The following is a 115,343-nucleotide window of genomic DNA, read 5'->3' on the forward strand; positions in this document are numbered from 1 at the left end:
TGCGGCAATGACCATTCGCTCGTTGCAGGCCCCGGCGCAAACCCACATTGCGGCAGACGTCTCCTCTGCCCAACCATAGCTACGGTAAAGCCACGCGCGGTGGTTCCAGTACTGGGCTTCGGCAAGCCAGGCGTGAGTCGAGCGCGGGCGGGCGTGCTGCCAGGCTTTGATGAGAGCTAATCCTTGCGGACCTGCATCGACGAGAGCATCCATATCATAAAAACGGTTGCACATTTGGGTCCAGGCGAGGAAGTAGCGCTTTTCAGCTTCACGGCTGGTGAAGCTGTCCGTCAGCGCCTGGTTGAAGCGGGCGTCGAGCTCATCGTAGCGCGCTTCGCGCAGCAGTGCGGGAATATTGGCGATATGCCAGATGCGTTGCTCGTCAGTATGCGGCAGTTTGCTATTGCACATCTCACGCATTGCGTTGAGTATGCGTTCATCCTGAACCATGGACAGTCCTTTTGGCTACGATGTAGGTGTAAATTCCCTACACTGTAGCCTATAACTGCGAAGCGTGAGATTTTTTTAATTACGCTATCCGACAGGCATCCGCTTCCCAACGATACCCGACGCCGTACACTGCGCGGATAAACGACTGTTCGGCGTCCAGCGACTCCAGCTTGCGCCGCAGGTTCTTGATATGGCTGTCGATGGTGCGATCGGTCACGACCCGGTAGTCATCATAGAGATGGTTAAGCAACTGCTCGCGGGAGAAGACTTTTCCCGGCTCATGCGACAACGTTTTCAGTAGGCGGAACTCCGCCGGGGTTAAGTCGAGCATCTTCCCGCGCCATGACGCCTGAAAACGGCTTTCATCAACGATCAGCGGGCTGGCAGCATCCAGTTGTTGCAACTCGCGCTGGGGTTTACAGCGGCGCAGTATTGTCTTCACGCGGGCGACAACTTCGCGCGGGCTGTAGGGCTTACAGATGTAGTCATCGGCACCGATCTCCAGTCCCAACAGACGGTCAATTTCTTCGATTTTGGCGGTGACCATCATGATCGGCACTTCAGAGAAACGTCGAATTTCCCGGCATAGAGTCAAGCCGTCAGTGCCTGGCAGCATCAGATCCAGCAAAATCAGATCGGGTGGCGTCTGGCGCACGTACGGTAAAACCTGGTCACCGTGGTTGATGAGCGTCGGGGCATAGCTCGCGGCACGCAGGTAGTCGATAAGCAATTGTCCCAGCTTGGGTTCATCTTCCACGATCAGAATACGCGGCGTGTTTTCATCAATGGGTAACTCTGTCATACATCTCTCTGTAAATCGCGTTCCAGCGGTAACTCTACTGTAATGCTTACCCCGCCAAAAGGCGAATGGGCGGCGCGGATATGCCCATTGTGCGCCTCAACAATATTGACGCAAATCGCCAGACCCAGACCGGAGCCTCCGCTGGCGCGGTTACGCGAACCTTCGGTGCGATAAAATCGCTCAAACAGTTTTTGCAGCTGTGCATCGTTTACGCCCGGGGCTGAATCGGCGAAGGTCAGTAAGACCTGGCGCTCGCGCTGTTCGGCGGAAATACGCAGCCCGCCGCCGCTGTCGGTATAACGTAGGCTGTTTTCCAGCAGGTTATTGAACAGTTGCATCAGACGATCCCGGTCGCCAAACACCGTCATGCTGTCCGGCAGCGAGAGTTGTATTGTCAGTCCGCGGCTGGCAAAACGCTCGCGAAACGCGCCGCTTGCGACTTCCAGTAACGGGATCAGATCCAGGGAGGTTTTTTGATAGGCCAGGGCGCCTTCATCTGACATTGAGAGCTGATGGAGATCGTCCACCAGTTTGGTCAGCGTGCCCACTTCGGCCTGTAAAGAGGCCACCGAATCTGGAGTGAACTGGCGAACGCCATCCTGAATCGCTTCCAGCTCGCCGCGCAACACCGCCAGCGGCGTGCGCAGTTCGTGAGAAATATCGGCCATAAAATCACGGCGCATCTGCTGGTTCTTTTCCAGCGTACTGGCCAACTGGTTGAAATCCTGCGCCAGTTTGCCCAGTTCATCGGTACTGGTGGGGGCAACGCGGGTGGTGAAATCCCCCGCGGCCAGCTTGTGCGTGCCGTCCACCAGACGCTTGACGGGGGCCAGCAGACTACGCGCCAGTGTAAACGTAGCCAGCGCCGCCAGAATAGTGGAGAGCGCGACGATCAGCCAACTGGTACGGCGCTGCTGTTTATCGAAATTAATATCTGTATTACGCGTTAAGCGTTCTACGGGCGACGCGATGACGGCACCTACTTCGATCCCGTTAACCATGATTGGGCGGCGCGTGCCGTCGCCGGGAACCGGACCACGTGGGCCGACCAGCACGCGGGCGTTTTGGTCGATGACCCAAAACTGGGTACGCCAGCCGTGCGGCGGCATACCGGGGCCTGGCTTGTCATCGTTGTTGTCGTGTTCAAAAGAACGCAGGATCTGAAAAATAAAACGATCGTTATTGCGCAGAAACCGCCAGTTGCCATGTTGCTGATATTGTTCGCCCAGCGCGTCGCTCAGCATTTGTAGCCGCTGTTCATTGCCGTGTTTGATGTAGTCAATAAATCCGCGTTCGAAGCTTACCCGTACGGCCCAGTGCATGCTAATGAGTAGCACAATGCAGGTGGCAAAAATCGCCAGAAACAGTTTGCCGGTTATTCCGGGTCGCCATAACTTCATCAGTTGCTCCTTTTACGCCGTGAAATCACCGCGTTGGTTTGCGTATCGTTTGGCACGCGGGCAAAAATCATCGCTGGCAGCGCGATAATCAGGGCAATGCACAGCCAGGTATACATAAAGACGGTATGGGTGCTGCCGCTGTCGAGAGCGATATGCTGTTGACCAAACATGCCCAACAGCAGGCCAGCGATGGTTACCCCGATGCTCATCGACAGCTGCATGATCATCGACAGCAGGCTGTTGCCGCTGCTGGCGAGATCGTCAGGTAAGTCTTTTAAGGTCAGGGTGTTCATCGATGAAAAACGGGTGGAGTTGACCATGCCTTGTAAAAACAGCACGAAGGGCAGCACGTAATACCAGCCGAGCAGGGCGGTGGTCATCAGCAACAGGCAGACCAGCGACAGGCCCAGCGTGGTGGCAACCAGCACCCGACGATAACCAAACCGGTTGACGACCTGAACCACAATACGCTTCATGCCCATGCTGCCCAGTACCATCGGGATCATCATCAGCCCGGCATGAAACGGCGAAAAGCCCAGCCCAATCTGCAAAAACACCGGCGTCATAAACGGTAACATTCCGCTACCAATGCGCCCGACAAAACTGCCAAGCAGGCCTAATGAGAAAGTGGGGGTGCGAAACAGATGCAGACTGAACAGTGCGCGCGAGTTGTTGCTGGCGTGTCTGATATACAGAAGGATTGCCAGCACGCCGCAGATAACCAGCGCCGCCAGCGTAATGTCCGAGATCCCGCTGCCTTTGCTGCCATCCAGCGCCAGCGTCAGTGCCGCCATACCAACGGCCAGCAGCATAAATCCCGAAAGATCGAAGCGCCGGGTTTGCAACGTGTAGTTAGGCATCAGCATTAAGGTGGCTATTGCCCCAATAATGCCGACGGGAATGTTAATCAGGAAAATCCAGTGCCAGGACGCATACTCCACCAGAATGCCGCCTAATGCCGGGCCGAGCAACGGGCCAATTTGCCCCGGTAAGGTGACGAAGGTCATTGCCGCCATATACTGTGTGCGCGGGACAATCTTCATCACCGTCAGCCTGCCGACCGGCACCATCATCGCACCGCCGACGCCTTGTAACACGCGGGCCATTACCAGCTCATTGAGCGTGCTGGACCCGGCGCAAAACAGCGATCCCAGCGTGAACAGGATGATGGCGGTGAAGAAAATATTACGTACGCCGATCTTGTCTGCCAGCCAGCCGCTGGCGGGCAGCATCACCGCCACAGTTAAGACATACGACACAATGACCATATGCATATGCAACGGGCTTTCGCCGAGGCTTTTGGCCATTGCAGGCAGCGCGGTATTGACGATGGTGGTATCCAGCGATTGCATAAAAAAGCCGAACGCCACAATCCAAAGCTGCCAGCGGGTGCTGTCGGGAAGTTCTGTCATAAGTCTGCTACCGGGTTGCTGTTTTTACGCGAAAAACGCATCCGCAGACGGTCGAAAAAGAGATACACCACCGGGGTGGTGTACAGCGTCAGCAGTTGGCTCACTACCAGCCCGCCGACGATAGTTATCCCCAACGGCTGGCGCAGTTCCGAACCGTCGCCAGCCGATAGCACCAGCGGCAGCGCGCCAAAGAGTGCTGCCAGCGTGGTCATCATGATGGGACGAAAACGCAGCAGGCAGGCCTGGAAAATGGCTTCTTCCGGCGTCAGCTTGCCATTTCTCTGCGCCTCAAGCGCAAAGTCGACCATCATGATGGCGTTTTTCTTCACAATGCCAATTAATAGCATGATCCCTATCAGGGCGATTAGGCTGAACGGGGCATTGAACAATTCCAGTGCCAGTAGCGCACCCACCCCGGCAGAAGGCAGCGTTGAGAGGATAGTAAGCGGGTGAACGTAGCTTTCATACAGCATACCCAGCACGATGTAGACCGTGGCGATGGCGGCGATAATCAGGATCACCTGTGAGTTCATCGTATCCTGAAAAACCTGCGCCGTACCGGCAAAACTGCCGCGCACCGTTGACGGGACGCCAAGCTGGGTCATGGTCCGGTTAATGGCTTCTGTGGCCTCAGAAAGTGATGCGCCGGTCGGCAGGTTAAACGACACGGTTGAGGCGGCAGACAGCCCCTGATGGTTCACCGACAGCGGGGCGTTCGCCGGTTGCCATTTAGCAAAGTACGACAACGGGATGGCTTTGCCATCGCTATTAATGACAAACATTTTATCCAGCGCGCTGATGTCCTGGGTGTAGCGCGGGTCGACTTCCATCACCACTTTGTACTGGTTCATCGGCTGGTAGATGGTCGATATTTGCCGCTGACCAAAGGCGTTATTCAGCAGGCTGTTGGCGGCTTCGACGTCGATCCCCAGACGTGACATGGTGTCACGATCGTAGGTCAGACTCATCTCTGCACCGTTGTCCTGCTGATCGGAGTTGACGTCAGCCAGTTGGGGCAGGGTGGCTAGCGCTTTACGGATTTTCGGTTCCCATTCCCGTAATGCGGCAAGATCGTCCGACAGCAGCGTGTACTGGTAGCTGGCGTTGGCTTGCCGTCCCCCGACGCGAATATCCTGTACCGCCATCAGAAACAGGTTCGCCCCCGGCTCTTTGGCCAACTTCACGCGCAGCCTGTCAATCACCTGCTGAGCGGTTTGCTGGCGCTCTGCGCGCGGCTTCAGGGTAATAAACATCATGCCGCTGTTAACACGGGAGCCGCCGGTAAAACCGGTGACGTTGTCTACCGCCGGATCGTCACGGATGATCTTCATAAAATCCTGCAACTTTCCGCGCATGGCCTGAAAAGAAATGCTTTGGTCGGCCTGGATCCCCCCCATCAGTACGCCGGTGTCCTGCTCCGGGAAAAAGGTTTTGGGGATGGAAATATACAGCCAGACGTTGAGCGCAATGGTTGCCAGTAATACCACGCCCACCATTCGGGTATGGCGTAACACCCACTGCAGCGAGGTGGCGTAACTTTGTTGCAAGGCAACCAGTACCCGGCCAAATCCTCGCTTACGAGACTGTTCTCGTGGGGCGCTGGATTTGAGCATCCATCCGCACATCATTGGCGTAAGCGTCAGCGAGACCAGCAGTGAAATCCCGATGGCAACCGACAGGGTCACGGCAAATTCCCGCAGTAATCGTCCCGGCAGACCGCCCATTAACAGCAGCGGCAGGAACACCGCCACCAGCGACAGGCTCATGGAAAGTACCGTAAATCCGACTTCGCGCGTGCCTTGTAATGCTGCCTGGAGCGGCTTCATTCCCGCTTCCAGGTGCCGGGATATATTTTCCAGCACCACGATGGCGTCATCGACCACAAACCCGGTGGCAATGGTCAGCGCCATTAGCGACAGGTTGTTCAGACTGAATCCACACAGATACATGGCGGCAAACGTGCCAATCAGCGAGACGGGCACTGCTACGGCGGGGATCAGCGTCGCGCGCCCGGAGCGCAGGAAAACAAACACCACCAGGATAACCAGCGCCACGGAGATAATCAGCGTCTGTTCCACTTCTTCCAGCGATGCACGAATGGTCGGCGAACGATCCTGGGCAATTTGCAAATCAATGGCGGCCGGGATCAGCGTTTGTAACTCTGGCAATTTGGCCCGGATGCTGTCCACCGTCTGGATGATGTTGGCTTCCGGGAGTTTGCGGATCATCAACAGAATGGCCGGTTTGGCATTGGTCATCCCGGCGTTACGCACATCCTGCACAGAGTCAGTGATAGAGGCGACGTCACCCAGACGTACGGCCGCACCGTTGTTATAGTGAATAATCAACGGTTGATATTCTGCCGCAGTTTTGAGCTCATCGTTGGTTTGCACCTGCCAGCGGCGGGTTTCATCTTCCAGCGCGCCCTGTGGTTGACGCACGTTGGCGCTATTGATCGCGCTACGCACGTCATCCAGTGAGACGCCCTGGTTAAACAGCGCCTGTGGGTTCAGGCCAACGCGCACGGCGGGCAGGGAGCTGCCGCCGACGTCGACGTCGCCAACGCCGTCAATTTGCGCGATGGTTTGCGCCAGCTGTGTCGAGGCGAAATCATACAATTCACCCTGAGAATAAGTATCCGAGGTTAGCGTCAGGATCATGACAGGCGCATCGGATGGATTGGCCTTTCGGTACGTTGGCCGACTGGGCATTCCGCTGGGCAGCAGGCTTTGGGCGGCGTTAATGGCCGCCTGAACGTCCCGCGCCGCGCCGTTGATGTCGCGATCAAACGTAAACTCAAGAATAATGCGCGTGCTGCCAAGCGAACTGCTTGACGTCATTTCATTCACGCCCGCGATACGCCCAAGCGAGCGTTCCAGCGGCGTTGCGACGGACGACGCCATGGTTTCAGGTGATGCTCCCGGCAGCGAGGCGCTGACCATGATCACCGGGAAATCTACCTGCGGCAGCGGCGCGACCGGTAACAGGCGAAAGCCCAGAATGCCGCACAGGGTAATGGCGACGGAAAGGAGAATGGTCGCTACCGGACGATGGATGAAGAGAGCAAAAAATTTCATTTACGCGTCCTCTTCCTGACGCGGGAAGCGGTTTTTCACGTACAGCGACAGTCGGTCAAACAGCAGGTAAATCACCGGGGTGGTAAACAGGGTTAATACCTGACTGACCAGCAGTCCACCGACCATACCAATACCTAATGGGCGGCGTAACTCAGCGCCCACGCCGGTACTTAACATCAGCGGCAATGCTCCCAGCAGAGCCGCCAGCGTGGTCATCAGGATCGGGCGAAAACGCAGCAGGCACGCCTGGAATATGGCGTCGCGCGGTGCCATCCCCTGTTCGCGTTCAGCGGCAAGGGCAAAGTCAATCATCATGATGGCGTTTTTCTTGACGATACCGATCAGCAAAATAATACCGATGATCGCAATAACGTCCAGTTCACTACCGGCAATCATCAATGCCAGCAGTGCCCCGACGCCCGCCGTCGGCAGCGTGGAGAGAATGGTGATTGGGTGAATAAAGCTCTCATACAGCACGCCGAGCACGATATACATTGCGACGACCGCCGCCACAATCAGCCAGATTGTGTTGCCGAGCGCGGCCTGGAAGGCCAGCGTACTGCCCTGGAACTGGGTGGTAATACTTGACGGCAGGTCCAGCGTTTTTTCCGCCTGCAGTATTGCCTCTACCGCATCGCCCAGCGAGTGGTCATCTGGCACGTTGAACGAGATGGTGGTGACCGGGAACTGATCGAGATGGTTTATCGACAGCGGGGCAAAACGCTGCTCAATGCTGGCGATGGTGCTAAGCGGGACGATCCCACCGTCGCTGCTGGTCAGGCGAAGGGAGTCCAACGCGGAAAGCCCCGGCGTACTGGCGGTATCATGTTCCAACACCACCCGATATTGGTTTGCCTGGGTGTAGATGGTTGAAATCAGCCGCTGTCCGAAAGCGTTATACAGCGCGTTATCGACATCTGCCATGCTGATGCCTAAACGGCTGGCGCTGTCGCGATTAACATTTACATACGCCACCAGTCCCTGGTCCTGCCAGTCACTGCTGACGTCAGACAACTGCGGCAACTGCTGCAGTTTTTCCAGTAGCTGCGGCACCCAGGTGCTGAGAGCGTCCAGCGAGGTGGCCTGCAGCGTAAACTGATACTGGGTGCGGCTCACCTGCGTATCAATGGTCAGATCCTGGGTAGGCTGAAGATAGAGATCGACGCCGGGCACGTTATCCACTGCATCCTGCAGGCGAGCGATGACCTTTTGCACGCGGTCATCGCGTTCATTCAGCGGCTTAAGGTTAATTTGCAGGCGCGCGCTGTTCAGCGCCGGGTTGGTGCCATCAACGCCGACAAACGCGGTCAGGCTTTCTACTGCCGGGTCTTTAAGGATCACATCAGAGACCTGACGCTGGCGTTGAGCCATGCTGGCAAATGAGCTGGACTGCGGTGCCTGCAACGTGCCCTGAATAATGCCGTTATCCTGGATCGGGAAGAAGCCCTTCGGGATAAAGATCCACAGCATCACGCTTAATGCCAGCGTGCCGAGCGCGACGCCAAGCGTCAGCCATGGGTGGTTAAGCACTTTTGCCAGCCAGTGACCGTACCCGGCAATGACGCGCTCGAACATTCTTTCCGAGGCACGGGAGAATCGGTTTTGCTTGCGCAATGACGCCTGGCTGAGCATGCGGGCGCACATCATTGGCGTGAGCGTCAGTGATACGACGGCGGAAATCAAAATCGCCACCGCCAGCGTGACGGCGAACTCGCGGAATAATCGCCCGACGATATCGCCCATAAACAGCAGTGGGATCAGCACTGCGATCAGGGAAAACGTCAATGAGATGATAGTAAAACCAATCTCGCCTGCGCCTTTAAGGGCGGCGGTCAGCGGTTTTTCCCCTTTTTCGATATAGCGCGAAATATTCTCGATAACCACAATCGCGTCATCGACCACAAACCCCGTGGCGATGGTCAGCGCCATCAGCGTCAGGTTATTAATCGAGAAATCGAGGAATACCATTACCGCAAAGGTACCTATCAGCGATAGCGGTACGGCGACCGCGGGAATAATCGTGGCCGGTATATTGCGCAGGAACAGGTAAATGATCATCACCACCAGCGCAATCGCCAGCATCAGTTCAAACTGGGTGTCGGAAACGGAAGCACGAATGTTGGTTGTACGATCCGAAAGCACCGTGACATTGACCGATTTTGGCAGGCTTTCTGTTAGCGCAGGCAGCATCTGGCGAATGCTGTCCGCGGTGGAGATAATGTTCGCACCAGGCTGGCGCTGAACGTTCATCACGATAGCTTGTTGCTTATTGGCCCACGCGCCCAGCCAGCTGTTTTCCGCACCTTGCTCGACGGTTGCGACATCCCCGAGGCGCACTGGCGCACCGTTTTTATAGGCAATGATTAACTGACGATACTCATCGGCAGACTGCATCTGGTCGTTGGCTGACAGGGTGACGGCGCGCGTCGGGCCATCCAGGCTACCTTTGGCTGAATTGACGTTGGCGCCGGTGATGGCGGTGCGGACGGTTTCGCTGGTCAGCCCTAACGCGGCAATGGCCTGTGCGTTAAGTTTTACGCGCACGGCGGGACGTTGTCCGCCAGACAGTGTAACCAGGCCCACGCCGGAGACTTGAGAGATTTTCTGCGCCACGCGGGTTTCGACCATATCTTCCACCTGCGTCATGGGCATGGCGGTAGAGGTCACCGCCAGCGTCATGATCGGCGGATCCGCCGGGTTCACTTTGCTGTACACCGGTGGGTTGGGCAGATCGCTCGGTAATAAATTGGTGGCGGCATTAATCGCGGCCTGGACTTCCTGTTCGGCGACGTCCAGCGGTAACGTGAGCTGAAACTGCAATGTCACCACGGATGCACCACCGGAGCTTTGTGAGGACATCTGTTTTAGACCCGACATCTGCCCAAACTGGCGCTCAAGCGGAGCCGTCACGGCGGAGGTCATCACATCCGGGCTGGCACCAGGGTAGAGTGTCACTACCTGAATGGTCGGGTAATCCACTTCCGGCAACGCCGCGATGGGCAGGAAGCGATAGCCTATAATCCCGGCGAGTAAAATCGCCACCATCAGCAGCGTGGTGGCAACAGGGCGCAGAATAAACAGGCGGGATGGGCCGCCAATGTTGTCCGGAGGTAACGCCTGCATCAGGAGCGTGCTCCTTTTTTGCCGTACTCGCGTGCGGTGGCTTTATCGTTTGTGGCCGTGGCGCTATGCGCCTCCACAACGTCAACTTTCGCCCCTTCCGTCAGGCGGTCAATACCGTCGGTGACGACGCGATCGCCTGCCGACAGCCCGGCGGTAATCACCACTTTTTGACTGTCCTGAATGCCCGGTTTGACCAGATGTTTACTGACTTTATTCTCTGTATTCAGCACCCAGACAAAGTGACCTTCATTGCCCATTTGTAAGGCGGCAGTGGGGATTACGATGGCGTTTTGCTCGGTGGCGACCAGCATGCGGGCGTTAACGAACTGGTTCGGAAACAGCGTGTCATCCTGATTGTTGAAGCGAGCCTTCGCTTTGATGGTGCCGGTGGTGGCATCAATCTGGTTGTCGAGGCTCAGCAGTACGCCTTCACTGAGTTTCTGCGAATTGGTGCGATCCCAGGCTTCGACCTTCAGCGGGTTGCCCGTTTTTTGCGCCCGTAGCACGGTCGCAATATCGTTTTCTGGCAAGGTGAAGATCAGGTCGATGGGATGGGTTTGCGTAATGACGACAATCCCGGTGGTATCACCGCTGGAGATTTGGTTACCTACGTCGACCAGTTTCAGGCCGACACGGCCATCGACAGGGGCGGTGATGCGACTCCAGTCGAGCTGCAACTGGGCGCTGGCGACGCTGGCTTCATCGGCTTTGATCGTCCCTTGCGTTTCGTTCACCAATGCCTGTTGAGCATCCAGTTCCTGACGGGAGACCAGATTGGTTTTCACCAGTTGCTGATAGCGGGCCAGGTCGCGACGGGCATTTGCCAGCGTAGCGGTATCTTTGGCTAACTGTCCCTGCGCCTGGGCAAGGGCGACTTTGAACTGGCTGGGGTCTATTTCAGCCAGCAGGTCGCCGGCTTTGACCTGCTGTCCTTCCTGAAAGTGTAACGCGATGAGCTGACCGTCTACCCGACTGCGAACCGTTGCGGTATTCGCGGCCGTCACGGTGCCCAGTCCCGTCAGGTAACGTGGAACGGCTTGTTCATTGGCGGTGGCAACCTGCACGGGGGCTAGCGGACCAGAACGCATTCCGCGACGCCCTGAGGCTGCGGCGTGCTGTGCTTGCCCGGTTGCACCGGGGGCGTTCCCCTGAGATTCACTGCGACTGTGCCAGAACCAAAATGCGGCGATGGCCGCCACGACGGTCACGATTGCTATCACCCAGCGGGATTTGTTACTGCCTTTCATTGTTATAAGTTTCTCATCCTGAAACGTTTCGCGTAATGATACTAGTTTAGCCAGCGATCAAGGGCGAAAGATGGAGGAATTATGAAACACTGTCGGGATTCGTCTGAATGGCGGCGCGGCTTTGCGAGGCGTTACGCAACAATGGGCGGTGAAAATCGCCAACGCGAAAGAGTGCGCTAGAGTGCGGACAAGGCAAAAGGAGGTCAGCCAGAGATTTCAGCCGGACGCTGAAACGGGAAAGCCCCTCCCGAGGAAGGGGCCAAAATAAGGAAAGGGTTATGATGAAGTACGTCATCATACTGGTGATACTCTTAGTGATTAGCTTCGCGGCTTACTAAGACACCAGGGGAGGGGAAACCCTCCCTAACCCTCACTCCTGACCATAAGCCACAGTCACGATGATGTCAATACGCACACTTTTCAGCCTGCGAGCCGCTTAGCGGAAAACCACTTCTGCCCAGCGTGCCAGACCGGCAGTCACCGAGCCGAAATCATCGCCACCGGCGATAGGGATCCCCGGCAGCTGTTCGGAGAGGGCTTTTTTGATAAGCGGTGAGCGTGCACTGCCACCGGTCAAATAAATAACATCCGGTTTTTCCTGGGCATTATCCAGCGCCAGCTGCACCTGCTCCAGAATGCGCGCCAGTGGCTGATTGAGCGCCGTCTCCAGCCCCTGTTGGCTGATTGCCGTTGCCAGTTCATCACTGATAAATGGCAGCGCCGCCGTGACGTTTGCCTGTGTGGAAAGCGTAATTTTGCTTTCTTCAGCGCTGCGTACCAGCCGGTAGCTCAGACGCTCGCGCCAGACTTTGAGCAGCAGAGCGACTTTATCGGCTTCTTTCGCGTCGCGGATCAGATCGTTTAACAAGCGTCCGTTGGCGGTACTGTAAAAATCACTTTGGGCAGGAACGTCGTTAATGGCGATGGCGTTCCACCACGGCAGAATAGGTAAGGCGATGCCTTTTTCGGTTTCGCCTCCCATGCCGAGCAATGGCATCAGGTGTTTAAAGGCCAGCGCGATGTCCAGATCGTTACCGCCTACGCGACAGCCACTGTGACCTAACAGGCTGGTCTCGCGATCGGCGCGCTGATGCCACTGCGGGCCCATTAGCAGCAACGAGCAGTCGGTGGTACCACCGCCGATGTCCACCACCAGTACGCGTTTCTCGTCTTGCAGCGTGGCTTCATAATCCAGTCCCGCCGCGACCGGCTCGTACTGAAACACCACATCCTGGAAACCGGCGCGTTTGGCCGCACGCTCAAGAATACCTTGTGCCTGGGCGTTGGCGTCGTCGCCGCCTAACCCCTGGAAGTTGATCGGACGACCGATAACGGCCTGGGTGATCGCTTCGGGTAGCTGGTTTTGTGCCTGGTTGCGGATGTGCAGCATCATCGCGCAGACTAAGTCTTCAAATAGCGCAACCTGCTGCGGTTTCAGGCCGCTGGCACCTAAAAACGATTTTGGTGATTTAACGAAGTAGACTTCTTCCGGGTCATCAATATATTGGCCCAGTGATGCCAGACCAAACTGCACGCTATTGGCGTTCACATCGATGTCTTCTTCGCGATTAAAGCGCACCGCACGACGCAGTAATGCCTGCGTTTCGTCATCCGTTGCCGGGACATCATGATGGCGATACAGCCACTCGCTGACCGCTTCACGCGTCGGGGCGCACAGCATGGAGGGCAGTAGCGTGCTGTCATTTTCCATTTTGAGCAATTGCGGCTGCCCGTCACGCATGACGGCCACTGAACAGTTCGCCGTACCATAGTCAAAACCAATAAACACCGTAAAGCTCCCCAGGGCAGTCAAGAAGGGGCGAGACTTTAGCGAAATGTTGTCGTCCCGACAACTGGAATATGAAAGCAAGGCGCATCGGCGGAATAGCATTTATGCTGTAGGCTGGTAAAAAAAAGGACGCGGACATGTATACACTGAACTGGCAATCGCCCTATGACTGGCCCTGGATGCTGGGGTTTCTCGCTGACCGTGCCGTGGATGGCGTAGAAACTGTAGGCACATTGACGTATGCAAGAAGCCTGGCGATTGGCCAGCATCGTGGGGTGGTGAGTGTTGCCCCGGATCTGGAGGCCAACGTGCTGCAGGTAACGTTAAGCCCGGGACTTCAGCCCGTTGCCCGCGAGTGTCTGGCCAAAATGGCGCAGTTGTTCGATCTGAACTGCTGTCCGCAGCACATTGTCAGCGCGTTGGGGCGTCTGGGAGCCGCACGCCCTGGATTGCGTCTACCGGGATCGGTTGATGCGTTCGAACAGGGCGTTCGCGCGATTTTAGGTCAGTTGGTCAGCGTGGCGATGGCGGCAAAACTGACGGCGAAGGTGGTGCATCTGTATGGCGATAGGCTTGCAGACGCACCAGAGTACGTGTGCTTTCCTACCCCTGAGGCGCTGGCCGCCGCACAACCGCTGGAGCTGAAAGCGCTGGGCATGCCGCTTAAACGTGCGGAAGCGCTGATTCACCTTGCCCGGGCGGCGCTGGATGGCACGCTTAAGCCTGTTGCCCCGCCTGATATCGAGCAGGGGGTGAAGCAGTTACAAACGTTTCCAGGCATTGGGCGCTGGACGGCCAATTACTTCGCGCTGCGCGGGTGGCAGGCGAAGGACATTTTTCTTCCCGATGATTACTTGATTAAACAGCGTTTTCCAGGCATGACGCCGGCGCAAATCCGGCGCTACGCAGAGCGCTGGAAGCCCTGGCGTTCCTACGCGCTACTGCATATCTGGTATACGGAAGGCTGGCAACCATCAGTTGATGGCGAAATTGCTGGTGTTGAGTAGCAACTCCAGCGGTTGGGCGTCGGCAATAATATCGCCAAAAATCATATCAATACCGATGCCTGACAGGGCATCCATAATCAGCGGCATGTTTACCGGTCCAGCGATAGTTTTGATATCCAGACGTTGTGCGTGGCTCTGAATAATGGAAACCCACATTTCGTCCGTCAGATTGCCGTGCGCGCTGGCGCTCAGTTCGCTGTCAAGTAACAGGTAATCAGCGACGTGATACTTGAGATTGTCAAAGACCTCTAAATCGCGACCGACCTGGCTTAAAATAATGCGACAACCCGCCTGGCGTAATCGTTGCATGGCGGGCATGGCCTGCGCTGGATGCGTTTTCATCACGTCTACCGGTATGCTCAGATGCAATAAACGAGGCGGAAGCGGACTGTTTTCCATCAATGCCAGCAGTTCATCAACCAGCACGGGATTGAGCAACCCGGCGGCGGAAAGGGGCAGGGCAACGCTAAGCCCTTTACCGGCAACAGCGGAGGCAGAATGCTGGAAAAATTCAGTAAAGACCCGACGGTCGAGAGCATGATTGAGTGCAGGATCGACCAGACCGGCGCGGAAAGCCTGCTCCTCAATGACGTCGCCTTCGCTGTTCCATAAGCGCAGCGACAACAGCCAGAAGCTAAAGGTCTCAGGAACCCGTGGAGACGCGACGCCGTGGGCGATCATCAATATTGGGTTATGGGTAATGATGTTGCGTTGTTCATCGGGTGATAGTATCCCTCGCGTCGCATGCATCTGGCTCTGCTGGGGTTCATAGACGCATACCCGCCCACGTCCGCTATTTTTGGCCGCGTAGCAGGCAATATCTGCCTGCGACATTACCTCGGTGGCGATACGATTTTTGTCATCAATTAGCGTGATCCCGGCACTGGCGCCAATACGGTGTAAACGGCCTTCCCATGTAAAGTGGTAATCATTGATGGCGCTAATGACGCGACCCGCGATAAACCGGGCACTTTCGATATTACAATCTGGCAGCAGCAAGCCGAACTCATCGCCGCCAAGACGCGCCAGCACATCGCTGGTGCGCAGCATGCTCAGCATCAGAGAAGACAGCTCGCGCAGCAAGGCATCTCCCGCCGTATGACCGGCGCTATCGTTGACGGCTTTAAAACGATCCAGATCGATGAAGACCAGCGCGTGACGCTGATGGGAGTTGTGTACCGTATGCAGCAATTGTTTCAGATGGTTTTCGAAGCTGACCCGGTTGGCCAGATGCGTGAGGTCATCATGCGATGCGCTGTAACTGAGTTGACGCAACATCTTGCGTGATTCGGTGACATCCTGAATCACCAACACGGAGCCAATGCTACCGCCGTCGAGGGTGCTGAGCGGCGTGATACTGTACTGAATATCGTAGCTGGTGCCGTTACGACAATGCAGGACCACTTCTTGCTCAATAGCCGTGCGCGACATGTCGGCGCTGTAGATATTTTCCATTAGCGGGCCGTTATCACCGAAAGTAATACGCAGCACCGTGAGCAACGGGATCCCTAATGCGCTCTCTTGCGACCAGCCGCTCATTTTCTCGGCCACCGGATTCATAAAGGTGATTTTCAGGTCGACGTCGATACAAATCACCGCTTCACCGATGGAATCCAGCGTAATATGCAAACGCTCTTTTTCCTGATACAGCGCCTCGTGGAGTTGCTTCACTTCGGTCATGTCGAGATTGATACCGAGCAAACGTTCCACTTCGCCGTCTTTATTCAGCACCCGGTTAGCCAACGAGCGGATATGCCGAATGCCGTCTTTGACCGCAATGCGGAATTCAAGTTTGAAAGGAACACGTGCCGCCAGCGAATCGCGAATCACGCTTTCGGCATGTTCGCGATCTTCAGGGACCACGCAGTCATACCAGACTTGCCAACTGGGTTTGATGTGCGCAGGGACCTCATAAAGATCGAACATGCGCTTATCCCAGCTGATTACGTCAGGCTGCAATTCCCATTCCCAGATGCCAATGCCGCCTGCTTCATTCGCCAGCGTAATACGTTCCATTAACCGCTTATTGATCCACTCCGTGTGTTTCAGGTCGTTAATGTCCTCAACCTGGGCAATAAAGTAGAGCGGAGTGTTATCGCTATGACGTACCAGTGAAACGGCCAGCAGTGCCCAGACCACCTCGCCTGCGCGGGTGTAATAGCGTTTTTCCATTGAATAACTATTGATTTCACCGCGCGACAGCATTTGCAACTGCTCAAGGTCGTTATTCAGATCTTCCGGCCAGGTTAACTGCTGGAAGGTCAGCGAGCGCAGCTCTTCCTGGCTGTAACCCAGAAAATGACACAAGGCTTTATTGGCCTGTAGCCATTGCCCCTCGGTGCCCACCAGCGCCATGCCGATAGCGGAGTATTCCATGGCGTTGCGAAAACGCGTTTCGCTCTCTGAAATGTGTTTACGTTCGGCACGAAACGCGTACATGACCATGGTCATCATGTTTGCCGGTAACAGAATCATCAAAAACGGCAGCCACGGCATGCTGGACATGACAAACGTTTTCGAGGTGGAGAGCAGTGAAGGGTCGGCGGCCAGCATTAGCGAGACCATCATTACGGTGCTGAGGAAAATCAGAAACGCTTCCATGCGCGGCAGACGCACGGCACTCCACATCAGCAAAACGATCACGCAGGTAAACGGCCATGGAAGATACATCATCGACAGCCAGCTGAACGCTAAAGTTACCAGTAGGGTGATGAGCGTTTCCAGCAATAAACGGGGATCGCGGTGACGCAGCAGATAGTGCGGCTTAAACAGCAAACCTAACGGTACCAGCGCGAGCGCGCCGATGGATTCTGAAAGCACCCAAATTAGAAACGTATTTAACGACGTTTCACCTGGAAGCAGCAGCCACATCAAAAAACCGCCCAGCAGCGGTGGGACCACGGCACTACCGAATGCCAGACGCGCCCAGTCGTTAAGATTTTGTAAGGGATTGTACCAGGGCAACAGCCTGCGCAATAACATGGCGCCCGCAACGGCCTCAATAATATTGATGGCAGTGTAGGTGAAATTCAGCGTGTCGGTCGGGAAGAACAACAAAGAGGCACCGATGCTGCCCAAGGAGCATGCCAGCGCGATCCCCGGCCACATCTTTCCTGCATGACGGTAAAAAGCCACCATCATAATTGAGGTCGGGAACCACAGCGGCGCCAGCTGCGTACCGTAACGGGACAGCTCCAGCGAGAACAACGTAAAGATGAACGCCACCAGACCTAAACTGGCCAGGCGCAGTAGAGGATGCGGTAAGGTAACTAAAACATGTTGGGATGGTTTACTCATTACCGCTTTACCCGAATAGCCGATGTCGCCGTGGCGAAGATGCCGGAAGCATCATGTTTAATCTGTGATTATGCTAGTACAAACATTTTACAATTAATACGCCAGCTGCTCATAAAATAACACTCTCAAGCTATTAATTCCTAAGGTGGGTGAATAAATTTTGTGCCTGCTTTAAAACTGACCATTTTAATTTGCGACAGGGACTGCATTGGTGCAGCCTGGGCTGGCGTCGCGCCGCTGAAATCCCTATAATTGCCGCGTTTGGCGTTTCGACGCCCCCTTCCTAACATCCAGGTTAATCAGGTCGCTAAATTTATGACTGATCAGTCTCATCAGTGCGTCATTATCGGCATTGCCGGCGCATCGGCTTCCGGCAAGAGTCTTATTGCCAGTACTCTCTATCGCGAATTGCGTGAACAAGTGGGTGACGAACATATTGGCGTTATTCCCGAAGACAGTTATTACAAAGATCAAAGCCATCTGTCGATGGAAGAACGTGTAAAAACCAACTACGACCATCCGAACGCGATGGATCACAGCCTGCTGTTCCAGCATCTGCAAACGCTGAAACGCGGCTCGGCGATTGAATTACCCGTCTACAGCTATGTTGAACACACGCGTACGCAAGAGACTATTCATATTGAACCCAAAAAAGTGATTATCCTCGAAGGCATTTTGCTGCTGACGGATGCACGTTTGCGTGACGAGATGAATTTTTCTATTTTTGTAGATACCCCGCTCGACATTTGTCTGATGCGCCGTATCAAGCGGGACGTCAACGAGCGCGGCCGCTCGATGGATTCGGTGATGGCGCAATACCAGAAAACTGTGCGTCCAATGTTCCTGCAATTTATTGAACCCTCAAAACAATACGCCGATATCATCGTGCCGCGCGGGGGTAAAAACCGCATTGCCATCGATATTCTGAAGGCGAAAATCAGTCAGTTCTTTGAATAAGTTCAGCGAATTGTGTACCGTTCAGTAATAACCTGGTTCACCCTTAACGCACCTGGCGTTAAGGGGTTGAAGCACGAAAGGAGAAAGTGCCATGCGTTTATGTGACCGAGATATTGAAGCCTGGTTGGATGCAGGTCGTCTGTCGATCAATCCACGTCCTCCTGTCGAGCGTATTAATGGCGCAACAGTAGATGTGCGTCTTGGCAATAAATTTCGTACGTTCCGCGGTCATACGGCAGCGTATATCGATTTGAGCGGGCCGAAGGATGAAGTTAGCGCCGCGCTGGATCGCGTGATGAGTGATGAAATTGTCCTTGCCGAAGGCGAAGCATTTTTCCTGCATCCCGGCGAGTTAGCGTTGGCCGTAACCTTTGAATCCGTCACGCTTCCGGCAGATTTGGTTGGCTGGTTAGACGGCCGTTCGTCGCTGGCGCGTCTGGGCCTGATGGTTCACGTGACCGCGCACCGTATCGATCCGGGCTGGTCAGGGTGCATTGTGCTGGAATTTTATAACTCCGGGAAATTACCGCTGGCCTTGCGTCCGGGCATGCCGATTGGTGCGCTGAGTTTTGAACCGCTCTCCGGTCCGGCTGCGCGTCCCTACAATCGCCGCCAGGATGCGAAGTATCGCGACCAGCAGGGTGCAGTAGCCAGCCGGATTGATAAAGACTGATTTATTTTCAGTCCTTTGGGGATAGCATGAGACGATTTCTGACGACGCTGATGATTCTCCTGGTCGTGCTGGTGGCCGGTTTTTCTGCGTTAGTAATGTTGGTGAATCCCAATGATTTTCGCGCGTATATGGTGAAGCAGGTTGCTGCACGTAGCGGATATCAATTGCAACTGGACGGCCCACTGCGTTGGCACGTTTGGCCCCAGCTTAGCATCCTCTCTGGACGCATGGTGTTAACGGCTGAAGGGGCCAGCGAACCGCTGGTTCGTGCCGACAATATGCGTCTGGACGTCGCGTTATGGCCGCTGTTGAGCCACCAGCTCAGTGTGAAGCAGGTGATGCTCAAAGGTGCTGTTATTCAGCTGACGCCGCAGACCGAAGCGGTGCGTGGCGAAGATGCGCCCATTGCCCCGAAAGACAATACGTTGCCCGATGTCGCCGAAGACCGTGGATGGTCGTTTGACATCGCGCGTCTGCGCGTTGCCGACAGCGTGCTGGTATTCCAGCATGAAGACGATGAACAGATTACGGTTCGCGACATTCACCTGGAAATGGAACAGGACACCCAGCATCGCGGTACCTTTGACTTCTCTGGTCGCGTAAACCGCGATCAGCGCGATCTGGCCTTAGCCTTTAACGGTAGCGTTGATGCGTCTGACTACCCGCATAACCTGGCGGCCAATATCGAGAAGCTCAGTTGGCAGTTACAGGGCGCCGATTTGCCACAGCAGGGGATTCAGGGGCAGGGTAAGCTGCAGGTTCAGTGGCAGGAAGAGAATAAACAGCTCGCGTTTAACCAGATTGCGTTGACGGCCAACGACAGCACACTGTCCGGGCAAGCCCGTGTGTCGCTATCTGATAAACCGGACTGGAGCGTCGATCTGCGCTTTGGTCTGCTCAATCTGGATAACTTGCTGGTGCAACGCGACGCCGCGGCGGCAACGAGCGGCGAGGTGCAACAGGGGCAAAGCCAGTCAACGCTCGCTCGACCGGTGATTGCGTCCCAGGTCGATGCCGTGTCGTATCAGGGGCTCAGGGGTTTTTCCGCAGATATTGCGCTACAGGCAGACAAAGTTCTGTGGCGTAAAATGGCCTTTGATAACGTTTCAGCCAAAATGGCGAATCAGTCAGGCTTGCTGAGTATCACTGAATTGCAGGGGACGAGTGAGGGTGGGCTGATTTCGCTTCCCGGCAAGTTGGATGCCAGAAAGGCGCAGCCGCACGCAGTCTTTCATCCGCGTCTGGAAAACGTCGAAATCGGTACCATCCTGAAAGCCTTTAACTATCCGATTGCGCTTACCGGCAAGCTGTCGCTGGCGGGCGATTTTTCCGGTTCTGATATTGACGCGCAGGCGTTCCGTCACAGCTGGCAAGGGCAGGCCCATGTTGATATGAGCGACACACGCATGGAAGGGATGAACTTCCAGCAGCTGGTACAGCAGGCCGTTGAGCGCAGCGGCGGCGACGTGAAGTCTCAGCAGAGTCTGGACAACGTGACCCGACTGGATCGTTTTGTCACCGAGCTGTCGCTGGATAACGGCAAGGTGTCGTTGGATGAGATGGAAGGGCTGTCTTCCATGTTAGCGCTTTCCGGTAAAGGGACGCTGGATCTGGTTGAGCAGACGTGTGACACGCAGTTTAACGTGCGTGTGTTGGGCGGCTGGGATGGGGAAAGCAAACTGATTGACTTCCTGAAAGCCACGCCGGTTCCGCTGCGTATTTATGGGCCATGGCAGGCGTTGAACTATAACCTGCAGGTGGACCAGCTGCTGCGTAAGCATGTACAGGATGAAGCGAAACGTCGGCTGAACGACTGGGCCGATCGCAACAAAGAGTCCCGTAGCGGCAAAGATGTGAAAAAACTGCTGGATAAACTCTGACGGATAATGCCGGATGACGGCGCGAGAGCGTCTCATCCGGCACGTCACCTACACTTCGTAATCCATCTCTTCGTCATTAGTGTGCAGCGGTATTAACTGGACCTTTTGCACCCGGTGGTTTTCCACCTGCAACGTTTTCAGTCGATAGTCGCCCACCTGCACTTCTTCCCCGGTTTTCGGTATACGCTGCAAATATTCCATCAACAGCCCGGCAATGGTGTGATATTCCCGTTTCTCATCAAGGGGAATCGGGACGTATTGCACCAGATCTTCCAGCGGCATATGCCCGTTAGCCGTCCATGAACCGTCAGCATTTTTCTGAATGTCGTGGCGGGCGTCGATCTCTTCCACTTCATTCGGCAGGTTTCCGGCGATGGTTTCCATCACGTCGCTCAGCGTCACAAGTCCCTCTACGGAACCAAACTCATCCGCCACAAACGCAAAGTGGGTGCGGGCATTACGGAACTGCTCCAGCGCCGGCAGTAGCGGCAGGGTCTCCGGGAATACCAGCGGCTGGCGGATCAAGGCGCGTAGATCGAGCGGTTCGCCGCGCAGCGACTGTTGCAGCAGGTCGATGACGTGTACCACTCCGAGCAGTTCTTCCTGCTCATCTTCTCCGGTGACCACCAGACGCGTGTGCTGGTTTTTCTCCAGCAGGGCGCGGATCTCCGCTTCGGGTGCGTTAAGGTCGATATGCTCAATATCATGGCGCGAGGTCATAATGCTGCTGACGGTGCGCTGATTCAGATTCAGCACACGTTCAATCATCCGGCGCTCCTGCGGGGCAAAAATCTGACCTTCATGATGATCGGCCAGCATGGCTGCTGTTTCAGCATCCAGTTCGGCATCTTCTTTTTGTCCACTCAGCAGACGCATCACCGCCTCAGCGGTACGCTGGCGCAGGGTATGATTGGCTGACAGAAAACGGCGGCGGTTGAAGATGGCCAGCTGATTTAATGCCTCAATCATGACCGAGAAGCCGATAGCCGCGTACAGGTAGCCTTTTGGAATGCGGAAACCAAACCCTTCGGCGACCAGGCTGAAGCCGATCATCAGCAGGAAGCTAAGACACAGAATAACGATGGTAGGGTGGCTGTTGACAAAGCGGGTCAACGACTTGCTGGCCAGCACCATCAGGCTAATGGCAATAATGACGGCGGCCATCATCACGGCCAGATGATCGACCATCCCGACGGCGGTGATCACCGAGTCGAGCGAGAAGATGGCATCCAGCACCACGATTTGTGCGACCACGCCCCAAAACTTCGCGCCTTTACGCTGGGTGGGGTTATCGCTGTCTTTCCCCTCCAGCCGCTCATTGAGCTCCATCGTGGCTTTGAACAGCAGGAAGAAGCCCCCGAAGAGCATGATCAGGTCCCGTGCGCTAAAGCTCAGATCCCGAATGCTAAACAGCGGGGTGGTCAGCGTGACCAGCCAGGAGATTGAGGCCAGCAGCAGCAGACGCATCACCATCGCCAGCAGGAGCCCGGTAATACGCGCCTTGTCCCGCTGGGCTGGAGGTAATTTCTCCGCGAGGATGGCAATAAAAACAAGATTATCAATGCCAAGAACAAGTTCGATCACGATTAGCGTGACGAGTCCGGCCCAGATTGACGGATCGGCAATCCATTCCATAGTAAAAATGATACCCATAGTTGTATGACAATTGTCACAATTCGATCATGGATAAAGCCAGCGAAAAATGCAATGCCGGGAACGGATTTCTCTGTTATTGATATCCGGCAGTCAGTCGAGAAATAGCCTTAATGTTGCTGCAGGAAATAATTTTTTAACGCGGCATATATTTAGGAAATATCGCAGGTGGTCTGTTTTTTATATTAACGCTGTCAATATCAATAAAATCCTAAAAATATTCAAATTTCATTCTTAATATTAATCTTAAAAGCAAGAGGTAGCGGTGTTGTTATCTTGCCTGCTATTCCTTTAGCTGCAACAATTCTTTCCGTATATAACAAGAAGCCTATTTCTTCCTTGCTCCGTGCTGCATTTTCTGATGTGACGCGGAGAAGGGTATGGCGAAAATAAAGGGGAAGGTAAAAATTTAAATTAATCAGTGCATTGGTAGCTAACAAAGCCAGGGGCGGTAGCGTGCCTGGCCGCCTGATGAACAGCCTGATTTATTCAGTCAACAGACCGAAGATGAATTCAATATTTTTAGGATTGATGCCAGTTAAATTTCTTTTCAATTAACGGCAAGGTAAATGTGAACAGGTGAAACTGCCATTTAGAAAGCACGTGATAATGACTCTGCCAAAGTGATAAATAATCAATGATGAAATCCAAAATTAAATTGATACCCGTCCTGGTGTCGGTGATCTTGATAAACGGTTGTACCGTACTACCGGGCAGCAATATGTCGACGATGGGTAAAGACGTGATTAAGCAGCAGGACGCTGATTTCGATCTCGACCGTATGGTGAATGTTTATCCACTGACGCCCCGACTGGTAGAACAATTACGCCCACGTCCAAACGTCGCCCAACCCAATACTTCGCTGGACCAGGAGATTTCCGGCTACCAGTATCGCGTTGGCCCGGGCGACGTCCTGAATGTGACCGTCTGGGACCATCCGGAACTGACCACGCCAGCGGGGCAATACCGCAGCTCCAGTGATGCCGGCAACTGGGTTCAGCCCGATGGCACCATGTTTTATCCCTACATTGGCAAAGTCAACGTGTCCGGGAAAACGTTGGCAGAAATCCGCAGTGATATTACCGGGCGCTTAGCGAAGTACATTGCTGACCCGCAGGTGGACGTTAATATCGCCGCTTTCCGCTCGCAGAAGGCTTATGTCTCCGGGCAGGTGAACAAATCCGGCCAGCAGGCCATTACCAACGTACCGTTAACCATTCTCGACGCCATTAATGCCGCTGGCGGCCTGACTGAGGCGGCGGACTGGCGTAACGTCGTGCTGACCCATAACGGTCAGGAGCAGCGAATTTCCCTGCAGGCACTGATGCAAAATGGCGATCTCAGCCAGAACCGACTGCTTTACCCAGGCGACATCCTGTTTGTTCCACGCAACGACGATCTGAAAGTCTTCGTAATGGGGGAAGTGAAGAAACAGAGCACCCTCAAAATGGACTTCAGCGGTATGACGCTAACCGAAGCGTTGGGCAATGCGGAAGGGATCGACCTGACCACCTCCAATGCTAGCGGCATCTTCGTCATTCGACCATTGAAAGGCGAGGGCGCACGCAACGGCAAGATTGCCAATATTTATCAGCTCGATATGTCCGATGCCACCTCTCTGGTGATGGCGACGGAATTCCGCCTTCAGCCTTACGACGTGGTGTATGTCACTACCGCACCGGTCGCCCGCTGGAACCGTTTGATCAATCAGTTGCTGCCGACCATTAGCGGTGTTCGTTATATGACGGATACGGCCAGCGACCTTCACAACTGGTAATCGACATGTTTAACAAAATCTTAGTTGTCTGCGTGGGGAACATTTGCCGTTCCCCAACGGCAGAGCGCCTGTTAAGGCAGTTTCATCCGGCGTTGACGGTCGCCTCTGCAGGTCTCGGGGCGCTGGTGGGCAAGGGAGCCGACCCGTGTGCGGTGAGCGTGGCGCAGGCACATAACCTGTCGCTGGAGAATCATTGTGCGCGGCAAATCTCAGGAAAAATGTGCCGGGATTACGACCTGATCCTCACCATGGAGAAGCGTCACATTACCGCGCTGTGTGATATGGCACCGGAGATGCGCGGCAAGGTGATGCTATTTGGTCACTGGGACAGTGAGCGCGAAATACCTGACCCTTACCGTAAAAGCCAGGATGCGTTTGACGCGGTGTACGCCTTACTTGAACAGTCTGCCCGCCAATGGGCTCAGGCACTGAACGCGGAGCAGGGAAAACAATGACAGAGAACGTAAAACAGTCTGCTGCGTCAGCAACCGGCAATGATGAAATTGATATCGGTCGCCTGGTCGGGACGGTGCTGGAAGCGCGCTGGTGGGTGCTGGGTATTACCGCGGCCTTTACGCTGTGCGCGGCCATTTACACGCTGTTTGCCACGCCTATCTACAGTGCCGATGCGCTGGTGCAGATTGAGCAAAACACCGGCAATTCACTGGTGCAGGATATCGGCTCGGCGTTATCGAATAAACCACCCGCCTCGGAAGCCGAAATTCAGCTGATTAAGTCGCGGCTGGTATTGGGGAAAACGGTGGACGATCTGGATCTGGATATCGCCGTCACCAAGGAGACGTTCCCGCTGTTTGGGGCGGGTTGGGACCGGCTGATGGGCCGCCAGAACGAAACGGTTAACGTGACGACGTTCACCTTACCAAAGGCAATGAATGAGCAAGCGTTCACCATTAAGGTGCTGAATAATAAAAGTTATCAGCTGATCAGTGACGGCGGTTTTAGCGCCCAGGGTCAGGTTGGACAGCCGTTAAACCACGGCGGCGTCACGATGCAGGTTAACGCTATTCATGCTGCAGCTGGCAGCGCCTTTACTGTCAGCAAATATTCCACGCTGGGCATGATAAACGCCCTGCAAAATAACCTCAGCGTGACGGAAACCGGCAAAGACACCGGCGTTTTGAGCCTGACATTCACCGGCGAGGACCGCGAGCAGATCCGCCAAATTCTCGACAGCATCACCCGTAACTACCTTGAACAAAACATCGTACGCAAATCCGAAGAGGCCGCCAAAAGCCTGGCATTTTTGGCCAGGCAGTTGCCGGAGGTGCGTAACCGTCTGGACGTTGCCGAAAACAAACTGAACGCCTTTCGTCAGGATAAAGATTCAGTCGATTTACCGCTGGAAGCCAAAGCGGTGCTGGATTCGATGGTTAACATTGACGCCCAGTTGAATGAACTGACGTTCAAGGAGGCGGAAATCTCCAAGCTGTTCACCAAAGCGCATCCGGCTTACCGCACGCTGCTGGAAAAACGTCAGGCGCTGGAAGATGAGAAAGGCAAACTGAACGGCCGGGTGACGGCGATGCCAAAAACGCAGCAGGAAATTGTCCGTTTGACCCGCGATGTGGAGTCCGGTCAGCAGGTCTATATGCAGTTGCTGAACAAGCAGCAGGAGCTGAAGATAACCGAAGCCAGCACGGTAGGGGATGTGCGTATTGTCGACCCGGCCATTGCTCAGCCCGGCGTGCTGAAGCCGAAAACTGCGCTGATTATTCTCGGCAGTATTCTGCTAGGCCTGATGCTATCAGTGGTCGGCGTGCTGCTGCGTTCGCTGTTCAACCGCGGTATCGAAAGTCCGCAGGCGCTGGAAGAACAGGGAATCAACGTGTATGCCAGTATTCCGCTGTCGGAATGGCAAAAAGCGCGTGATAACGTGCAGACCATTAAAGGCATCAAACGTTACAAGCAAAGCCAACTGCTCGCGGTGGGGAACCCAACGGATCTGGCGATAGAAGCGGTGCGCAGCCTGCGCACCAGCCTGCACTTCGCCATGATGCAGGCGCGTAATAATGTGCTGATGCTCACTGGCGTCAGCCCATCAATTGGCAAAACCTTTGTCTGTGCCAACCTGGCGGCGGTGATCAGCCAGACCAATAAACGCGTGCTGCTGATCGACTGCGATATGCGCAAAGGGTACACGCATGAGTTGCTGGGCACCAATAACGTCAACGGTCTGTCCGACATCCTTGTGGGTAAGGGCGATATGGCCACTTGCGCCAAACCGACGTCTATTCCTCATTTCGATCTGGTCCCGCGCGGTCAGGTGCCACCCAACCCTTCTGAACTGCTGATGAGCGAGCGTTTTGGCGAGCTGATTTCCTGGGCCAGTGCGCGCTATGACCTGGTATTGATTGATACCCCGCCCATTCTGGCGGTGACCGACGCGGCCATTGTTGGCCGTCATGTTGGCACCACGCTGATGGTCGCTCGTTATGCCGTCAACACCCTGAAAGAGGTGGAAACCAGCCTGAGCCGCTTTGAGCAAAACGGGATTCAGGTTAAGGGCGTGATCCTCAACTCCATCTTCCGACGCGCAAGCGGGTATCAGGATTACGGCTACTACGAATATGCATACACGTCGGATTCGAAATAAATAACCAACCCTGCCGGATGCGGCGTAAACGCCTTATCCGGCCTACAGAAACATATTTATACCCTGGGAATGAAAATGACCACAGACAACCCGCTCATTTCAATTTATATGCCGACCTGGAATCGTCAGCAACTGGCGATCCGGGCGATTAAATCGGTCCTGCGTCAGGATTATCCGCACTGGGAGATGATCATCGTGGATGACTGCTCCTCTGCGTATGAACAATTAAAGCAGTATGTAGAAGAGCTGAACGATCCGCGCGTCACCTATACCCATAATTCCTTTAATTCCGGGGCGTGTGCGGTGCGCAATCAGGCCATTATGCAGGCCAGCGGGCAATATATTACCGGTATTGATGACGACGATGAGTGGACGCCGAATCGCCTGAGCGTGTTTCTAAAAGATCGCCATCAGCTGGTCACTCGGGCGTTTCTGTATGCCAATGATTATATCTGCGAAGGCGAAGTCTATTCCCAGCCCGCCAGCCTGCCGCTGTATCCCAAGTCGGTGTACTCACGGCGAAGGTTCTATAAACGCAATATTATTGGCAATCAGGTCTTTACCTGGGCGTGGCGGTTCAAAGCCTGCCTGTTTGATACCTCGCTGAAAGCGGCACAGGATTACGACATTTTTCTGCGCATGGTGGTGGCCTATGGCGAGCCATGGAAGGTCAATGAAGCCACGCAGATCCTACATGTGAATCACGGCGAGATGCGCATTACCTCATCGCCGAAAAAATTCTCCGGTTACTTCCAGTTTTACCGTAAGCACAAAGGCAAATTTGACCGCGCCAGCAAAAAATATCAGCTGTTTACGCTGTATCAGATCCGCAACAAACGCATGAACTGGCGCACGTTACTGACCCTGTTGTCGCTGCGTAATGGTAAACGCCTGGCCGACGGTCTACGGGGGCGCTAAGTATGCTGGAAGATATCCGCGCCAATAGCTGGAGTCTGCGGCCGTGCTGCATGGTGATGGCCTATCGGGCCGCCCATTTTTGCTCTGTCTGGCGCAAAAAAAACGTGCTGAATAACCTGTGGGCCGCACCGGTGCTGGTGATGTATCGCCTGATTACCGAATGTATTTTCGGCTATGAAATCCAGGCGGCTGCGACTATCGGCCGTCGTTTTACTATTCATCATGGCTATGGCGTAGTCATCAACAAACGCGTGGTGGCCGGGGACGATTTTACCCTGCGTCATGGCGTGACCATCGGCAACCTCGGCGCAAACGATCTGGCCTGTCCGACGATCGGCAACGGCGTTGAGTTGGGGGCCAATGTCACCTTGCTGGGCGATGTCGTCATTGGTCATAACGTGACGATTGGTGCTGGCAGCGTCGTTGTGGACAGCGTGCCGGACAATACGCTGGTGGTGGGTGAGAAAGCGCGAGTAAAGGACGTAAAATGAATATCCTGCAATTTAATGTCCGACTGGCAGAAGGCGGCGCGGCAGGGGTGGCGATGGATTTACACCTGCGGGCGCTGGAGCATGGGCTGTCGTCGCGCTTCATTTATGGCTACGGCAAAAGCGGTAAGAAAAGCCTCAGCCACCATCACTATCCGCAGGTGTTCAAGCATACGCCGCGCCTGACGTCGGCGCTGAATATTGCGCTGTTTCGCTTCGCTAACCGCGACCTGTTTGGCAATCTCGACAATCTGTATCGTACAGTCACCCGTACCGCAGGCCCGCTGGTGCTGCATTTTCACGTGCTGCACAGCTACTGGCTGAATCTGGAAGAGGTGGTGACGTTTTGTCAAAAGGTGCAGGCGCATAAACCGGATATCACCTTTGTCTGGACGCTGCACGATCACTGGAGCGTGACCGGGCGCTGCGCGTTTACTGACGGCTGCGAAGGCTGGAAAACCGGCTGCCGGAAATGCCCGACGCTGAGTAATTATCCGCCGGTTAAGGTTGATAAAGCGCATCAACAACTGCCCGGCAAACGCCAGATGTTTCGCGCCATGCTGGCGCTGGGTTGTCAGTTTATCTCCCCCAGTCAGCATGTGGCTGACGCGTTTAACAGCCTGTACGGTGCGGGGCGCTGCGCCATTATCAACAACGGGATCGATGTCGCGACCGAAGCCATTCTCAGTGATTTGCCGCTAAACGATGAGCCTCGCAGCCGGCCGAAAATCGCCATCGTGGCTCACGACCTGCGCTATGACGGCAAAACCAACCAACAGTTGGTGCGACAGATGATAGCGCTGGGCGACAAAATAGAGCTGCATACCTTCGGCAAATTCTCGCCGTTTAGCGGCGCGAACGTGGTCAATCATGGATTTGAAACCGACAAGCGCATACTGATGAGTGCGCTTAACCTGATGGATGGACTGGTGTTCAGCTCGCGAGTGGATAACTACCCGCTGATTTTATGCGAAGCGCTTTCTATCGGCGTACCGGTGATTGCCACGCACAGTGAGGCTGCGCAGGAAGTACTGGCAAAATCGGGGGGCAAAACCTTCAGTGAAGAGGATGTCCTGCAGCTGGTGCAGTGCAATAAAACGGCGATCGCGCAGGCGGTATTCGGTACGTCGCTGGCGGCCTTTCGCCAGCGCAGCCGCAGCGCCTACAGCGGCCAACAGATGCTGGAGGACTATGTCTCGTTCTATCAGAATCTGTAGCTATTTGATGCTGCCGCTGCTGTACCTGCTGGTCAACGTTAAGCTTGTGCAGTTGGGGGAAAGTTTTCCGGTCACCGTGGTCACGTTTTTGCCGCTGCTGTTGTTGCTGTTTGTTGAGCGTATCAATATCAAAAAACTGCTGATTGCGCTGGGGATTGGCGGTGGGCTGACGGCCTTTAATTACCTGTTTGGTCAGTCGCTGGATGCCAGCAAATATGTGACCTCCACCATGCTGTTTGTCTATACGGTGATCATTATTGGCATGGTCTGGAGCATTCGCTTTAAAACCGTCTCCCCGCATAACCACCGTAAGATTTTACGTTTTTTCTGGCTGGTGGTGGGGCTGGTGGTGGCGCTGGCTGCGGTTGAGATGGCGCAGATTATTCTCACCGGTGGCAGCAGTTTAATGGAAGCAATTTCGAAATATCTTATTTACAGCAACAGTTATGTTCTGAACTTTATTAAATTTGGTGGTAAACGAACTACCGCGCTTTATTTCGAACCGGCATTCTTTGCTCTGGCATTAATCTCAATTTGGCTCAGCATCAAACAGTTTGGTATCAAAACGCCTAAGACCGATGCTATGATTCTGGCAGGGGTGATATTATCAGGATCGTTTTCAGGGGTAATGACTTTTATTTTATTTTACCTGCTGGAGTGGGCGTTTCAGTATCTGAACAAAGAAGCGATAAAAAAGAAGTTACCGCTGGCGATAATCTCACTTAGCGTGTTTATGGTTGGCGTAATATTTGCTTTCCCCTACATTGCCGCACGACTTGGTGATTTAGGCACGGAAGGGTCGTCATCGTATTACCGTATTGTGGGGCCGCTGGTGATGGTCGGTTATTCATTACTCAATATCGATGGCGTAGTCAGATTTGGCTCACTTTATGAATATGTAGCGTCATTCGGAATCTTTAACGGTGCAGATGTCGGGAAAACAATAGACAATGGTTTGTATCTGCTGATTATTTATTTCTCATGGTTCGCTGTGATATTGGCGGTGTGGTACATGGGAAAGGTTCTGAAAATGATGTTAAATGCGTTTGGCGATAATCCGAATTATCAGGTGCAGCTTTATCTTTTTACGCCGCTGTCGCTGTTTTTTACCGGTTCAGTATTTAGCCCGGAATATGCGTTTTTAATTGTTTGTCCGTTTATTTTGCGCAAGGCGCTAAATATCGCGAGGTAATTCCTATGCTGCTCACTATTATCACCGTTGCCTTTCGTAATCTGCAGGGGATCGTCAAAACCCACGCATCGCTAGCCCATCTGGCGCAGGCGGGCGACATCAGCTTTGAATGGATTGTGATCGATGGCGGTTCTGCGGACGGTACGCAGGCATTTCTGGAAAATCTCAACGGTGAGCACCGGTTACGGTTTGTCAGCGAACCGGACAACGGTATTTATGATGCGATGAACAAAGGCATTGCTCTGGCGCGAGGGCGGTTCGCACTGTTTCTGAACTCCGGTGATATTCTGCATGCGGATGCTGCGTCATTTATCCGCCAGCTCAAAACGCAAAGCGACAAGGCGATGGTGATCGGCGATGCGCTGCTGGATTTTGGCGATGGAAACAAAATTAAGCGTCGTGCCAAGCCCGGTTGGTATATTTACCACAGCCTGCCGGCCAGTCATCAGGCGATATTTTTTCCGGTTAGTGGATTGCATACCTGGCGCTACGATCTGCAATTTAACGTGTCGTCTGATTATGCGTTGGCCGCAAAATTATATAAATCTGGTTATGCCTTTAAAAAATTAAGCGGACTGGTCTCTGAGTTTTCTATGGGCGGCGTATCGACGACAAATAATCTTGAGTTATGCCGGGATGCAAAAAAGGTCCAGCGTCAGATATTACATATGCCGGGTTTTTGGGCCGAACTGTCCTGGCATTTGCGCTTACGCACCACCGGTAAGGCCAAAACCTTATATGGCAAAATGTAAGGGGTAAATATGCAGGATTTAAAAGGCTTCACGATGCCGAAAGGCTTTCGCGGAGGCGGTGCAATTAAAGTGCAATTATGGTGGGCGGTACAGTCAACATTATTTCGACTCTCACCGCAGGTGATGTACCGCTGGCGCGCATTTTTATTACGTTTATTCGGCGCGAAGATAGGAAAAAACGTCGTTATTCGACCTTCAGTAAAAATAACCTATCCGTGGAAATTAACCCTGGGTGATTACGCATGGGTGGGTGATGACGCGGTGTTATATACGTTGGGCACGATTACGATTGGTGCCAATGCTGTTATCTCGCAAAAAAGTTATTTATGTACCGGTAGCCATGATTATGCCAGCCCGCACTTTGATATTAACGCCACGCCGATTGTGATTGGCGAGAAATGCTGGCTGGCGACAGATGTATTTGTCGCACCCGGCGTGACGATTGGGGCGGGCACTGTCGTTGGGGCGCGAAGCAGCGTTTTTAAATCGCTGCCCGCCAATGCCGTTTGTCGGGGAAATCCTGCGGTCGTAACGCGCGAACGCGTTGAGAAAGTTACTCCCTGAGGGGATCATTTAAGAGGTGTAAACATGTCAAAAGTCGCTCTCATTACTGGCGTAACCGGGCAGGATGGTTCTTACCTGGCAGAACTTCTGTTGGAAAAAGGGTATGAAGTTCATGGGATTAAACGTCGTGCGTCGTCGTTTAACACCGAGCGAGTGGATCATATTTATCAGGATCCGCACTCGGGTAATCCAAAATTTCATCTGCATTACGGCGATCTGACGGATACCTCCAACCTGACCCGTATTTTACAGGAAGTTCAGCCGGATGAAGTCTATAACCTCGGGGCGATGAGCCACGTGGCAGTATCGTTTGAATCCCCGGAATACACCGCGGACGTCGATGCGATTGGTACGCTGCGCCTGCTGGAGGCGATCCGCTTCCTCGGCCTCGAAAAGAAAACCCGCTTCTATCAGGCCTCCACGTCTGAACTGTACGGCCTGGTACAGGAAACGCCGCAGAAAGAGACCACGCCGTTCTACCCGCGTTCTCCGTATGCGGTCGCCAAACTGTACGCCTACTGGATAACCGTCAATTACCGCGAATCCTACGGCATGTTCGCTTGTAACGGCATTCTGTTTAACCATGAGTCTCCGCGCCGGGGCGAAACGTTCGTTACCCGCAAAATTACCCGGGCGATTGCCAACATTGCGCAGGGGCTGGAGTCATGTCTGTATCTCGGCAACATGGATTCCCTGCGTGACTGGGGCCACGCCAAAGATTATGTGCGCATGCAGTGGATGATGCTGCAACAGGATCAGCCGGAAGATTTTGTTATTGCCACCGGCGTGCAGTACTCCGTGCGCCAGTTTGTCGAAATGGCGGCCGCGCAGTTGGGCATTAAATTGCGTTTTGAAGGGCAGGGCGTTGAGGAGAAAGGCATTGTCGTGTCGGTGACCGGACACGATGCGCCGGGCGTGAAGCCGGGTGACGTGATGATTGCGGTCGATCCGCGTTATTTCCGTCCGGCAGAAGTCGAAACATTGCTCGGTGACCCGGCAAAAGCGCACGACAAGCTAGGCTGGAAGCCGGAAATCACCCTGAGCCAGATGGTCAGTGAAATGGTTGCCAACGATCTGGAAGCGGCGAAGAAACATTCTCTGCTGAAATCTCACGGCTATGAGGTCGCCATCGCGCTGGAGTACTGAGGATGATGAAACAACGTATTTTTGTGGCGGGCCATCGCGGGATGGTGGGGTCCGCCATCGTCAGGCTGCTGGCCACGCGCGACAACGTGGAGCTGGTGTTGCGTACCCGTGACGAACTGAATCTGCTGGATGCCCGTGCTGTGCAGCAGTTTTTTGCCACCGAACGTATCGACCAGGTGTACCTGGCGGCGGCGAAGGTGGGTGGAATAGTGGCAAACAATACTTACCCCGCTGATTTTATTTACGAAAATATGATGATTGAGAGCAACATCATTCACGCGGCGCACTGCCATAACGTGAATAAGCTGTTGTTCCTCGGCTCATCCTGCATTTACCCGAAGCTGGCCAACCAGCCGATGGGTGAAAGCGAACTGTTGCAGGGAACGCTCGAGGCCACTAATGAGCCCTACGCGATTGCCAAAATCGCCGGGATCAAACTGTGCGAGTCGTATAACCGTCAGTACGGTCGTGATTACCGCTCGGTGATGCCCACCAATCTGTACGGGCCGCAGGATAACTTTCATCCGAGTAACTCGCACGTGATCCCGGCACTGCTGCGCCGCTTTCATGAAGCCTGCGCACAAAATGCGCCGGATGTAGTGGTGTGGGGGAGCGGCACGCCAATGCGCGAGTTCCTGCACGTGGATGACATGGCTGCCGCCAGCATTCATGTGATGGAACTGGACCGCGAGGTCTGGCAGGAACATACCCAACCGATGCTGTCGCACATCAACGTGGGAACCGGCGTGGACTGCACCATTCGCGAACTGGCGCAGACGGTCGCGAAGGTCGTGGGCTACAAAGGTCGCGTGGTGTTTGACGCCAGCAAACCCGACGGTACGCCACGCAAATTGCTGGATGTTACCCGTTTACACCAGTTGGGCTGGTACCACGAGGTCTCGCTGGAGGACGGGCTTGCCAGCACGTATCAGTGGTTCCTTGAAAATCAGCAGCGGTACCGGGGGTAAATATGTTTTTACGTCAGGAAGAATTTGCCACGGTAGTGCGCTGTGCGCCGCTGATTTCCGTTGATTTGCTGCTGGAAAATGCGCGCGGTGAGTACCTGCTGGGCCAACGCCTCAACCGTCCCGCCCAGGGATTTTGGTTTGTGCCAGGTGGACGGGTGCAGAAGGATGAACGGCTCGAAGACGCGTTTGAGCGCCTGACGTTGGCGGAACTGGGGTTACGTTTGCCGCTGTCTTCCGCGGAGTTTTACGGCGTCTGGCAGCACTTCTATGACGATAACTTTTCGGGCACCGATTTCACCACCCATTATGTGGTGCTCGGTTTTCGCCTGAAGGTGAGCGAGGCAGACCTGCGTCTGCCCGATTCCCAGCATGACGACTACCGCTGGCTGACGCCGAAGGCGTTGCTGGCCAGCGATAACGTTCACGATAACAGCCGGGCGTACTTTATGCCGCAACGTCAGGCCGGAGTGCCGGGCTTATGAAAATTCTGGTGTACGGCATTAATTATTCGCCGGAACTGACCGGGATCGGCAAATACACCGGCGAAATGGTGGAGTGGATGGCGCAAGCCGGGCATGACGTTCGGGTGATCACCGCGCCGCCTTACTACCCGCAGTGGAAAGTGAACGGCCGTTATTCCGCCTGGCGTTATCGTCGGGAAGACGGCGATGCCACCGTCTGGCGCTGTCCGTTGTATGTGCCAAAGCAGCCCTCAACGCTGAAACGTCTGCTGCATTTAGGCAGTTTTGCCGTGAGCAGTTTTTTCCCGCTGATGGCGCAGAGACGCTGGAAGCCCGATCGCATTATTGGCGTGGTGCCGACGCTGTTTTGCACACCGGGGATGCGCCTGCTGGCGAAACTCTCCGGGGCACGCACGCTGCTGCACATTCAGGATTATGAAGTTGACGCCATGCTTGGCCTCGGAATGGCCGGGAACAGCAGGGGCGGCAAAGTGGCCACATTGGCCAGCGCGTTTGAACGCAGCGGCCTGCATAACGTCGACTATGTCTCAACCATCTCGCGTTCGATGATGAATAAAGCGCAGGAAAAAGGGGTCGCTGAAGAAAAGGTCATCTTCTTTCCTAACTGGTCGGAAGTGGCGCGATTTCGCGACGTGACCGCGGATGATGCCCGGGCGTTGCGGCAAAAACTCGGTGTGCCTGAAGGAAAAAAAATTATTCTTTACTCGGGCAACATCGGTGAAAAGCAGGGACTGGAGAGCGTGATTGATGCCGCCGACGAGCTGAGTGCTCAGCCCTGGCTGTTTGTGATTGTCGGGCAGGGTGGCGGCAAGGCGCGACTGGAAAACAGGGTCCGCGAGCGCGGCCTGGAAAACGTTAAATTTTTTCCCCTGCAATCTTATGACGCACTGCCTGCGCTGCTGAAGATGGCCGACTGTCATTTAGTGGTGCAGAAGAGCGGTGCGGCGGATGCGGTATTGCCCTCCAAGCTGACCAATATTCTTGCCGTGGGTGGCAATGCGGTGATCACCGCGGAGCCTGATACCGAACTGGGCCAGCTCTGCGATGACCATCCGGGGATTGCGGTATGCGTGGAGCCGGAGTCGGTGAGCGCGCTGGTGGCCGGAATTACCCAGGCGCTAATCATGCCTGACATCAACACGGTGGCACGTGACTATGCCGAACGCACGCTGGAAAAAGACCGCGTGCTTAGCCAATTTATTGCAGATATACGGGGATAAATCATGCGTCAACGCACACTCTTTCCAGTGGTGATGGCCGGTGGCTCCGGTAGCCGGTTGTGGCCGCTGTCCCGCGTCCTGTATCCCAAGCAGTTCTTGTGCCTGAAGGGCGATCTCACCATGCTGCAAACCACGATATGCCGTCTGAACGGCGTGGAGTGCGAAAGCCCGGTGGTTATCTGCAACGAGCAGCATCGCTTTATCGTTGCCGAACAACTTAGACAGCTCAACAAGCTGACCGAAAATATCATTCTGGAACCCGCCGGACGTAATACCGCCCCGGCGATTGCGCTGGCCGCGCTGGCGGCAAAACGTCACAGTCCGGACGCTGACCCGCTGATGCTGGTGCTGGCGGCAGATCACGTGATTACCGACGAAGAGGCGTTTCGCGAGGCGGTTCGCAATGCGATGCCGCATGCCGAGGCGGGCAAGCTGGTGACATTTGGTATCGTGCCGGACTCGGCACAGACCGGTTACGGCTATATTCGTCGCGGTGACGTTTGCCCCGCAACTACCGATACGGTTGCCTTTACGGTGGCGCAGTTTGTGGAAAAACCGGATCAGGACACCGCACAAGCCTACGTGGCAAGCGGCGATTATTACTGGAACAGCGGCATGTTTCTGTTCCGTGCCGGGCGCTATCTGGAAGAGCTGAAAAAGTACCGACCCGACATTCTGAGTGCCTGCGAAAAGGCAATGAGCACGGTCGATCCCGATCTCGATTTTATCCGCGTCGATGAAGAGGCGTTTCTCGCCTGCCCGGAAGAGTCGGTGGACTATGCGGTGATGGAACATACCGCGGACGCGGTGGTGATGCAAATGAGCGCGGGCTGGAGTGACGTGGGATCGTGGTCTTCGCTGTGGGAGATCAGCGCTCATACCGCCGAAGGCAACGTGCATCACGGCGACGTGATCAGCCATAAAACCGAAAACAGCTACGTGTACGCGGAGTCCGGACTGGTGACCACCGTCGGAGTGAAAGACCTGGTGGTGGTGCAGACCAAAGACGCGGTGCTGATAGCCGATCGCAACGCGGTCCAGGATGTGAAAAAAGTGGTGGAGCAGATTAAAGCTGACGGCCGCCATGAGCATCATATTCACCGCGAAGTGTACCGCCCGTGGGGTAAGTATGACTCCATCGACGCCGGAGAACGTTACCAGGTTAAACGCATTACCGTAAAACCGGGTGAGGGATTGTCGGTGCAGATGCACCATCACCGCGCAGAGCATTGGGTGGTGGTGGCTGGGACGGCGAAGGTGACGATCGATGATGACATCAAACTGCTCGGCGAAAACGAGTCTGTCTATATCCCTCTGGGAGCGACGCACTGTCTGGAGAACCCCGGAAAAATCCCGCTCGATCTGATTGAAGTGCGATCGGGATCCTACCTCGAAGAGGACGACGTAGTGCGCTTTGCCGATCGCTACGGTCGGGTGTAGGCACTGAATATCTTGCCGGATGGCGCTGCGCTTATCCGGCCTACAACACCGTAGGCCCGGTAAGTGAAGCGCACCGGGCAATGCATTTAACACTCATTAAAAGGCTCATTAAGAGTCAGGGCCAACTGTTGCCTGAAGAAGGGTAAAACATGACGACATTAACCTGTTTCAAAGCCTACGACATTCGCGGCAGGCTGGGCGAAGAGCTCAATGAAGACATCGCCTGGCGCATTGGTCGCGCCTGCGGTGAGTTTCTGCAACCGAAAACCATGGTGCTGGGCGGTGATGTCCGCCTGACCAGCAACGCATTGAAGATGGCGTTGGCAAAAGGGCTGCAGGATGCGGGCGTGGATGTGCTGGATATCGGCATGTCGGGCACCGAAGAGATTTACTTCGCCACCTTCCACCTCGGCGTGGACGGCGGTATCGAAGTGACCGCCAGCCATAATCCACTGGATTACAACGGCATGAAACTGGTACGTGAGGGCGCACGACCCATCAGCGGCGATAGCGGTCTGCGCGAGATCCAACGGCTGGCGGAAGCCAACGACTTCCCGCCTGTGGATGCGTCCCGACGTGGCCGTTACACCGCCATCAATCCGCGCGCGGCTTACATTGACCATCTGCTTGGTTACATCGACGTCAAAAACCTTAAACCAATGAAGCTGGTGCTTAACGCCGGTAACGGCGCGGCAGGCCCGGTGCTGGACGCCATTGAAGCCCGTTTTCAGTCTCTCGGTGTCCCGGTTGAATTGATCAAGATCCACAACACGCCTGACGGCACCTTCCCGAACGGTATTCCCAACCCGCTGCTGCCGGAATGCCGGGCGGATACCCGTAATGCGGTGATTGAACACGGCGCAGATATGGGGATTGCCTTTGATGGCGATTTTGACCGTTGCTTCCTGTTTGATGAGAACGGCCAGTTTATTGAGGGCTACTACATTGTCGGCCTGCTGGCGGAGGCGTTTCTGGAGAAAAATCCGGGCTCGAAGATCATTCATGACCCGCGTCTGTCGTGGAACACGGTCGATGTGGTGACGGCGGCGGGCGGTAAGCCGGTGATGTCGAAAACCGGTCATGCCTTCATTAAAGAACGAATGCGTCATGAAGATGCCATTTACGGCGGCGAAATGAGCGCTCATCACTATTTTCGTGATTTTGCCTACTGCGACAGCGGAATGATCCCGTGGCTGCTGGTAGCGGAACTGTTGTCCCTGAAAGGACAGCGGCTTGGCGAACTGGTTCGCGACCGCATGGCGGCGTATCCGGCGAGCGGGGAAATCAATAGCACTCTGGCAGAACCGAAGGTGGCGATTGACCGGGTAGAGCAGCATTTCTCCGGCGAGGCGCTGGCGGTGGACAGAACCGATGGCATCAGCATGTCGTTTGTTGACTGGCGCTTCAATTTACGTTCCTCCAATACCGAACCGGTGGTGCGCCTGAACGTGGAATCGCGCGGAGACATTCCGTTGATGGAAGCGCGAACGCGCACTCTTCTGGCGTTGCTGAATCAGTAATGCCGGTGCTTCCCTTGCCCGACAGTGGGCAAGGGGTGACTAACAGGAACCACGATGACACATCTAAAAAAGCGCCAACGCGCGAAAACCAATGCGTCGTTAATCTCAATGGTGCAACGCTTTTCAGATATCACCATCATGTTTGGCGGACTGTGGCTGGTCTGTGAACTGAGCGGTTTGCCCTTCCTGTACATGCACCTGCTGGTGGAGTTGATCACGCTGGTGGTTTTTCAGATGCTGGGGGGGATCACCGATTTTTACCGTTCCTGGCGCGGGGTCAAAATTTCCACCGAGCTGGTGCTGCTGCTGCAAAACTGGACGCTGAGCCTGGTTTTCAGCGCGGGGTTAATTGCCTTTAACAACGATTTTGATAACCGATTCGCCGTCTGGCTGGCGTGGTATCTGCTGTCCAGCGTCGGTCTGCTGCTGTGCCGCGCGTTTATTCGCTACATTGCAGGGTGGCTGCGCAATCGTGGATATAACACCCGTCGGGTGGCGGTAGCGGGCGATCTCCCTGCCGGACAGCTGCTGCTGGACAGCTTTCGCCATGAACCGTGGCTGGGCTTTGAAGTGGCGGGCGTCTATCACGATCCCGTCCCAGGAAAAAACTCCCGCGACTGGGCCGGAAATCTGCAACAGCTGGTGGATGACGCTAAAGCTGCCCGCATTCACAACGTCTATATTGCCATGTCGATGAATGACGGCACCCGCGTAAAAAAACTGGTGCGCGACCTGGCCGACACCACCTGTTCGGTGATCCTGATCCCCGACGTCTTTACCTTCAACATCCTGCATTCACGCATTGAAGAGATGAACGGTGTGCCGGTGGTGCCGCTGTACGACACGCCGCTGTCGGGCATTAATCGCTTGCTGAAACGCGCGGAAGATATCGTGCTGGCTTCGCTAATCCTGCTGCTGATTTCCCCGGTGCTGTGCGGCATTGCGCTGACGGTGAAGCTCACCTCAAAGGGGCCGGTGATTTTCCGCCAGACCCGCTACGGCATGGACGGTAAGCCGATCAAGGTGTGGAAGTTTCGCTCGATGAAGGTGATGGAAAACGACGCGGTCGTCACCCAGGCGACGCAAAACGATCCGCGTGTCACCCGCGTGGGTAATTTCCTGCGCCGCACCTCGCTCGATGAGCTGCCGCAGTTTATTAACGTGCTGACCGGTGGCATGTCGATCGTCGGGCCGCGCCCGCACGCGGTGGCACACAACGAGCAATACCGCACGCTTATCGAAGGCTACATGCTGCGCCATAAGGTGAAACCCGGCATTACCGGCTGGGCGCAAATCAACGGCTGGCGCGGGGAAACCGACACGCTGGAAAAAATGGAAAAACGGGTGGAGTTTGACCTCGAGTACATTCGCGAATGGAGCGTGTGGTTCGATATCAAGATTGTTTTTCTGACGGTATTTAAGGGTTTTGTTAACAAAGCGGCGTATTAAACATGAGCTTACGAGAAAAAACCCTTAACGGTGCCAAGTGGTCGGCGATTGCCACGGTTTTCATCATTGGCCTTGGGCTGATTCAGATGACCGTGCTGGCGCGCATCATTGACGCCCATCAGTTCGGTCTGCTGACCGTGTCGCTGGTGATTATCGCACTGGCCGATACGCTCTCCGACTTCGGCATTGCCAACTCGATTATCCAGCGCAAAGCGATTGGCTATCTTGAACTTACCACCCTGTATTGGCTGAATGTCGGGCTAGGGATGCTGGTGTGCCTGGCGATGTTCCTGCTCGGTGAGGTGATTGCTGATGTCCTGAATAACCCCGACCTGGCACCGCTGATTAAAACGCTGTCGCTGGCGTTTGTGCTGATCCCGCACGGGCAGCAGTTCCGTGCGCTGATGCAAAAGGACATGGAGTTCAACAAAATTGGCATGATTGAAACCAGCGCGGTACTGGCCGGGTTTACCGTGACCGTGATCGGCGCCCATTTCTGGCCGCTGGCGATGACTGCCATTCTGGGGTATCTGGTGAACTGCGCGCTGCGTACGCTGCTGTTTGGTTATTTTGGCCGCCAGATTTACCGCCCCGGGCTGCATTTTTCACTCGCATCGGTGACGTCGAACTTGCGCTTTGGCGCCTGGCTGACGGCGGACAGCATCATCAATTATATCAACACCAATCTTTCCACGCTGGTGCTGGCCCGAACGCTGGGCGCAGGCGTGGCGGGCGGATTTAATCTGGCCTGGAACGTGGCGGTGGTCCCGCCCATCAAGCTGAACCCGATTATCACCCGCGTGCTGTTTCCGGCGTTTGCCAAAATACAGGACGACAGTGAAAAACTGCGGGTGAACTTCTACAAACTCCTGTCGGTGGTCGGCATTATCAACTTCCCGGCACTACTGGGCCTGATGGTAGTGGCGAACAATCTGGTACCGCTGGTGTTCGGTGAGAAATGGCGCGCCATCGTCCCGATCCTGCAACTGCTGTGCGTCGTTGGGCTGCTGCGCTCTGTCGGTAATCCGATAGGTTCGTTACTGATGGCAAAAGCCCGCGTTGATATCAGCTTCAAATTCAATGTCTTCAAAACCTGTTTGTTTATTCCGGCCATTCTCGTTGGCGGACATCTGGCAGGCGCGATGGGCGTGACGCTGGGCTTTTTGCTGGTGCAGGTAGTCAACACCATTCTCAGCTACTTCGTGATGATTAAACCGGTGCTGGGGCCGAGCTACAGGCAGTACATGCTCAGCCTGTGGCTGCCGTTTTATCTCTCCATACCGACGCTGGTGATTAGCTATGGGCTGGGCACTGTGCTGCAGGACCAACTGGCGTTAAGCCTGCTGCTGGGTCTGCAGGTAGCGGCGGGCGCGCTGGCATTTGCGGTGATGATTGTGCTGTCGCGCCACCCGCTGGTGGCGGAACTCAAACGCCCGTTTTGCCGCAGTGAAAAAATGAAAACCTTGCTCCGCGCAGGCTGAATTGGGTTTGTTGTAGGTCGGATAAGGCGACAGCCGCCATCCGGCAATGATTGAAAGAGGTCATGATGAAAGTATTAATTCTCGGCAACCATACCTGCGGCAACCGTGGCGACAGCGCCATTTTGCGCGGTTTGCTGGATGCCATTAACACGCTGCAACCGCAGACGGAAGTGGATGTGATGAGCCGTTATCCGGTGAGCTCTTCCTGGCTGCTCAATCGCCCGGTGATGGGCGATCCGCTGTATTCGCAGATGAAGCAGCACAATAACGCCGCCGGCGTAGTGGGGCGGGTGAAGAAAGTCCTGCGTCGGCGCTATCAGCATCAGGTTTTGCTCTCGCGCGTGACCGATTCCGGTAACCTGCGCAATATCGCCATCGCCCAAGGGTTTACTGATTTTGTCCGTCTGCTGTCGCGCTATGACGCCATCATCCAGGTGGGGGGATCGTTTTTTGTCGATCTGTACGGCGTGCCGCAGTTTGAACATGCTCTGTGCACATTTATGGCGAAAAAGCCGCTGTACATGATTGGTCACAGCGTTGGGCCGTTCCAGGATGCACAATTTAACCAACTGGCGAATTACGTCTTCGGCCACTGTAATGCCCTGATTTTGCGTGAGTCCGTCAGTCTGGACTTAATGAAACGCAGCGAAATCACTACCGAGAAAGTGGAGCACGGCGTCGATACCGCCTGGCTGGTTGATAATCATCAGGACGATTTTGAACCCAGCTATGCCGTCCGGCACTGGCTACACACGGCGGCACAGCAAAAAACCGTCGCCATCACCCTGCGGGAGCTGGCGCCGTTTGATAAACGTCTGGGCACCACGCAGCAGGCCTATGAGCAGGCGTTTGCCGGGGTGGTGAACCGTATCCTCGACGAGGGTTACCAGGTGATGGCGCTGTCAACCTGTACCGGCATCGACAGTTACAACAAAGATGACCGCATGGTAGCACTGAACCTGCGCCAGTACGTTAACGATCCGGCCCGGTATCACGTGGTGATGGACGAACTGAATGACCTCGAAATGGGGAAAATTCTTGGGGCGTGCGAGTTAACCGTGGGCACCCGTCTGCACTCCGCCATTATTTCCATGAATTTTGACACCCCGGCGATTGCCATCAACTACGAGCATAAATCAGCGGGGATTATGCAGCAGCTGGGGCTGCCGGAGATGGCGATTGACATCAGCCATCTGCTGGACGGCAGTCTGCAAACGCAGGTGGCCGACGTGCTCGGACAGTTGCCAGCCCTCAGTATACAGCTGAAAGAGGCCGTGCAGCGTGAGCGCGAACACGGCATGCGCATGGTGCAATCGGTACTGACGCGCATTGAGGAGCAAAAATGAAGGTTGGCTTTTTCCTGCTTAAATTTCCGCTCTCATCCGAGACCTTTGTGCTGAATCAGATAACCGCGTTTATCGATATGGGTTATGACGTCGAAATTGTCGCGTTGCACAAGGGCGATCTCGAAAACACACATGCCGCCTACGAGGCGTACCGATTAGCAGACAAAACGCACTGGCTACTCGACGAGCCGCAAGGCAAGCGAGCCAAGCTGCAATACCGAGGCGCGGCGGCGTGGCAGGGCATTACCCGGGCGGCGACCTGGAAAGCGCTGAATATCTCTCGCTATGGCGAAGAAGCGCGCAACCTGATTCTGGCAGCGATATGTGGGTTAACCCGTAAAACGTTTCATGCCGACGTGTTTATTGCCCACTTTGGACCGGCGGGCGTGACGGCGGCGAAGCTGCGTGAACTGGGCGTGATAAGCGGCAAAATCGCCACGGTGTTTCATGGCATCGATATTTCGCACCGGGAGGTGCTCGCCCGCTATACCCCGGAGTATCAAACGCTGTTTCAGCGCGGCGATCTGATGCTGCCCATCAGCCATCTGTGGGCCGGACGACTAAAAAATATGGGCTGCCCGCCACAGAAGATTGCCGTATCGCGCATGGGCATTGATATGACGCGCTTTACTCCCCGGGAGGTGAAAGCGCCGGGAGAAACGCTGGAAATTCTTTCGGTCGCGCGACTTACCGAGAAAAAAGGGCTGCATGTGGCTATCGAAGCCTGTCGTCAGCTAAAAGCGCAGGGCGTGGCGTTTCGGTATCGCATTCTGGGAATTGGCCCGTGGGAGCGGCGCCTGCGCACGCTGATTGAGCAGTATCAACTCGATGATGTGATTGAGATGCCCGGCTTTATGCCCAGTCATCAGGTCAAAGCGATGTTAGAACAGGCGGATGTATTTCTGCTGCCCTCCATCACGGGAGCGGATGGCGACATGGAGGGGATCCCGGTAGCGCTGATGGAGGCGATGGCGGTGGGGATCCCGGTAGTGTCTACCGTGCACAGCGGTATTCCCGAGCTGGTGGAGTCCGGTAAATCCGGCTGGCTGGCGCCTGAAAACGATGCGCAGTCGCTGGCTGAACGGTTGGCGGCGTTCAGTCAGCTTGATAGTCAGGAGGTGACACCGATTGTGCTGCGCGCGCGTAAAAAAATCGACACGGAATTCAATCAATCCGTTATCAATAAACAGTTAGCCAGCCTGCTGCACGCGCTGTAAACCGAGGTTGTATGCCAGAGAAAAAACTCTCCCGCCGTACCTTTATTACGGCAGGCTCTGCGCTTGTCGTACTCCATTCTCCCGCTGTAAGGGCGCTGGAAGCCGCGCGCAGCGTCAATATTCAGGATTATAACCCGAATGACTGGGTGGCTTCTTTCCGCCAGGCTTTCGCTGAAGGGCAAACCGTCGTGGTCCCTGCGGGTGTAGTCTGTGAAAACATGAATACCGGCGTATTTATCCCACCGGGCAAAACGTTACGCATACTCGGGCGCGTGAGCGGCAACGGGCGCGGGCGGTTTGTTCTGCAGGAGGGAAGTCAGGTAACCGGGGAGGGCAGTGGGAGCCTGCACAATATCACCCTCGACGTGCGGGGATCGGACTGCGTCATCAAAGGACTTGCGATGAGCGGTTTCGGCCCGGTGACACAAATTTATATCGGCGGCAAGACCCCACGGCAGATGCGCAATCTGATGATTGACGATATCACCGTCAGCCACGCGAACTATGGCATCCTGCGCCAGGGATTTCACAACCAGATGGACGGTGTGCAGATCACCAACGGTCATTTTAGTGATCTGCAGGGCGATGCCATCGAGTGGAATGTGGCGATTAACGACCGCGACATCCTCATCTCGGATCATGTTATTGAGCGCATTAACTGCACCAATGGCAACGTGAACTGGGGGATTGGCATCGGACTGGCGGGCAGCACGTATGACAATAGCTACCCGGACGCGCATGCGGTGAAAAACTTTGTGGTGGCGAATATCACCGGCTCTGATTGTCGCCAACTGGTCCATGTTGAGAACGGCAAACACTTTATCATTCGTAATGTTAAGGCTCGCAATATCACCCCGGATTTCAGTAAGAAAGCGGGCATTGATAATGCCACGATAGCTATTTATGGTTGTGACAATTTCGTGATTGATAATATCAATATGAAACAGAGCGCAGGCATGTTAATTGGTTACGGTGTAATCAAAGGGCGTTATTTATCTATTCCGCAAAACTTTAAGCTGAATAATATTCATCTGGATAATAGTCAGCTCGAGTCTACTTTACGCGGCATTCAAATTTCATCAGGTAATGCAACGTCGTTTGTCGCCATCACCAACGTGGAGATGAGGCGGGCGACGCTGGAACTGCACAATCAACCGCAGCATCTTTTTTTACGCAATATCAATGTGATGCAAAAATCTGCCGTTGGGCCTGCGCTGAAGATGCACTTCGACCTCCGTAAGGATGTGCGCGGCAAGTTTATGGCTAAACAGGACACACTGCTGTCGCTGGCCAACGTCCATGCGGTGAACGAAGCCGGGCAAAGTTCGGTTGATATCGACAGGGTGAATCATAAAGTGGTGAACGTCGAGGCGGTGAATTTTCGCCTGCCGGAGCGGGGGCGGTAAGGTAAATCCCCACCATAATCTTACTGGATATCATTGGCTAAAAGATTATAATCACTCAATTACTGTTAAAGCTGGGGCTGGGCAGCATAGACTACTCAGGGAAGAAGCTCATCTTTATCACATGTTTCTTGTGTTACGAACAGACTAAGTGATTTATGAACGATAAAGTTTTGCTCATCGGTGCCTCCGGATTCGTCGGTACCCGACTCCTTGAAACGACTGTTGCAGATTTTGATATCAAAAATCTGGATAAACAGCAGAGTCATTTTTATCCGCACATCACCCAAATTGGCGATGTTCGCGATCAGCAAGCTCTGGATCAAGCGCTTTCCGGCTTTGACACCGTGGTTTTACTGGCGGCTGAGCACCGGGATGATGTAAGCCCTACATCGCTTTACTATGACGTCAATGTTCAGGGCACCCGCAACGTTTTAGCTGCAATGGAGAAAAATGGTGTCAACAACATCATTTTCACCAGTTCTGTAGCCGTCTATGGCTTGAACAAAACCAACCCCGATGAAAAACATCCGCATGATCCTTTCAATCACTACGGCAAAAGCAAGTGGCAAGCAGAAGAAGTTCTTCGCGAATGGCATGCAAAAGCACCAGAGGAACGTTCACTAACCATTATCCGTCCGACCGTTATCTTCGGTGAGCGCAACCGTGGTAATGTTTATAATCTGCTCAAGCAGATTGCTGGCGGCAAGTTCATGATGGTTGGGGCTGGTACGAATTATAAATCAATGGCTTATGTGGGTAATATTGTTGAGTTTATCAAGTATAAACTGAAGAATGTGAAAGCTGGTTACGAGGTTTATAATTACGTGGATAAACCCGATCTCAATATGAATCAACTGGTTACCGAAGTTGAACAGAGCTTAAGTAAAAAAATCCCCTCAGCACACTTACCTTACGCTTTAGGCATGTTAGGCGGTTATTGCTTTGATATTTTGGGCAAAGTGACGGGTAAAAAATATGCAGTTAGCTCGGTGCGCGTGAAGAAATTCTGTGCCACAACACAGTTTGATGCAACTAAGGTCCATTCATCAGGTTTTGTTGCTCCTTACACATTGTCTCAGGGGCTGGATCGCACTTTAAAATATGAATTTTTGCACGATAAGAAAGATGACATTACGTTTGTCTCTGAGTGATGTTTGTCGCAATGAGCCTTAGCTACGATTTTTTTTCGGAAACTGTGCCAAAATTGCAACAATCATGAGTTTCCGAGGAATCTGAGTTAACTCGGGCATGGATGAAGTGTAGTGTTTGCAGACAGTTTATCTCAACGTCATGAGTTGTGTTGAGCAGAGGGTCAGCGATGCTGACTAACATGCGGCTAAAGTCTATACTTTATCAGCCGTTCAGAGGTAGGAGAGAGAATGACTAATTTGAAAGCAGTTATCCCGGTAGCGGGCCTTGGGATGCATATGTTGCCGGCCACAAAGGCAATCCCTAAGGAGATGTTACCGATCGTCGACAAGCCAATGATTCAATACATTGTCGACGAGGTTGTAGCTGCTGGGATCAAAGAAATCGTTCTGGTAACTCATGCTTCCAAAAATGCCGTGGAGAACCACTTCGATACCTCTTATGAGCTGGAGTCACTTCTCGAGCAACGCGTAAAGCGCCAGCTGTTGGCTGAAGTACAGTCTATCTGTCCTCCAGGCGTAACGATCATGAACGTGCGTCAGGCGCAATTGTTGGGCCTGGGCCATTCCATTCTGTGCGCGCGCCCGATTGTTGGAGACAACCCATTTGTCGTGGTATTACCAGACGTCGTTCTGGATACCGCGAGTGCTGATCCGCTGCGTTACAACCTGGCTGCGATGGTGGCGCGTTTTAATGAAACCGGGCGCAGCCAGGTATTAGCTAAGCGCATGGAAGGCGATCTTTCCGAGTACTCGGTTATTCAAACCAAAGAAGCGTTGGATAATGAAGGTAAAGTCAGCCGCATCGTCGAGTTCATTGAAAAACCGGATCAGCCGCAAACGCTGGATTCCGATCTGATGGCAGTAGGGCGCTATGTGCTGTCAGCGGATATTTGGGCTGAACTGGAAAAAACAGCACCGGGTGCCTGGGGACGTATCCAGTTAACAGATGCTATTGCTGAACTGGCGAAAAAACAGTCTGTTGACGCCATGCTGATGACCGGCGATAGCTACGACTGCGGTAAAAAAATGGGTTACATGCAGGCATTTGTGAAGTACGGGTTGCGCAACCTGAAGGAAGGGGCGAAGTTCAAGGAAAGCATCAACTCCTTGTTATCCTAAACATTACTGAATCATTTCGTTTATATGCGATAGCCAAGCACTTCATATCTTTAATTTATGGAGTGTTTGTGATTTTTTATATGTTTTGTGTTGGAGATAATGTCGTAATTCTTGGTGTTTTCTAACTTTTAAAAGTTATCAGTAAATCTTAGAAGTGACACGAAATAACGCCTAAACTGCGTCATTTATCACAGACAATTGTGGACGATCTGTAAAATAGTGTACGGGTAGCTGTTAAGCCTGGGGCGGTAGCGTGTTTAAATGTGGTGTAGCAATCTTAGAGGATTAAAAAATGAAGAAAGTTATTACTTTTGGGACATTTGACATATTTCATATAGGCCACATTAATATTTTAGAAAGAGCTGCGCAGTTTGGTGATTATCTTATTGTGGGGGTATCTTCGGATGAACTGAATTTTTCTAAAAAACAACGATATCCAGTCTATAATGAAAAAGAAAGGGTCAAGATTATCTCTTCATTGAGAGTGGTCAATGAAGTATTTATCGAGGAATCGTTAGAGCTTAAACTAGAATATATAAAAAAACATGATGCAGATATTTTGGTTATGGGGGATGATTGGGAGGGGCGGTTTGATTGGGTTAAACCGGCATGTGAGGTAATTTATTTGCCAAGGACACCTTCTGTTTCTACTACAGAAATTATTGAGATATGTAGTAAAAGGTAGGAAAGAGAAATATTCATGAAATACATCAGGATTGTACTAGAGTTAATAACTCTTGTTTTGCTGCTTCCTTTTAATCGTTTGATCCACAAGAAATATTATATATTTTATTCCCCTCTTGGTTACGTTGGCAATGTTAGATATGTTTATGAATACTTTGAACAAAAAGGCGAGCATGTATTATTCATCACTAATGATCATCTAAAAAAATCATATTTTTCTACGCTATTAAGCTTGATCCAAGGGCGTTATATTTTTCTCACGCATGGTGTTGGTCAACTTCCTTTTTTATTTTTTCTAAACCAACGTGTACAGTTATGGCATGGATTACCGATAAAAAAAATTTTGTTGGATTATAGTGGTGATTACCAGAAAAGTAAGTATGATTTCATAAATGTGCTACTAAAAAAAATACTCAAAGCTAGAATAAATTTATTTTATAATTATCTTGTTACTTCAGATAGTATGCTGGGTAAACATTTATCTCAGTCAATGGCCTTGCCATCGCAAAGAGTGTTAAAATTGGGGACTCCATCTATTGCAAAATCATACGAATATTATACCTTAAACAAAGAGAATCCCACTGACACACATTCTGTTTATAAAGTATTGTATATGCCAACATGGAGAGACGGCAATGGTACAGTCTCAGAGATTATTGATAGTTTTATCAGTGAACATACTTTCTTTAAGGATAATGGCATTGAAATTTTCTGTAAATTACATCCTTTAGACATTAAATACAACAAAATAAAAGAAATCCCTGTTAATGGTAATATCCATCTCCTACAACAATCAGAAGATATTGTTAAATTATTATCAAAATTTGATTGTTTGATGACGGATTATTCTAGTGTGTGCTTTGAGTTTTCACCACAGCAAAAACCATGTATCTTTTATGTGCCAGATCTTATCGACTACTTTAATCAACGAGAAGCTTATATTAACGTAGAACGATTTTATTTCGGGCAACCTCGTAATATTCAAATGTTGAAAACTGCGTTGCTAGATTCACGTAATGGTAGATGGAGTAACATCAATTACAAAGAATATTGCGGAGAAAATGCTTCGGCGCTAGAGAATATTTATAATAAATTTGCGACCTTGAAGTCTTAAATATCATAGTTTTGGAATTTGAAATGGTAGATGAAATTTTTTCGATTATAATGCCTGCATATAATGCAGAGACAACTATCGCAGCAAGTATTAATTCTGTGCTAATGCAAAGTGAGAGCAATTTTAAATTATATGTAGTTAATGATTACTCAACAGATAGCACAAAGGAAATTGTCCTGTCATTTACTGACAGTAGAATCGTATATTTAGAGAATGATGTTAATTTAGGTGTAGCTAAAACCAGAAATAAAGCGATAGAAGCATGTGGTGGTATATATATTTGCTTTCTGGATAGTGATGATTTATGGCACCCTCAAAAACTTGAAAAGCAATTAAGTATATTAAACAAAGGGTGGGATGTCGTTGCAAATAATTATTCTACATTTAGATATGATATCGCAAATATAGTTAACAAACGAACTTCACCGGAAGTAATAAGTTTTGATGATATGTTGAAAAGTAATTATATTGGCAATCTTACCGGTATATATAATGCTAAGAAATTAGGTAAATTTTATCAGAAAACAATTGGCCACGAAGATTATGTTATGTGGTTGGAGATTTTCGCAAAAACCAAGCAAGCTTATTGTATACAGGAAAACCTTGCTTACTATAGACTTTCTAAAAATTCGCTATCGGCTAATAAATTAGTCGTGATGTTATGGCAATGGAATATTTACAGGAGAATATTACATTTGCCTTTAATAAAATCGATATATTACTTCATTTGTTATATTTATTTAGGTCTTTCAAAAAGAGTATGAGTTTTTTTGATCCTAAAGAAGTAGTTTAAATAATTAATTCCTAAATAAACAGGGAAACGATGCGAAATGAAATTAGCAATTGGAATTTCAACAGTTGATAAAAATATAAATGGTCTTTATGATAAAATTAAAAATATACCTTCAGATATCGTTATTATAATATCCCATCAAGACCACCAAGATACAGTAATCGATAATACACTCACTCAATTATCAAATGTATATATTTTTACTAAAAATGAGCGTGGTTTAAGTAAAAGTCGAAATACACTATTAGAAAAAGCAATAACACTGGGTGTGGATTATTTAATCATTAGTGATGATGATGTTTACTATAAAAATGATGGTTTAGAGATATTAAGCCAGTATCTTATAAAAGAAGATGGATACTTATCTCATTATCAACTTCAAAGTTGTGATGAAAAAAATAATCTGCGCAAAAAATATAAAGCAGATAGTTATGAAATTAAAAAATTTGATGTCTTTAAAGTTTCATCAATTGAAATGTGTATAAATATTCATCTTGTTAACGAAAGTAACATTAAATTTGACGAACGTTTCGGCTTGGGCAGCATTTATGCTGCAGGTGAAGAGCCGATATTCTTATCGGACGCACTTAGCTATAATCATCATATACGTTTTCTACCAGTCACTGTAACTATACATCCATTAGAAAGTTCTGGAGCTAGGATATATACAGATGAGAAAACCTTAGCAGCAAGAGGAGCTATATTTATACGGTGTCTTGGGAATTTCATGGGAATTCTTTGCGTGTGTGCTTTTTGGTTCAAAAAATATATTCTGGAAAAGAAAGAAATTGATAATAAAATACCAAAATTCAGAGCGTTATGTATCCTCATGAGAGGATGTTTTAAACATGTTTAAAGGAACTGGTGAACTTAATCGTAAAATTCCAAGCATTTTGATAACGAAATTCCTGCCGGTAGTTTTAAGTGTTGCTGTTTCATTGTTAATATTCTACTATCCACTATTATCTGCAATAATTTTGGTTTTCTTATCTCCACTTTTAAGTCCGTTCGCCCGAAAATTATCCCTTTTATTTGTTGCCACGGTTATAATTCTTTTTTTTGCAACGCAGAAACCATTTAGTGACATTGCTGAATATATGTCTATTTATAGTAGTATATATGATGGAAGTGTTGATATTTTAAACTACCCACGTTTTGGTAAAGGTCTTGAATTTATGTTCTTGGCTTTTATGAAGCTCGTAGGATATATTACAGGTGCTAATGAACAGGTTTTATTGTTAGCAAGTTACTGCTTGATAGTTGCGTTGTTGACATCGATAACAAAGGATATCGATAATAAATTTAGAGTCATGTTGTTAGGGCTATTTTTCCTGAATCTGGGGTTTATTGAAGTTACATCATATTTTTTACGACAGATTATCTCAACCTTAATTTTTCTCTATTCAATAAAATCAACAACTAAGCATAGATGGGTATTATTCTTTGTTAGCTTTTTCTTTCATATCTCTGCTGCTATTAATATTATAATTTATATAACGTATCTTTTAACTAGAAAGAAAAAAGTTTCATGGCCAATAATTATTGTTTTTTCTTTTTTAGGAACATTATTTCTTTTTTTATCCCCGATTTTCGATTTTCTTTTACAGCGATTTAGCGATGTATCTTCAAATGATAAATTTAGCACATTACCTCTGAATTATGTAATAATTACTACCGTTAATTTATTAATAATATGCCGATTACGATTTCTATCAGGCAATGTGGATCGTTTGATTTCATTTTTGTTAATTAAAGAAGCTGTACTTTTTTATATGTTGCTGCCTTTCCCCGCTCTATCAAATAGATTAGGCATGGTTTTATTTGCACTCTATCCGTTCTTTTTAAAAGATTACTTGTTTAATTCCTACATGAGATTTAAACTGAAATTTTTCTATGGCTGTTTATTGTTAACAATAAACTTGATCCCATTCCTGTACTTAATGCTGAATGTTACAGCAGGGAATAACTCTTACACATTTCTTGAGTCACGCCCTTTAAATGAAAACGTGTATAATATAATAAATTATCTAACACACACATTTAGTAATGGCCTTGAATATATTAATCAGGGTAACCAATAATGAAAAGATATCTTAGCAATCTTTTTTGGTTATTAAGTGATAGAGTGTTTATGCTTATTTTTCAGCTAACACTTTTTTCCGCTATAAAAAGATTATATGGTCTGGATACTCTGGGAGAGTGGGCGACAATAACTAACCTTTCTCAACTATTATTATCTTTTTTCTTATTTGGCATAGATATTGTCGTTGTTAAACGAATTGTTGAGAATCCAAACGATGCTGGTAAAGAAATCGGATCTGCTCTTTTTCTGCAGTTTTTAGGCATTGCTGTCTATACGTTATCAATGATTGCGATTGTATATTTTGCATATTCACATATGAAGCATGCTATATTATTTTTATCGATAATCTTGATGTCGAATTTATTGAGTCTATTCTCTAAAGTTATTTACTTTCATTACAGTGCATTAGTTGAGTCAAAGTATCGGGCTTTCACTATTATTTTGAGTATCACTTTATCATATGTTTATTTGTGGATGTGTATATATTTTAAGTGGTATGTTTTTTATGCCTATCTACTTTTCTATGTATTTCAGGGAGTATTAAGCGTAATCATCTATTTTTATTGGTTTAAGCCAAGATGCAAATGGAGTGTAGACAGAAATACTGTAAAAATTTATTTTGCATTAGGAATAAAATTAATAATCTCTACAATTAGTGTTTCATTATTTTCGCAGTGCGATGTTTTACTTCTTGAGCATTTGGTTGGAACAAGCGAAACTGGCGCTTTTAGCGCAGCGCTACGTATTTCAGCGATCTGGTTTATGTGTGCCGGGATCATAGGGAATGCTTTCTTTCCAAAAATTGTTCAGTTGGTTAATAGAAACGAAAATGACGCGTTCATATTTCTTGAATGGATTTGTGGTGCTGTAAGCTTGTTAACTATCATTGCATCAATCGTTGTAACTTTTCTTGCGCCGTTCATTATGAAAATTTTATATGGCGAGGGTATGTTACTATCTTCACGCATTCTATCTATCCATATATGGACGAGTTTATTTATATTCCTTGGATCCTTCTCATCAAAATGGTTATATGCCAAGAATTGGATTCATTTGGATATCTATAAAACTGTTATTGCTGCGATTTTGAATGTGATATTAAATGTCATTTTTATTCCTATATATGGAGCTATTGGCGCAGCTTTTGTTTCAATGTTCTCCTATTGTATAGCTAACTTTATATTTTTCCTTTTCATAAAAAAAACCAACCCGTTGTTTTTTATGCAACTAAAAAGCTTATTCTATATTCTTACACCATGGCGAGTTATTACTAACTATTCGAGAATAAAATGCCTATTTCAATAGTCACTCCTGTATACAACAGAGCCTCTCTTATTGGCAACTTATTTCAATCACTGCTTAAGCAAGATATCTTTGAGTTTGAATGGATTGTAATCGATGATGGTTCAACGGATAATATTAAAGACGTTATGCATGAATTTCAATCGTCATCACCCTTTACTATAAAGTTTCACCAAAAAGAAAATGGAGGTAAACCTTCAGCTGTGAATGAAGGAGTAAAAGAGGCCAGTTATGATTGGATTTATATAGTTGATAGTGACGATTTTATTGCACAAGATGCCATCTCTGTAATATCAAATGATGTTATGAAAATTGCAGATCCTTCATGTGCGGGAATGGCTTATCTAAAAGCTTTTTCTGATACTGGTAATATTGTTGGCGATAAATTTAATACTAAAATTCTTGATTATAAGTTTTTTTCAGGTATAAAAGGGGATAAAGCTCTGGTATTAAAAAGGGATTTGTTGAAGGGGAATTCATTCCCTATTTTTGATAATGAAAAATTTATAACAGAAGCATTTTGCTGGAATGTTATACTAGATGAGCATTATTTATTTGCGAATAATAAAGTGATTTATTTTTGTGAGTATTTAGAAGATGGGTTGACGCATGATTACTACAATCTGCTCAAGAAAAATAAACAGGGCACCTTGGCTTTTGTTACGTCCAATCTATCATTGAAAAACATTAATTTAAATATTTATAAGCAAGCAGTATATCATTTTACTCCTGTGATGAGTGGTGAAAATTTAAACCGCATTAAGAGTAAGGTTTCACCAATTAGATATTATACGTTTAGAATGTTGTTAGTGCTTTCCTTTTTCAAAAAAAATTTATTAAAGGTATTGAAAAATTGATTCCTAAAATAATTCATTATATTTGGTTGGGAGGGAACCCTCTCCCTAGAATGTATTCTGATTGCATGAGCACATGGGCAGTTCATGCAAAAAATTTTGAAATTAATTTATGGGATGAAGAAAGGTATTTTAAAACTTTTGGCGCGAATGAATTTGTTGATGAAATGCTGAGAAAAAAGAAATATGCTTTTGCTACAGATTATATTCGTTGTCAAATACTTGCAAAGTTCGGTGGTATTTACCTTGATACAGATATGGAGCTTATTAAAGATATTTCTCCATTAGTTGACAACGTTGCTTTCCTGGGTGAGGAAGATATTGCAACGCCCAGTTGTGGAATATTAGGTTCTGAACCGGATTTTTGGCTCTTCGAACAGTTAAAAGATCATGTGGCAGAGGCTAAGGGACTTATTACCATTCCTGTTTTGTTGAAGAAGTTATTAATATCTCAGGGAATCGAGCGTGATTTAGCACAATCTTTTAGTACAATAAAAGATGTGACGATCTATAATGCAGATTATTTTTATCCATTCAATCCTTATGGTAAAAATAAACGCGACCAACTTCTCTTGCTCTATATAACTCAGGATTGTTATGCCATTCATCACTGGGCTAAAAGTTGGAACCTCTCTTTGTCAGAAAGAATTATCAAGAAAATTAAAAGCTATATAAAGTAGGTCGTTCAGGTAGCGAAGTAATTCATATGATACTGTTTTTCTGATGAGATTGTTATAATAAAAGTGCATCTTCTGCTACCTACTTTCGGCATAGCTGAGTTAACATCTACCCCACATTCAAGCTGCGCATACATCGCGTGGTGACCACACCTGACAGGAGTATGTAATGTCCAAGCAACAAATCGGCGTCGTCGGTATGGCAGTGATGGGGCGCAACCTGGCGCTCAACATAGAAAGCCGTGGTTATACCGTCTCTATCTTCAACCGCTCCCGCGAAAAAACTGAAGAAGTTGTTGCCGAGAACCCGGGTAAGAAACTGGTTCCTTATTACACGGTGAAAGAGTTCGTCGAGTCTCTTGAAACCCCGCGTCGTATCCTGTTAATGGTGAAAGCGGGCGCAGGCACCGACGCTGCCATCGATTCCCTGAAGCCGTACCTGGATAAAGGCGACATCATCATTGATGGCGGTAATACCTTCTTCCAGGACACTATCCGTCGTAATCGTGAACTGTCTGCGCAAGGCTTTAACTTTATCGGTACTGGTGTTTCCGGTGGTGAAGAGGGCGCGCTGAAAGGGCCTTCTATCATGCCTGGTGGTCAGAAAGAAGCGTACGAGCTGGTTGCGCCGATTCTGACGAAGATCGCTGCTGTCGCCGAAGACGGTGAGCCGTGCGTAACGTACATCGGTGCGGACGGTGCGGGTCACTACGTGAAGATGGTTCACAACGGTATCGAATATGGCGATATGCAGCTGATTGCTGAAGCCTACTCCTTGCTGAAAGGTGGTTTGAACCTGTCGAATGAAGAGCTGGCAAGCACTTTCACCGAATGGAACAATGGTGAACTGAGCAGCTATCTGATCGACATCACCAAAGACATCTTCACCAAAAAAGATGAAGAAGGTAAATACCTGGTTGACGTCATTTTGGATGAAGCGGCGAACAAAGGCACCGGTAAATGGACTAGCCAGAGCTCTCTGGATCTCGGAGAGCCGCTGTCGCTGATCACTGAATCCGTATTTGCGCGTTATATCTCCTCTCTGAAAGAGCAGCGTGTTGCAGCTTCTAAAGTCCTGACCGGACCTAAAGCTCAGCTTGCGGGCGACAAAACCGAATTTATCGAGAAAGTGCGTCGTGCACTGTATCTGGGTAAAATTGTGTCTTACGCCCAGGGCTTCTCTCAGCTGCGTGCCGCTTCTGACGAACACAACTGGGATCTGAACTACGGTGAGATTGCCAAGATCTTCCGTGCCGGCTGCATCATTCGTGCGCAGTTCCTGCAGAAGATCACCGATGCTTACGCTAAAAATTCCGGTATCGCTAACCTGCTGCTTGATCCGTACTTCAAGAACATTGCTGATGAATATCAGCAGGCGCTGCGTGATGTGGTGGCGTATGCCGTGCAGAACGGTATTCCGGTTCCGACCTTCTCCGCGGCGGTTGCCTATTACGACAGCTATCGTGCAGAAGTTCTGCCTGCTAACCTGATCCAGGCGCAGCGTGACTACTTCGGTGCGCACACCTATAAGCGCACAGATAAAGAAGGCGTGTTCCATACGGAATGGCTGGATTAATCTGATTTAGCCCTAACGAAAATGCAGGCCCGGAGCACTCCTCCGGGCTTTTTTATGGGCAAAAAACGGCATTCGGTCAGGTCTGATAGGCGTAGCTGTGCTAAATCACGATATAATGCAACTATGCTGATCCGATACGACAACGTTGGGTCTAACGATGGTGAGTTGTTCACTCTTTAATGTTTAACCAGAAGAAGTTAGAGCTAATGAAAATAACGATTTCAGGTACAGGTTATGTGGGGCTATCGAACGGTATTCTGATTGCCCAGCACCACGAGGTGGTTGCGCTGGATATTGTGCAATCCAAAGTGGACATGCTGAATCAGAAACAGTCACCGATTGCTGATAAAGAAATTGAAGAGTATCTGGCCACAAAAGATCTCAACTTCCGCGCAACCACCGACAAGCAAGAGGCTTATCGCAATGCTGACTACGTCATTATTGCCACGCCAACCGATTACGATCCTAAAACCAACTACTTCAATACGTCCAGCGTGGAGTCAGTCATCCGTGATGTACTGGAAATAAATCCGCAGGCGGTAATGATTATAAAATCAACTATTCCGGTTGGTTTTACCCAGTCGATTAAAGAACGTCTTGGCACGGAAAATATTATTTTCTCACCGGAGTTCCTGCGGGAAGGGAAGGCGCTTTATGACAATCTTCATCCTTCACGTATTGTGATTGGTGAACGTTCCGCGCGTGCTGAACGATTTGCTGCCTTGTTGCAGGAAGGTGCCATCAAGCAAGACATTCCCACATTATTTACCGACTCAACCGAAGCCGAAGCCATTAAACTGTTTGCCAATACCTATCTTGCCATGCGCGTGGCGTACTTTAACGAGCTTGACAGTTATGCTGAGAGCTTAGGTCTCGATACCCGCCAAATCATTGAAGGCGTCTGTCTGGATCCGCGTATTGGCAATCACTATAACAACCCCTCATTTGGTTATGGCGGCTATTGCCTGCCGAAAGACACCAAACAGTTGCTGGCAAACTACCAGTCGGTTCCCAATAATCTTATCTCTGCCATTGTGGATGCCAACCGCACGCGCAAAGACTTTATTGCCGACTCCATCCTTGCACGCAAGCCGAAGGTGGTGGGGGTTTATCGCTTAATTATGAAAAGTGGTTCTGATAACTTCCGCGCATCGTCCATTCAGGGGATCATGAAGCGGATTAAAGCCAAAGGCGTGCCGGTGATTATTTTTGAACCGGTAATGAAAGAGGATGAATTTTTCCATTCGCGGGTGGTACGTGATTTAGATGTGTTTAAAAATGAAGCGGACATTATCATTTCTAACCGTATGACGCCGGAACTAAGTGATGTCGCCGATAAGGTGTACACCCGCGATCTGTTTGGTAATGACTAATCTATATCGCGAATAAAAGAGGCCATTTAAAAGGCCTCTTTTATATTTCAGAACGAATGAATTTATACCGCATAGAAATCGCGATACCAGCCTACAAAGTTTTTCACACCATCTTTAACGGTTGTTTCGGGTTTAAAACCAGTCACGTCGTATAGTGCTTGAGAATCTGCGCTGGTTTCCAGCACGTCTCCGGGTTGCAGTGGCAGCATATTTTTAGTGGCTTCAATACCTAGCGCTTCTTCCAGTGCTTTGATGTAATCCATCAACTCGACCGGGGCACTATTGCCAATATTGTAGACGCGATAGGGGGCAATACTGGTAGCCGGAGTACCGGTTTCAACGGTCCATTGTGCATCGGTCTGCGGAATAATGTCCTGCAGGCGAACAATCGCCTCGGCGATATCATCAATATAGGTAAAGTCACGCTTCATTTTACCAAAGTTATAGACGTCGATGCTTTTCCCTTCCAGCATCGCTTTGGTGAACTTAAACAGCGCCATATCCGGGCGACCCCACGGGCCGTACACGGTGAAGAAACGCAAACCCGTGGTCGGTAGTCCATACAAATGTGAATAGGTATGCGCCATCAACTCGTTGGCTTTTTTGGTTGCCGCATATAAGGACACGGGGTGATCAACGGAATCATCTGTGGCAAACGGCATCTTGCGGTTCAGGCCGTAAACCGAACTGGAGGAGGCATAGAGCAGGTGTTGGATTTGGTTATGTCGACACCCTTCCAGTACGTTCAAAAAGCCTGTCAGATTGGAGTCTGCGTAAGCATGTGGATTGTCGATTGAGTATCGAACGCCCGCCTGTGCGGCGAGATGGATTACGCGATCAAAGCGCTCGTCCGCGAAGAGTGCCGCCATGCTTTCCCGGTCAGCTAAATCAAGCTTATGAAAATGGAATCCGGGGTGTACCAGCAACGCCAGGCGCGCCTGCTTAAGGCTGACATCGTAGTAATCGTTGAGATTATCCATACCGACCACCTGGTGGCCAGCGTCCAGTAAGCGTTTACAAACGTGGAAGCCGATAAAACCGGCGGCACCCGTAACCAGGTATTTCATTTTTGTACCTCTTTCTGGCTTTATAGTTGCCAGGCGCCATCAGGCGCCAGAAAGGGAGAATCATACCGTTTGACGATAAAAAAGATAATCGTTATGTGTTATTACCCTGTTCGGTTTTTCTGGTTACGTCATTTTTATTCACAACGTGAATTGATAGGATGGCATGAATAGTCGCACCAGTCAGATTTTCATTGTTGACTGCTATGATTGCCCGGCTAACTTTTTAAGTAGTGATTAAAATACCAATCAATATCACTTAAATAATCTGTATTTTTTATCAGTAATCCTATGGCATTACCTGAATTTATGGCTAAACTATTGGCGTTAAGTCTTTCCTCATTTAGGGTAATTATGTCTGTCGGTGATAACAACGTATCCGGGCGCAGTAACGATCCGGAACAGATTGATTTAATTGATTTAGTGATGCAGTTGTGGCGCGGAAAAATAACGATTGTTGTCTGTGTTGTTGTTGCTATCCTCCTTGCGGTGGGTTATCTGACGGTGGCCAAAGAGAAATGGACCTCGACGGCGATTGTGACTCAGCCTGATGTAGGTCAGCTAGCCAGCTACAATAATGCCATGAGTGTATTGTTTGGCGACAATGCGCCCAAAGTCACCGATGTGCAGACGGGGTTTATTGGTCGTTTTAGCTCAGCATTCTCTGCATTAGCGGAAACGCTGGATAACCAGGATATGCCGGAAAAACTGACTATTGATGCGGCGGTGAAAGGTCAGACATTACCATTAAAGGTTTCCTACACCAGCCGTACTGCTGAGGAAGCACAAAAAACGCTGGCGCAATATATTCAGCAGGTCGATGAAAGTGTGGCAAAGGAGTTGAATGCTGACCTGTCCATGAGCGTGAAAAACCGAGTCGCAGATTTGCAAAAGTCGCTCGAAGCGCAAGAAACGGTGGCGGAGGAGCAAAAAGCATTGCGCATTGCGCAGATGACTCAGGCGCTCAAGGTGGCGGAACAGTCCAACATTAAGTTGCCGCAGGTCCAGCAGGCCGATCAGGTTTCTCAGGACACCATGTTTATGCTGGGCAGTGAGGCGCTTTCTTCCATGGTGAAGAACGAAGCGACTCGCCCGTTAACGTTCTCTGACCAATACTATCAGACGCGTCAAAATCTGCTGTCTGTTCAGGCGTTGAAAGTGGAACCGGAAAGTGTGCACGCCTACCGCTATGTAATGAAACCGACCTTACCGATTCGTCGCGACAGCCCGAAGAAATCCATTACGCTGGTACTGGCGGCACTGCTCGGGGGAATGATTGGCGCGGGCGTGGTGCTGGGGCGCAATGCTTTACGGGGCTACAAAGCAAAAGCGCAGTAAGTCAGTATGACGCAGAGCTAAAAAAACCGGGTATCGCCCGGTTTTTTTACGCCCGAAGTTTACTGATGCCGCTGACGCAAATTCTCTATTACCGTGGTCAGATCGAGATCCTGATCCTGCAGCAGTACCAGCAGGTGATACATCAGATCGGATGCCTCATTGGTCAGTTCGAAACGGTCATGTACCGTTGCTGCCAGCGCGGTCTCCACGCCTTCTTCACCGACCTTCTGAGCGATGCGTTTGGTGCCGCTGGCATACAGCTTAGCCGTGTAGGAACTCTCCGGGTCCGCCGTTTTACGCTCAGCAAGTAGCTGTTCAAGTTGATACAGGAACAGCCACTGGTGGCTGGCCTCGCCAAAACAGCTGCTGGTCCCTTTATGGCAGGTGGGCCCAATCGGGTTCACCAGCACCAGTAACGTGTCGTTATCGCAATCGGGCGTAATGCTGACCACATTGAGGAAGTTGCCGGAGGTTTCGCCCTTGGTCCACAGGCGCTGTTTGGTGCGCGAGAAAAAGGTCACTTTGCCGCTTTCAAGCGTTTTGTCCAGTGCTTCAAGGTTCATATAACCCAGCATCAATACTTCGCCGGAGACCGCATGCTGTACGACAACCGGCATCAGTCCGTCGGTTTTTTCCCAGTCCAGTTCGCGGCATTGTTGCTTCGTTAACATATCCTGATCTCCACGCCCTGCGTTGCCAGGTACGTTTTTAATTCACCAATATTAATAATCTGCTTGTGGAACACTGAAGCGGCGAGCGCGCCATCGACATCCGCATCCTGGAAGGCAGCAAGGAAGTGTTCCATGGTTCCTGCGCCGCCGGAGGCGATCAGCGGAACGTGGCATACTTCACGTACTTTTTTCATCTGCTCGAGATCGTAGCCGTTACGCACGCCGTCCTGGTTCATCATATTGAGGACGATTTCACCTGCGCCGAGTTTTTGCACCTCTTGAACCCAGTCGAGGGTTTCCCACTGGGTGACGCGGGTACGGCTTTCATCGCCGGTGTATTGATTAACGTGATACTTCCCGGTTTTGGCGTCATGCCAGGTATCGATCCCAACCACGATGCACTGCACGCCAAAGCGCTCGGCAAGGCGAGTAATCAGCGACGGGTCAGCCAGCGCAGGGGAGTTGACAGAAATTTTATCAGCGCCGAAAGTCAGTATTTTCGCAGCATCGTCCACTGACTTAATCCCGCCCGCCACGCAGAACGGGATGTCGATCACTTCTGCTACGCGCGATACCCAGCTCTTATCGACTACACGTCCATCGCTGGAGGCGGTGATATCGTAGAACACCAGCTCATCTGCGCCCTCGTCGGCATAGCGTTTCGCCAACGGGACGATGTCACCGATGACCTCGTGATTACGAAACTGGACGCCTTTCACTACCTGACCATCGCGAACGTCCAGACACGGAATTATGCGTTTTGCCAGCATTGAATGGCCTCCTCAACGGTGAATTTTCCTTCCAGCAGCGCGCGTCCGACGATCACGCCGCGCACGCCGGTTCCGCGCAGGGCGGCAACGTCGTCGATATCACCAATACCACCGGATGACTGAAAGGCCACCTGCGGATATTTAGCGCAGATTTCTTCATAAAGCGATACGTTAGAGCCTGCCAGCGTGCCGTCGCGGGAGATATCGGTGCACAGCACATGCTTCAGGCCAACGGGCAGGTAGGTTTCCACCAGTTCTTCCAGCGAAACGCCGGAGTCTTCCTGCCAGCCGCTGACCGCGACCTGCTTGTTGCCTTGTTCGTCAATACGCACATCCAGCGCCAGCACCAGTGCATCTGCACCGAAACGCTCGAACCAGCCTTTGACGACTTCAGGTGATTTTACCGCCGTCGAGCCAACCACAACGCGCGCCACGCCGGCTGCCAGCAGGGCCGCAACGTCCTCTTCTGTGCGCACACCGCCGCCAACCTGCACCGGTACGTTGACACCGGCGACCAGCGTTTTAATCAGCGGGATCTGACGCTTGAGCGGATCTTTCGCGCCGGTTAAATCTACCAGGTGCAGAACCTGTGCACCTTGTGCGGCGTAATCCTGCAAGCGCGGCAGGGGATCGTTGCCGTAATCACGCTGGGTGGCGTAATCGCCCTGGTGGAGACGCACAACTGTGCCATCGATTAAATCTAATGCTGGAATAATCATCACATCTCCAGAAAATTTTTCAGCAACAGCGCCCCTGCGGCACCCGAGCGCTCAGGGTGAAACTGGACGCCGAAGAAATTGTCTTTTTGTACCGCCGCGGTGAACGGTTCACCGTAATGGCACTGGGCAATGGTCGAGGGATTGACCGGCATTGCGTAGCTGTGAACAAAATAAAAATACGCGCCATCGTCAATGCCGCGGAACAGGCGATTTCCCGCCTGCGGATACACCCGGTTCCAGCCCATATGCGGCAGCGGCAGACCAAAGTCGGTCATCTTAGGTACGTTCTGCTCAATAATACCCAGCAGGTCAACGCCATTGCTCTCTTCACTGCGCCGACCGAGCAGTTGCATGCCTAAACAAATCCCCAGAACCGGTTGGGTACAGGCTTTGATCAGCTCAATCAGTTCGCGTTCACGTAGCTGATCCATCGCCGCCTGCGCGGTCCCGACGCCGGGCAGAAAAAGCTTATCGGCGTGCAGTACCACATCGGCGTCGCGGCTGACGATGGGGTCATAACCGTGACGCGCTACGGCAGATTTCACCGAGTTGAGGTTGGCGCAGCCGGTGTCGAGGATCACCACGTTCATCACAGCACTCCTTTTGAAGAGGGAAGAGTATCGCCCTCAACGCGAATCGCCTGGCGCAGCGTGCGGCCAAAGGCCTTGAACAGGCTTTCCACACGGTGGTGATCGTTTTTGCCCTTGGTCTTCAGGTGCAGCGTCACGCCCATGGTGTAAGAGAGCGAACGGAAAAAGTGCTCGATCATCTCGGTGCTCAGATCGCCAACGCGCTGATAGGTGAATTCAGCCCGGTATTCCAGGTGCGGACGTCCGGAGATATCCAGCGCGCAGCGGGCCAGGCATTCGTCCATTGGCAGCACAAACCCGAAGCGGTTGATGCCACGCTTGTCACCCAACGCCAGTTTTAACGCTTCGCCCAGCGCCAGACCGGTATCTTCTACGGTGTGGTGATCGTCAATATACAAGTCGCCCTTGACGGTGATTTCCATGCGAAAACCGCCGTGGGTCGAGATTTGATCCAGCATGTGGTCAAAGAAGCCGACGCCGGTATTAATTTTGCTGCGGCCCTCGCGGTCCAGCCACACTTTGACGTCAATCTGCGTTTCTTTGGTATTACGCTCAACGTGGGCGTAGCGGTCGCGTTTGGTCAGCTGTTCGCTAATCATCGACCAGTTCAGGGTGTCACGGTGGTAGCGTAACCCGCCGATTCCCATGTTTTCAGCCAGCTGAATGTCGGTTGCGCGGTCGCCAATCACGTAGCTGTTCGCGGTATCCAGCGCCTGTTCAGCCAGATACTGTTCGACCAGCTTCACTTTTGGTTTACGGCAGTCGCATTCGTCTGCTGGCAGGTGCGGGCAGATCAGCACCTCATCAAACACCACGCCCTGCGAGTTGAAAATCTGCATCATCAGGTTATGCGGCCCGTCAAACTCAGCCTGCGGGAAGCTTTGCGTTCCCAATCCGTCCTGGTTGGTGATCATCACCAGTTTATAACCGGCTTTTTGCAGCTTGAGCAGGGCGGGGACAACCTCTGGCTCAAAGGCCAGTTTGTCAAAGCGATCAACCTGAAAGTCACTTGGCGGTTCTGAAATCAGGGTTCCATCACGGTCAATAAAAAGATACTTCTGGCTCATACTTGCTCCGCACGTAAAGCGTCAATGACGCGCTGGCTTTCTTCACGGGTGCCGACGGTGATCCGCAGGCAGCCGCTTAATGAAGGTTGTTTGTTCTGGTCTCGTAAGATAATGCCCTGATCCCACAAAGATTTAAACACAGAACTGGAAGCGGTAAAGCGGGCCAGAATATAGTTGGTTTCAGAGGTGAAAACCTGCTCCACGCAGGGGATAGTGTTCAGGGTATCCACCAGGTACTGACGCTCTTGTAGGATCTGCGCTACGCGTTCACGCATGGCGGCAATGCCTTGTGGCGTCAGCGCCTGGGCGGCGATATCGGCTACCGGCGTCGACAGCGGATAGGGGGCGATCACTTTCAACAGCAGATTAACCACCTCTTCATTGGCCAGCGTAAATCCGCAGCGCAACCCTGCCAGCGCAAACGCCTTGGAAAGGGTACGCAGAACCACCAGGTGTGGATATTCCGTTAACCAGCCGGCCAGCGTCGCCTGCGGACAGAACTCAATGTACGCTTCATCGGCGACCACAATGGCTTTACCTTGGGTCATTTCAAGCAGCGAGCGTAGATCTTGTGGGTTAATCAACTGGCCGGTCGGATTGTTTGGGCTGCAAACGTAAACCACCTTCACGCCATTAAGCTTGTCGGCAATGCCCTGGAGATCGAGCTGCCAGTCGGCAAGCGTAGGCACGGTGCGGCATTCCACGCCGATGGTCTCAGCGCTGACGCTGTACATGCCGTAGGTCGGCGGGCAGTAAAGAATGGCATCCTGGCCGGGTTCACAAAACGCGCGTACCAACAGTTCGATACCTTCATCTGCCCCTCGGCTAACCAACACCTGCTCCGGTTTAACGCCCGCGTACTGTGCGTAATTCTCAATCACCGCTTTTGGCTGACATTCCGGGTAACGGTTAAGCGTCTGCTGGCTGAGCTGAAACTCAACGGCCGTCGGGAACTCGTTGGCATTCAGCCAGACGTCGCCATTACCGCCCAAACGACGGGCAGACTGATAGGGCGTCAGTTCGCGGACATTTTTACGGGCTAAATCGGTGACGCTAAGAATGTTGTCAGTGCTCATGCTTGCTCCTTGAGGGCGTTAACACGCAGGGTGACGGCATTTTTGTGGGCGGTCAGTCGCTCCGCGGCGGCCAGCGTTTCGATGGTTGAGGCGAGAGCTGAGAAACCTTGTGGCGACAGTTCCTGGACGGTCATCCGCTTTTGGAAGTCTGCCAGCCCGAGGCTTGAACAGGTCGCGGTGTAACCGTAGGTCGGTAGCACGTGGTTTGTCCCTGAGGCATAATCACCGGCGGATTCCGGTGACCAGTCACCGAGAAACACGGAGCCGGCGCTGGTGATGTCATCGACCAGTTCACGGGCGTTACGGGTCTGAATGATCAGGTGCTCTGGGCCGTATTGATTAGAAATGGCGATGCACTGCGCCAGATCCCGGGTCACAATCAGACGGCTGGCGCTCAGCGCCTGACGCGCTGTTTCCGCGCGTGGTAGTTCAGCAAGCTGGCGTTCAACGGCGTCAGCCACGCGGCGGGCTATCCCGGCATCTGGCGTCAGCAGGATCACCTGAGAGTCCGGGCCGTGCTCGGCCTGCGAGAGCAAATCAGAGGCGACGAAATCCGGGGTCGCGCCGCTGTCGGCAATCACCAGTACTTCGGAAGGTCCGGCCGGCATATCTATTGCCGCACCGTCCAGACGCTGGCTTACCTGGCGCTTGGCCTCCGTTACCCAGGCATTACCCGGGCCAAAAATTTTGTCGACTTTGGGTACCGATTCGCTACCGAAGGCCAGAGCGGCAATTGCCTGGGCGCCACCGACGTTAAACACTTCTTGCACACCGCACAGCTGCGCCGCATACAAAATTTCGTCGGCGATAGGCGGTGGCGAGCACAGCACCACGCGTTGGCAACCAGCAATACGGGCCGGGGTGGCAAGCATCAAAACCGTTGAGAAGAGTGGGGCCGATCCCCCCGGAATATACAAACCGACGGAGCTGACCGGACGGGTCACCTGCTGGCAGCGCACGCCGGGCTGCGTTTCAATATCTACCGCGGGCAGTTTTTGCGCGTTGTGAAACGTTTCAATATTTTTCACCGCGACCGCCATCGCCTGCTTGAGGTCCTCACTCAGACGCGCGCTGGCGGCAGAAATCTCTTCGGCACTGACTTTCAGCGCGCTGACGGTGGTTTTATCAAATTTGGCGCTGTATTCGCGCAGCGCCGCATCACCGCGTGATTTGACGTTATCCAGAATGTCGCTGACGGTACGGGTGATGCTGTCCGAGGCAGAGATTGCCGGGCGCATCAGCAATTCGCGTTGCTGTTCGATGCTGCAGGTATTCCAGTCAATCAGGGTATTGAAGCTCATGGTCGTTACTCCATTATCGGGTGTTGCCGGATGGCGGTGCTGCCTTATCCGGCCTACAAGACCCGTAATATCAATGATTGTGACAATTCTTGTAGGCCTGATAAGCGAAGCGCCATCAGGCATCAGATCACTCCATCATCTTCTCAATTGGCAGCACCAGAATCGAACTGGCACCGAGCGCTTTCAGTTTTTCCATGGTTTCCCAGAACAGGGTTTCGCTGCTGACCATGTGCATGGCCACGCGCTGCTGATCGCCTGCCAGTGGCAGAATAGTTGGACGCTCTGCGCCTGGCAGCAGGGCGATGACCTCGTCCAGACGTTCGGTTGGGGCGTGCATCATGATGTACTTGGATTCGCGGGCCTGAATCACGCCCTGAATGCGGGTCAGTAATTTATCGATCAGCTGCTGCTTGGCTTCCGCCATCTCGCCGTCGCGCTGGATCAGGCAGGCTTTGGAGCGGTAAATCACTTCGACTTCACGCAGGCCGTTGGCTTCCAGCGTGGCGCCGGTTGAGACCAAATCGCAAATCGCATCGGCCAGGCCCGCACGCGGGGCAACTTCTACTGAGCCGTTTAGCAGGCAGGATTTAAACGTGACGCCTTTCTGATCGAGATAACGTTTCAGCAGGTGCGGGTAGGAAGTGGCAACACGTTTACCGTTCAGCGAAGCCGGGCCGTCCCAGGCTTCGTCCGCCGGGGTGGCTAACGAGAGGCGACAGCCACCGAAGTCGAGACGACGCAGCGTAAAGTAGCGCGGATCTTCGCCCTGCGCCCGGCGGTTGAGCAACTCTTCTTCTAAAACGTTTTCACCAATGATGCCGAGGTCAACCACGCCGTCCATCACCAGACCCGGAATATCGTCATCACGCACGCGGAGAATATCAATCGGCATGTTCTCTGCCATCGCAATCAGGCGCTGGGTGTGAAGATTAATTTTAATGCCACAGCGGGCCAGTAATTCGCGTGAATCATCGCTTAAGCGGCCTGATTTCTGCATAGCTATGCGTAAACGGGTATTGTCTAACATTCTCTTGTCCTCGTTATCCTGTCTGAATCGGTCTGGGTCACGCACCAAAAAAAAAGCCCCCGGAAGAATTCTTCCGGGGGCTTTCTCATGCGCTCATGCACCACTGGAAGAGTTAAATGTCTCCCAGCACACATCGCCTGAAAGACTAGTCAGGATGATGGTGATGATGGTGTTTAAATTGAGCGCGTGTCATAAAATTTTCTCGATGAATGTTTATTCATTTGATGTCTTTTAACCTAAACCACTTTAGTCACCGAAAGCAAGGGCTTTTTTTGATCATTAATTCATTTCATATTGATACTATGAATTGTCAGCCACCGTGGGCTGGCGTAGCCTTGGGTAACAGGCCACAAGTCAGGAGAGAAGGCATGAAAAAGGTCGCAATTGTCGGGTTAGGTTGGTTAGGCATGCCGTTAGCCATGTCGCTGGCGGCGCGAGGCTGGCAGGTCACCGGCAGCAAAACCACGCTGGATGGGGTGGAAGCGGCCCGTATGAGCGGTATCGAAAGCTACTCGCTGCGCCTTGAACCTGAGCTGGTGTGCGCGTCAGACGATCTCGATGCGCTGATGGATGTCGATGCGCTGGTCATCACGCTGCCCGCCCGCCGTAGCGGTCCGGGTGAAGATTTTTATCTGCAGGCGATGCAGGAGCTGGTCGACAGTGCGCTGGCATACCGCATTCCACGGATTATTTTTACCAGCTCGACGTCGGTGTATGGTGACGTACAGGGCGCCGTGAAGGAAGGCTCTCCGCGTAATCCGGTGACGGCAAGCGGTCGTGTGCTGAAAGAACTTGAGGACTGGTTGCATAACCTGCCGGGGACCTCGGTAGACATTGTGCGCCTCGCCGGGTTGGTTGGACCGGGCAGACACCCAGGGCGTTTTTTCGCCGGTAAAACGGCACCGGATGGACAGCATGGTGTCAATCTGGTGCATCTGGACGATGTGGTGTCGGCGATCGCTTTGCTGCTCCAGGCACCGAAAGGAGGACACATCTATAATATATGTGCGCCTATGCATCCGGCGCGTAATGTGTTCTATCCCCAGATGGCGCGTTTGCTGGGGCTGGAACCGCCGGAATTCCGGGACGGTGTGGATAACGGTAAAGGTAAAATCATTGACGGCAACCGAATTTGCAATGAACTTGGGTTTGAGTACCAGTATCCCGACCCGCTGGTGATGCCGATGGAGTGACAGACCAGCAGCGAGCCGTCATATACCGCCAGGAGGCGAGTATGAAACCACTGCTGGACGTTCTGATCATCCTCGACGCGTTAGATAAAGAGGGAAGTTTCGCGGCGGCGTCAGCAAAATTGTTTAAGACGCCGTCCGCGCTGAGCTATACCGTCCATAAGCTGGAAAGCGATCTGAATATTCAATTGTTGGATCGCAGCGGGCATCGGGCGACGTTTACCCGCACCGGGCAGATGCTGCTGGAAAAGGGGCGGGAGGTACTGCATACCGTCCGCGAACTCGAAAAACAGGCTATCAAACTGCACGAAGGTTGGGAGAACCAGCTGGTTATTGGCGTGGATGACACCTTTCCTTTTTCACTGCTGGCCCCGCTTATCGAATCCTTCTACCAGCACCACAGCGTCACGCGGCTTAAATTTATCAACGGTGTACTGGGCGGTTCCTGGGAGGCGCTCACCCAAGGGCGGGCCGATATTATCGTCGGGGCGATGCATGAACCGCCTTCCGCGAGTAATTTTGGTTTTGCGCGTTTAGGTGACCTCGAACAGGTGTTTGTGATCGCACCTCATCATCCGCTGGCGCAGGAAGACGAACCACTGCAACGGCGTACCATTAAACGTTTCCGTGCCATTGTGGTGGGGGACAGTCCTCATCTGGCGAGCTTGTCGGGTTCTCAACTGCTTGACGATCAGGATGCAATCACCGTTTTTGACTTTAAAACCAAGCTGGAACTGCAGATCAGTGGGCTGGGATGCGGGTATTTACCGCGCTATCTGGCACAACGTTTTTTGGACAGCGGTGCCCTGATAGAGAAGAAAGTGGTCGCACAAATTATGTTTGAACCGGTGTGGATTGGCTGGAATGAACAGACGTCAGGATTAGCCAGCGCCTGGTGGCGAGATCAGATTTTAGCAAATAGTGCTATCGCAGGCGTTTATGTAAAATCGAGTGTCGATAAATCAGGCGGTTAGATAAAAATATTTATTTTTGGCTATCTCATTCTCTTGTTATTTCTCTCCAATTTAGTGCAAAATACGCCGCTTGCAAAAAATGACATTAGCCGACGTTTTAATACGCGTCGGTTATTTTTTTGCATCAAACCAATCATTCATAAAAGAGGCCGGGCTTCGTACCGGATAGATACTTACTAAAAACCGACAGTTGTTGTCGCTGAGGAATTCGTAAAAATGGGGCAATTTTTTGCTTACGCGACGGTATTCACCGTAAAGGGGAATGACCATGTCGCATAACGTTACTCCAAACACCTCTCGCGTGGAATTACGTAAAACGCTTACGTTGGTTCCGGTTGTCATGATGGGCCTTGCCTATATGCAGCCGATGACGCTGTTCGATACATTTGGTATCGTTTCGGGCTTGACCGATGGTCATGTCGCGACGGCTTATGCTTTTGCGTTGGTTGCCATTCTCTTTACTGCGTTGAGCTACGGTAAACTGGTTCGCCGTTTCCCGTCTGCTGGCTCTGCGTACACCTATGCTCAGAAATCCATTAGCCCGACCGTAGGCTTTATGGTGGGCTGGTCATCACTGCTGGACTATCTGTTCATGCCGATGATCAACATCCTGTTGGCTAAAATCTACTTTGAAGCGCTGGTGCCGTCGGTACCGTCGTGGATCTTTGTTGTCGCGCTGGTGGGCTTTATGACCATCTCGAATCTGCGCAGCATCAAGGCCGTCGCGAACTTCAATACCCTGATTGTTATTTTGCAGATGGGTATTGTGGCAGTGATTGTTGGCCTGATCATTTACGGCATTATGCACGGCGAAGGCGCAGGCACGCTGACCAGCACCCGTCCATTCTGGTCTGAAGGCGCGCATGTGGTGCCGATGATTACCGGTGCAACTATCCTGTGCTTCTCGTTCCTTGGTTTTGACGGCATCTCTTCGCTGTCAGAAGAAACCAAAGACGCAGAGCGTGTTATTCCGAAGGCTATCTTCCTGACCGCGCTGATTGGTGGCCTGATCTTTATTGGTGCCTCCTACTTCCTGCAGCTGTACTTCCCGGATATCTCTCGCTTTAAAGATCCGGACGCGTCACAGCCGGAAATCATGCTGTACGTTGCGGGTAAAACCTTCCAGTGGGGCGTGCTGGTGTTCTCCAGCGTCACCGTACTGGCATCCGGTATGGCGGCACATGCGGGCGTTTCTCGTCTGATGTACGTGATGGGGCGCGATGGCGTATTCCCGACCCGTTTCTTCGGTTATATTCACCCGAAATGGCGTACTCCTGCATGGAACGTGCTGCTGGTGGGTGCGATTGCGCTGCTGGCAATCAAATTTGACCTGGTGACGGCGACGGCGCTGATCAACTTCGGTGCGCTGGTGGCATTTACCTTCGTGAACCTGTCTGTGATTTCACAGTTCTGGATCCGCGAAAAACGCAACAAGACGCTGAAAGACCACTTCAACTACCTGGTCATGCCGGTGTGTGGTGCTCTGACCGTCGGCGCGCTGTGGGTTAACCTGGAAGAAAGCTCGATGGTTCTGGGTCTGATCTGGGCGGGTATTGGTCTGGTTTACCTGGCTTGCGTGACCAAAAGCTTCCGCAATCCGGTTCCACAGTACGAAGATATCGCGCAGTAATTGATGTTTGCCGGACTGGGGGCCTTGCGCCACCATCCGGCAAATTGCCTAACCGGAGACATGTTCTCCGGTTTTTTTATACCTGCGTGTCAGTTTCTCTTCTTACACAATCTCTTCTGCGTATTGCCAGAGTGATTTCAGCAGCACCAGCTTCTCTTTATTATCCGCATACTGTTGACTCAGCATCTGCAATTCATTGGCATATTGCTGTAAAAACTCTGCGGTAAACACCTGACGGCGATGTTCCAGCCAGCGCTGCTGTTCAGACTCATCCAGCGTGCCGGGGAAGTTACGCGCGCGGTAATTAAACAGCAGCTTTTCAATACGCTTATCAACAAAGGTAATATCCAGTGCCGGTAAATTGCGTGGGTCGGTTTCCAGCACGATTTTCATCGCGGCGCGGTCGGCATCGCTGAAAAAACCGTTATACAGTTGGGCATCCACGTTGTCTGACGGTGTGAAGGGATCTGCCTCGGAAAAAATAGCCACCACTTTATCGCGAACCTGCGGGTTTTCACGCAGGATTTTGAGGTTATCCAGACAATGCTGGCGGTTAATCCCCAGGCGGTCGGCATCTTCAGGGCGTAGTGTGTTGGCCTGTGCCAGAACCGGGCATTTGTTGATGTGCACCAGTTTCACGGGTACCGCCACGTTATCGCCCAGGTCGGCTTTGGCGGTGTAAAGGCGCTCACGCAGCGTGTCGCTGTCCAGCTCAAGCAGGGGAGAAATATCACCGGCTAAGTCAACCATGATGACCGCGTTGCGATTGTCCGGGTGCCAGGCGAGCGGCGCAACCCAGCTGGTATTGCCGCGCCATGCACCGAACATGCCGGAGACATGAACCAACGGTTTCATTTGTGGGACATCGATCAGGGCGGCCAGCTTGTGCTTGTTCCGGTGGCTATAGAGATAGTCGAACAGACGAGGCTGACGCGACTTAACCAACTGCGCCATCGCAATGGTGGCGTACACGTCGGCCATCGCATCGTGGGCGTTGGCGTGTTCAATGTCGTTGGCTTTGGTCAAATGCTCAAGGCGGAAACTGGGTAACCCGTCGTCGTTTTCTGGCCAGTTAATACCTTCTGGGCGCAGGGCATAACAGGCGCGCATAACATCCAGTAAATCCCAACGTGAATTATCGTGCTGCCAGCTCCAGGCGTAGGGGTCGTAGAAATTGCGGTACAGGATATTGCGCGTCACTTCGTCGTCAAAGCGCACATTGTTATAGCCCACAATACAGGTTTTGGGCACGGTAAACAGGGCGTGAATGCGGGCAGCAAACGTTGCTTCGTTCTCTCCTTTTTCACGCGCTTCCTGCGGGGTAATACCTGTTATAAGTACCGCTTCCGGGTGCGGCAGATAGTCGTCCGCAGGCTTACAATAAAAAACCTCTGGATCGCCGATAATGTTGAAATCGTTATCCGTGCGGATGGCCGCAAATTGCGCGGGCCTGTCCAGCGCCGGATGGGTACCAAAGGTTTCGTAATCGTGGAAGAGAAACGTAGGGTGCTGCTTGCCGTCATTCATTGTTCAGTTATGTCCGGGATCAATTTAGCGCTTTTATAAGAGTACCAAAAAATAGCGAGGTAATCAGCAATGCGATTATCTGTTCGGGGAATCAGGTCGCAATAAAATTGAGATGAACGGTGCTTTTATATATTTCTTGAATTAATTAAACGATCGAAACTGTATTTGTTGGCATGATTATCATCAAGGACAATTTCATTTTAATAATTTGATTGATAACCATTATTGTTATTTTTACGGTTAATTGTTGAGTTTTGGAAGTTTTAAAAGTCTTTGTAAACAATAGGTTCTGATTCGTCAGGATGTTCTTGCTTCATTGTAAGGAAATGTGAGTGAGGTTAAAAATTAATAATATAAACTCCATATAATAATTGGATATATCTAATAACAGGAGGTTATATGAGCATTAGTCGGCGTAACTTTTTGCGCGGCGTGGGTATTGGCTGCTCCGCTTGCGCAATAGGAACTTTTCCACCGGGGGCACTGGCGCGTAATGCACCAGAGAGTATCAAGGGGAAAACCTCACTCACGCCAAGTCTGTGCGAAATGTGTTCATTTCGCTGTCCCATTCAAGCTCAGGTCATTAATAATAAAACCGTTTTCATCCAGGGGAACCCTAATGCGCCGCAGCAGGGTTCCCGGGTCTGTGCCCGAGGGGGCAGCGGCGTGAGCCTGGTTAACGATCCGCACCGTATTGTTAAACCGATGAAGCGTACCGGCCCGCGTGGCGCTGGAGAATGGCAGGTCATTAGCTGGCAGCAAGCCTATCAAGAAATTGCCGAAAAGATGAGTGCCATAAAAGCGCAATATGGTCCTCAGGGCGTTGTCTTCTCTTCTAAATCCGGCTCGCTTTCCGGTCATTTATTTCACCTGGCGACGGCCTTCGGTTCGCCGAACACCTTTACCCATGCCTCGACATGTCCCGCCGGGAAATCCATTGCCGCTAAAGTGATGATGGGCGGCGATCTGTCCATGGATATTGCCAACACCCGTTATATGGTCTCTTTTGGCCATAACCTCTATGAAGGTATTGAGGTTGCCGACACCCACGAACTGATGACCGCGCAGGAGAGAGGCGCGAAGATGGTCAGCTTCGACCCTCGCTTGTCCGTATTTTCCAGTAAAGCGGATGAATGGCATGCCATCAGGCCTGGCGGCGACTTGCCGGTACTGATGGCAATGTGCCACGTCATGATTAAAGAAAACCTGTATGACGCGCAGTTTGTGGAGCGTTATACCACGGGGTTTGCACAGCTGGCAGAGGCCGTACAAGAGACAACGCCTGAATGGGCGCAAAAGCTGGCTGATGTTCCTGCTGAAGTTATTACCCGCGTAACCCGAGAAATGGCGGCCAGCGCGCCTCGTGCCATCGTCAGCCCAGGCCACCGCGCGACGTTTTCTCAGGAAGAGATCGACATGCGGCGGATGATCTTCACCCTCAACGTGCTGCTGGGCAATATCGAACGTGAAGGCGGTATGTACCAGAAAAAGGCGGCGGCAACCTACAACAAGCTGGCTGGCGAAAAGGTCGCGCCAGTGCTGGCAAAACCGGATGTGAAATTACCGAAGCCAACCGCGCAGCGCATTGATCTGGTGGCACCGCAGTTTAAATACATCGCCGCGGGTGGCGGGGTCGTGCAAAGCATTATTGATGCCGTGTTAAAGCAGACTCCTTACCCGGTGAAGGGATGGATCATGTCCCGACATAATCCTTTCCAGACCGTGACCTGCCGGCCCGATCTGGTCAAAACCGTGGAACAACTGGATCTGGTGGTCAGCTGCGATGTCTATTTAAGTGAAAGTGCGGCCTATGCTGACTATCTGTTACCGGAATGCACCTACCTTGAGCGTGATGAAGAAGTCTCTGATATGTCAGGGCTGAATCCAGCTTATGCATTACGCCAACAGGTAGTTGAGCCCATTGGCGATGCTCGTCCGAGCTGGCAAATCTGGAAAGAACTGGGTGAACAGTTGGGTCTCGGGCAATTTTACCCGTGGCAGGATATGCAGACGCGCCAGCTGTACCAGCTCAATGGCGATCACGCCTTATCCGCAGAACTGCGTCAGAAGGGATACCGGGAGTGGGGCGTACCGCTGTTATTTCGTGAACCTGAGACCGTGCGCCAGTTTGTTGAGCGCTATCCTGGCGCAGTGCCCGCGGACAGCGATGGTACCTACGGGGAGCAACTGCGATTCAAATCCCCGTCAGGCAAAATCGAGCTTTATTCCGCAGAGCTGGAATCGTTACTTCCCGGCTACGGTATTCCACGCGCCCGCAATTTTGCCCTGAAGGGTGAAAATGAACTCTATTTCATCCAGGGCAAGGTGGCGGTTCACACCAACGGAGCGACGCAATATGTGCCTTTACTCAGTGAACTGATGTGGGACAACGCGGTGTGGATCCACCCGACGACCGCACGTGAAAAAGGGATTAAAAGCGGTGACGACATCTGGTTGGAAAACGCCACCGGCAAAGAAAAAGGTAAGGCGCTGGTCACGGCCGGTATTCGACCCGATACGCTGTTTGTTTATATGGGGTTTGGCGCCAAGGCCGGGGCTAAAACGGCGGCAACAACGCACGGTATTCACTGCGGTAATTTACTTCCGCACGTGACCAGTCCGGTTTCCGGAACGGTGGTGCACACCGCTGGCGTGACGCTGCGTCGGGCATGAACAAGGAGAACATCATGAATCAATCCACTAATCCCTATGTCATGCTGCATGACGAAAAACGCTGCATTGGCTGCCAGGCATGTACGGTTGCCTGCAAGGTTCTGAACGATGTGCCGGAGGGGTACAGCCGCCTGCAGGTGCAGATCCGCACCCCGGAAAAAGAGTCAGACGTCCTGTCTCATTTTCAGTTTGTGCGGGTTTCTTGCCAGCACTGTGAAGATGCGCCCTGCGTGAGCGTTTGCCCGACCGGTGCTTCATTTCGTGACGAAAACGGTATTGTGCAGGTGGACAAGTCGCGCTGTATTGGTTGCGACTATTGTGTTGCGGCCTGCCCGTTCCATGTGCGTTATCTGAATCCGCAAACGAGTATCGCTGACAAATGCAATTTTTGTGCAGATACCCGCCTCGATGCCGGGCAAGCGCCGGCCTGTGTTTCTGTTTGTCCAACCGATGCGCTGAAGTTTGGCCGTCGCGACGACCCGGAGATCCAGCACTGGATAAGTCAAAAAGAGGTATATCGCCAGCAGAATACGCGCAGTGGTGAGGTGAGTCTTTATCGGCGTAAAGAGTATCATCAGGAGGGGAAAGTATGAATGCTATCTGGGGAGCAGAGCTTAACTATGCGCCGGATTACTGGCCGCTGTGGCTCATTTACGCAGGTGTGGTCATCCTGCTGATGATTGTGGGTCTGGTGGCGCACGCGCTGCTGCGCCGGATGCTGGCACCTAAAACCGCAACCGGTGAAGAGCATCGTGACTACCTCTACTCGTTAGCGGTCCGCCGCTGGCACTGGGGAAATGCGCTGTTGTTCGTTCTGCTGCTGGTAAGCGGGTTGTTTGGTCACTTTTCGATAGGGCCGGTGGCGCTTATGGTGCAGGTACACACCTGGTGTGGCTTTGCATTACTGGCCTTCTGGGTGGGTTTCGTGCTGATAAATGCCACTACCGGCAACGGCTGCCACTATCGGGTGAAATGTAGCGGACTGATTTCGCGCTGCCTGCAGCAAACGCGCTTTTACCTGTATGGGATAATGAAGGGGGAAGCGCATCCGTTTGCCGCGACGGCAGAGAGTAAATTTAACCCGCTACAACAACTGGCCTATCTGGCCATCATGTATGCGCTGGTACCGTTGTTGATCATCACCGGTTTGTTGTGTCTTTACCCACAAGTTATCGGCGCAGGTCCGGTTATGCTGGTGTTGCATATGGCGTTGGCGATTATTGGCATTCTGTTTATATGTGCGCATATCTACCTGTGCACACTGGGCGACACGCCAGGGCAAATCTTTCGCAGCATGATCGACGGCTATCACCGGCATCGCAGCCATCACGCAGATGTATCACCGCGTAAAGGGTAATGTAGTGCGAATTTATCACTACCCGTTTATCTGATACCTGCATTCCATTGCAAGAAAATGTGCCTTAAGTCACATTTTCTTGCAATTTATCCCTGTTTGTTCTTCAGAATTTCCGTAAAAAGAACGGCTATTTTTCCTTTTCCTGAGGACATGCTGTTGAAACGCCGTTTGTTTATTGCCGCTTCCCTTTTCGCGATGAGTTTTTCCTCCGCCTTTGCGGCGGATGTCGCCAGTTTTGCTTCCCAACCTCCGGCTATCAATGCGGGTGCGTGGGTGCTGATGGATTACACCACAGGCCAAATTCTTACCGCAGGTAATGAGCACCAGCAGCGTAACCCCGCCAGTCTGACCAAGCTGATGACCGGCTATGTTGTTGACCGCGCCATCGACAGCCAGCGTATTAGCCCGTCAGATATTGTCACCGTTGGGCGTGACGCGTGGGCGAAAGACAATCCGGTATTTGTCGGTTCATCGTTAATGTTTCTAAAACAAGGTGACCGCGTTTCAGTACGTGATTTAAGTCGCGGCTTAATTGTCGATTCCGGCAACGATGCCTGCGTTGCGCTGGCGGATTATATCGCCGGTGGGCAGCCACAGTTTGTCGCGATGATGAACAGTTATGTGCAAAAGCTGAAGTTGCAGGACACCCATTTTGAAACGGTGCACGGACTGGATGCCCCAGGCCAGCACAGTTCGGCTTACGATCTGGCTGTGTTATCGAGGGCTATCATTCACGGCGAGCCTGATTTCTATCATATGTACAGCGAGAAGAGCCTCACCTGGAACGGCATCACCCAGCAGAATCGTAACGGTTTATTGTGGGATAAAACCCTGAACGTGGATGGGCTAAAGACGGGACATACCTCTGGTGCCGGGTTTAACCTGATTGCATCTGCGGTAGACGGACAGCGTCGATTAATCGCCGTTGTAATGGGGGCCGAGAGTGCGAAGGGGCGTGAAGATCAGGCGCGTAAGCTGCTGCAATGGGGACAGCAAAACTTTGACACAGTGCAGGTTCTGCGTAGTGGTAAGCAGGTCGGCGTTGAGCGGATCTGGTATGGCGATAAAGAAAAAATCAGTCTCGGTACCGAGCAGGATTTTTGGATGGCGCTGCCTAAAGCCGAAGTGGCGAATATTAAAGCAAAGTATGTGCTTGATAAGAAAGAGCTGGTCGCCCCCATTGCCGCACATCAGCGCGTGGGCGAAATTGAACTCTACGACCGGGATCAGCTGGTGGCGCATTGGCCGCTGATGACGCTGGAGTCAGTCGGTGAGGGGGGCGTGTTTTCGCGCCTGAGCGATTATTTTCACCATAAGGTGTAGATTTCTGTTTGTGCACCAAACTGGCAAGACTGCGAATCTGCTCACATAATAATCACTATTTCCTTGAGGCCGTAATACGTAGAAATTATACTGTATTTTTATACAGTGCCATGCAGGAGGTTATATGGAGTATGAGATAAAGCAGGTAGAAAGACGCAGGATTGCCGGGTTTCACATGGTTGGACCGTGGGAACACACGGTAAAGCAGGGGTTTGAACAGCTGGTTATGTGGGTCGACGGTAACCAGATTGTGCCGTTGGAATGGATAGCCGTCTATTACGACAACCCAGACGTGGTTCCGGCAGATAAACTGCGCTGCGATACCGTAGTTTCAGTGCCTGAAGGTTTTGAGATCCCCGAAAACAGCGAAGGGGTGATCCTGACTGAACTGGCGGGCGGCGACTATGCCGTGGCCGTTGCCCGTGTTGAAAACCATGACTTTGCCACACCCTGGTATCAGTTTTTTGACCGTCTGTTGCAGGATTCGTCCTGGCAGTTATCGGCCAAACCGTGTTTTGAAATTTACCGAAACAATGGTGTGGAGGACGGATACTGGGATATTGAAATGTACGTGCCGGTGCAGGCGAAGTAACGGTTTTGGGTGTGAATCAGGATAAAAGGCCTGTTGATAACGGTGATGTTTTCACTGAAAAAACAGGTACAATTCTGTTCTTTGCTATTCCCTGACGGAGTGCATGAGTGCGTGCAGATAAGTCACTGAGTCCTTTTGAAATTCGCTTGTATCGTCATTATCGTGTGGTGCATGGTATTCGCATCTCGCTGGCGTTTCTTCTCACTTTTCTGCTGGTTCGCCTGCTGGACATCCCTGAAGGTACCTGGCCTCTGATCACGCTGGTGGTGATCATGGGGCCGATTTCCTTTTGGGGCAATGTCGTCCCCCGAGCTTTTGAGCGTATTGGTGGCACGATTCTGGGTTCGGTCCTTGGGCTGGTGGCGCTCCGGCTGGAGCTCTTTTCATTGCCGCTTATGCTGATATGGTGTGCGGTGGCGATGTTCCTGTGCGGTTGGCTGGCATTGGGTAAAAAACCGTATCAGGCGCTGCTGATCGGCATCACGCTGGCCGTCGTGGTTGGCGCACCTGCGGGCGATATGAACACGGCACTCTGGCGCGGGGGGGATGTGATTCTCGGCTCGCTACTGGCAATGCTGTTTACCTGGATCTGGCCGCAACGCGCATTTATACACTGGCGTATCCAACTGGCGCACTGCATTACCGGCTATAACCGTGTATATCAGGCCGCGCTATCACCCAACTTACTCGAACAACCCCGGCTGGATAAGCACTTACAGCAGTTGCTGAGTGACGTCGTTAAAATGCGCGGCTTAATCATTCCGGCCAGCAAAGAAACGCGCATTCAAAAATCAGTTTTTGAAGCCATTCAAACGATTAATCGGAATCTGGTGTGCATGCTTGAACTGCAAATCAACGCGCTGTGGGCAACGCGGTCCAGTCATTTTGTGATGTTGAATGCGCATACGCTGCGTGAAACTCAGCTCAGAATGCAACAGGCACTGCTGACGATAACGCACGCTCTCTATGAAGGTAATCCGCAACCGGTGCTTGCCAACACCGAAAAACTCAATGATACGGTGACCGAGATGCGTCAGCTGATTGATGAACATAAGGGCGACAACGTTGCAGAAACGCCTATTCATGGTTATGTCTGGCTGAATATGGAGATGGCACGACAGCTGGAACTCCTCTCACATTTAATCTGTCGTGCTTTGCGCAAATAAAGCGCAGATGAGGGGATTGGTTCTACTGCTGCTTCGATTCAGCAACGATTAAGGGTATGATACTGAAAAAGGCTAAAACCATTGGTAACTGCAATGGCTTTACCCTCGATAATTCAGGTTTCAACCGTGTATTGTCAATGCAGATGCAACTTGAAGTATGGCGGGCATGAAAGTAATGTTGACCCACTTTAGCCGTTGTTTAAACGAATCCGAATCTCACATTATCAGGGGTGTAAAAATGGAAACTACCAAGCCTTCTTTCCAGGACGTGCTGGAATTTGTTCGTCTGTTCCGTCGTAAGAACAAACTGCAACGTGAAATCCAGGACGTTGAGAAAAAGATCCGTGACAACCAGAAACGTGTCCTGCTGCTGGACAACCTGAGCGACTACATCAAGCCAGGTATGAGCGTTGAAGCGATCCAGGGCATTATTGCCAGCATGAAAAGCGACTATGAAGATCGCGTGGATGATTACATCATCAAAAATGCCGAGATCTCTAAAGAGCGTCGCGACATTTCTAAAAAGCTCAAAGCCATGGGCGAAGTGAAAAACGGCGAAGCGAAAGCAGAGTAATTGTTGCAAACGATAGGGGCGTAATGTGGCCCCTATCGTCTCTACTGTAATTCAGCCCCGCCCGTTACCATCCGTAGCAAATGCTGTTCCGGCCAGTATGTAGTCAGTTTTTTCTGCACCAGCATCCATTTGATGTAGTCAATGTCATGACGCGTTCTGTCCAGCATCAGGCCAACCACGCTGCCGCTGTGGGCAACGTTCACACCGTATAAATCACATTCTTCAACCAGCGATAATAACGAATCGAAATCCGGTTTTGGCAACAATATCTGGCTGGCAATGGCGCTTAGCGTGGCCGCTTCGCCCATCCGGTACGGGTTTTGACTTGAGCAAGCTTCCTGCACTTTTTCCCAAGCTCGTTTGAGGGCAGGTGCGCCTGCCTGTAACCCGGCCTGGCGCGGGATCCGGTGATAGTCTGCCGTGCGTAACGTTTCCGGGCTTTCGAGAACCAGCAGGTCGAGGTGGGGCTGCGCTTCACAGGCGATCTGAGTGGATGCGTCGTTATGATCAAAAAGCGTTAACTGGCGAAAAACGGTGCTGTCGGTAGGTTCGAGCGAAACGCAAAGCTGCGCTAACGTGGCTTCATCTAACTGATGGCCCAGATGGTGGGCGGTAGCGATGGCGGTGGCGGCAATATCTGCCGTACTGCTGGCCATCCCTTTGGCGATGGGGATCGTAGAGTGGATATCAATACGAATATCCTGACTGACATGTGCCGGATATTGCCAGTGCTGCAACAAGCGGTCAACCATCGACCGTGAAAGAGGCCGCTCATCGGCAAGCGGCGAGCCGGAGCTGACTTCAACGGTGCTGTACCATTCAACCGGGCAGGAGACCAATTTCTCGCTGCCCAGAATCCAGCCCTGGATAAGTTCTCCGCATGATGCGGGGCATTGCGCAACAGCCACGTCTTTTCACCTTTGTGATTAGCAATCTTCGGCGCATAGTGTCATGGCGATCGCGCTATTACCATGATGTGCCGCAATCTGCGGCGCAGCAGTGTTAAGCGGGAATGCTCAGCGTCACAGTTTCTGCAATCGCTATACGCATTACGTCTTGCGCGATCATCAGCTCTTCGTTGGTATTGATGACGGCCACTTTGACCATCGCGTTTTCTGTCTGAATGAAGGTCGCATTACGTTGGTTTTTGTCCTCATCTACCGCCAACCCTAAGAAATTGAGGTTGTGGCAAATTGCTGCCCGGGCGCGGGCAGAGTTTTCGCCGATACCACCGGTAAACACCAGCGCATCCAGACCGCCCATTTGCATAATGTAGCTGCCAATGGTGGCACGAATTCGTTCGGCAAACAGCGTCAGCGCCAGCGCTGCCTGACGGTTTCCGCTATCAGCCGCCTGTTCCACGTCACGGTAGTCAGGTGATATGCCGGATACGCCAAGTAACCCCGACTCGTTGTTGAGTAGCTGATTTAGCTGCTGTGGTGTTTTGCCTTCTCGTTGGGCAATCCACGGTAAAATGGACGGATCGATGTCGCCGCTACGGGTGCCCATCATCACACCAGACTGTGGGGTAAAGCCCATTGACGTATTAACGGATTGTCCGCCCTTGATGGCGCAGATGCTGCTGCCGTTGCCCAGATGGCAACACACAACTCGTAGAGCGCTGAGCGGCACGCCCAGTTTTTCAGCCAGCGTATGGCTGACGTATTTGTGGCTGGTACCATGGAAGCCGTAGCGACGAATACCCAGCTCCGAATAATAACGCCAGGGCAGGGGATAAATAAAAGAAGGCTCGTCGAGCGTCTGATGGAAGGCCGTATCGAAAACTGCTACAGCAGGTGTCGCCGGTAACAGTTGGCGAAAAACAGCAATACCCAGCGCATTAACCGGGTTATGCAACGGAGCCAGTTCTGCCAGACGTTCTATTTCTGCCAGCGATTCATCGGTGACTAAAACTGAATCTTTAAAGGATTCTCCGCCGTGTGCGACGCGATGCCCAACACCGTCGATGTCTTGTAAGCTATTAATGATGCTGTGACTGAGCAGTTTTTCCAGTAACAGCGTTACCGCTTCACGGTGATCGGCAATCGGCAGTGTTTCCTGCCATTTTTGCACCGGGGTTTTTATCGTGACCTTTGCATCAGGCATCCCGATGCGCTCGAGCAGCCCCTGACAGAGCATCTCACCCTGCGGCATCGCCAGTAACTGAAACTTCAGAGAAGAGCTGCCTGCGTTAATGGCCATTATTTTGTGAGACATGACGGTTCCTTTGCGTGCAGAAAATTGAACATCTCATCAACGCCGGTATTGTCCACCGCGCTGGTAATAAAAACGTTTTGCGCCCCGGCCTGCATCAACCAACCCTCGACGAGGGCAATCTGCTGCGGGTTAGCTAAATCGGCTTTGGTCACCAGACCGATAACGGGCCGGTTCATGGGGCCGGTAAATCCAGGAGAAAAAGGTGACCAGGGCGCGTCAGCGCTGAGCACCAGCGCGATAACGTCGGCTTCACAGGCGCTGACCAGCAGCGCACTGTACAGGCAGCGGTTCTCCAGATATTCCCCAGGTGTGTCTATCGCCGTGGGAGACCAGACGATAGCCTGGGTTTTCTGATAATGAAGCGCTTCGCCACGCATACACTGGGTGAGCGATGTTTTCCCACTTTGGCTGGGTCCAATGAACATGATGCGTTTCATTACGTCATGTCCGCGTAATCGGGCAGGCGGTAAAACGCATCATTTCGCCCAGCGTGCGGGTAACTTGTTTCAGCGCGTACTCAACGGCCGAAACATCACCGGTTAATACGACTGCGCCGGTAAAGCGGTCCAGAAAACCAATCTCTACTGCACCCGATTTAGTGGCGATATCACAGGCGATAATGGAGGCTTCGCTGGGCGTAATAGTTAAAATGCCAATCGCCGAGACTGAATCCTGCAAGCCAAGTTTCTTGAACAAATCTTTACCAGGATTAGCAATAAGATGCGCCAGTGTGACCTGTTTTCCGGGCACATATTCCTGAATCATACGATCCGTCGTCGGCTGCATTTCCATCACCCCTCCACCATTTGGCGCCACATGCTTTCATGCGGACGTGGGATCACCGAGCGATAGACCAGCAGACCTTTTTCACCAGCACTTTCGCTGGCGACCGTCACGGCGTTATTCACATCGGAAACATCGCCCGCGACAACCATGTAGCACTTACCGCCAATACCAAACGCCATATGCACTCTTACCAGCGTGACATTGGAGGCTTTTACCGCGCGGTCGGCGGCACAAATACAAGCCGCAACGCTCCAGGTTTCAACAATCCCTACCGCCTGACGTTTATCTACACTATTGAGTCCGCTGATCGCCGGCAGAACGCTGGCATGAATGTTAGGCAGGACCAGGCTGTCGACGAGCATATCTCCAGCAAGTGAGGTTCCTGTGGCAATGGCCTGCTGTATTGCGCCAACGTCACCACCCAGCATCAGCAAAAATTTTCCCGGGCAGATGGTTTTACTGACCAGCAAATTCACATTAGCGCTTTTCAGCATCGCATCGCCGGCTTCCATTCCTTTGGCAATGCTGGTGAGTTCTAAAATCCCTATAGCCTGAGACATGGTTAACCTCTTATTACCGTGATGGACTGATCTGTGATTTCGCTGACAATACCGTCAATACTGGCGTGAACCTGCGCACCTAATGCGCCCTCGGGTATCTCTGCAACACATTGGCCGCGCACAACGCGCTCCCCTTTTTGCACACAAGGAATGGCACTGGCACCAATATGCTGGCGTAACAACAACGTTGTTTTTTCAGTGGGATGATCTGTCTGGTCTAATGGTGCATCGTGATACCAGTCACTGAGACCCAGTTTGGTAATAAGCCGTTTCACCGGAATCAGACGGTACTTCGCCATTTCATCTTCAGGGTTTAACGGGCCTTCATAACGATGATTGAGCGCACGTAGCTCGCGTTTGAGCATGCGGTTAATGCGCATCGGAGAAATCCCCACCGGACAGGCCACGCTTTCACAGACGTTGCATTCTGAGCAAGTCAGGGCGGTGAGCAGTAATTGCGGTGTGGCGGCCTGCTGATAGTTGACCGCGCGAACCAGCAAATGTGGTGAGAGTTCATGACCAATCAAGTGTCGTGGACACAGATCCGTGCACAAGCGGCACTGCTCGCAGACGGTTTTGGCAACTGAGAGCACGGTCCGTTCATCCTGCATCCGTCGCTGGATCAGCGCATGGGATTTCGGTAGTACCAGCAGGCCACCGGTCGTTTTACTGACTGGCGTATCCAGAGAAGTAATCAGACCGCCCATCATCGGACCGCCGTTAATAAATCCGGGGTCATCGACGGTAGCGCCGCCAGCCAATGCCAGCACTTCGCGCAGCGACATACCGACAGGTACGGTCAGGGTAACCGGCCGGGCAACTGCGCCATTGACGGTTAATGTACGACGTGTAACGGGGAACTGCTGTTCAACGGCTCGTGCGATGTTAAGTACGGTCTGGACGTTATTGACCACCACGCCCACACTAACCGGGAGAGCAGCAGGAGGCACCCGCCGTCCGGTTGCCATCCAGATTGTCAGCACTTCATCGCCAGCCGGGTAGACATCAGGCAAAATGTGTAACCTGATATCGGCGGGCAGGAGAGGTGTTAACGCACTGATGGCTTTCTGATATTTTTCTTTAAGGGCGATAATGCCGGCGCTGGCGCCAGTGGTCTTCATGGCATACTGCACGCCGCGTATCAGTCGGGCCGCCTGCACGGCCATTAATTGCTGATCAACCTTCAGCATCGGCTCGCATTCTGCAGCATTGACCAGAAACGTATCGACCTGCGCCTGCAGTTTGACATGGGCAGGAAAGCCGGCACCACCGGCTCCCACTACACCTGCAGCGCGCACGCGATCGCGTATTGTCTGAGCATCATAACAAATGGGTTCAGCCGTCATGGCTGTATTCATAATAATTCCTCAAGCAGTTCCTGGATGGCAGCGGCATCAGCATCGCGGGGATTCGTTTGCAGCGTGGCATCCGCCAGAGCCGCCTGAACCATCGAGGGAATACGCTGTGACCAGGTTTGCTTTCCGTCTTTGAGCGCGTCTGTGAAAGAGGGTAACGCACACTGTTTTTTGAGTTGCTCAATATGATGAATTAGCGCATTGAGTGCCGCCGTATCGTTTGCGTTATCAGGGCATAAGTGGCAGGCCTTCGCGAAGCGGGCATACCGTTTTGTGGCCCTGGGATCGCGGGCATTAAAGTGAATCACAGAGGTCAGGAGTAGTGCGTTAGCAAGGCCGTGCGGCAGATGAAACTGACCGCCAAGCTGATGCGCTATGGCATGGTTAATTCCAAGACCAGCCTGGCTAAACGCCATCCCCGCGAGGGTTGAGGCGTTGTGCATTTTTCCTCGGGTAGCCAGGCAATCGCCTTTGCTGACGGCGATGGGCAGATACTGGAAGACAATTTGCGCTGCTTTTTCAGCCAGGGCGTCAGTGAAGTCGCTGGCCTTGGTGGAGACGTACGCTTCAAGCGCATGCGTCAGCACGTCCATTCCGGTATTGGCGGTGATGGCAGGCGGTACGCTGACCACCAGCATTGGGTCAAGGATCGCCATATCCGGGTAGAGGGCATTATTAAATAACGGATATTTAATGCCTTTCTCCGGATCGCCGATCACGCAGGCGCTGGTCACTTCAGAGCCTGTGCCGCTGGTGGTGGGGATGGCTACACAGGTTTCGATTTCGATGCCAAACTGACGGCTGAACCAAACAATCGCTTTCGCTGCATCAAGCGCCGACCCTCCACCAAAGCCAATCACCACATCCGGTCGCAGGGACTGCATTTGTGCAATCCCTTGTACTACCGTATTGATGGTGGGATCGGGTGTGATATCACTGAACACGCTAATGCGATTATCCGCAGGTAACGCATCGCGCAGCGTTGCAATCAGCGGCGAACGCGCAAGAAAACCATCGCAAATAATCCAGATATGCTTATTCGTGAAGCGTTTGAGCACGCTCAAACTGCCCTGGCCGCTGTACAATCGAGTTTGCAGTGAAAAGCTATTCATTACGGCCTCATTAGCGGATAGAAAAACCGTTGGTCAGCACGCAACGACGAGAACGTGCAAACGTTCGCGCAGACGTTGTCCCTTCACCGGTTGGGGTGGCGATGGTAAAGGTGGTGAAACCTTCGCCGCCGACGCCAATACCGGCGTAAGAGGGGCCATTTTTCACAAAAATAGACGTTTGCAACGTGCGAGCAGCAAGATTCAAACGCGACACATTTTGTGAGTGCATAATGGCAGTATGGTGCAGTCCCTCTTCAACCTTCAGCGCCAACGTTAGCGCACTGTCAAAATCGTTAACCGTCACGACAGGGAGCATGGGCATCAACTGTTCGCTGGTAACCCACACATCGTCAGCCTTGACGACGCCTATCAACAGACGAGGCGCTTTTGTCGGAACGGGTATACCCGCCGCTTTCAGTAACGTTGCCGGGCTTTTTCCGACAAGTTTCTTATTCGCCATTCCCTCTGGCAGACAGGTGGCGCGTAGTTTGTCCACTTCTTCGCTGTTTAGCAGCAACGCCCCAAAAGACTGCATTTGTTGAATCAGCCGTTCGGCAACCGCTTCGACAACAATTAGGCTTTTCTCTGCAATGCAGGGCAGATTGTAATCAAACGATGCGCCGTTGATGATGTCTTCCGCGGCCTTAACCAGATCGGCGGTTTCATCAACGATGCAGGGGGGGTTCCCGGCACCGGCACCAATGACTTTTTTCCCGCTTTTCATACCCATAGCTACAATGCCCGGGCCACCGGTAATCGCCAGAACTGCGATTTTAGGGTGCGCCATCATCTGCTGGGTAGCTTCAAAAGTGGGTTCTGTGACTGTGACAACAAGATTTCGGATCCCGCAGCAGCGGAAGGCAATATCTTCAATCATGGCAATCAGCTTGAGTGAAACCACTTTAGCGCCCGGGTGCGGGCTGAAGTAAACGCTATTCCCGGCAGCTAACATACTGATGCTGTTGTTAATAATGGTTTCCGTTGGGTTGGTGCTAGGAGCAACGGAACCCATTACGCCAAAGGGGGAATATTCAAATAGCACCATGCCGCCATCACCGGTGAGGGCGGTTGTGGTTAGATCTTCAATACCGGGGGTGTTATCCAGCGCGGCTTTATTTTTGAGAAATTTATCTTCTTTGTTGCCCATTCCCGTTTCGGTTGCGCTTTCTGCCGCCAACGAGGCCAGATGAGGTGTCAGTTCTTCCCGCAGAGCGCTAATAATGGCGCTACGGGTTTTCAGTGGGCATTGCTGATAACGTAAAAAGGCCTGATGCGCGGCATCGATTGCTTCACCGACGGATGGAAAAATACCGCCACCCTTTATCTCTGCTTTTGCCGGTTCTAGCTGTTCAGTCAAAATAGTGCGGATAAGGGTTTCAAGTTCTGACGTATTCATTGATGTGTTCTCACGTTAATCGCCGCAATGGCGGTTTCTGCAATGTCCATATCCTGCTCAACGCTTCCTCCGCTGATGCCAAGACCCCCAAGGAGTAAACCTTCTCGCCATAGTGCGTATCCGCCACCAAGCGTGACGACTTTTCCCTGCATATGGCTTTCCAGACCGTAAAGTGCGGCGCCCGGTTGCACCGCTGCGCTCAGTTCATGGGTGGCGGTTTTCATCGCCACGGCGGTCCACGCTTTTTTCGGTGCCAGCTCGCTACTGACGAGCAGGGCATCGGGCATGCGCCAGGTCACTGTTTGTGTACCGTTTGCATCCACAATGCTGATGACAACTGGAACTTTGAGTGCTTGTGCACGCGCTACCGCCGTACGCGTAAGCTGATGGAGTTCCTGAAATGACAATGACATAGCAGACTCCTGAACTGCCGATGGCTGGGTCGCTGCCACGTAACGCTCAGCCACCTTCTGAATGAGCGTGTTTTGGTGCGCGTCATAATCTTCAGCCCTGGCGAGCGCATATAAGCAATCGGACAGGCGGTTGATATAGCGCATCAGTACCTGTCGGATGGAGGCATCTGTGGAGAGTTCGACAAGCCGTCTTTCAGCGCGACGGGCAAGCGTGCGGGCGAAGTGCAGACGGCTGGCGGCTTCACAGCGTCCGGGCAAAATAAAACTGTGCAGGGGAGGCACTCGCGCCATCGCGGTATCGATGGCAGCCTCAAGTGCTGCAATGTCTTCCGAGCTGATGTAGCGTTGGGCGGGCGTGGGCTGTTCGCTTTCACTGGCCAGTTCGGCACTGAACCAAAACAGCTGTAACTGAATTTCTTCAAGTAACACACGGTGTTGCGGGCTTTGTGCCGCGCAGACGCACAGACTCAGCGCCGCGTTGAGTTCGTCCAGCGTGCCGTAAGCCTCAACGCGCGGGTGTGTTTTACTGACGCGCTGTCCGCTAAAGAGCGCTGTCGTACCGGCATCGCCTGTTCGGGTATAAATCGCCATAGTTCCTCCTAGCGAGAAAGCGTGTCGACAATGCCAACGATGGCCAGATCGATAGCCTCATTGGGGCCGCTAAAAACGTGTCTGGCGCTGGAGCCGCTGCTGAGTAAAACCAGCTCACCGGTACCGGCACCCACTGAATCAACTGCGACCTCGTCCCCCGCTGTTGGCGATTGCGGTAGTTCGCCGTCGGCCGTTACCCGACGTACCAGTAACAGTTTTTTTCCAACCAGTGACGGTGATTTTTGCGTGGATACCACGACGCCTGTAACGCGTGCCAGATGCATGGTTCACTCCTGCTTAATTAATTGGATATTGCGCATACTGACGGTTTCTTTTGCCAGTGCGGTCACAACACATCGACGGCGTAACACCAGAAACCCACCTTGTAATCGGGCTACATCGGCATAACTTAAAAGCGTCTCGGGATGCAGAATGATGGTTTGCCCGCGTTCATCACTGAACTCCAGCGGCAGTCGCGCGAGTTTTCGTACGGGGATCGCCGGTAGCAATTGATGCTGCAGCGATATCTTCACGCGAACGCCACAGGCCAGGGCCTCGTGGAGAGTGATCGCTGACACATCGGATGAATCGTGTTGCGCAATATGCGCCAGCAGCGGTAAATCAGCGTGCTCGATAATCAGAGCGGAGTACTGACAAACCAGCGCCCGGGGATCGGCTTCCCGTAACTGCGCGACGCTCAGAGAGAGCGAACTGTCCGCGCGTTTTTGTAATCGGGAGACGACCTCCCCGATGATGCGTTGCAGCAGTTCATTGTTCATCGTGAGCTCACCAGCGTGGCGAATGCCTGTGGGCTATCCGCCCCTGCAGCATTGGCTTCGTCAGTGTCGATATGCATTTCAAGACGCATATCCGGCGATACGCGAACGGCAACGTTATCGAAGATCAGTCTGCGTTCATCTCCATTGATGGCGACGGAGACTTTATCGCCATGTGACACGCGTAGGATCAGCGCATCAAGCGGTGACATATGAATGTGCCGCTGGGCGACAATCACTCCGCATGAGATATCCAGTTCAGCAAAAGGACTCACCAGGCGAATGCCCGGCGTTCCCTGAATATTGCCGGACATACGCAACGGCGCAGCGATACCCAGCGTGCGGGCGTCGGTGCGGGAGATTTCTACCTGGCTGGTGCTACGCAGCGGTCCCAGCAAACGCACATTTTTTAGCTGGCCTTTTGGACCCACCAGCGTAACGGTCTGATCTGCGGCATATTGTCCAGGCTGCAGCAGACCTTTTTTCTCGCTGATGGGCTGATTGGGAAACAAACGAGCGTAATCTTCAGCACAAAGATGGATATGACGATTAGAGATCCCCAGTGGAATAGGGCGCTCGCGCATTTCATCCAGTACTTTACTGACCGTAGTCTCCAGTTGCTGTTTATCCATTACGCTTCACCTCGTTTGCCAGAATGCAGGCAGAGTGAGCGAGGCTCTCCCTTCTGGCGCGGACAGGCAGGGTCGAGACATAAATTGCAGCTAATCAGGTCTGTATCTTGTGGTGCTTCGGGTAATTCACTTTCCACAACCACCTGTACTTCCACCTCGACAGGTGTGGATTCAGGGATGGGCTCAGGTGTCGAAACGACGCTGTGCGAAAGGATGCCTTCCCCGGGTCTGGAAATGACTTTGTGCGCAACCAGACCTTCCCGCTGGTCTGCAAAGCTGGCACCGGTGGAAATGGCCGCCTGCACGGAGGCCACATCCCCGATGATTTTGATCACCGTCCAGCCTGAGCCGTTGGTTTTTTCGAGGCCCACCAGCGTGATGGAGGCGGCTTTCGCCATGACATCCGCGCAACTGATGGCTAATGCCAGACCACTAACTTCAAGTAATCCCAGTGATTGCTTCACGCTGTGCTCCTTGTTGCAACGGTTTAAGCGGATTTAGGTAAAATGGCTTCGACGTCGCTGTGTGGACGCGGGATGACGTGGCAGGATTTCACCTCGCCAACGGCGCTGGCGGCAGCGCTGCCAGCGTCTACAGCAGCTTTAACCGCGCCGACATCCCCACGAACCATGACGGTGATAAGGCCCGAGCCAATTTTTTCGTAACCAACCAACTGCACGTTAGCGGATTTCACCATGGCATCAGCGGCTTCAATAGCGCCGACAAGCCCTTTTGTTTCAACCAGTCCCAGTGCGTTATTCATACTGCTTTTCTCCTGTGGATTATGAGTGGCATTCCCGGAAGGGAATGCCTTTAACCAGCCGCGCAGCGTTATTGCCGATGCGCCGACGAGCGTGGCTATCTTGTTGATACGTCAGCGTAAAAAGTGGCGCTGAGGTCGGTAAATTTTTGTAGTGCACAACCAGTTGTTCCCGGTTACATCCAATGCCGACGAGCAGCGGTGACTGACATGCCGCCAGCCATGCGCTGTGGATGATGTCGGCGGAATGGCTCTCCTGAACCACAAAGGGGATCCCTTCTTCTTCAATACCCAGCAGGACGTCATTCCAGAGTGACATGTCCTCTCCCAGGGTGAAGATCACGATAGCCGGTGCGCTGAGGTTACTTTCCATGAGCAAATGCCTTGTACCAGGAGAGGATAAGCCCAGTTGCGACAGCATTTCGTGGGCCTTCGGTACCGCGAATATTGCCGCGACCCGCAACCAGCCGGTAGTGCGCCAGCGCATCCGTTACCAGCTGTGGAACTTCGAAGTCCAGAGAAGAGCCACCAACCAGAACCACAAACGGGATGTCGCGAATATTTCCTGTGGGGCTAACCTGACGAAGCGCTCTCAGCGCATTGGTGACAAAAACGCGTTCCTTGGCGCTGCGGCGAATGACGCGAACTTTCTCCAGAGCCAGGTCCCCAGGTAATGGCACCAGTTCATCGGGTTTCACCACACAGACCCGGGCGAATACCGTTGGCGGCAGGGGAGAAGGAAAGAACTGAACGCTGCCATCTTCGTGGCGAAGGTGGAACAGGCTTTCTACTTTCGCCAGCGGATATTTTTTGATCTCCTCGGCGAGGTAACGATCTTCCAGTCCCAGTTCACGGGCAATAATCATCGTGACCATATCGCCCGCACCCGCCAGGTGTGTGGCAATAATTTCGCCTTTTGGATTAATGATTGAGGCGTCAGTGGAACCTGCGCCGAGATCCAGAATGGCCAGCGGACGCGTCGTGCCCGGCGTAGTGAGGGCACCCAGGATGGCCGCTTCGGCTTCAGCGCCGCCTACCTGAACGTCGATGTTGAGCTTTTGCGTGATCTCCTGGGCTATCATCGCCATTTGCAGGCGATCTGATTTCACCATTGAGGCAATACCCACCGCCTGTTCCAGCGAGAACTCTCCGGCGAGTCCCCCCGTCACGCTGACGGGAACGGAGGTATCAACTGCCAATAAATCCTGGATGAAGATTTCATGGCTGGACTTGTTGGTTAACTCCGCCATGGTCTGGCGTACATGTTCCAGCATGCCGCCAATATTGGTTCCTGCTTCGCCGATAACGTTATCAAGCCGAGGGTATTCGCCTACCGCCTTCATAATGGCTTCCGCGCCTGCGGCAACGTCGACGCGAACAGTACGTCCTTGCGACTGGAGTTCGAGGTTTCCGGCAGGAATGGCTCGCGCTTTTACATCGCCCGACGGTGTTTTCACGACGACCGCTGAGCGGTTACCAATCAGGGCACGTGCCATGGGGACAATATTTTTGGTCTCGTCCGCATTCAGGTTAAAAACAGTCGCAATCCCGTAAGGATTAGAGAGTGTTTCAATCACCTTTCCGGGGATAGCGACCTCAATGGCCGCCAGCATCCCTAATGGGATCCGATCGATATAGCGCACTTCGTCGACGATGGGCAGCGGCGTAGTAAGACGGTTGCTGACCAGCACGCCATCGTCCTGTTGCAAAATAACGCCGGTTAGCTGATATCCGGCGCGAACGGAGGCATTAATCATGGTGGCGACATCGGCAAAATCGAATGCCGATGACACCACCAGGATATAAGGCATATCCGCCGGACGGGTTAACAACTCTTCCGGCGTAATTGTGACGCCAACACCTAACCCGACCCCACCAGGCGTTTTAGGGTTGTGGCCTATCATGGTTGACTCGGTGATGATGGTTTCGGTGATCGTCTCCATCGCCACATCACCAATGACCGGCGTGGCTTCGTTAATACGGATGAGCGAAATATCGCTGACATTGATGCCTGCATTTTTTGCTGCAAGCGTAAGCGCCTCCTGAATACCAAACACATTACGTAACGTGCCCTTAATTCCAGTCGTTTCTGCCAGTGCGCTGGTTGTAATGCTCAGCGTGCCAGCGTCATCCAGAGTCGCGAGAGCGACTTCTGTTGATGAGTTGCCTATGTCAATGCCAGCTATATATCGCATCATTTTTCCCTAAAATTAATCGTCACCTTTGAGTTTCTTACGTTCGACGTACAGCACTGCTGCTTCACGTACGAAGGCTGCGCAAATCTTTGCCTGATAACGATTTTCGAGATCGTCGGCGATGGCCATCAGCTCGTCTTTGGTTGAGCGGTATGGGCGCAGGGCGTTGTAGATCTCAAGGATGCGATCGTCAGGTACTGCGGTCAGTTCTGCGGCACGTTCAAAGTTCATCGCCAGCCTGTCACGTCCGGCATCTTTGGCGATATCCGCCTGAATGCGCAGCGTTTCTGGTGTGATACGCATATCCTGTGCGGTGACCTTATTGCTCAGCACATTTTCGAGCGTGAAGTCATCCAGCGTTTTATTGGTGGCGGTTTTTACCCACTCAGGGTGTTTATTGGCGAGCGGGTAATCCGTCACTTTCGCGGTATGCGCTGATGAACCAGTCGCGGCTGGAGTGACGGTCTCTCCCTGCAGACTGTTCATTCGGCTCAACACATCCCGAACCATCGATTCAATTGCGTCGGTATTCATGGAGTTATCCTTTATCAAAGCGCCACGCGCAGTTCCTGCGGGTTTTTGCCCGTCACGACGTATTTGGTCTCTTTAATGTGCAGAATGGCTGATTTCGCCTGGTACTTCGGACGCGCCATCTGATCATTCAACGTCGGGACCGGTTGTGGAGATTCACGCTTGGCGTAACGCGCGGCGTTCTTACCGATCTGCCGGTAGGTTTCCAGCGTCAGGAGTGGGGCCTGAGGGAACAGCTCCAGGTTAGAAAGCGGCGGTAACCCCTGCTGGTGGATAACCGTGGTGCCTTTGGACTGGATGCCGATTGAAATACCGGAACCACTCAGACGGTTACCTTCCACGGCGACAAACGCCACATCGGAGGATTTAAAGCAGCGGATGACGCGTGCTTTAATGCCTTCTTCTTCAATACCCGCGATCACTTCGCGCAAAATATTCTTGTGCGGAATACCGACGATATTGACGGTCTGCGAGAGCCCAAACGCCGGACCAACGGCAATAATCACTTCATCCTGCTGCTGACCCTGTTTGGCTTCGCCAATTTCGGTCAGAAAACTGTCACCAGGCGCGGTCGCCATCTGCGGTGCAGTTGCCGCAGCAGACGAGCGGAAAGAAACAGGCTTATCGCTGGTCTGCATTTCAGACAGCACATCTTCAATTATCTGGCGCAGCAGCTTTTCATTGATTTCCATAGTTCACCCCTTAGCCAAGCTCGTTGGGATCAAGTGCGCCGGGGATGTTTTTAATTTCTTCCCAGCGTTCGCCTTGCAGGCGATAACCTGTTGCCGGACCGGCATAATCGTTGACGTCATTCACCGCGGAAAGCACCTGTCCGTCGCCGACGATAATGGCGGAGGTATGCAGATAGTCTCCGGTTAACTTGGCTTTCTGGATGTTGAGCATATCCTGAGCAACATCGGTAAATCCGCCCTGGGCCAGGGCTTTCACCACTTCCAGTCCGTTGCGGTTTTTGCTGATGATCTCTTGCGCAAACTTAATGTCTTCAACGATGTTACGTTCTGGCATATCTTTCGAGCCGTGGGCGTAAGTCGCGGCTTCAACTTCTTCATCGGTGATGGGTGGCAATCCCATTCCAGCAAACACTGCCTGCAGTGCGCGGGCCGCTTTGTTACGAATGGCGATTACGTCTTCTTCACGCACCGGACGCAAACCCCCGTCGACTTTCAGGTCACGCTGGAGAACGTTGTAGTCGTCAAAGTCTTCGGCATCTTCGTTAGAGCCTGCAAACATGTTGTCGTAGTTCGGCACGGCGGAATAGCCGGAAGAGATGAAGTCAGTTCCTGGCAGGAATTGCATCAGCAAACGCGCGGTACGGCGCATATCCGAGTGGGTAAAGGTTTGGTCGTTACTGGAGGCGCATTCGAGATCCAGTGACGAGCAGATCAGGTTTTCTGCCAGCACTGCGCGGATACCTGACGGTACGGCGGAAGGGACGCCGATGCAGCTAACGGACCCGTTCTGTAAACCCTGCACGCCAGCGGCTTTGGTGATGTAAATGCAGCGGGCTTCCAGATACAACATGGATTTGCCTTCTGCATAACCCATCTGCACTTCTGAGCCTGAGCCTGAGGTAAAGCGCATTTTCAGACCGCGTGAGGCATAAGAAGAGGCCAGGAAGCCTTTTGACCATGGGGTATCGTCACCATCGGTAAAGACCGGCTCAGTACCGTACACGGAAATCGTTTCTGCATAGCAGGTGTGGCCTAACATGCCGAGTTTGAGTTCGGTGGCTTCTTCCAGCGAGCACTGGGTTAATACGCCGGGACGCCCAACCTGTGAACCGACCAGCAGAGCAATAGCGTTAAACGGGGCATAGCGTGCCACGGCAACGGTTGTTTCCTGCTCGTCAAATCCACGCCATGCGCCTTCTGCTGCATCGGCCGCAATCTGCACCGGGTTGTCTTTAACGTTAGTGACGTGCGCTTGTTGAGAAGGGGTTCTGCGGGCGCGCATTTTCTGCATCGACATCATCATTTCGACGACGTTCATATGCGAAACCACTTCGACAATTTTTGCCGGTGTCATCGCGGTGGTCAGCGGAACGATGTCTTTGCGTTTCACATTAGGATCGCAGAGCATATTGGCGAGTTTGATCGAGTCCATCGCCATCACTTCTTCAGCGCGCGCCAGATTAATACCGTAGCGGGCAATGAAATGGTCTATCAAATCAAATTCACTGGCGGCTTTACCATCCAGTTCGGTGACCATACCGTTAACGATTTTTATGGACGGTTTTGGGTCGTTCGGGCTTTCCATCGCAATGAAGCCTTCTTCGATCCACTCCTTAACGAAGCCGTCCTGATTCACAGGGCGTTTCGCCAGTGCTTCAAATCTTTTCGATCTCATGAATCAGCCTCACGGGTATCAGATGTAGGACGGACGATCGTTTTTCGGTTCTGAGCCGAGGGTCGCAAGCACGGTTTTACCGATTTCGCGCGCGGAGATGACTGCCTGACGTACGGCGCCAGAGTCACCGGAAATAACCAGAATGGCTTCGTTACTGAAGCTGGTACCATGGGCAGGGGAGCTATAAGCCACCACTTCGACGTTGGCCGATTTCAGTGCGGTATCGGCCATCAGTACACCAACCGATGCCGGTGCGCCGACGATCACACCACAGGCACGACCAATGGGTGCGCCGAAGGCTTTTTCCAGCGCATAGCTGGCACGTGCGGTGTATTGCATTTCGATGTGACCGGCTTCATTGGCGTAGACATCACCAAATGTGCGATCCAGTTCTTTCAGCGCGACTTCAATTCCGCGTTTTACGTCGGAAACATCGTTGCCGCCTAGGATAATCAGTGAACCGTGGCCTGCTCCGCCTTTGGTATCTCGCGGAAGCTCAATGCTCACCACTTCAGTATTGGTGGCTTTTACCGCTTCATCCGCGGCCATGATATGGGGGCCTGCGCCGGTACGGGCGCCTAGAATGCCAATGGAGCGATAGCGTTTTTCAAGCTTCATCGCGTCCAGTAAGGCGCTGTCGACGTTGGCGATCACCAGACCGACGGTGTCGCCAATCGCGGTGCCGACAAATTCCGTTAAACTGCAGCTTTTCTCTGCCATAGCCGTCTCTCGTGTTGGAAGATTATTTTCAGGGATAGCCTTGTGTTCTGGCGTTGCCACCCGAGCAATCACCTGCGCCATGATCTGTTCAACCAGCTCATTGCTGCTCATCAGCTAATTCCCTTCGGTAAGATTTTTTCGACATCGGTATGAGGACGTGGGATCACGTGTACGGCTTTCACTTCACCCACATTACGTGCGGCAGCGGCGCCTGCATCTGTTGCCGCTTTTACCGCGCCAACATCACCGCGAACAATCACGGTGACCAGCCCTGAACCAATTTTTTCGTAGCCGACCAGCATCACATTGGCTGACTTCACCATTGCATCTGCGGCCTCTATGGCTGCAGTTAAGCCTTTGGTTTCTACCATTCCTAACGCTTCTTGTTGCATAAAGACCTCGCCTGGGTTGTTCCGATTTTCATGACTATAAAAAGAAGCGAGGAAAAAGAATGGCTGACTTGAAACGGAGAGTGAAAAAATAGTAAGTGATCGGTGATATAAAATTGCTTGATATTCTTTTATCTGATTGTTTTTAAATGTTTTTTATTATTTTGCGGATGTGAAAATTTGGTTATGTCAATACCAGATTTACATTTTTGCTAGTGACACGATAAATATCATTTGCTATGCGGGGGAAATGAAATTGTGATGTTTGTTTGAAAACAGAAATCTGCTGTTGGCAATATTTTATTATTTTTATAATGCGTTTTTAATAGGGCTAATGCCCGTTTTTGTTAGCTGTTTTAATAATGCTGACAGCAAGAATTTGTTATCACTACACGATTTTAAAAAGGTGGAAGTGCTCAGATTGCCAACAATTTGCCGACGGCGCTTTTTATAGTAAGCCTTGAAGTACTCTACTGCCAGCAGGGAGTCCGCTGGTACAGACACGAACTCTGCTTAGAAGGTGTCACAATGAACGATTCACTAAAAGCGCAATGCATTGCCGAGTTTTTAGGTACCGGGCTGTTCCTGTTTTTTGGCATTGGATGCCTGAGTGCCCTTAAGGTGGCCGGTGCGAGTTTAGGGTTATGGGAAATATGCATCATTTGGGGTCTTGGGATTTCGCTGGCGGTCTACCTGACTGCCGGAATATCCGGGGCACACCTCAACCCTGCGATTACCATCGCTCTGTGGCTGTTTGCCTGTTTCCCTGGGCGTAAAGTTTTACCCTATACGGTCGCGCAAGTCGCGGGTGCCTTTGGCGGCGCGTTGCTGGCCTATTTGCTGTACGGCAGTTTATTCATTGAATATGAGACGGCGCACCATATGGTTCGTGGCAGTCTTGAAAGCCTGCAACTGGCCAGTATTTTTAGTACTTATCCGGCCTCTGCGCTTAGCGTATGGCAAGCGGCGCTGGTGGAAGTGGTCATCACGTCCATTCTGATGGGTATGATTATGGCGCTTACGGACGATGGCAATGGGGTGCCTAAAGGTCCTCTCGCGCCATTGCTGATTGGTATTCTGGTTGCCGTCATCGGTGCATCAACAGGTCCGCTCACAGGATTTGCCATGAATCCGGCGCGTGATTTTGGTCCTAAGTTGTTTGCCTGGTTTGCCGGATGGGGAGATGTTGCGATGACGGGGGGACGCGATATCCCATACTTTATCGTCCCGATTGTGGCACCGATCATCGGTGCGTGCGCCGGGGCAGCAATTTATCGTTACTTTATTGGCAAAAATTTACCGTGTAATACTTGTAAGCTGGAGGAAAATGAGAACTAGCTTCATGGAAATTGTTTATTTCTGAAATGCAAAAACTGATTTCGTGATCCGGTTTCCTGAACAGCTTAAAAAGTCTCCCCACAATGGGAGACTTTTGTTATGGTCCATTAACACCTTTTATCATTGCGTCTAATAGCGAGATGAAAAGTGAATGTAAATAATGTGTTTTTATTTATAACAATAAATTAACTGAGAGGTTTTATCATGATTTCTGCGAGCGCCCTGAACTCAGAACTCATTAATAAAATCGCACAGGATTTTGCACAGGCCACCAGTCTGGCCGTTGTGGTTGTCAATATTCACGGTGATGAAATTTCTGAACTCTTTAATTTTACCCCTTTCTGCCAGTTGATGCGCCAGCACCCGCAACACAGCACGCGATGCCGTATGAGCGATCGTTGTGGGGGCCTTGAAGCATCAAAATCAGACCAGCCGTGTATTTATCGCTGTCATGCCGGCCTTACCGATTTTTCTATCCCTTTGGTGATTGCAGGCCACTTGGTTGGTTTTGTTTTATGCGGTCAGGTGCGCTTAAGCAATGACGTAGGCCTGGTTGATATTTTGAGTGTCGATGATCGCTGGCAAGCCGATCCCGAACTGCTCAATGAATTTCGTAATGTTCCGGAAATGGACTATTCTCGCGTCATCGCCTCTGCAGATTTGTTGAAGTTGATTGTTGAAAATTGCCTTAAAAAACAATTGAATTTCGTTGTCATTAAAGACAGTACACAGCAGTCAGAGTCGGTGCGTCCAACCCGTAGCCCGACTCCTCATGACAGTAAAATGAAAAAAGCGTTGCGCTATATCGACGCACATTTGTCGGATGAGCTTCGCCTCGAGGAGGTGGCTTCGCATGTTTATCTCAGTCCGTACTATTTCAGCAAGCTGTTCAAAAAATATCAGGGGATCGGTTTTAATGCCTGGGTAAACCAACAGCGAATGGCAAGTGCTAAAGAGTTGCTTTGTCATAGTGACTGGAGTATTGCCAGTATTGCGCGAAATTTAGGCTTTTCGCAAACCAGTTATTTTTGCAAAGTTTTCCGCCAGACATACCAGGTGACGCCGCAGGCTTTTCGCCAGCAAATTAGTGTTGTTTCGTCCGAAGAGTCAGCATAAATAGCAATATTTTGCTATTGCCGATTTTTGATATCGTATTGTATGTCCGTCATTATAAAATGAAAAATAAGGATAGAAGACAATAAATTGTCATAGCGCAACAAAGTAATAGTGTCTGAAGGATAAACTGCACCAGTTTTTATTTTTGTGATGAGATACAGTGTCTGTGTGAATGACTTTCTTTATTATTAATTGAAGCTTTCATACGGAATGCAAACTTAAGAATAAGCTGAATGACGCCATAACATTGGCTGAATGAGCGTAAAAGATATTTAAATGAATTTTTGTCATGAGGTGTGTTAATTCATCTCATGCCTGGAGCTTAATAGAATTTGCTCCTGAGCTGACAGGTTTACCACGTTTGTGGTAGGGAAGGGGGTGAGAATCCCCCGCAGCCCCCGCTGCTGTGATGCTGACGACCCCGTATAGACCACTGATCGCGAGATTGGGAAGGACGGGTGAGAATGACGCTAAGCCAGAAGACCTGCCTGTCAGTGACTACCAACAACTTCGGTGGGAAGTGGGTTGCTCAGATGCATACAGTCGAAAGACTGGGTATCTCTACACCCCTACCACCCTGAACAGGATCAGGGTATGGCGGCCAATTTTCGCGCGTTTGTTCTTGCAGGTACCGGAAGCGGCTGTGGTAAAACCACGGTAACGCTGGGCTTGTTGAGTCTGCTGAAAAAACGCGGTTTGCGCGTCCAGCCTTGCAAAGTCGGTCCTGATTATCTGGATACCGGCTGGCATACCGCCGTATCTGGCACAGCCTCCCGCAATCTTGATAGCTTCATGCTCCCCACTTCCACGCTGAACGCCTTATTTTGCGAACATATGCAGCATGCGGATATCGCCGTCATCGAAGGCGTTATGGGGTTGTATGACGGTTATGGTACGGACCCCAATTACTGCAGTTCCGCCGCGATGGCGAAGCAGCTGGGCTGTCCGGTCATTTTGCTGGTGGACGGTAAAGCCGTCTCAACGTCAATTGCTGCCACGGTGATGGGATTCCAGCATTTTGATCCAACGCTGAACATTGCTGGCGTGATTGTTAACCGGGTAAACAGCGAAACGCATTACCAGCTACTTAAAGTCGCCATCGAACGCTACTGTTCGATACCTGTATTGGGCTATGTTCCCCGCGTGGATGGCGTGGCGCTCCCTGAGCGTCATCTGGGACTGGTGACCGCGCGGGAATCAATCGTCAATCAGTTGCCGTGGCAGGAATTTGCTACAACGCTTGAGCAAACGTTAGATATCGACGCGCTGCTGGCCTTAAGCCAGTTAGACACCCCACCGGTGGGCGAATGGCCCGCGCTTCCTGCCTCCGATGCCGGAGCTGGACTGACGCTTGCCATTGCTGATGACGAAGCATTCAACTTCTACTATCCGGATAACATTACGCTACTGGCGCGCACGGGCCTCAATATTGTCCGTTTCAGCCCGCTACACGACAGCCGTCTCCCTGATTGCCAGATGATCTGGCTAGGGGGCGGATACCCTGAGCTGCACGCTGCCGGGCTTGCCCAAAATTCCACCATGCTGGCGCAACTGCGTGCGGCTCATCAGCGCGGTGTGGCGATTTACGCGGAGTGCGGTGGTCTGATGTACCTGGGGAGTTCGCTGGAAGACAGCAACGGCGATATCTGGCCGATGGGGGATATTATTCCCGGTCACAGCAAAATGGGCAAACGTCTGACCCGATTTGGCTATTGTGAAGCGCAGGCCGAACAACAAACCTTACTCGCTGCGCCCGGTGACGTGCTGCGCGGACATGAATTTCACTATTCCGATTTTACCCCTCAAACCCAGGCCGTGATGAGCTGTCGCAAAGTTCGCGATGGCGAAACGTTACAGGCGTGGTCTGGCGGTTGGCAGGTTGGCAATGCGTTTGCCAGCTACCTGCACGTTCATTTTGCTCAGCGTCCTGAGATGCTTAATCACTGGCTGGACGCCGCGAGGAGCGTGAAATGACACTGCTCGCGTGGTGTGTCGCCTGGCTGCTTGATTTTATCATTGGCGATCCGCAGAGCTGGCCGCATCCGGTACGTTGGATTGGCAATCTCATTACCACTGTGCAGCGCCTGGTGCGCCGCTACTGCCATAGCGATGGCATGCTGCGTATCGGTGGCGCAGTGCTGTGGGTTGTGGTGGTCGGCGTGACCTGGGGCGTTTCATGGGGCGTACTGGCGCTGGCGCAATCGCTTCATCCGTGGCTAGGGTGGGGCGTCGAGGTGTGGATGATCTTTACCGTGTTGGCTGGCCGCTGCCTGGCGAATGCCGCACGAGATGTCGAACGTCCACTGCGTGCCAATAATCTCACAGAAAGTCGGGAAAAACTCTCCTGGATTGTGGGGCGTGACACCTCACAATTACAGCCGAAACAGATCAATCGCGCGGTGGTGGAAACCATCGCTGAAAACACCGTGGACGGCATCATTGCACCGCTGTTCTTCCTGTTTCTCGGCGGTGCCCCGTTGGCGATGGCCTACAAAGCGGTGAACACCCTGGACTCCATGGTTGGCTATAAAAATGAAAAGTACCGCGCTATCGGGATGGTCAGTGCGCGACTGGATGATGTCGCGAATTTGATTCCTGCCCGACTGGGGTGGCTGTTGCTCGGGTGCGCTGCATTTTTATGCCGTAAAGACGGCTTCGGTGCATTACACATTGGTTGGCGCGATCGCTACAACCACAGCAGTCCAAACTGTGCCTGGTCCGAGGGGGCCGTTGCCGGGGCATTAGGCATTCGACTGGGTGGTCCTAACGACTACTTTGGCGAGCGCGTTGAGAAACCGTGGATCGGTGATGCACAACGAGACATTTCAGTAGACGACATTTCCCAAACGATACGATTGATGTGGGTAGCATCGACCCTGGCCCTGGCGCTATTTATTGCGCTGCGGTGGCTGTTGGTCGGTGTGGCCTGAGGACAAAACAATGCAATACATTCAGCAACCCCAGGCGATTGAAGCCAAAAGTTTCGACATCATTGGCGACATTATTCGTGAAACCCGCCCGGACTATCAGTTTGCCAGCCCATTACATGAGGCCATCATCAAGCGGGTGATCCACACCACCGCTGACTTCGACTGGCTGGACATTTTGTGGTTTTCCGATGATGTACTGGCGCAGTTTTGCGCCGCGTTAAACCGATCAAGCGTGATTTATACCGATACTACGATGGCCCTTTCCGGGATCAACAAAACGTTGCTGGCAAAATTCGGCGGAGAATGCCGCTGTTACATCAGCGACCCGCGAGTGGTGCGCGCCGCAAAAGAACAGGGTATCACTCGTTCGATGGCCGCCGTCGACATTGCGGTTCAGGAAGAGGGCGAAAAGCTGTTTGTCTTTGGCAATGCGCCGACGGCGCTGTTCCGCCTGATGGAACATGATGTTGCCGTGAGCGGCGTGGTCGGTGTGCCGGTAGGGTTTGTCGGCGCGGAGGAGTCAAAAGATGCGCTGACGAAAAGTCATCTGCCTGCCATAGCTGCCCTGGGCCGCAAAGGCGGAAGCAACGTCGCAGCCGCTATCGTCAACGCGATGCTCTACCACATGCAGGGGGCGCGATGAGCGACCAACCCTTTGACGCACCGGTATGGCACAACGGTAAAGCGCTGCGCAAAGGGTACACCACCGGATCGTGTGCGACGGCAGCAGCCAAAGTCGCTGCATTGATGGTATTGCGTCAGCATTTGATCCATCAAGTATCCATAGTCACCCCGTCCGGGGTCACGCTATGCCTGAACGTTGAGTCGCCGCACATTGAAGGGCAGCAGGCGATTGCCGCTATTCGTAAAGACGGCGGCGATGATGTGGACGCCACCCACGGGATGCTGATTTTTGCTCGTGTGACGCTAGACGACAGCGGCGAAATAGCGCTGCAGGGCGGCGAAGGTGTCGGCACGGTCACCCGCAAAGGAATTGGCCTACCGGTAGGCAGTTCGGCAATCAATCGCACGCCGCGTCAGACTATTGAGTCAGCGGTTCGCGAGGCGATCGGCCCAAATCGTGGGGCACAGATTGAAATTTTTGCCCCGGAAGGTGAAGAGCGGGCGCAGAAAACCTACAACTCGCGTCTGGGTATTCTAGGCGGCATTTCCATTATCGGCACCACCGGCATTGTTACGCCCATGTCGGAAGAGAGCTGGAAGCGTTCATTGTCGCTGGAGTTGGAAATCAAACGTGCGGCGGGACTTGAACACGTGGTGCTGGTGCCGGGTAACCATGGCGAACGTTTTGTCCGAGAACAGATGGGGATTGACACGCAGGTGGTGGTCACCATGAGCAACTTTGTCGGCTACATGATTGAAGAGGCCGTCCGCCTTGGGTTCAAACAAATCGTTCTCGTCGGACATCCGGGCAAGCTCATCAAAATTGCAGCGGGTATTTTCCATACCCACAGCCATATTGCCGACGCGCGTATGGAAACTCTGGTCGCCCACCTGGCGCTGCTCGGTGCGCCGCTGGAATTACTGACGTTGGTCAGCGACTGCGATACCACCGAAGCCGCGATGGAGCACATCGATGCCTACGGTTTTCAGCATATTTACGATCATCTGGCTAAACGTATCTGCATGCGTGTCCTGCAGACTTTGCGTTTTACCAAAAATCCGCCGACCTGCGACGCCATCATGTTCTCTTTTGATAACCAGATCCTCGGCAGCAACCGCCCGGTCACAGAGATTGCGCAGGAGATGACATGCTTACCGTTGTAGGGATGGGACCCGCGGGGTTGCATTTGATGACGCCCGCAGCACGCGAGTCTGTCGCCACGGCGGATGTGCTGGTCGGTGGTAAACGGCATTTGCAGCAGTTCCCGGATTTTACCGGCGAGCGGTTTGCCCTTGGCGCCAATATCCCGGAGTTATTAACCTGGATTGGCGAGCATCAGGGGAAGCATGTAGTGGTACTGGCCTCTGGCGATCCGTTGTTCTACGGCATTGGCACCCGGATGGTGGCGCATTTTGGCATTGAACATGTGCGCATTATTCCTGGCATCAGTGCGGTGCAATATCTGTGCGCGCAGTCCGGTATTGATATGAACGACATGTGGCTGACCAGTAGCCACGGCCGTAGCGTCTGTTTCGATGAACTGGCACGACATAACAAGGTGGCGATGGTCACGGATGCCCTGTGCGGTCCGCGCGAAATTGCACATCAGCTTATTGCCCGTGGTAAGGGGCATCGCTGGATGGTGATTGGCGAAAACCTGGCAATGGAAAATGAACGCATCCACTGCCTGCCGCTCAGTGAAATTAATGCCGACTATGACATGAATGCAGTGGTGATCCTCGATGAAAGATGAGCTTTTTCTGCGTGGAGAGAAGGTGCCGATGACCAAAGAAGCGGTCCGTGCACTTGCCCTCTCAAAACTTGAATTACACCGTGCCACGCACCTGATTGATATTGGCGCAGGAACCGGCAGCGTGTCGATAGAAGCGGCGTTGCAATATCCATCGCTACGCGTGACGGCGATTGAGCGTAACCCGGCGGCACTCAGACTGCTGGACGAGAATCGCCAGCACTTTGCCTGCGCCAACGTTGATATTTATCCCGGTATCGCGCCGATGACCATCGCGGAAAAAGCTGATGCCATCTTTATGGGCGGCAGTGGCGGTCACCTGACCGACCTGATCGACTGGTCGATGCGTCAACTGCATCCCGCCGGACGGCTGGTAATGACCTTCATTCTTCAGGAAAACCTGAATACCGCGCTGGCGCATCTGGAGCACCTTGGCGTGCAGGGTGTGGACTGCCTGCAAGTGCAGGTGTCATCACTGACCACGCTTGGCAGTGGCCACTATTTCAAACCGAATAATCCCGTTTTTGTTATCGCCTGTCAGAAGGAAGGAAACCATGTCTGAGATATTTGATCCCCGTAGTGTGTGGTTTGTTGGCGCTGGTCCTGGCGATCGCGAGCTGATTACCCTCAAAGGTTACCGGTTGCTGCAGCAAGCGCAGGTGGTTATCTATGCCGGATCGCTGATTAACACCGAACTGCTGGAATATTGCCCACCTGACGCTGAGTGTCACGACAGCGCCGAACTGCATCTGGAACAAATCCTCGACTTGATGGAAGCCGGTGTAAAAGCGGGTAAAACGGTTGTGCGTCTGCAAACCGGCGACGTCTCGCTGTACGGCTCGGTCCGCGAGCAGGGTGAAGAGCTGACCAAACGCGGGATTGAATGGCAGGTGGTGCCAGGCGTCAGCGCGTTCCTCGGGGCAGCGGCAGAACTCGGCGTCGAGTATACGGTACCTGAAGTGTCGCAGAGTCTGATCATTACCCGTCTTGAAGGTCGTACGCCGGTACCGGAGCGCGAACAACTGGAGGCGTTTGCCAGTCACCAGACGTCAATGGCGATTTATCTTTCCGTCCAGCGTATCCATCGGGTGGCTGAGCGTCTGATTGAAGGCGGTTATCCGGCGACCACGCCAGTGGCGGTCATCTATAAAGCCACCTGGCCTGAAAGCCAGACCGTACGTGGCACCCTTGAGGATATTGGCGACAAAGTGCGCGATGCGGGGATCCGCAAAACGGCGCTTATTCTGGTCGGCAACTTCCTGGGCTCGGAGTATCACTACTCCAAACTCTATGCGGCGGACTTTAGCCATGAATACCGTAAAGCCTGAGTCTATCGCGTTGTTCTGCCTGACGCCCGGCGGTGTTTTGCTGGCGAAGCGTCTGGCGGCAATGCTACCGGTGACCTGTTTCACCAGTGAAAAATTGCTGGAGGAGGGATTTCTTCCCTTCGAAAACGGGTTTGCCAATGCGGCCCGCGATGCGTTTGCGAACTATTCGGCGCTGATTTTTATCGGCGCGACCGGTATTGCGGTACGTGTGCTGGCCCCGCTGGTTAACGACAAGTTTTGTGACCCGGCGGTGGTCGTGATCGATGAGCGTGCGCAGCATGTCATCAGCCTGCTGTCGGGCCATGCGGGGGGCGCTAACACGTTGGCGCGCTACCTGGCGGGCATGCTGGGTGCGGATCCGGTGATCACCACGGCGACGGATGTGAATGACATGGCGGCCCTTGATACGCTGGCGTTTCAACTGAATGCGCGAATGACCGACTTCCGTTCGGTGGTAAAAATCGTTAATCAGATGCTGGTCAGCAACAAGCGGGTTGGCCTGTGGTGGGACGACGAACTGGCGCAGGACGTCAGTCATTGCGATCGTCGTGGTTTCATCACGGTGACTGACCTGAACCAACTCCCTGAACTCGATGCGCTGATTTGCATCACCTTGCGGACCGATCTCCCCGAGTTGCCCCTTCCGCACTGGAAGTTGGTGCCACAGCGGGTTGTCGCCGGGATTGGCTGTCGTCGCGATACGCCGTTCCCGCTGTTAGCTGAACTGCTTTCCCGCCAACTTGAAGCCCAACGGCTCGATCCGTTGGCACTAAAAGCCATCGGCAGCATTACGCTGAAAAAAGATGAACAGGGGCTTATCCAACTGGCTTCCTGCTGTCGCGTACCTTTCGAAACCTTTACTGCTGACGCGCTGCGTGAGCATGAACACCGTTTTCCTGCCTCATCGTTTGTGCGTAAAACGGTCGGGACGGGGAGCGTCTCCGGTCCTGCAGCCTGGCTGCTGAGCCATGGACAACTGTTAGGCGAGACCCTGCGTGAACAGGGCGTCACTATTACTTTGGGAGTTTCACACTGATGTTAACCGTAATTGGAATTGGTCCTGGCTCGCAGGCAATGATGACCATGGAAGCCGTTGAAGCACTGAAAGCGGCAGAAATTATCGTGGGTTACAAAACCTACACCCACCTGGTAAAAGCCTTCACCGGCGATAAGCAGGTGATCAAAACCGGGATGTGCAAAGAGATAGAACGCTGCCAGGCTGCGATTGAGCTAGCGCAGGCCGGTCATAACGTGGCGCTAATCAGCAGCGGCGATGCCGGAATTTACGGCATGGCCGGGCTGGTGCTTGAGCTGGTCAGCAAGCAGAAACTGGATGTTGAGGTCAAGCTAATTCCAGGGATGACTGCCAGCATTGCCGCCGCCTCTTTGCTCGGTGCTCCGCTGATGCACGACTTCTGCCATATCAGTTTAAGCGACCTGTTAACACCGTGGCCGGTGATTGAAAAACGCATTGTGGCTGCGGGCGAAGCTGACTTCGTGATTTGTTTCTATAACCCGCGCAGCCGTGGCCGCGAAGGGCATCTGGCACGTGCTTTTGAGCTGCTTTCTGCCAGCAAAAGTGCACAAACGCCGGTGGGTATCGTGAAGTCAGCCGGACGTAAAAAACAGGAAAAATGGCTGACCACGCTCGGCGAAATGGACTTTGAACCGGTGGATATGACCAGCCTGGTGATTGTCGGCAACAAAACGACCTACGTTCAGGATGGCCTGATGATCACCCCACGTGGTTATGTACTGTGAATTACGGTGATGTGCTGGTCATGGGCGGTACCAGCGATGCGCGCATGCTTTGCCAGCAACTGGATGCGGCGAACGTGGCTTATACCCTGTCGGTAGCCACCCCAACGGGGAAACAGCTGGCGGGCGATATTAAAGGTCAGGTGCGCTGCGGACGTCTGGAGCGGGAACACATGGTTGCCTGGCTGCAGGAAAACCGTACGCGCTGGGTGATTGATGCCTCACATCCGTATGCCGAAGTGGTGAGTCGTAACATCATGAGCGCCTGTGAAGCGGCGGGCGTGCTGCTGAGCCGCTATCAGCGCCCTGAGCAGTTGAGTGGCTTAACGCATCCGCATCTTTATACCGTGCAGAGTATTCAGCAAGCCTGCGACGTGGCGCGTCGCTTTGGCGAACGCGTGCTGCTAACCACCGGCAGCAAAGATCTGGCTATCTGGCGCGCGGGGCTGCCGGAAAAAACACTGCTGGCCCGCGTACTGCCGGTGCCTGACGTTATCCAGCAATGCGCCGATTTAGGATTTGGCGTTGGCGAAATATTCGCCCTGTGCGGGCCGTTTAGTGCTGAGTTTAATGCCGCTTTTTACCGTCAGTGTCTGGCTGACGTGGTCATCACCAAAGCATCGGGTGCTGAAGGTGGTTATCAGGAAAAAGTACAACCCTGTCTGGATGCCGGGATCCCCTGCATCGTGATTACACGTCCGGCACCGTTGGTGACGGGAGAAGAATTACTGGATAGTCAGGCCGCATTTGCGGCGCGTTTAGCGCGCTGGCTGGCTGTGGCTTAAGGAGTTAGAGATGAAAAAGGCGCTTCTGGTGGTCAGTTTTGGCACCAGCTATCACGACACCTGTGAGAAAAATATTGTGGCCTGTGAACGCGATCTTGCGGCCAGTTGCCCTGACCGTGACCTGTTTCGGGCATTTACCTCCGGGATGATCATCCGCAAGCTCAAACAGCGCGACGGCATTGACATCGACACGCCGTTGCAGGCCCTGCAAAAGCTGGCGGAGCAGGGGTATCAGGATGTGGCTATTCAGTCGCTGCACATCATTAACGGTGACGAGTACGAAAAAATAGTTCGTGAAGTACAAAGTATGCGCCCGCTGTTTGCCCGCCTGACGCTGGGGGTTCCCCTGCTGAGTAGCCATGATGATTACGCGCAACTGATGCTGGCGCTGCAGCAGCAGATGCCGTCGCTTGGTGAGCGAGAAAAAGTGGTGTTTATGGGGCACGGGGCCAGCCATCACGCCTTTGCCGCTTATGCCTGCCTCGATCACATGATGACCGCGCAGGGTTTCCCGGCGCGAGTTGGTGCGGTAGAGAGCTACCCGGAAGTGGATATTCTTATCGACAGCTTAGGTCGCGAAGGGATAACAGCGGTGCATCTTATGCCATTAATGCTGGTTGCGGGTGACCACGCTATCAACGATATGGCCTCCGACGAAGACGACTCGTGGAAAACATTATTTAATGCGGCAGGCATTCCGGCCACGCCGTGGCTGAGTGGTCTGGGTGAGAACCCGGCGGTACGCGCCATGTTCGTGGCACATTTACAGCAGGCGCTGAGCGTGGCGCTGGAGGAAGCAGCATGAGTGGCAAATTGTATGCATTGAGCACCGGGCCAGGTGCTTCCGATCTGGTAACCGTGCGCGCGGCGCGCACGCTCGGCTCGCTGGATATTCTTTATGCGCCCGCCGGGCGTAAAGGTGGCGACAGCCTGGCGCTGTCTATCGTTCGGGAATATGTCGGTGAGCAGACTGAAATTCGCTGCTGCCATTTCCCGATGAGCGCCGACAGTGCCGAAAAAGAAGCCGTCTGGGATGAGGTCGCCGCTGCACTGGTTGCGGAAGTGGAGGCCGGCAAGCAGGTCGGTTTCATCACCCTCGGCGATGCCATGCTGTTCAGTACCTGGGTCTTTTTACTCCAGCGTATTGGTAATCCTGATTGGTTAGAAATCGTCCCCGGCGTGACCTCATTTGCTGCGATTGCCGCGCGCTCAAAAACGCCGCTCGCCATGGAACAGCAGTCGCTGGCGGTCGTCTCGTGCACTGCACCGGAGGCAGAAATCCGGCAGGCGTTAAAGCAGCATGACAGCCTGGTGCTGATGAAGGTCTACGGTCGGTTTGCACGCATCAAGGCGTTGCTGCAAGAAGAAGGCATTCTGGACTGCGCGTTAATGATGTCCGAAGCCACGCTACCGGGTGAGCAGTGCTGGCGCCAACTCAGTGAAGTGAGTGACGATCAGCCGCTGCCGTATTTCTCGACCATTCTGGTCAATAAACAGTGGGAGTATGAAAGATGAAGCTAGAACACCAGCTAAAACAGCTGTCTTTCAGCGGGTTGGCTGCGGCGCTATTGCTGATGATTGTGCCTGAGCAGGCGTTTGCTATGCACATTATGGAAGGCTTTTTACCGCCGATGTGGGCGCTGGCCTGGTGGCTGCTGTTTTTACCCTGCCTGTGGTATGGGCTGGTGCGCCTGCGCCAAATTGTGCAGGAAGATAACCACCAGAAAGTGTTACTGGCCCTGTGTGGCGCGTTTATTTTCGTGCTGTCAGCGCTGAAAATTCCATCTGTTACCGGGAGTTGTTCGCATCCGACCGGGGTCGGTCTGGCGGTGATTCTGTTCGGGCCAGGCGTGGTGGCCATTCTCGGGGCCATCGTTTTGTTATTCCAGGCATTATTGCTGGCACATGGCGGTTTGACCACGCTGGGCGCTAATGGTATGTCGATGGCGGTTATTGGTCCGGTCGTCGGCTATATGGTGTGGAAGATGGCTTGCCGTGCGGGGTTCCGTCGTGATGTCTGCGTCTTCCTCTGCGCCATGCTGGCCGATCTGGTGACCTATTTTGTGACGTCGGTGCAACTGGGTGTTGCTTTCCCTGACCCGTCCGTAGGTGCTACGGGCTCCATCATCAAGTTCATGGGGATTTTCTGCCTGACGCAGATCCCAATCGCTATCGCAGAAGGCTTGCTCACGGTGATGATTTATGACCAGCTCACCAAACGGCAGCTCATCACCGCACAAGGACATTAACCATGAAAAAGACGCTGATTCTGTTAGCAATGGTGATTGGGCTGGTTGTCCTGCCATTTTTCATCAACCACGGTGGAGAATACGGAGGATCAGATGGCGAAGCGGAAAGCCAGATTCAGGCCATCGCTCCGCATTATGAGCCGTGGTTCCAGCCGCTGTATGAGCCAGCCAGTGGTGAAATTGAAAGTCTGCTGTTTACGCTTCAGGGATCGCTCGGTGCAGCGGTAATTTTCTACATTCTGGGTTACACCAAGGGCAGACAACGCCGTGATGACCGGTCTTGACAGGCTGAGCTACCAGAGCCGCTGGTTTCATGTCACACCGCAGCGCAAATTTCTGCTGTGGTTAGTGATGATGATTCTGGCGTTTACCCTGCCTCCGTTGGGGCAGGGTATCGAGCTGTTACTCATTGCCGCACTGAGCTGCTGGCTGCTGCGCATCTCTTTCTGGCGTTGGTGTCGCTGGATGGCATTGCCGTTTGGTTTTTTGCTGGTCGGGGTAGTGACGATCCTATTCAGTGTGAGTCGCGATCCGCATAGCTTACTGGTTAGTCTGCCGGTGGGTAGCTACTGGTTAGGCGTCACCGAAGCGGGTGTACTCACTGCCAATGCAACATTCTGGCGAAGCCTGGCGGCGCTGGCATCCACCTTTTGGTTGGTACTTAATCTGCCGTTCCCGCAATTAATTCTTTTACTGAAATGGGCGCGCGTTCCGCGCCTGCTGACTGAGCAGATCCTGCTGACCTGGCGATTTATTTTTATTCTTTTAGACGAAGCGCTCGCTATTCACCGCGCGCAAACGCTGCGTTTTGGTTATCGTAGCGTGCCGCTGAGCTATCGCTCGTTGGCAATGCTGGTGGGGCTGTTGTTTACGCGTGTGTTAATCCGCTATCAGCAAATGACCACCACACTGGATATCAAACTGTATCAGGGTGATTTTCACCTGTAAGGAAAAGTATGCTTGCCACCTCAGCGCTTTGGTTTCGCTATCAGGATGACCCGGTCCTCAAAGGGCTCACGCTGGATTTTTCCGCGCAGGCCGTCACTGGACTGGTGGGGGCCAATGGGTGCGGAAAATCCACGCTGTTTATGAACCTGAGTGGCTTGTTGCGTCCACAGCAGGGGGCGGTGATGTGGCAAGGAAAACCGCTGGATTACAGCAAGCGAGGCCTGCTGGCACTGCGTCAGCAGGTGGCAACCGTATTTCAGGACCCCGATCAGCAAATCTTTTATACCGATATCGACAGCGACATCGCCTTTAGCCTGCGCAATATTGGCGTGGATGAAAAAGAAATTGCTCGCCGGGTGGAAGATGCCCTGATGCTGGTGGATGCACAACATTTCCGTCATCAGCCTATTCAATGCCTAAGCCACGGACAAAAAAAACGCGTGGCGATCGCTGGCGCGCTGGTACTGCAGGCGCAGTATTTGCTGCTGGATGAACCGACTGCGGGCCTTGATCCCTCGGGCCGTACGCAAATGATTGAGATTATTAAACGGATCGTGGCGCAGGGAAATCATGTGGTTATTTCCAGCCATGATATCGATCTTATCTATGAAGTGAGCGACGCGGTTTACGTTTTGCGCCGGGGAGAAGTGCTGACGCACGGCACCCCCGGTGAGGTATTCGCGCGCACGGACCTTATTGAACAAGCTGGATTAACTCAGCCCTGGCTGGTGAAGTTGCACACGGAGCTAGGCTTTCCATTGTGTAAAACAGAGGCTGAATTTTATCGTTGTATGCGAGAGAACGCACTGAAGGAGGCGTCATGACGCAGGCAATAATGTTGCAGGGAACGGCATCTGATGTAGGCAAAAGCGTATTAGTCGCCGGGCTGTGTCGTATTTTTTATCAGGATGGACGACGTACTGCGCCGTTCAAATCGCAGAACATGGCGCTGAACTCGGGTATTACGCCTGAGGGGAAAGAGATGGGGCGCGCGCAAATTTTCCAGGCTGAAGCGGCAGGGATCACCCCAGATGTACGTATGAATCCGGTGCTATTGAAACCGACCAGCGACCGCAAAGCGCAGGTGGTATTGATGGGCAAAGTGGCGACCGATATGGATGCGGTAAGCTACCACGAGTACAAACCGCGTCTGCGCGAGCAGATCATTTCGGTTTATAACAGTCTGGCGCAGGAATTTGACGTTATTGTGCTGGAAGGGGCGGGAAGTCCGGCTGAAATTAACCTGCGCGATCGCGATATCGTCAATATGGGGATGGCGGAGATGGCGCAGTGCCCGGTTGTGCTGGTGGCGGATATCGATCGCGGCGGCGTGTTTGCCTCGATTTATGGCACGCTGGCGCTGCTGCATGATCATGAACGCGCGCGCGTAAAAGGCGTGATTATCAATAAATTTCGTGGCGATGTGGCGCTGCTCTATTCCGGTATTGAACAAATTGAAGCGCTGACCGGCGTTCCCGTACTCGGCGTGATGCCGTGGCTGGATGTTGATCTCGAAGATGAAGATGGCGTCGCGCTGCAAAAAGGGAAGTATTTACGCACCGACAAACGCGATATCGAGATTGCTGTGGTGCAACTGCCGCATATTTCCAACTTTACGGATTTTAATGCGCTGGCCGCCCAGCCGGACGTTCGGGTGCGCTATGTTCGCCACCCGGAAGAGCTGGCAGGCGTCGATCTGGTGATTTTGCCGGGCAGTAAAAATACGCTTGGCGATTTAGTCTGGCTGCGCGAAAGCGGTCTTGCGCACAGCGTGTTGCAACTACACCGTCAGAATGTGCCGGTGGTGGGGATTTGCGGTGGCTATCAAATGCTCGGCGAGACCATTATCGATGACGTGGAGTCGGGCCTGGGAACGCTGCCGGGCCTTGGCTTGCTCGATACCGTTACCCATTTTGCGCAGCACAAAACCACGACCCTGGTTGAAGGGCAAATGTCGGCCACATTGCCGGACTGGCTGGCAGACGCCTCAGGGTTAGCTGTTCGCGGCTATGAAATTCATATGGGTGAAACGGTGTTATCCGGGGAGTGTCGGTCGGTGATGACGCTGCAAAAAGAGGGTGGTAACGTTGCTGATGGCGCGGTGACTCACGACGGTCTGGCGTTCGGCACCTATCTCCACGGCTTGTTTGACAGCGATGAATTCACGCGCGCGCTGGTGAATGGCCTGCGGGTGCGCAAAGGGTTAGCACCACTGGATTCAACCTTTCATTACGCGCAATATAAATCACAGCAGTTTGATCTGCTGGCGGATGCGATGCGGCAACACATCGATATTGAGAAAATTTATACCATCATGCAGCAACACCAGGAGCCAGTATGATGATTCTGGTTACCGGTGGTGCCCGTAGCGGCAAGAGCCGTCACGCAGAGGCACTG

At 52.3% G+C, this 115,343-nt stretch carries 110 protein-coding genes, 1 pseudogene, 1 riboswitch and 1 other annotated feature (2 of these 113 only partly in view); of the genes and pseudogenes, 69 read left to right on the forward strand and 42 right to left on the reverse strand.

The genetic code is table 11. From position 1 onward, the window contains the following. The 7 genes from AC3ITF_RS08235 to AC3ITF_RS08265 form a co-directional block, all read right to left on the reverse strand. A protein-coding gene (locus AC3ITF_RS08235) for a DUF4034 domain-containing protein (protein ID WP_181540662.1) crosses the window boundary here: on the reverse strand, positions 1–450 show its beginning. It extends 1,659 nt beyond the left edge of the window; 450 of the gene's 2,109 nt are visible here — the first part of the coding sequence; the start codon lies at positions 448–450; the stop codon falls past the left edge of the window. Positions 451–529: 79 nt separating this feature from the next. After that, entirely contained in the window at positions 530–1,252 is a 723-nt protein-coding gene (gene baeR / locus AC3ITF_RS08240; protein ID WP_181819478.1) for an envelope stress response regulator BaeR, read from the reverse strand. Continuing rightward, entirely contained in the window at positions 1,249–2,652 is a 1,404-nt protein-coding gene (gene baeS, locus AC3ITF_RS08245) for an envelope stress sensor histidine kinase BaeS (RefSeq protein ID WP_181819477.1), read from the reverse strand. The genes baeR and baeS overlap by 4 nt, the downstream gene beginning before the upstream one ends. Further along, the gene (locus tag AC3ITF_RS08250) at positions 2,652–4,064 is read right to left on the reverse strand and encodes an MFS transporter (RefSeq protein ID WP_137362240.1); all 1,413 of its coding nucleotides are present in this window, start codon (positions 4,062–4,064) and stop codon (positions 2,652–2,654) included. Before AC3ITF_RS08250 ends, baeS begins: the two co-directional genes overlap by 1 nt. Continuing rightward, on the reverse strand, positions 4,061–7,141 hold the full coding sequence (gene mdtC / locus AC3ITF_RS08255) for a multidrug efflux RND transporter permease subunit MdtC (RefSeq protein WP_117343265.1): 3,081 nt from the start codon (positions 7,139–7,141) through the stop codon (positions 4,061–4,063). The genes AC3ITF_RS08250 and mdtC overlap by 4 nt, the downstream gene beginning before the upstream one ends. Further along, a complete protein-coding gene (locus AC3ITF_RS08260; RefSeq protein ID WP_174360449.1) occupies positions 7,142–10,264 on the reverse strand; it encodes an MdtB/MuxB family multidrug efflux RND transporter permease subunit in 3,123 nt (1,040 codons plus the stop codon). Beyond that, entirely contained in the window at positions 10,264–11,511 is a 1,248-nt protein-coding gene (locus AC3ITF_RS08265) for an MdtA/MuxA family multidrug efflux RND transporter periplasmic adaptor subunit (protein ID WP_489176309.1), read from the reverse strand. The genes AC3ITF_RS08260 and AC3ITF_RS08265 overlap by 1 nt, the downstream gene beginning before the upstream one ends. 278 nt (positions 11,512–11,789) lie before the next feature. On the opposite strand from AC3ITF_RS08265, the gene AC3ITF_RS08270 reads away from it, so the two are divergent. Further along, positions 11,790–11,849: a type I toxin-antitoxin system Ibs family toxin gene (locus tag AC3ITF_RS08270; protein WP_101741518.1), complete on the forward strand. Its 60-nt coding sequence runs from the start codon at positions 11,790–11,792 to the stop codon at positions 11,847–11,849. Positions 11,850–11,947: 98 nt separating this feature from the next. On the opposite strand, the gene yegD is transcribed toward AC3ITF_RS08270, so the two are convergent. After that, on the reverse strand, positions 11,948–13,300 hold the full coding sequence (gene yegD / locus AC3ITF_RS08275) for a molecular chaperone (protein WP_181491195.1): 1,353 nt from the start codon (positions 13,298–13,300) through the stop codon (positions 11,948–11,950). 137 nt (positions 13,301–13,437) lie between these two features. Between yegD and alkA the strand changes: the two genes are divergently transcribed. Next, on the forward strand, positions 13,438–14,307 hold the full coding sequence (alkA, locus tag AC3ITF_RS08280) for a DNA-3-methyladenine glycosylase 2 (RefSeq protein ID WP_181491196.1): 870 nt from the start codon (positions 13,438–13,440) through the stop codon (positions 14,305–14,307). Here alkA and AC3ITF_RS08285 read toward each other — a convergent pair. Beyond that, complete coding sequence (locus AC3ITF_RS08285) at positions 14,275–17,604, reverse strand: diguanylate cyclase (protein WP_489176310.1); 3,330 nt, start codon at positions 17,602–17,604, stop codon at positions 14,275–14,277. The two genes, alkA and AC3ITF_RS08285, sit on opposite strands and share 33 nt — an antisense overlap. 315 nt (positions 17,605–17,919) lie before the next feature. Between AC3ITF_RS08285 and udk the strand changes: the two genes are divergently transcribed. The 3 genes from udk (at position 17,920) to asmA (ending at position 21,114) form a co-directional block, all read left to right on the forward strand. Next, a complete protein-coding gene (udk, locus tag AC3ITF_RS08290; protein ID WP_005128328.1) occupies positions 17,920–18,561 on the forward strand; it encodes a uridine kinase in 642 nt (213 codons plus the stop codon). A gap of 91 nt (positions 18,562–18,652) precedes the next feature. Further along, entirely contained in the window at positions 18,653–19,234 is a 582-nt protein-coding gene (gene dcd, locus AC3ITF_RS08295; RefSeq protein ID WP_096756576.1) for a dCTP deaminase, read from the forward strand. Positions 19,235–19,260: 26 nt separating this feature from the next. Further along, entirely contained in the window at positions 19,261–21,114 is a 1,854-nt protein-coding gene (gene asmA, locus AC3ITF_RS08300) for an outer membrane assembly protein AsmA (RefSeq protein WP_297711841.1), read from the forward strand. Between the two features lie 48 nt (positions 21,115–21,162). Here the strand turns inward: asmA and AC3ITF_RS08305 are convergent, their stop codons facing one another. Further along, a complete protein-coding gene (locus AC3ITF_RS08305; RefSeq protein WP_115259923.1) occupies positions 21,163–22,749 on the reverse strand; it encodes a TerC family protein in 1,587 nt (528 codons plus the stop codon). A gap of 655 nt (positions 22,750–23,404) precedes the next feature. On the opposite strand from AC3ITF_RS08305, the gene AC3ITF_RS08310 reads away from it, so the two are divergent. The 32 genes from AC3ITF_RS08310 (at position 23,405) to ugd (ending at position 58,690) form a co-directional block, all read left to right on the forward strand. Beyond that, positions 23,405–24,544 (forward strand): polysaccharide export protein, encoded by a 1,140-nt coding sequence (locus AC3ITF_RS08310; protein WP_096756579.1) that lies wholly within the window; start codon positions 23,405–23,407, stop codon positions 24,542–24,544. 5 nt (positions 24,545–24,549) lie between these two features. Beyond that, positions 24,550–24,999, forward strand: coding sequence for a low molecular weight protein-tyrosine-phosphatase Wzb (gene wzb / locus AC3ITF_RS08315; RefSeq protein ID WP_096756580.1), 450 nt, complete (start codon positions 24,550–24,552; stop codon positions 24,997–24,999). Then, on the forward strand, positions 24,996–27,158 hold the full coding sequence (gene wzc, locus AC3ITF_RS08320; RefSeq protein WP_489176311.1) for a tyrosine-protein kinase Wzc: 2,163 nt from the start codon (positions 24,996–24,998) through the stop codon (positions 27,156–27,158). The genes wzb and wzc overlap by 4 nt, the downstream gene beginning before the upstream one ends. A gap of 75 nt (positions 27,159–27,233) precedes the next feature. Continuing rightward, a complete protein-coding gene (gene wcaA / locus AC3ITF_RS08325) occupies positions 27,234–28,076 on the forward strand; it encodes a colanic acid biosynthesis glycosyltransferase WcaA (RefSeq protein WP_489176312.1) in 843 nt (280 codons plus the stop codon). A 2-nt stretch (positions 28,077–28,078) separates the two neighbouring features. Next, a complete protein-coding gene (gene wcaB / locus AC3ITF_RS08330) occupies positions 28,079–28,567 on the forward strand; it encodes a colanic acid biosynthesis acetyltransferase WcaB (protein ID WP_137399504.1) in 489 nt (162 codons plus the stop codon). After that, positions 28,564–29,781: a colanic acid biosynthesis glycosyltransferase WcaC gene (wcaC, locus tag AC3ITF_RS08335; protein WP_146716988.1), complete on the forward strand. Its 1,218-nt coding sequence runs from the start codon at positions 28,564–28,566 to the stop codon at positions 29,779–29,781. Before wcaB ends, wcaC begins: the two co-directional genes overlap by 4 nt. Then, complete coding sequence (gene wcaD / locus AC3ITF_RS08340) at positions 29,756–30,973, forward strand: colanic acid polymerase WcaD (RefSeq protein WP_135911806.1); 1,218 nt, start codon at positions 29,756–29,758, stop codon at positions 30,971–30,973. Before wcaC ends, wcaD begins: the two co-directional genes overlap by 26 nt. 5 nt (positions 30,974–30,978) lie before the next feature. Next, on the forward strand, positions 30,979–31,725 hold the full coding sequence (gene wcaE / locus AC3ITF_RS08345; RefSeq protein WP_117343278.1) for a colanic acid biosynthesis glycosyltransferase WcaE: 747 nt from the start codon (positions 30,979–30,981) through the stop codon (positions 31,723–31,725). A 9-nt stretch (positions 31,726–31,734) separates the two neighbouring features. Continuing rightward, the gene (gene wcaF / locus AC3ITF_RS08350) at positions 31,735–32,289 is read left to right on the forward strand and encodes a colanic acid biosynthesis acetyltransferase WcaF (RefSeq protein ID WP_096756587.1); all 555 of its coding nucleotides are present in this window, start codon (positions 31,735–31,737) and stop codon (positions 32,287–32,289) included. Between the two features lie 24 nt (positions 32,290–32,313). Next, positions 32,314–33,435 (forward strand): GDP-mannose 4,6-dehydratase, encoded by a 1,122-nt coding sequence (gmd, locus tag AC3ITF_RS08355; RefSeq protein ID WP_096756588.1) that lies wholly within the window; start codon positions 32,314–32,316, stop codon positions 33,433–33,435. A 2-nt stretch (positions 33,436–33,437) separates the two neighbouring features. After that, positions 33,438–34,403 (forward strand): GDP-L-fucose synthase, encoded by a 966-nt coding sequence (gene fcl, locus AC3ITF_RS08360; RefSeq protein WP_117343279.1) that lies wholly within the window; start codon positions 33,438–33,440, stop codon positions 34,401–34,403. Positions 34,404–34,405: 2 nt separating this feature from the next. Next, a complete protein-coding gene (locus tag AC3ITF_RS08365; RefSeq protein WP_489176313.1) occupies positions 34,406–34,885 on the forward strand; it encodes a GDP-mannose mannosyl hydrolase in 480 nt (159 codons plus the stop codon). Next, positions 34,882–36,105 carry a colanic acid biosynthesis fucosyltransferase WcaI gene (wcaI, locus tag AC3ITF_RS08370; protein ID WP_489176314.1) on the forward strand — a complete coding sequence of 408 codons (1,224 nt, stop codon included), beginning with the start codon at positions 34,882–34,884 and terminating at the stop codon, positions 36,103–36,105. Before AC3ITF_RS08365 ends, wcaI begins: the two co-directional genes overlap by 4 nt. A gap of 3 nt (positions 36,106–36,108) precedes the next feature. Further along, positions 36,109–37,545 (forward strand): mannose-1-phosphate guanyltransferase, encoded by a 1,437-nt coding sequence (gene cpsB / locus AC3ITF_RS08375; protein WP_489176315.1) that lies wholly within the window; start codon positions 36,109–36,111, stop codon positions 37,543–37,545. Positions 37,546–37,694: 149 nt separating this feature from the next. Continuing rightward, entirely contained in the window at positions 37,695–39,065 is a 1,371-nt protein-coding gene (gene cpsG / locus AC3ITF_RS08380) for a colanic acid biosynthesis phosphomannomutase CpsG (RefSeq protein ID WP_489176316.1), read from the forward strand. A gap of 54 nt (positions 39,066–39,119) precedes the next feature. Continuing rightward, on the forward strand, positions 39,120–40,514 hold the full coding sequence (wcaJ, locus tag AC3ITF_RS08385; protein WP_489176317.1) for an undecaprenyl-phosphate glucose phosphotransferase: 1,395 nt from the start codon (positions 39,120–39,122) through the stop codon (positions 40,512–40,514). 2 nt (positions 40,515–40,516) lie between these two features. Then, the gene (locus tag AC3ITF_RS08390; RefSeq protein ID WP_489176318.1) at positions 40,517–41,995 is read left to right on the forward strand and encodes an MOP flippase family protein; all 1,479 of its coding nucleotides are present in this window, start codon (positions 40,517–40,519) and stop codon (positions 41,993–41,995) included. A 65-nt stretch (positions 41,996–42,060) separates the two neighbouring features. Beyond that, complete coding sequence (wcaK, locus tag AC3ITF_RS08395) at positions 42,061–43,341, forward strand: colanic acid biosynthesis pyruvyl transferase WcaK (protein WP_489176435.1); 1,281 nt, start codon at positions 42,061–42,063, stop codon at positions 43,339–43,341. Beyond that, on the forward strand, positions 43,338–44,558 hold the full coding sequence (gene wcaL / locus AC3ITF_RS08400) for a colanic acid biosynthesis glycosyltransferase WcaL (RefSeq protein WP_489176319.1): 1,221 nt from the start codon (positions 43,338–43,340) through the stop codon (positions 44,556–44,558). The genes wcaK and wcaL overlap by 4 nt, the downstream gene beginning before the upstream one ends. Before the next feature lie 11 nt (positions 44,559–44,569). Then, entirely contained in the window at positions 44,570–45,964 is a 1,395-nt protein-coding gene (gene wcaM, locus AC3ITF_RS08405; protein ID WP_489176320.1) for a colanic acid biosynthesis protein WcaM, read from the forward strand. 155 nt (positions 45,965–46,119) lie between these two features. Continuing rightward, positions 46,120–47,115 carry an SDR family oxidoreductase gene (locus AC3ITF_RS08410; RefSeq protein ID WP_489176321.1) on the forward strand — a complete coding sequence of 332 codons (996 nt, stop codon included), beginning with the start codon at positions 46,120–46,122 and terminating at the stop codon, positions 47,113–47,115. A 228-nt stretch (positions 47,116–47,343) separates the two neighbouring features. After that, complete coding sequence (galF, locus tag AC3ITF_RS08415) at positions 47,344–48,234, forward strand: GalU regulator GalF (protein ID WP_489176322.1); 891 nt, start codon at positions 47,344–47,346, stop codon at positions 48,232–48,234. A gap of 292 nt (positions 48,235–48,526) precedes the next feature. Beyond that, on the forward strand, positions 48,527–48,919 hold the full coding sequence (locus AC3ITF_RS08420; protein ID WP_182295788.1) for an adenylyltransferase/cytidyltransferase family protein: 393 nt from the start codon (positions 48,527–48,529) through the stop codon (positions 48,917–48,919). 15 nt (positions 48,920–48,934) lie between these two features. Next, the gene (locus AC3ITF_RS08425; protein ID WP_489176323.1) at positions 48,935–50,032 is read left to right on the forward strand and encodes a CDP-glycerol glycerophosphotransferase family protein; all 1,098 of its coding nucleotides are present in this window, start codon (positions 48,935–48,937) and stop codon (positions 50,030–50,032) included. Positions 50,033–50,055: 23 nt separating this feature from the next. Further along, positions 50,056–50,796: a glycosyltransferase gene (locus AC3ITF_RS08430; RefSeq protein ID WP_182295792.1), complete on the forward strand. Its 741-nt coding sequence runs from the start codon at positions 50,056–50,058 to the stop codon at positions 50,794–50,796. 66 nt (positions 50,797–50,862) lie between these two features. Further along, positions 50,863–51,681 carry a glycosyltransferase gene (locus AC3ITF_RS08435; protein ID WP_489176324.1) on the forward strand — a complete coding sequence of 273 codons (819 nt, stop codon included), beginning with the start codon at positions 50,863–50,865 and terminating at the stop codon, positions 51,679–51,681. Beyond that, positions 51,674–52,906, forward strand: a complete 1,233-nt coding sequence (locus AC3ITF_RS08440) for an EpsG family protein (protein ID WP_489176325.1) — start codon at positions 51,674–51,676, stop codon at positions 52,904–52,906. Before AC3ITF_RS08435 ends, AC3ITF_RS08440 begins: the two co-directional genes overlap by 8 nt. Then, positions 52,906–54,213 (forward strand): flippase, encoded by a 1,308-nt coding sequence (locus AC3ITF_RS08445; protein WP_489176326.1) that lies wholly within the window; start codon positions 52,906–52,908, stop codon positions 54,211–54,213. Before AC3ITF_RS08440 ends, AC3ITF_RS08445 begins: the two co-directional genes overlap by 1 nt. Next, entirely contained in the window at positions 54,198–55,067 is an 870-nt protein-coding gene (locus tag AC3ITF_RS08450; protein ID WP_489176327.1) for a glycosyltransferase family 2 protein, read from the forward strand. Before AC3ITF_RS08445 ends, AC3ITF_RS08450 begins: the two co-directional genes overlap by 16 nt. Before the next feature lie 50 nt (positions 55,068–55,117). After that, a complete protein-coding gene (locus AC3ITF_RS08455; RefSeq protein WP_489176436.1) occupies positions 55,118–55,744 on the forward strand; it encodes a glycosyltransferase family 32 protein in 627 nt (208 codons plus the stop codon). Positions 55,745–55,910: 166 nt separating this feature from the next. Continuing rightward, positions 55,911–57,317 (forward strand): NADP-dependent phosphogluconate dehydrogenase, encoded by a 1,407-nt coding sequence (gene gndA, locus AC3ITF_RS08460; protein WP_181624460.1) that lies wholly within the window; start codon positions 55,911–55,913, stop codon positions 57,315–57,317. A 206-nt stretch (positions 57,318–57,523) separates the two neighbouring features. Next, positions 57,524–58,690 carry a UDP-glucose 6-dehydrogenase gene (ugd, locus tag AC3ITF_RS08465; RefSeq protein WP_146716967.1) on the forward strand — a complete coding sequence of 389 codons (1,167 nt, stop codon included), beginning with the start codon at positions 57,524–57,526 and terminating at the stop codon, positions 58,688–58,690. 62 nt (positions 58,691–58,752) lie between these two features. Here the strand turns inward: ugd and AC3ITF_RS08470 are convergent, their stop codons facing one another. Continuing rightward, positions 58,753–59,757, reverse strand: a complete 1,005-nt coding sequence (locus AC3ITF_RS08470) for an NAD-dependent epimerase (protein ID WP_181688989.1) — start codon at positions 59,755–59,757, stop codon at positions 58,753–58,755. Between the two features lie 351 nt (positions 59,758–60,108). Between AC3ITF_RS08470 and wzzB the strand changes: the two genes are divergently transcribed. Further along, positions 60,109–61,092: an LPS O-antigen chain length determinant protein WzzB gene (gene wzzB / locus AC3ITF_RS08475; RefSeq protein ID WP_489176328.1), complete on the forward strand. Its 984-nt coding sequence runs from the start codon at positions 60,109–60,111 to the stop codon at positions 61,090–61,092. 59 nt (positions 61,093–61,151) lie between these two features. Here wzzB and hisIE read toward each other — a convergent pair whose 3' ends face one another. From hisIE to hisL, 9 genes are all read right to left on the reverse strand, one after another. Further along, entirely contained in the window at positions 61,152–61,763 is a 612-nt protein-coding gene (gene hisIE, locus AC3ITF_RS08480; RefSeq protein WP_137362966.1) for a bifunctional phosphoribosyl-AMP cyclohydrolase/phosphoribosyl-ATP diphosphatase HisIE, read from the reverse strand. After that, positions 61,757–62,533, reverse strand: coding sequence for an imidazole glycerol phosphate synthase subunit HisF (hisF, locus tag AC3ITF_RS08485; RefSeq protein ID WP_489176329.1), 777 nt, complete (start codon positions 62,531–62,533; stop codon positions 61,757–61,759). Before hisF ends, hisIE begins: the two co-directional genes overlap by 7 nt. Further along, positions 62,515–63,252: a 1-(5-phosphoribosyl)-5-[(5-phosphoribosylamino)methylideneamino]imidazole-4-carboxamide isomerase gene (gene hisA, locus AC3ITF_RS08490; RefSeq protein ID WP_489176330.1), complete on the reverse strand. Its 738-nt coding sequence runs from the start codon at positions 63,250–63,252 to the stop codon at positions 62,515–62,517. The genes hisF and hisA overlap by 19 nt, the downstream gene beginning before the upstream one ends. After that, positions 63,252–63,842, reverse strand: coding sequence for an imidazole glycerol phosphate synthase subunit HisH (gene hisH / locus AC3ITF_RS08495; RefSeq protein ID WP_489176331.1), 591 nt, complete (start codon positions 63,840–63,842; stop codon positions 63,252–63,254). The genes hisA and hisH overlap by 1 nt, the downstream gene beginning before the upstream one ends. Next, complete coding sequence (gene hisB, locus AC3ITF_RS08500; protein WP_181596587.1) at positions 63,842–64,909, reverse strand: bifunctional histidinol-phosphatase/imidazoleglycerol-phosphate dehydratase HisB; 1,068 nt, start codon at positions 64,907–64,909, stop codon at positions 63,842–63,844. The genes hisH and hisB overlap by 1 nt, the downstream gene beginning before the upstream one ends. Then, complete coding sequence (gene hisC, locus AC3ITF_RS08505; protein ID WP_489176332.1) at positions 64,906–65,985, reverse strand: histidinol-phosphate transaminase; 1,080 nt, start codon at positions 65,983–65,985, stop codon at positions 64,906–64,908. Before hisC ends, hisB begins: the two co-directional genes overlap by 4 nt. Continuing rightward, entirely contained in the window at positions 65,982–67,286 is a 1,305-nt protein-coding gene (gene hisD / locus AC3ITF_RS08510; RefSeq protein ID WP_115258136.1) for a histidinol dehydrogenase, read from the reverse strand. Before hisD ends, hisC begins: the two co-directional genes overlap by 4 nt. Before the next feature lie 127 nt (positions 67,287–67,413). After that, complete coding sequence (gene hisG, locus AC3ITF_RS08515) at positions 67,414–68,313, reverse strand: ATP phosphoribosyltransferase (RefSeq protein ID WP_096756624.1); 900 nt, start codon at positions 68,311–68,313, stop codon at positions 67,414–67,416. A gap of 47 nt (positions 68,314–68,360) precedes the next feature. Further along, positions 68,361–68,483: a sequence feature (His leader region), on the reverse strand. Continuing rightward, positions 68,459–68,506, reverse strand: coding sequence for a his operon leader peptide (gene hisL, locus AC3ITF_RS08520; protein ID WP_100250077.1), 48 nt, complete (start codon positions 68,504–68,506; stop codon positions 68,459–68,461). Its footprint overlaps the feature before it by 25 nt. 175 nt (positions 68,507–68,681) lie before the next feature. Between hisL and AC3ITF_RS08525 the strand changes: the two genes are divergently transcribed. From AC3ITF_RS08525 to AC3ITF_RS08540, 4 genes and pseudogenes are all read left to right on the forward strand, one after another. Beyond that, positions 68,682–69,506, forward strand: a complete 825-nt coding sequence (locus AC3ITF_RS08525; protein ID WP_174360482.1) for an SDR family oxidoreductase — start codon at positions 68,682–68,684, stop codon at positions 69,504–69,506. A 41-nt stretch (positions 69,507–69,547) separates the two neighbouring features. Continuing rightward, a pseudogene (locus tag AC3ITF_RS08530) lies at positions 69,548–70,481 on the forward strand (LysR family transcriptional regulator). Positions 70,482–70,693: 212 nt separating this feature from the next. Further along, on the forward strand, positions 70,694–70,756 hold the full coding sequence (yoeI, locus tag AC3ITF_RS08535; RefSeq protein WP_101706264.1) for a membrane protein YoeI: 63 nt from the start codon (positions 70,694–70,696) through the stop codon (positions 70,754–70,756). Further along, the gene (locus AC3ITF_RS08540; protein WP_162604171.1) at positions 70,746–72,107 is read left to right on the forward strand and encodes an APC family permease; all 1,362 of its coding nucleotides are present in this window, start codon (positions 70,746–70,748) and stop codon (positions 72,105–72,107) included. Before yoeI ends, AC3ITF_RS08540 begins: the two co-directional genes overlap by 11 nt. Positions 72,108–72,209: 102 nt before the next feature. On the opposite strand, the gene sbcB is transcribed toward AC3ITF_RS08540, so the two are convergent. Continuing rightward, a complete protein-coding gene (gene sbcB, locus AC3ITF_RS08545) occupies positions 72,210–73,634 on the reverse strand; it encodes an exodeoxyribonuclease I (protein WP_489176333.1) in 1,425 nt (474 codons plus the stop codon). A gap of 399 nt (positions 73,635–74,033) precedes the next feature. Here sbcB and phsA point away from each other — a divergent pair, with 399 nt between their 5' ends. The 7 genes from phsA to AC3ITF_RS08580 all read left to right on the forward strand — a co-directional run bounded on the left by phsA (position 74,034) and on the right by AC3ITF_RS08580 (position 81,319). Beyond that, positions 74,034–76,307 (forward strand): thiosulfate reductase PhsA, encoded by a 2,274-nt coding sequence (gene phsA, locus AC3ITF_RS08550; protein WP_489176334.1) that lies wholly within the window; start codon positions 74,034–74,036, stop codon positions 76,305–76,307. Positions 76,308–76,321: 14 nt separating this feature from the next. Next, positions 76,322–76,900: a thiosulfate reductase electron transport protein PhsB gene (gene phsB, locus AC3ITF_RS08555; protein ID WP_135911845.1), complete on the forward strand. Its 579-nt coding sequence runs from the start codon at positions 76,322–76,324 to the stop codon at positions 76,898–76,900. Continuing rightward, complete coding sequence (gene phsC, locus AC3ITF_RS08560) at positions 76,897–77,664, forward strand: thiosulfate reductase cytochrome B subunit (protein ID WP_117343307.1); 768 nt, start codon at positions 76,897–76,899, stop codon at positions 77,662–77,664. Before phsB ends, phsC begins: the two co-directional genes overlap by 4 nt. Before the next feature lie 150 nt (positions 77,665–77,814). Beyond that, a complete protein-coding gene (dacD, locus tag AC3ITF_RS08565; protein WP_181630771.1) occupies positions 77,815–78,987 on the forward strand; it encodes a serine-type D-Ala-D-Ala carboxypeptidase DacD in 1,173 nt (390 codons plus the stop codon). A gap of 124 nt (positions 78,988–79,111) precedes the next feature. Then, a complete protein-coding gene (sbmC, locus tag AC3ITF_RS08570) occupies positions 79,112–79,579 on the forward strand; it encodes a DNA gyrase inhibitor SbmC (protein ID WP_117343309.1) in 468 nt (155 codons plus the stop codon). Positions 79,580–79,686: 107 nt separating this feature from the next. Further along, positions 79,687–80,745, forward strand: a complete 1,059-nt coding sequence (locus AC3ITF_RS08575) for an FUSC family protein (RefSeq protein ID WP_115258144.1) — start codon at positions 79,687–79,689, stop codon at positions 80,743–80,745. A 238-nt stretch (positions 80,746–80,983) separates the two neighbouring features. Then, the gene (locus AC3ITF_RS08580) at positions 80,984–81,319 is read left to right on the forward strand and encodes a DUF496 family protein (protein WP_003834176.1); all 336 of its coding nucleotides are present in this window, start codon (positions 80,984–80,986) and stop codon (positions 81,317–81,319) included. A 41-nt stretch (positions 81,320–81,360) separates the two neighbouring features. On the opposite strand, the gene AC3ITF_RS08585 is transcribed toward AC3ITF_RS08580, so the two are convergent. The 21 genes from AC3ITF_RS08585 to pduA form a co-directional block, all read right to left on the reverse strand. Next, complete coding sequence (locus AC3ITF_RS08585) at positions 81,361–82,227, reverse strand: L-threonine kinase (protein WP_489176335.1); 867 nt, start codon at positions 82,225–82,227, stop codon at positions 81,361–81,363. A gap of 94 nt (positions 82,228–82,321) precedes the next feature. Next, positions 82,322–83,536 (reverse strand): acetate/propionate family kinase, encoded by a 1,215-nt coding sequence (locus tag AC3ITF_RS08590; RefSeq protein ID WP_137362956.1) that lies wholly within the window; start codon positions 83,534–83,536, stop codon positions 82,322–82,324. Further along, a complete protein-coding gene (pduV, locus tag AC3ITF_RS08595) occupies positions 83,521–83,973 on the reverse strand; it encodes a propanediol utilization protein PduV (RefSeq protein ID WP_489176336.1) in 453 nt (150 codons plus the stop codon). Before pduV ends, AC3ITF_RS08590 begins: the two co-directional genes overlap by 16 nt. Before the next feature lie 4 nt (positions 83,974–83,977). Beyond that, complete coding sequence (gene pduU / locus AC3ITF_RS08600; protein WP_096756638.1) at positions 83,978–84,328, reverse strand: propanediol utilization microcompartment protein PduU; 351 nt, start codon at positions 84,326–84,328, stop codon at positions 83,978–83,980. After that, the gene (pduT, locus tag AC3ITF_RS08605) at positions 84,328–84,882 is read right to left on the reverse strand and encodes a propanediol utilization microcompartment protein PduT (protein WP_046275683.1); all 555 of its coding nucleotides are present in this window, start codon (positions 84,880–84,882) and stop codon (positions 84,328–84,330) included. Before pduT ends, pduU begins: the two co-directional genes overlap by 1 nt. A gap of 2 nt (positions 84,883–84,884) precedes the next feature. Then, a complete protein-coding gene (gene pduS, locus AC3ITF_RS08610; RefSeq protein ID WP_137362955.1) occupies positions 84,885–86,240 on the reverse strand; it encodes a cobalamin reductase PduS in 1,356 nt (451 codons plus the stop codon). Beyond that, a complete protein-coding gene (locus AC3ITF_RS08615) occupies positions 86,237–87,349 on the reverse strand; it encodes a 1-propanol dehydrogenase PduQ (RefSeq protein WP_115258149.1) in 1,113 nt (370 codons plus the stop codon). Before AC3ITF_RS08615 ends, pduS begins: the two co-directional genes overlap by 4 nt. A 10-nt stretch (positions 87,350–87,359) precedes the next feature. Beyond that, positions 87,360–88,745, reverse strand: coding sequence for a CoA-acylating propionaldehyde dehydrogenase PduP (gene pduP / locus AC3ITF_RS08620; protein WP_181491231.1), 1,386 nt, complete (start codon positions 88,743–88,745; stop codon positions 87,360–87,362). Next, on the reverse strand, positions 88,742–89,749 hold the full coding sequence (gene pduO / locus AC3ITF_RS08625) for a two-domain cob(I)yrinic acid a,c-diamide adenosyltransferase PduO (RefSeq protein WP_489176337.1): 1,008 nt from the start codon (positions 89,747–89,749) through the stop codon (positions 88,742–88,744). The genes pduP and pduO overlap by 4 nt, the downstream gene beginning before the upstream one ends. Positions 89,750–89,757: 8 nt before the next feature. Further along, a complete protein-coding gene (locus AC3ITF_RS08630; RefSeq protein WP_096756643.1) occupies positions 89,758–90,033 on the reverse strand; it encodes a EutN/CcmL family microcompartment protein in 276 nt (91 codons plus the stop codon). 3 nt (positions 90,034–90,036) lie between these two features. Further along, a complete protein-coding gene (gene pduM / locus AC3ITF_RS08635; protein WP_115258152.1) occupies positions 90,037–90,528 on the reverse strand; it encodes a microcompartment protein PduM in 492 nt (163 codons plus the stop codon). Next, positions 90,525–91,157 (reverse strand): phosphate propanoyltransferase, encoded by a 633-nt coding sequence (locus tag AC3ITF_RS08640; protein WP_115258153.1) that lies wholly within the window; start codon positions 91,155–91,157, stop codon positions 90,525–90,527. Before AC3ITF_RS08640 ends, pduM begins: the two co-directional genes overlap by 4 nt. Beyond that, positions 91,157–91,621 carry a BMC domain-containing protein gene (locus tag AC3ITF_RS08645; protein ID WP_137362950.1) on the reverse strand — a complete coding sequence of 155 codons (465 nt, stop codon included), beginning with the start codon at positions 91,619–91,621 and terminating at the stop codon, positions 91,157–91,159. The genes AC3ITF_RS08640 and AC3ITF_RS08645 overlap by 1 nt, the downstream gene beginning before the upstream one ends. 23 nt (positions 91,622–91,644) lie before the next feature. Further along, the gene (gene pduJ, locus AC3ITF_RS08650) at positions 91,645–91,920 is read right to left on the reverse strand and encodes a propanediol utilization microcompartment protein PduJ (RefSeq protein ID WP_001057752.1); all 276 of its coding nucleotides are present in this window, start codon (positions 91,918–91,920) and stop codon (positions 91,645–91,647) included. Positions 91,921–91,939: 19 nt separating this feature from the next. Continuing rightward, on the reverse strand, positions 91,940–92,290 hold the full coding sequence (locus AC3ITF_RS08655) for a glycerol dehydratase reactivase beta/small subunit family protein (protein ID WP_096756647.1): 351 nt from the start codon (positions 92,288–92,290) through the stop codon (positions 91,940–91,942). Beyond that, positions 92,280–94,112, reverse strand: a complete 1,833-nt coding sequence (locus AC3ITF_RS08660) for a diol dehydratase reactivase subunit alpha (RefSeq protein ID WP_489176437.1) — start codon at positions 94,110–94,112, stop codon at positions 92,280–92,282. Before AC3ITF_RS08660 ends, AC3ITF_RS08655 begins: the two co-directional genes overlap by 11 nt. A 15-nt stretch (positions 94,113–94,127) precedes the next feature. Then, positions 94,128–94,646, reverse strand: coding sequence for a propanediol dehydratase small subunit PduE (gene pduE, locus AC3ITF_RS08665; protein WP_115258155.1), 519 nt, complete (start codon positions 94,644–94,646; stop codon positions 94,128–94,130). A gap of 14 nt (positions 94,647–94,660) precedes the next feature. Continuing rightward, complete coding sequence (pduD, locus tag AC3ITF_RS08670) at positions 94,661–95,335, reverse strand: propanediol dehydratase medium subunit PduD (RefSeq protein WP_096756649.1); 675 nt, start codon at positions 95,333–95,335, stop codon at positions 94,661–94,663. A gap of 10 nt (positions 95,336–95,345) precedes the next feature. Further along, positions 95,346–97,010 carry a propanediol dehydratase large subunit PduC gene (pduC, locus tag AC3ITF_RS08675; RefSeq protein WP_174360488.1) on the reverse strand — a complete coding sequence of 555 codons (1,665 nt, stop codon included), beginning with the start codon at positions 97,008–97,010 and terminating at the stop codon, positions 95,346–95,348. Between the two features lie 18 nt (positions 97,011–97,028). Then, positions 97,029–97,841 (reverse strand): propanediol utilization microcompartment protein PduB, encoded by an 813-nt coding sequence (gene pduB / locus AC3ITF_RS08680; RefSeq protein WP_096756651.1) that lies wholly within the window; start codon positions 97,839–97,841, stop codon positions 97,029–97,031. Further along, the gene (gene pduA, locus AC3ITF_RS08685) at positions 97,841–98,122 is read right to left on the reverse strand and encodes a propanediol utilization microcompartment protein PduA (RefSeq protein ID WP_003030255.1); all 282 of its coding nucleotides are present in this window, start codon (positions 98,120–98,122) and stop codon (positions 97,841–97,843) included. The genes pduB and pduA overlap by 1 nt, the downstream gene beginning before the upstream one ends. Positions 98,123–98,647: 525 nt before the next feature. Here pduA and pduF point away from each other — a divergent pair. From pduF to cobU, 20 genes are all read left to right on the forward strand, one after another. Next, on the forward strand, positions 98,648–99,457 hold the full coding sequence (gene pduF, locus AC3ITF_RS08690; protein ID WP_096756652.1) for a propanediol diffusion facilitator PduF: 810 nt from the start codon (positions 98,648–98,650) through the stop codon (positions 99,455–99,457). A gap of 204 nt (positions 99,458–99,661) precedes the next feature. Continuing rightward, positions 99,662–100,573, forward strand: a complete 912-nt coding sequence (gene pocR, locus AC3ITF_RS08695; RefSeq protein ID WP_117343318.1) for a transcriptional regulator PocR — start codon at positions 99,662–99,664, stop codon at positions 100,571–100,573. Between the two features lie 331 nt (positions 100,574–100,904). Beyond that, positions 100,905–101,079: riboswitch (cobalamin riboswitch) on the forward strand. 88 nt (positions 101,080–101,167) lie between these two features. Next, complete coding sequence (locus AC3ITF_RS08700; protein WP_489176338.1) at positions 101,168–102,547, forward strand: cobyrinic acid a,c-diamide synthase CobB; 1,380 nt, start codon at positions 101,168–101,170, stop codon at positions 102,545–102,547. Continuing rightward, positions 102,544–103,503, forward strand: a complete 960-nt coding sequence (cbiB, locus tag AC3ITF_RS08705) for an adenosylcobinamide-phosphate synthase CbiB (protein ID WP_135911854.1) — start codon at positions 102,544–102,546, stop codon at positions 103,501–103,503. The genes AC3ITF_RS08700 and cbiB overlap by 4 nt, the downstream gene beginning before the upstream one ends. A 10-nt stretch (positions 103,504–103,513) precedes the next feature. Further along, a complete protein-coding gene (locus AC3ITF_RS08710) occupies positions 103,514–104,146 on the forward strand; it encodes a cobalt-precorrin-8 methylmutase (protein ID WP_096756656.1) in 633 nt (210 codons plus the stop codon). Beyond that, positions 104,143–105,291, forward strand: coding sequence for a cobalt-precorrin-5B (C(1))-methyltransferase CbiD (gene cbiD / locus AC3ITF_RS08715; RefSeq protein WP_115258159.1), 1,149 nt, complete (start codon positions 104,143–104,145; stop codon positions 105,289–105,291). Before AC3ITF_RS08710 ends, cbiD begins: the two co-directional genes overlap by 4 nt. Continuing rightward, positions 105,276–105,881 carry a cobalt-precorrin-7 (C(5))-methyltransferase gene (locus tag AC3ITF_RS08720; RefSeq protein ID WP_115258160.1) on the forward strand — a complete coding sequence of 202 codons (606 nt, stop codon included), beginning with the start codon at positions 105,276–105,278 and terminating at the stop codon, positions 105,879–105,881. Before cbiD ends, AC3ITF_RS08720 begins: the two co-directional genes overlap by 16 nt. Beyond that, positions 105,871–106,440 (forward strand): decarboxylating cobalt-precorrin-6B (C(15))-methyltransferase, encoded by a 570-nt coding sequence (locus AC3ITF_RS08725; protein WP_137362944.1) that lies wholly within the window; start codon positions 105,871–105,873, stop codon positions 106,438–106,440. The genes AC3ITF_RS08720 and AC3ITF_RS08725 overlap by 11 nt, the downstream gene beginning before the upstream one ends. Beyond that, positions 106,433–107,206, forward strand: coding sequence for a cobalt-precorrin-4 methyltransferase (locus AC3ITF_RS08730; RefSeq protein ID WP_117343322.1), 774 nt, complete (start codon positions 106,433–106,435; stop codon positions 107,204–107,206). Before AC3ITF_RS08725 ends, AC3ITF_RS08730 begins: the two co-directional genes overlap by 8 nt. Beyond that, positions 107,187–108,242: a cobalt-precorrin 5A hydrolase gene (gene cbiG, locus AC3ITF_RS08735; RefSeq protein WP_115258162.1), complete on the forward strand. Its 1,056-nt coding sequence runs from the start codon at positions 107,187–107,189 to the stop codon at positions 108,240–108,242. Before AC3ITF_RS08730 ends, cbiG begins: the two co-directional genes overlap by 20 nt. Continuing rightward, positions 108,242–108,967, forward strand: a complete 726-nt coding sequence (locus tag AC3ITF_RS08740; protein WP_096756662.1) for a precorrin-3B C(17)-methyltransferase — start codon at positions 108,242–108,244, stop codon at positions 108,965–108,967. The genes cbiG and AC3ITF_RS08740 overlap by 1 nt, the downstream gene beginning before the upstream one ends. Further along, entirely contained in the window at positions 108,964–109,749 is a 786-nt protein-coding gene (locus tag AC3ITF_RS08745; RefSeq protein ID WP_115258163.1) for a cobalt-precorrin-6A reductase, read from the forward strand. Before AC3ITF_RS08740 ends, AC3ITF_RS08745 begins: the two co-directional genes overlap by 4 nt. A 10-nt stretch (positions 109,750–109,759) precedes the next feature. Next, positions 109,760–110,554, forward strand: coding sequence for a sirohydrochlorin cobaltochelatase (gene cbiK, locus AC3ITF_RS08750; protein WP_115258164.1), 795 nt, complete (start codon positions 109,760–109,762; stop codon positions 110,552–110,554). Continuing rightward, positions 110,551–111,264 (forward strand): cobalt-factor II C(20)-methyltransferase, encoded by a 714-nt coding sequence (locus AC3ITF_RS08755; RefSeq protein WP_137399456.1) that lies wholly within the window; start codon positions 110,551–110,553, stop codon positions 111,262–111,264. Before cbiK ends, AC3ITF_RS08755 begins: the two co-directional genes overlap by 4 nt. Then, the gene (gene cbiM, locus AC3ITF_RS08760) at positions 111,261–111,998 is read left to right on the forward strand and encodes a cobalt ECF transporter S component CbiM (RefSeq protein ID WP_096756666.1); all 738 of its coding nucleotides are present in this window, start codon (positions 111,261–111,263) and stop codon (positions 111,996–111,998) included. The genes AC3ITF_RS08755 and cbiM overlap by 4 nt, the downstream gene beginning before the upstream one ends. A gap of 2 nt (positions 111,999–112,000) precedes the next feature. Next, entirely contained in the window at positions 112,001–112,282 is a 282-nt protein-coding gene (locus tag AC3ITF_RS08765) for an energy-coupling factor ABC transporter substrate-binding protein (RefSeq protein WP_096756667.1), read from the forward strand. Then, positions 112,269–112,946, forward strand: a complete 678-nt coding sequence (locus tag AC3ITF_RS08770) for an energy-coupling factor ABC transporter transmembrane protein (protein ID WP_096756668.1) — start codon at positions 112,269–112,271, stop codon at positions 112,944–112,946. Before AC3ITF_RS08765 ends, AC3ITF_RS08770 begins: the two co-directional genes overlap by 14 nt. Before the next feature lie 8 nt (positions 112,947–112,954). Then, positions 112,955–113,770 (forward strand): energy-coupling factor ABC transporter ATP-binding protein, encoded by an 816-nt coding sequence (locus AC3ITF_RS08775; RefSeq protein WP_489176339.1) that lies wholly within the window; start codon positions 112,955–112,957, stop codon positions 113,768–113,770. Continuing rightward, positions 113,767–115,287, forward strand: coding sequence for a cobyric acid synthase (locus AC3ITF_RS08780; RefSeq protein WP_135911856.1), 1,521 nt, complete (start codon positions 113,767–113,769; stop codon positions 115,285–115,287). Before AC3ITF_RS08775 ends, AC3ITF_RS08780 begins: the two co-directional genes overlap by 4 nt. Continuing rightward, on the forward strand, positions 115,284–115,343 hold the start of the coding sequence (cobU, locus tag AC3ITF_RS08785) for a bifunctional adenosylcobinamide kinase/adenosylcobinamide-phosphate guanylyltransferase (RefSeq protein WP_181540718.1). Its footprint extends 486 nt past the window's final position; 60 of the gene's 546 nt are visible here — the first part of the coding sequence; the start codon lies at positions 115,284–115,286; the stop codon falls past the right edge of the window. The genes AC3ITF_RS08780 and cobU overlap by 4 nt, the downstream gene beginning before the upstream one ends.

This window comes from Citrobacter sp. KH_055_1, from assembly GCF_057838705.1.

Excerpts from the sequence above, each read along its gene's own strand:
- AC3ITF_RS08440 (WP_489176325.1), top strand. The coding sequence starts at position 51,674 with ATGTTTAAAGGAACTGGTGAACTTAATCGTAAAATTCCAAGCATTTTG.
- AC3ITF_RS08615 (WP_115258149.1), bottom strand. The coding sequence starts at position 87,349 with ATGAATAGCTTTTCACTGCAAACTCGATTGTACAGCGGCCAGGGCAGT.
- AC3ITF_RS08775 (WP_489176339.1), top strand. The coding sequence starts at position 112,955 with ATGCTTGCCACCTCAGCGCTTTGGTTTCGCTATCAGGATGACCCGGTC.
- hisA (WP_489176330.1), bottom strand. The coding sequence starts at position 63,252 with ATGATTATTCCAGCATTAGATTTAATCGATGGCACAGTTGTGCGTCTC.
- wcaJ (WP_489176317.1), top strand. The coding sequence starts at position 39,120 with ATGACACATCTAAAAAAGCGCCAACGCGCGAAAACCAATGCGTCGTTA.
- pduS (WP_137362955.1), bottom strand. The coding sequence starts at position 86,240 with ATGAATACAGCCATGACGGCTGAACCCATTTGTTATGATGCTCAGACA.
- pduU (WP_096756638.1), bottom strand. The coding sequence starts at position 84,328 with ATGGAAATGCAGCCGACGACGGATCGTATGATTCAGGAATATGTGCCC.
- AC3ITF_RS08420 (WP_182295788.1), top strand. The coding sequence starts at position 48,527 with ATGAAGAAAGTTATTACTTTTGGGACATTTGACATATTTCATATAGGC.
- pduB (WP_096756651.1), bottom strand. The coding sequence starts at position 97,841 with ATGAGCAGCAATGAGCTGGTTGAACAGATCATGGCGCAGGTGATTGCT.
- AC3ITF_RS08425 (WP_489176323.1), top strand. The coding sequence starts at position 48,935 with ATGAAATACATCAGGATTGTACTAGAGTTAATAACTCTTGTTTTGCTG.
- cpsB (WP_489176315.1), top strand. The coding sequence starts at position 36,109 with ATGCGTCAACGCACACTCTTTCCAGTGGTGATGGCCGGTGGCTCCGGT.
- hisH (WP_489176331.1), bottom strand. The coding sequence starts at position 63,842 with ATGAACGTGGTGATCCTCGACACCGGCTGCGCCAACCTCAACTCGGTG.
- gmd (WP_096756588.1), top strand. The coding sequence starts at position 32,314 with ATGTCAAAAGTCGCTCTCATTACTGGCGTAACCGGGCAGGATGGTTCT.
- cbiK (WP_115258164.1), top strand. The coding sequence starts at position 109,760 with ATGAAAAAGGCGCTTCTGGTGGTCAGTTTTGGCACCAGCTATCACGAC.
- AC3ITF_RS08435 (WP_489176324.1), top strand. The coding sequence starts at position 50,863 with ATGAAATTAGCAATTGGAATTTCAACAGTTGATAAAAATATAAATGGT.
- AC3ITF_RS08755 (WP_137399456.1), top strand. The coding sequence starts at position 110,551 with ATGAGTGGCAAATTGTATGCATTGAGCACCGGGCCAGGTGCTTCCGAT.
- alkA (WP_181491196.1), top strand. The coding sequence starts at position 13,438 with ATGTATACACTGAACTGGCAATCGCCCTATGACTGGCCCTGGATGCTG.
- hisIE (WP_137362966.1), bottom strand. The coding sequence starts at position 61,763 with ATGTTAACGAAGCAACAATGCCGCGAACTGGACTGGGAAAAAACCGAC.
- AC3ITF_RS08390 (WP_489176318.1), top strand. The coding sequence starts at position 40,517 with ATGAGCTTACGAGAAAAAACCCTTAACGGTGCCAAGTGGTCGGCGATT.
- wzzB (WP_489176328.1), top strand. The coding sequence starts at position 60,109 with ATGTCTGTCGGTGATAACAACGTATCCGGGCGCAGTAACGATCCGGAA.
- AC3ITF_RS08410 (WP_489176321.1), top strand. The coding sequence starts at position 46,120 with ATGAACGATAAAGTTTTGCTCATCGGTGCCTCCGGATTCGTCGGTACC.
- sbmC (WP_117343309.1), top strand. The coding sequence starts at position 79,112 with ATGGAGTATGAGATAAAGCAGGTAGAAAGACGCAGGATTGCCGGGTTT.
- wcaF (WP_096756587.1), top strand. The coding sequence starts at position 31,735 with ATGCAGGATTTAAAAGGCTTCACGATGCCGAAAGGCTTTCGCGGAGGC.
- AC3ITF_RS08700 (WP_489176338.1), top strand. The coding sequence starts at position 101,168 with ATGGCGGCCAATTTTCGCGCGTTTGTTCTTGCAGGTACCGGAAGCGGC.
- AC3ITF_RS08770 (WP_096756668.1), top strand. The coding sequence starts at position 112,269 with ATGACCGGTCTTGACAGGCTGAGCTACCAGAGCCGCTGGTTTCATGTC.
- wcaM (WP_489176320.1), top strand. The coding sequence starts at position 44,570 with ATGCCAGAGAAAAAACTCTCCCGCCGTACCTTTATTACGGCAGGCTCT.
- AC3ITF_RS08540 (WP_162604171.1), top strand. The coding sequence starts at position 70,746 with ATGTCGCATAACGTTACTCCAAACACCTCTCGCGTGGAATTACGTAAA.
- baeR (WP_181819478.1), bottom strand. The coding sequence starts at position 1,252 with ATGACAGAGTTACCCATTGATGAAAACACGCCGCGTATTCTGATCGTG.
- AC3ITF_RS08580 (WP_003834176.1), top strand. The coding sequence starts at position 80,984 with ATGGAAACTACCAAGCCTTCTTTCCAGGACGTGCTGGAATTTGTTCGT.
- AC3ITF_RS08455 (WP_489176436.1), top strand. The coding sequence starts at position 55,118 with ATGTATTCTGATTGCATGAGCACATGGGCAGTTCATGCAAAAAATTTT.
- phsC (WP_117343307.1), top strand. The coding sequence starts at position 76,897 with ATGAATGCTATCTGGGGAGCAGAGCTTAACTATGCGCCGGATTACTGG.
- wcaB (WP_137399504.1), top strand. The coding sequence starts at position 28,079 with ATGCTGGAAGATATCCGCGCCAATAGCTGGAGTCTGCGGCCGTGCTGC.
- pocR (WP_117343318.1), top strand. The coding sequence starts at position 99,662 with ATGATTTCTGCGAGCGCCCTGAACTCAGAACTCATTAATAAAATCGCA.
- AC3ITF_RS08525 (WP_174360482.1), top strand. The coding sequence starts at position 68,682 with ATGAAAAAGGTCGCAATTGTCGGGTTAGGTTGGTTAGGCATGCCGTTA.
- phsA (WP_489176334.1), top strand. The coding sequence starts at position 74,034 with ATGAGCATTAGTCGGCGTAACTTTTTGCGCGGCGTGGGTATTGGCTGC.
- udk (WP_005128328.1), top strand. The coding sequence starts at position 17,920 with ATGACTGATCAGTCTCATCAGTGCGTCATTATCGGCATTGCCGGCGCA.
- AC3ITF_RS08710 (WP_096756656.1), top strand. The coding sequence starts at position 103,514 with ATGCAATACATTCAGCAACCCCAGGCGATTGAAGCCAAAAGTTTCGAC.
- AC3ITF_RS08265 (WP_489176309.1), bottom strand. The coding sequence starts at position 11,511 with ATGAAAGGCAGTAACAAATCCCGCTGGGTGATAGCAATCGTGACCGTC.
- AC3ITF_RS08285 (WP_489176310.1), bottom strand. The coding sequence starts at position 17,604 with ATGAGTAAACCATCCCAACATGTTTTAGTTACCTTACCGCATCCTCTA.
- hisF (WP_489176329.1), bottom strand. The coding sequence starts at position 62,533 with ATGCTGGCAAAACGCATAATTCCGTGTCTGGACGTTCGCGATGGTCAG.
- hisG (WP_096756624.1), bottom strand. The coding sequence starts at position 68,313 with ATGTTAGACAATACCCGTTTACGCATAGCTATGCAGAAATCAGGCCGC.
- wcaA (WP_489176312.1), top strand. The coding sequence starts at position 27,234 with ATGACCACAGACAACCCGCTCATTTCAATTTATATGCCGACCTGGAAT.
- AC3ITF_RS08305 (WP_115259923.1), bottom strand. The coding sequence starts at position 22,749 with ATGGAATGGATTGCCGATCCGTCAATCTGGGCCGGACTCGTCACGCTA.
- pduJ (WP_001057752.1), bottom strand. The coding sequence starts at position 91,920 with ATGAATAACGCACTGGGACTGGTTGAAACAAAAGGGCTTGTCGGCGCT.
- dcd (WP_096756576.1), top strand. The coding sequence starts at position 18,653 with ATGCGTTTATGTGACCGAGATATTGAAGCCTGGTTGGATGCAGGTCGT.
- phsB (WP_135911845.1), top strand. The coding sequence starts at position 76,322 with ATGAATCAATCCACTAATCCCTATGTCATGCTGCATGACGAAAAACGC.
- AC3ITF_RS08250 (WP_137362240.1), bottom strand. The coding sequence starts at position 4,064 with ATGACAGAACTTCCCGACAGCACCCGCTGGCAGCTTTGGATTGTGGCG.
- hisD (WP_115258136.1), bottom strand. The coding sequence starts at position 67,286 with ATGAGCTTCAATACCCTGATTGACTGGAATACCTGCAGCATCGAACAG.
- fcl (WP_117343279.1), top strand. The coding sequence starts at position 33,438 with ATGATGAAACAACGTATTTTTGTGGCGGGCCATCGCGGGATGGTGGGG.
- wcaD (WP_135911806.1), top strand. The coding sequence starts at position 29,756 with ATGTCTCGTTCTATCAGAATCTGTAGCTATTTGATGCTGCCGCTGCTG.
- pduA (WP_003030255.1), bottom strand. The coding sequence starts at position 98,122 with ATGCAACAAGAAGCGTTAGGAATGGTAGAAACCAAAGGCTTAACTGCA.
- ugd (WP_146716967.1), top strand. The coding sequence starts at position 57,524 with ATGAAAATAACGATTTCAGGTACAGGTTATGTGGGGCTATCGAACGGT.
- baeS (WP_181819477.1), bottom strand. The coding sequence starts at position 2,652 with ATGAAGTTATGGCGACCCGGAATAACCGGCAAACTGTTTCTGGCGATT.
- hisB (WP_181596587.1), bottom strand. The coding sequence starts at position 64,909 with ATGAGCCAGAAGTATCTTTTTATTGACCGTGATGGAACCCTGATTTCA.
- AC3ITF_RS08730 (WP_117343322.1), top strand. The coding sequence starts at position 106,433 with ATGTCTGAGATATTTGATCCCCGTAGTGTGTGGTTTGTTGGCGCTGGT.
- sbcB (WP_489176333.1), bottom strand. The coding sequence starts at position 73,634 with ATGAATGACGGCAAGCAGCACCCTACGTTTCTCTTCCACGATTACGAA.
- wcaI (WP_489176314.1), top strand. The coding sequence starts at position 34,882 with ATGAAAATTCTGGTGTACGGCATTAATTATTCGCCGGAACTGACCGGG.
- pduM (WP_115258152.1), bottom strand. The coding sequence starts at position 90,528 with ATGAACAATGAACTGCTGCAACGCATCATCGGGGAGGTCGTCTCCCGA.
- wcaK (WP_489176435.1), top strand. The coding sequence starts at position 42,061 with ATGAAAGTATTAATTCTCGGCAACCATACCTGCGGCAACCGTGGCGAC.
- pduE (WP_115258155.1), bottom strand. The coding sequence starts at position 94,646 with ATGAATACCGACGCAATTGAATCGATGGTTCGGGATGTGTTGAGCCGA.
- AC3ITF_RS08445 (WP_489176326.1), top strand. The coding sequence starts at position 52,906 with ATGAAAAGATATCTTAGCAATCTTTTTTGGTTATTAAGTGATAGAGTG.
- cbiD (WP_115258159.1), top strand. The coding sequence starts at position 104,143 with ATGAGCGACCAACCCTTTGACGCACCGGTATGGCACAACGGTAAAGCG.
- wcaL (WP_489176319.1), top strand. The coding sequence starts at position 43,338 with ATGAAGGTTGGCTTTTTCCTGCTTAAATTTCCGCTCTCATCCGAGACC.
- AC3ITF_RS08780 (WP_135911856.1), top strand. The coding sequence starts at position 113,767 with ATGACGCAGGCAATAATGTTGCAGGGAACGGCATCTGATGTAGGCAAA.
- pduO (WP_489176337.1), bottom strand. The coding sequence starts at position 89,749 with ATGGCGATTTATACCCGAACAGGCGATGCCGGTACGACAGCGCTCTTT.
- pduD (WP_096756649.1), bottom strand. The coding sequence starts at position 95,335 with ATGGAAATCAATGAAAAGCTGCTGCGCCAGATAATTGAAGATGTGCTG.
- cpsG (WP_489176316.1), top strand. The coding sequence starts at position 37,695 with ATGACGACATTAACCTGTTTCAAAGCCTACGACATTCGCGGCAGGCTG.
- cbiG (WP_115258162.1), top strand. The coding sequence starts at position 107,187 with ATGAATACCGTAAAGCCTGAGTCTATCGCGTTGTTCTGCCTGACGCCC.
- pduF (WP_096756652.1), top strand. The coding sequence starts at position 98,648 with ATGAACGATTCACTAAAAGCGCAATGCATTGCCGAGTTTTTAGGTACC.
- AC3ITF_RS08365 (WP_489176313.1), top strand. The coding sequence starts at position 34,406 with ATGTTTTTACGTCAGGAAGAATTTGCCACGGTAGTGCGCTGTGCGCCG.
- AC3ITF_RS08470 (WP_181688989.1), bottom strand. The coding sequence starts at position 59,757 with ATGAAATACCTGGTTACGGGTGCCGCCGGTTTTATCGGCTTCCACGTT.
- pduP (WP_181491231.1), bottom strand. The coding sequence starts at position 88,745 with ATGAATACGTCAGAACTTGAAACCCTTATCCGCACTATTTTGACTGAA.
- AC3ITF_RS08660 (WP_489176437.1), bottom strand. The coding sequence starts at position 94,112 with ATGCGATATATAGCTGGCATTGACATAGGCAACTCATCAACAGAAGTC.
- AC3ITF_RS08450 (WP_489176327.1), top strand. The coding sequence starts at position 54,198 with ATGCCTATTTCAATAGTCACTCCTGTATACAACAGAGCCTCTCTTATT.
- hisC (WP_489176332.1), bottom strand. The coding sequence starts at position 65,985 with ATGAGCACTGACAACATTCTTAGCGTCACCGATTTAGCCCGTAAAAAT.
- AC3ITF_RS08765 (WP_096756667.1), top strand. The coding sequence starts at position 112,001 with ATGAAAAAGACGCTGATTCTGTTAGCAATGGTGATTGGGCTGGTTGTC.
- AC3ITF_RS08720 (WP_115258160.1), top strand. The coding sequence starts at position 105,276 with ATGCTTACCGTTGTAGGGATGGGACCCGCGGGGTTGCATTTGATGACG.
- AC3ITF_RS08630 (WP_096756643.1), bottom strand. The coding sequence starts at position 90,033 with ATGCATCTGGCACGCGTTACAGGCGTCGTGGTATCCACGCAAAAATCA.
- wcaE (WP_117343278.1), top strand. The coding sequence starts at position 30,979 with ATGCTGCTCACTATTATCACCGTTGCCTTTCGTAATCTGCAGGGGATC.
- AC3ITF_RS08740 (WP_096756662.1), top strand. The coding sequence starts at position 108,242 with ATGTTAACCGTAATTGGAATTGGTCCTGGCTCGCAGGCAATGATGACC.
- AC3ITF_RS08590 (WP_137362956.1), bottom strand. The coding sequence starts at position 83,536 with ATGTCTCACAAAATAATGGCCATTAACGCAGGCAGCTCTTCTCTGAAG.
- wzc (WP_489176311.1), top strand. The coding sequence starts at position 24,996 with ATGACAGAGAACGTAAAACAGTCTGCTGCGTCAGCAACCGGCAATGAT.
- AC3ITF_RS08655 (WP_096756647.1), bottom strand. The coding sequence starts at position 92,290 with ATGGAAAGTAACCTCAGCGCACCGGCTATCGTGATCTTCACCCTGGGA.
- AC3ITF_RS08640 (WP_115258153.1), bottom strand. The coding sequence starts at position 91,157 with ATGGATAAACAGCAACTGGAGACTACGGTCAGTAAAGTACTGGATGAA.
- pduT (WP_046275683.1), bottom strand. The coding sequence starts at position 84,882 with ATGTCTCAGGCTATAGGGATTTTAGAACTCACCAGCATTGCCAAAGGA.
- AC3ITF_RS08310 (WP_096756579.1), top strand. The coding sequence starts at position 23,405 with ATGATGAAATCCAAAATTAAATTGATACCCGTCCTGGTGTCGGTGATC.
- asmA (WP_297711841.1), top strand. The coding sequence starts at position 19,261 with ATGAGACGATTTCTGACGACGCTGATGATTCTCCTGGTCGTGCTGGTG.
- pduC (WP_174360488.1), bottom strand. The coding sequence starts at position 97,010 with ATGAGATCGAAAAGATTTGAAGCACTGGCGAAACGCCCTGTGAATCAG.
- galF (WP_489176322.1), top strand. The coding sequence starts at position 47,344 with ATGACTAATTTGAAAGCAGTTATCCCGGTAGCGGGCCTTGGGATGCAT.
- dacD (WP_181630771.1), top strand. The coding sequence starts at position 77,815 with ATGCTGTTGAAACGCCGTTTGTTTATTGCCGCTTCCCTTTTCGCGATG.
- AC3ITF_RS08430 (WP_182295792.1), top strand. The coding sequence starts at position 50,056 with ATGGTAGATGAAATTTTTTCGATTATAATGCCTGCATATAATGCAGAG.
- gndA (WP_181624460.1), top strand. The coding sequence starts at position 55,911 with ATGTCCAAGCAACAAATCGGCGTCGTCGGTATGGCAGTGATGGGGCGC.
- AC3ITF_RS08260 (WP_174360449.1), bottom strand. The coding sequence starts at position 10,264 with ATGCAGGCGTTACCTCCGGACAACATTGGCGGCCCATCCCGCCTGTTT.
- AC3ITF_RS08725 (WP_137362944.1), top strand. The coding sequence starts at position 105,871 with ATGAAAGATGAGCTTTTTCTGCGTGGAGAGAAGGTGCCGATGACCAAA.
- mdtC (WP_117343265.1), bottom strand. The coding sequence starts at position 7,141 with ATGAAATTTTTTGCTCTCTTCATCCATCGTCCGGTAGCGACCATTCTC.
- pduV (WP_489176336.1), bottom strand. The coding sequence starts at position 83,973 with ATGAAACGCATCATGTTCATTGGACCCAGCCAAAGTGGGAAAACATCG.
- wzb (WP_096756580.1), top strand. The coding sequence starts at position 24,550 with ATGTTTAACAAAATCTTAGTTGTCTGCGTGGGGAACATTTGCCGTTCC.
- wcaC (WP_146716988.1), top strand. The coding sequence starts at position 28,564 with ATGAATATCCTGCAATTTAATGTCCGACTGGCAGAAGGCGGCGCGGCA.
- cbiB (WP_135911854.1), top strand. The coding sequence starts at position 102,544 with ATGACACTGCTCGCGTGGTGTGTCGCCTGGCTGCTTGATTTTATCATT.
- cbiM (WP_096756666.1), top strand. The coding sequence starts at position 111,261 with ATGAAGCTAGAACACCAGCTAAAACAGCTGTCTTTCAGCGGGTTGGCT.